Genomic DNA, 115343 nt, shown 5'->3' on the forward strand with positions numbered 1-115343 from the left:
AGCATGCGCCGAAACCCTCGAACTACGACATTTCAACTTTGCCCAGATACGACATTACAACTTTGCTCTTACATCTAAAATGTCGATAATGTTGATTATGTCAAATAAACGTCGCACCCGCCGGGCGGCCAACGAAGTCACCTGCTTTCGCATGATTCCCGCGTCGATCCGGACAAGATCATGCTGATGGGCTTTTCGAGAGGTGGACAGGCAATGCTCTACGCCGCCATGACGCGACTCAATCGCCTTTGGAATACGTCTGGTGTTCGCTTTCGCGCCTATCTGTCTTTCTATCCCGACTGCATGACCCGTTATCGCGACGACACCGACGTCAACGGGCCAATCCGCGAATTCCATGGGGCAGACGACGATTACGACCCTGCGCCGGCCTGTGCCGCATACTTCGAACGGCTGCAACAGGCCGGCAGAGACGCCACCATGACGGTGTTTCCGCACGCCTCGCATGCGTGCGACATGCCGTACGCGATGCCCACTGTCGTCGTAAAGGGCGCGCAAACGGTTCGAGCGTGCCGTATCGTCGAAAACGAAAGCGGCGAACTGATGAACGAGGCCACCGGCGCGCCCTTTTCCTTTCACGACGATTGCGTTCAGACCGACCCTCACGTTGGTGGCAATGCGCAGGCGCGCGATGCGGCAATCGCCGACGTGATGGCGTATCTCACGACAGTCCTGGGTAGCGGCAACGACGCACCGGGCGACTAGCCCATCGTCACTCCAATCAGGTCCGCCGCGGCGTCAGTCGCGACTACCCGGCATGCATGCGGAGTTCATCAGGACTTCTTAAGTTCAGCCAGTTTGACTACGGTCTGTCGGGCAAACGAACTTGGCATTTGGGCAAACACTGAATTCGCAACACGCGGAAGACCGCCGGTCACGGAAGCATGTCAGCGCTGAATGCGCAGTCGGTCAACCAGCAAGCGGAACGCTGCAGAATTGTTCTTTCTGGTTGGGTAATAGAGATGGTAGCCGGAAAAGGGTGAACACCAATCCTCCAGAAGACGGACGAGACGACCATCGCGAATCATCGGTGCAGCATGGTCTTCGACAAGGCAGGCAACACCCTGCCCGTCCACCGCAGCCGCCAGGATCATGTCCGGGTCATCGAAAGTTAAAGGTCCTTCAACGCGCACTTTCATTTCCTGTCGGCCTTTTTTGAATTGCCAAGCATAAAGCGCCCCTGAGCCGGGCAGGCGAAAATTGATGCAGGCGTGCTGGGCTAACTGATGGGGATGGGTAGGTATGCCGCGTTGGGCAACGTAGCCGGGCGTGGCCACGATCGCCAGACGGAGAGCGGGTCCGATTTTTACGGCGACCATGTTTGGCGCCACAAGCTCCCCTAGTCTGATACCGGCGTCGAATCGATCGTCCGCGAGGTCGCGGAAAGCTGCGTCAATGTTCACCTCGACATGTATGTCCGGGTAGTCTCTGACGAACTCCTGCAGCACAGGCCATAACACGCTAACTGCGGCATGCCGCGGAGTAGTGATGCGGAGAGTGCCCCGGGGGCTTTCCCGTAGAGAGCCAACAGTACCAAGTGTCAGGTCAATGGCTTCGAAAGCAGGCTTCAGTCCCTGCAAGAAGGTTTCGCCTGCCGGAGTCAACGCGACGCTCCGTGTCGTGCGCGTCAGAAGACGAACACCGAGCCGCGTTTCAAGCCGCCGCAAAGTGTGGCTTAGGGCGGATTGCGACGTCAGCAGGCGAGCTGCGGCGCGCGTGAAACTCCTTTCCTCTGCAACAGCGACGAAGGCATTCAGGTCGATTAGGTCATCTCGGTTCATCCGTTTCCCGCCCCGGTTTCATGATTTACCAATATAACTGTTTTACTTATTTATATCTGTAATTCAATGGTGTAAACCCGCAAAATGATGGTGTTCAAGACGTAACAGATGACGAGCGATATTCCCCGCACATCGTCTGGTCTCCAACCACCACGGACGTAACAGCCATGACAAATCATTCGCGTCGAACTTTCCTCGCAGGAACCGCAGCAGCCGCAGTCGCGACGCTGGCGCCGGGGAAATACGCAACGGCTCGCGAGGCTTCATCGCCGGCCATGACCGCACCCATACCCGGAGTGTTCCGGCGGACTGTCGGGAAGATCGAGATGCTTTCCGTCTCCGATGGCGCCAACAGCTTTCCCCGTCGAGAAAACTTCGTTTCGAATGTTCCGCCAGCGGACGTCGTCCGCGCACTGCAGGCGGCTCGTTTGCCGACAGACACCATTACGCTAACGTTCACCCCTGTCGTCCTCAAAACTGACAGGCGCGTGGTCGTCATTGATACCGGACTCGGGGAAGCGGCCTTCAGACAGAGCAACGGCGTCGGCGGGCAGTTCCATACCAACCTTGAAGCGGCCGGCTACGATGCGGCCGCCGTCGACCGGGTATTGATCACGCATTTCCATGCCGATCACATTGGTGGACTGGTGACGGCAGATGGCCGCGCGGCATTTCCGAATTCGGAAATCTGGGTACCGGCAGCCGAATACGCGTTTTGGCTGAACAACGCGAACATGGCTCGAGCGGAATCGGAAGCCACAATGGCAAATTTCCAGCGCGCACGCCGCATTTTCGGGATTCTCGGCGACTCCGTCAGAACATTCGAACCGGACACAGAGGTTGCACCGGGCGTCACGTCCATGGCCACACACGGTCACACGCCGGGGCATACGTCGTTCGTCGTCGAATCTGGCGCCGATAAGGTGGTCATTCAAGGCGACGTGACCACACATCCAGCGCTATTCATCCGCCATCCGGACTGGCACGGAGCCACGGACATGGATGCTGAGATGGCACAACAAGCACGAATCAAACTGTATGACCGGGCCGTAGCGGAAGGAATGCTCATTCAAGGATTCCACTTTCCATTTCCGGCTTTGGGCCACTTGGCGCGAGAACAGGACGGCTATCGATTGATTCCTATTGGCTAAGGAGCGCGCGCGACGCAGCGGTCGCCGACGTGATGGCTTACTTGAGGACAGCGATGCGCAACGTCAGCGAGGTTCCAATCGAATAGCGCCGCCATCGTTGCAGACACGACAGCCACGGCGTCAAGCGTCGCTGGTCTCGAGTGCGTGGGGACTGGGTAGACGCCTGACGTTCCGCCCATCTGACCAGCGCCTGTAGTCGGCTGGCGTCATGCCGGTGCGTTGGCTGAAGGCACGCCGAAACGACGTTTCCTCACCGTAGCCGCATTGCAGTGCTACCTGTTTAATGCTTGCTCCAGGCCGCTCGAGCAACACGCAAGCCATTTCGATCCGCACGCGGGTAATGAAACTCCAGAACAGGTCGGCAAGGCCGCTAATGGCGGAGAGCAGGCTGCCTTCGACTGCAACGATTCCTATGCGCACGGCGCGCTTGCATGAATGTTGGCGGGTTTGCCACCTGCAACGGTTCACTGAAGTCAGATAGATTTGACACGTCCCCTCAACGATTCGCTTTCACATGAAATTCCCATTCCTTCACAACTGTCCGGCCTCGCTCTTTCAGAGATGCGCGCGCCGTCGGTCCGCATGGTTCAGCCGGCTGGTTGCTGCCGTAGCCTTCACGGCGACGCTGACGACGGCTCATGCGGCAGCGACTGCGGCGCCGGCTGTGCGCAATATTGTCCTCGTGCATGGCGCCTTTGCGGACGGATCAAGTTGGAGCCCCGTGATCGTCAGGCTACAGCGCATGGGTTACCGCGTCACTGCTGTGCAAAACCCTCTCACCTCGCTCGCAGACGACGTTGCCGCCACCGAAAGCGTCCTGCATCGGCAAACCGGCGACGTACTGCTGGTGGGCCACTCCTGGGCCGGCGCGGTCGTCACGCAGGCCGGCAACGCTGCCAATGTGAAAGGCCTGGTCTATCTTTCCGCGCTGGTACCGGACGACGGCGAGTCCGTCGCCGACCTGCTGCAACGCCTCCACGCGCCGATGACCGGCCTCGCACCGGACGCCCACGGGCTGATCTGGCTCGACGATGCGCGAGCGTTCCAGCACGTCATGGCGGCGGACATTCCGCTCGAACAGGCTCGCGTCCTGGCATCGGTTCAACAGTCTGTCGCGGCGGCCTGCTTCACCGGGAAGATCCAGCACGCGGCCTGGCGCGACAAGCCTGTCTGGTATCTGCGAACCACCAACGACAATGCGCTGAAGCCCGCCGTGCAGCAAGCCATTGCGCAGCACATTGGGGCAACGGTCACGTCGATTCGCTCCAGCCACATGTCGATGCTATCTCACCCGGACGAGGTCGCGAGGCTGATCGATCTGGCCGCCCGGAAGGTATCCCAATGAATTCCAGCGCGTTTCGACGCCCTTCACTCCTCCCCTGACAGGCAGGCTTCATCGAATATCCTTCATCTCGATTCGAGCATGCTCGGCAACAGTTCCATCACGCGAGAGCTGTCCGCGGCCGTGGCAGCTGTTCTCCGGGCGCGTCGATGAATCAGTTCCGTCTTGTAAAGACCGTTGATCGTTTCAGCCAGCGCGTTATCGTAGCTGTCACCACGGCTACCGACGGACGGCTCGATACCCGCCTCGGCCAAACGTTCGCTGTACCGAATGCTGACGTATTGGGCTCCCCTATCGGAGTGGTGTATCAAAGTCCCATCGTCGCCCGGTTGGCGCGCGTACAGCGCCTGTTCAAGCGCATCCAGAACGAAGTCCGTGCTCATCGCGAACTGACGCGCCAACCGACGATGCGACGGGCAAACACGTCGATCACGAACGCCACGTACAGCCAACCCTGCCACGTCGAGACATAGGTGAAGTCGGACACCCAAAGCCGATTCGGCCGCTCAGCCTTGAACTGCCGATTGACCCGGTCCACCGGCGCGGGGCACTCGTATCCGGATTCGTCGTGCGAACTCGCTTGCCGCGAACTGCGCCTCGCAAGCCCTGCATGTCCTCGCGTTCAAACCTTGCACCTCTGCACTTGACCTTGACCTTGAGTGAGGCCAGCTGCCGGTCCAGCTCATTCTTCGTCGTCCCGGCGCGGGCCGCGCGCCGGGACCGGTTGCCGCCTGGCGGCTTCCCCCCTGTCAGAACCGGTACGTCGCCCCGACCTGGAAGAAACGACCAAGGTTCGTGTAGAGCGACTGGTCATAGCCAGTAATGTCGGGCACGGCTTGCCACTCGACGTCGAACGGCGGCTTCTTGTCGAAGAGGTTCGTGACGCCGCCGTAAATCGTCCAATGCTTGAAGCCGCGATAGTTGAACATGAGGTTGAACTGGCTGTACGACGCCACCGATCCCGTACCGCCGTCGCCGAATTCCGCGGCCACGGCGTTCGTATATGGCCCCGTGTATTGCCAGGTCAGCGTGGTGGTCAGTTGCCGGTAGTCCCAGCTCACGCTCGTATTGCCCTTCCAGCGCGGGTTGCTCGCGCCGAACGGTTGCAGCAGCGCAAGGTTGTTGCCGGCGAAGTCCTGCGGTGCGGTTCCGGGGCTGTGCAGCTTGAAGTGCCACACATAAGTCCAGTCGCCTGCGAGCGTGAACGTGCCGTACTTGGTGCGCAGCGCTTTGCGGAAATTGAGATCGAAGCCATCGGTGTCGAGCGCACCGAGGTTCACGAAATGCTGAACGAGGTAACGCACCGACCCGTCGGCGTTGCGCACGACGCGGGAGGGATCGTTGGCGACGAGCACCGCGTTCGGATCATCGGTGCCGATGACTCCGTCGATGCGGACCTTGTAGAACGCCGCACCGATATCGGTCATCGCATCGGGTGAAAGCTGGAAGCCGATGTTGTAGTTCTTCGTGTGCTCGGGCTGCAGATTCGGATTGCCCGCGACTTGCTCCGTCGTGAAGTGCTTGGTCGGCACACCGCTCGGATCGTTCGGATCGACGAGGTTCTGGTGAGAGAGATAGACGGCCTGCGAGTTTTCGACGAGGGTCGGCGCGCGGAAGCCGCGGCTATACGATGCATACGTCGTCAGCATTTGCACCGGCTGGAAACGCAGTGCAAAACTCGGCGAAAACGCCCCACCGAAGTCGCTGTAGTGATCGTAGCGGCCCGCCTGCGTGAACGTCAGGTTGCGCAGGATCGGAATGTCGACCTGGTAGAACGCGGCGGCGACGTTGCGCGAACCCTCCACCGTCTGCACGTTCGCGGGGGCGGATACGCCCTGCGACGCGAGCGTCTGCGGGTTGATCGTCGACGATTCGTGACGGAACTCGGTGCCCAGGCCCAGGCCGACCGGGCCCCCGGGCAGCGTGAAGAGATTCGACGTCGAGGCCTTGGCTGTCACGCTGTCGACCTTCGAGATGGCCTGCTGATCGTCGTCCGTGAAAACGCCGTTCAGGCCGTTTGGCGTGGCGGCCGGGTTCGAGAAGTTGTAGGTGCCGTTCGCGAGCATGTTCTCGAGGCCCGCGACGTTGATCCGGTTGCGATACGTCGTATCGACGGTGCTCTGCGAGTGGCCATAATCGGCCGACCAGTCCCACGCGCCGAATCTGCCCGTGTCGAACGAACCTTTGACGCCCGTGTTCGCCATCCAGAACGTCGATACCGTGTCCGCCCCCACGACGTTGCCCGGGAAGGTCAGGTTGATCGCCGTCGGCACGCCGAACGGGTTATAGGGGTTGCTCACCGGCACGGTGCGCGGCAGCGGCGAAACGGACCCGGTCGAAGGGTTGTAGACGTTCGTCGTGCTCGAGATCGAGGCCGGCCCCTGCAACTGGACGGTTTCATCGCGGCTCACCCAGAAGCCCGCATAGGCCTGCGTGTTGTCGTCGATCTTGAAGGTGGCGCGCACCTTCGCGTTCAGGCGCGTCGTGGACGGAACGAGCGACGTCGACGCGGCCGGGTTGTACGTGCAATTGGTCGCGCTCGTCTTGCTGCCCGGCGGGCACGGCGAAAGCGGCACCCTGGAGCCGTCCGCCAGCGACCAGTACGATTGCTGGTTCGGCCCGAGCGGCGCTGCCAGCCCGCCGGGATATTGCGTGAAGTCTTGCGCCGACGTCATGTCGCGATCGCCGAGCGTCGAGCCGGAATCGCGGTAATAGCTGGCGGCCGCGGTGACGTTGAAGCGATCCGAATTCAGGTCGCCGAAGCCGGCCAGTACGCTGAAGTTGCCCTGCCCGTCACCCGGATGCTGCGCCTTGCCGAGTTGGCCGTCGATCTGCAAGCCCTGAAAGTTCTTCTTCGTAATGATGTTGACGACGCCCGCGATCGCGTCCGAGCCGTAGACGGATACCGCGCCGGTCTTGACGATCTCGACACGCTCCACCATGTTCAACGGGATCGCGTTGACATCGAAGAACGTGTCGGTGAAGTTCACCGACTGCGCATAGTTCGCGACGCGCTGGCCATCGACGAGCACGAGCGTGTATTTCTCGCTGAGCCCGCGCAACGCCATACCGGCGCCGCCGGGGGCCGAGCTGTTCATCGTCGTCTGGCCCCAGCTGCTTGCGGAATTGGCCGAGGTCGAACGCAGGAAATCGGCGACCGTCGTGTATCCGCTTTGCTGGATTTCCTTCGCGGTGATGACCTGCACTTCGGTGTGACCGACCTTGTCTGATGTACGGATCAGCGAGCCCGTCACTTCGAACTTGTCGAGCTTTTTCACGGTCTGCCCGCCCGCGGCGGTGCCCGATGCCGGCGCGGGCGCGGCGGCGGCCGTGCTGCCGGTTTGCTCGGCGGCGACGCTGCTGTCGACAGGCGTTGTCTGCGCGTAAGCGGAGGTACCCAAAGCCGCCGTCAACGCGACTTCAGCCCATACGATGCTGCGTATTGCCGATCCCAAAGCCGTTGGTTTCATAACACCCCTCTGTCGTCGCAAGGCCTTACCTTTTTGTATGCACGGAGATTCGCCGGCCTTTAAATAGCGTTGCCCCGCGTTCCTGATTCGTCATCTGGCGATCACAACCATTCCGTCCGCCCGTTAATTTCTTTCAAATTTATTTCTTCCGCATCGAATTGGAATGAACTTGAAATAAAAGAAGCGGCATTCCTATAGAGTTAGGAAACCTAATTACATTGATCGATCCTTCCGTGCATCGAACGGCCGCATACAAGATGCCCCCTGGGACATTCGCGCCATGGCGCATCTTCAATTAGCGCGTATGCGTTGCCAGTAAAGGCAGGCGCTCGTTGAATGGATGCTTTACGTCTTCACTTTGAAAGCCTTAATGAACGGGATCTTCATTACCGTTCACTACCAAAGTTTTACGTTGGACGCGAACATAGCAGGACAGAATCGATGCGTCAAAAAATATTTGATGCTACATAACTTTGTTTAGGTGCAATAGATGCACTCGGTTGGTGCCGAATAGAAATCGATATGGTTCATCAGCCGCTACTGTTGTCTTGTCTACCTTGTCCGGCTTCTTTTTCACCCTCTCGCGCATGCGCCGCAATGGAGCACGCGGCCGCCACTCGTCGCTCTGAAATTTTTTGTTTAGCGGAGACGGGGTAACCTCAAGAACGGGATTTCCGTTCACAGAAATCCTGAGCATGTAAGCAGTCCGAACATGTGATCGACGAATCCGGCCGTGTCGGTATAGTGTTCCTCGTTTATCAAATCGGACTCCTGATAGAGTGACCCTTCGAACACGTGCTTGGCGTCGCGCACCCGTCATCCCGTTATCGCACCGCCGACACCCCGTCGCGACCATCAATCGATCTCCAGATTTTCAGCCGTTTCCACGCGCTGCGCGTCGCGCTTCGTCACCGGCGCGTGCCGCCCGCGCCGGCCTATGGACACCACCACCCGAAACGCCACCGGCGCGAACACGAGCCCGAACATCGTCGCGGCGAGCACGCCCCCGAACGCGCCCGTGCCGATCGACCGCCGGCTTTCCGCACCCGCGCCCGTCGCCAGCACGAGCGGCACGACGCCCAGCAGGAACGCCATCGACGTCATCATGATCGGCCGGAATCGCGCGGCGGCCGCGTCGATCACCGCCTGCCGCAGCGACACGCCGCTCCCGGCCAGATCGCGCGCGTACTGCACGATCAGGATCGCATTCTTCGCCGCCAGCCCGACCACCGTGATCATCCCGACCTTGAAATACACGTCGTTCGGCATCCCTCGCGCGAGCGCCGCCGCGATCGCGCCGATCATGCCGAGCGGCACGATCGTCAGCACGGACAACGGGACCGTCCAGCTTTCGTACAGCGCGGCAAGCGCCATGAAAACCGCGAGCACGGACAGCCCGACGAGCAGCGGCGTTTGCCGCGCGGCAACCTGCTCCTCGCGCGCCGCATCGACCCAGTCGAAGCCGATCCCGACCGGCAGTGCGCCGGCGAGCCGCTCCATCTCCGCCATCGCCGCGCCCGAACTCGTGCCGGTCGCCGCGCGGCCGCTGATGTCGAGCGACGGATAGCCGTTGTAGCGATTCAGCATCACCGGGCCCACCGTCCAGTGCGGCGCGGCGATGGCCGACAACGGAACCATGTCGCCGGTGCGGTTCGGCACCGTCAGCGCCATCAGTTGCGCATCGGTCGCGCGCGCGGCCGGGTCGGCCTCGATGATCACCCGCCGCATCCGTCCCGATGCCGGAAAATCGTTGATGTAGTTCGAGCCGAACGTGCCGCCCAGAAGGCCTGCGATTCGCTCGAACGGCACGCCGAGCGCATACGCCTTCGCACGATCGACATCGAGTTCGATGCGCGGCGCGTCCGGCAGGTCTTCGAAATGGACGGCGGCGAGCAACGGATCCGCTTTTGCTCGTCCGGACAACTGCTCGCGAGCCGCCTTCAACGCGTCGAGCCCGACGCCGCCGCGATCCTCGAGCCGGAACGTGAATCCGTCGGAATGCCCGATGCCGCGCACCGACGGCGGCAGCGACGCCTCGACGTCGCCGTCGAGGATCGTTCCGAAACGCCCGTTGAGCCGGTCGCGCAACGCCATCGCGTCGACGTCGCGCCGAGCCCAGTCCTTCAGCTCCACGAACGCCATTCCGACGTTCTGCCCGCTGCCCGCGAAACTCCAGCCGATCACGCTCGTCACGTTCGCGATCGCCGGCTCCGCGCGCAGGATCGCCTCGACACGCTCGACGACCGTGAGCGTGCGCGCCTGCGTGGCGCCCGCCGGCAACTGGATCATCACCTGCAGCTGCCCCTGGTCCTCGGTCGGCAGGAAGCCGCCCGGCATCATCCAGTACAGCAGCCCGCATGCGATCACGAGCGCCGCGTAGACCGCCACGACCATGCCGGTGCGGCGCACGGCGAACACGGCGATACGGCGATAACCGGATTCGACGCGCGCGAAGGCCGCACCGAAGCCGTCGGCCAGATGCGTGCCGATGCCACGTCGCCGCGCGTGGCCGATTCCGCCGTCGTGTCGCGCGACCGGCTTCAGCAGGTTCGCGCACAGCGCGGGCGTGAGCGACAGCGCCATGAACGACGACACGAGCATCGATGCGATCATCGCCACCGCGAACTGCCGGTAGATGCCGCCGACGGCCCCCGGAAAAAACGCCATCGGCACGAATACGGCGGTCAGCACCGCGGTCACCCCGACGATCGCACCGCCGATCCGCTTCATTGCGCGGCGCGTGGCGTCGCGCGGCGACACGCCCTCCTCCATCACCCGGTGCACGCTCTCGACGACGACGATCGCATCGTCGACAAGGATGCCGATCGCCAGCACGAGACCGAACATCGTGAACACGTTGATCGACAGTCCGAACGCCCACATCGCGACGAATGCGCCCATCAGCGTGACGGGAATCACGACGGTCGGCACCAGCGTGTAACGCAGATCGCGCAGGAACAGCCACATCACGCAAAACACCAGTACGACCGCCTCGACGAGCGTCAGCACGACCTCCCGGATCGCGATCGTCACGAAATGAGCGCCATCGAACGGAATCTCCATCGCCACGCCCGGCGGCAATACCCTCGACAGCTCGGCAAGCCGCGCACGGATCGCGTCCGACGTTTCGAGCGCGTTGCCGCGCGGGCCGAGCTGGATGCCGACGGTTGCCGCCGGCCGGCCGTTCAGCCGCGAATAGAACGAGTAGTCGTCGCGGCCGATTTCGACACGCGCGACGTCGGCGACGCGCACCACCGAACCGTCCTGCTTCGACTTCAGCACGATCCGGCCGAACTCCTCCGGCGACGTCAGCTGGCCCTTGACGACGATCGTCGCGGTGAGCTGCTGGCCGCGCTCGAACGGCGCATCGCCGATCGCGCCGGCCGTCACCGTCGCGTTCTGCACGCCGATCGCCGCGATCACGTCGTCGGCGCCGAGGTCGTATTCACGCAATTTGTTCGGATCGAGCCAGACCCGCAGCGCCTCGCCGGCGTCCCACAGCTCGGCCGCGCCGACGCCCGGCGCACGCTTCAGTTCGCGCAGCACGTAGCGGTTCAGGTAATCGCCGAGTTGCGCGGAATCGCGCGTGCCGTCGGTCGACGTCAGCGTGACGAGCATCAGGAACGTGTTCGCTGCCTTGAATACGCCGATCCCCTGCTGGACGACCTGCTGCGGCAACCGTGGCTCGACCTGCTTCAGCCGGTTGTTCACGTCAACGAGCGCGATGTCCGGATCGGTTCCGGGCGAAAACGTGACGTCGATCTCGAGATTGCCGTGACCGTCGCTGCTCGTCGCGTAATACAGAAGCCCGTCGGCGCCGTCGAGGCTTTCCTCGATGATGCTGCCGACGTCGCCGTCGACCGTCTCGGTCGACGCGCCCGGATACGCGGCCGTGATCACGACCCGCGGCGGCGCAAGCCGCGGATATTGCGCGATCGGAAGCTGCGGAATGGCGAGCACGCCCGCGACGACGATTGCGAGCGCAACGATCCACGCAAAAACGGGACGCTCGATGAAGAACGATGGCATCGGCATGCGTCAGCGAACCGCCGGCGTTTGCGCGCGGGACCGCGGAACGGCATCACCGTCGTCGCCGCCGCACGGCGTGTGGGCGGCCTGGACGTAGTTCGCCCGGTTCACGTCAATCATCGGTTCTCTCTTGCGTGCCGCGCACCGGAGCCAGCATCGACGACGCGAGCAGCGCGCGTGTATACGGATGAGACGGCGCATGCAGCACGTCGAGCGTATCGCCCTCCTCGACCACCCGCCCCGCCTTCATCACCACGACCCGGTGGGCCATTGCACGCATCACCGCGAGATCGTGCGTGATGAACAGGTAGCTCAGCTTGTACTTCTTTTGCAGATTCGTCAGCAGATTCAGCACCTGCTTCTGGATCGACACGTCGAGCGCGCTCGTCGGCTCGTCCAGCACCAGCAGCTCCGGCTCCACCGCCAGCGCGCGTGCGATCGCAATGCGCTGGCGCTGGCCACCGGAAAATTCGTGCGGATAGCGAAGCATTGCCTCGGCCGGCAGGCCGACCTCCTGCAGCAGCGCGGCGACCCGCGCGCGCCGCGCCGCGCCGGCAACCTGCGGCCGGTGCACGGCGAGCCCCTCGCCGACGATCTGCTCGACCGTCATCCGCGGCGACAGCGAGCCGAACGGATCCTGGAACACGACCTGCATCCTGCCGTACAGCGCGCGCCTGCCGCCCGTCGTCCGCAGCGCGTCCAGCGGCATGCCGTCGATTTCGATCGAGCCCGCGGCCGGCCGCTGCAGGCCGAGCACCGTCGCCGCCAGCGTCGATTTCCCCGAGCCCGATTCGCCGACGATTCCCAGCGTTTCGCCGCGCCTCAGGTTCAACTTCACATCGTGCACCGCTCGGAACGTCGTCTTGCCGAGCACCGCGCGCCAGCCCTTCGCCGCGACGCGGTAATCGACGGCGAGGTCCTGCACGTCGAGAATCGTCTGCGCGCCGGCCGCGACCGGCTCGACGTCCCGCTGCGGGGCACTGTCGAGCAGCCGGCGCGTATAGGCGTGCTGCGGCGCGGAAAACAGCGCGTCGGTCGCGTTCGTCTCCACGAGCACGCCCTGCTCCATCACGGCCACGCGCTGCGCGAAGCGCCGCACGAGATTCAGGTCGTGCGTGATCAGCAGCACGGCCATCCCGCGCGCGGCCGCCTCCTGCTCCTGCAATTCGATCAGCAGATCGACGATCTGCTGGCGCACCGTCACGTCGAGCGCCGTCGTCGGCTCGTCGGCCAGCAACAGCCGCGGCCGGCATGCCAGCGCCATCGCGATCATCGCGCGCTGCCGCTGCCCGCCCGACAACTGATGCGGAAAGCTGTCGATGCGCCGTTCCGGCTCCGGAATCCCGGTGCGCCGCAGCAGCGCGATCCCCCGCTCGCGCGCATCGCCCGGCCGCAGCCCCTCGTGCAGCCGCAGGCTCTCGGCGATCTGCTTGCCGATCGTATACAGCGGATTCAGCGCCGTCATCGGTTCCTGGAACACCATCGCGATGTCGGCGCCGCGAATCCCGCGCATCTGCCGTTCGGTCTTCGCGAGCAGGTCCTCGCCGTCGAACAGCATCCGTCCCGACAGCGTCGCCTGCTGCGCGAGGCGCAGTATCGACAGTGCCGTCACGCTCTTGCCCGACCCCGATTCGCCGACGAGCGCCACGCGCTCGCCGCGGCCGACCGACAGGCTCAGGTCCTGCACGGCCGCCTTCGCGCCGAAGCGCGCCGAAAACCCGTCGATCTGAAGCAACGCGTTCGCCATCATCGCTCCCCGCCGAATGCCGAGCCGCGCGAGCGCGTGTCGAGCGCGTTGCGCAGCGCGTCGCCCATGAAGGTCAGCAGCAGCAGCGTGATGACGAGCGCAGCGAACGCGGAGATCGAGATCCACCACGCGTCGAGGTAGTTCTTGCCTTCCTGCAGCAGTTCGCCGAGGCTCGGCGTCGGCGGCTGCACGCCGAGGCCGAGGAAGTCGAGGCTCGTCAGCGACAGGATCGCCGCGCTCATCCGGAACGGCAGGAACGTGATCACCGGCGTCAGGCTGTTCGGCAGCACGTGCCGCCACATGATCTGCCAGTTCGACAGCCCCATCGTGCGCGCGGCCTTCACGTAGTCGAGCGCGCGGTTGCGCAGGAACTCCGCGCGCACGTAATCAGACAGCACGAGCCAGCCGAACATCGACAGCAAGATGAACAGCAGCCACAGCGACGGCGTGAAGATCGACGCGAAAATGATCAGCAGGTACAGGTCGGGCAGCGCGCTCCAGATCTCGATCAGGCGCTGCCCGATCAGGTCGGTGCGGCCGCCGTAGAAGCCCTGCAGCGCGCCGGTCAGCACGCCGACCAGCACCCCCGACACGGTCAGCGCGAACGCCATCAGCACCGACAGCCGGAACCCGTACAGCAGTCGCGCGAGCACGTCCCGCCCGAACTGGTCGGTGCCTAGCCAGTTGCTCGCCGACGGCGGCGCCGGATACGGCCGCGATGCGAAATAGTCGATCGTGTCGTAGCGGTAACGATTCGGCGGATAGATCGCGAAATTGCCGCCTGTCTCGAGCTTCGCGCGAATGTACGGGTCGAGATAGTTGGTCTTCGCCGGAAAGTCGCCGCCGAACTCGGTCTCCGGATAGTCCTTCACGATCGGAAAGTAATAGTGCCCGTCGTAGCGCACGAGCAGCGGCCGATCGTTCGACAGGCCGTCGGCACACAGGCTGAGCACGAACAGCGTCGCGAAGATCGCGAGGCTTGCATAGCCGAGCGGCTGCGCACGAAAGCGCTGCCACGTGCGCCGCCACGGCGACGGCGACGGCGCGCACGCCGGATCAGTGGTCCAGGCGGCTGAACTGGATACGGGGGTCGACGAGGACATAGCAGATATCCGCGATAAGCTTGGTCAGCAGACCGATCAGGGTGAACAGGAACAGCGAGCCGAGCACGACCGGATAGTCGCGGCGGATCACCGAGTCGTACGACAGTTGCCCCATCCCGTCGAGCGAGAACAGCGTCTCGATCAGCAGGTTGCCGTTCAGGAATGCACCGACGAACGCGGCCGGCAACCCGGTGAGCAGCGGGATCGCCGCATTGCGCAGCACGTGCTTCCACAGCACGTCGCGCTCCGGCGCCCCTTTCGCGCGCGCGGTCAGCACGTATTGCCGGCCGATTTCGTCGAGGAACGTGTTCTTCGTCAGGATCGTGACGATCGCGAAATTGCCGATCACCGACGCGGTGACCGGCATCACCATGTGCCACAGATAGTCGAGCGTCTTGCCGATCAGCGTCAGGTCGTCGAAGTTGTCCGACGTGAGCCCGCGCATTGGGAACACCTGCCAGAACGTGCCGCCGCCGAACAGCATCAGCAGCAGCACGCCGAGCACGAAGCCCGGCACGGCGTAGCCGGCCAACACCAGCACGCTCGTCACGGTGTCGAACCGCGAACCGTTGCGCACCGCCTTCGCGATGCCGAGCGGCACCGACACGAGATACGTGAGGATCACCGTCCAAAGCCCGAGCGTGATCGACACCGGCAGCTTCGAGCGGATTACCGCCCACACGCTGCGGTGCGCGAAGTAGGACTGGCCGAGGTCGAACGTCGCATAGCTTTTCAGCATCAGCACGTAGCGTTCGAGCGGCGGCTTGTCGAAGCCGAACTGCTTGCGGATCTGCTCGATCTGCTGCGGATCGACGCCCTGGCTGCCGTGGTAGCCGCCCCCGCCTCCACCCGCCTCTCCGCCGCGCGTGCTGCCGTGGCGCAACTGCGCGAGCACCTGCTCGACCGGGCCGCCCGGTACGAACTGCGTGACCGCGAACGTGATCGTCACGACGCCGATCAGCGTCGGGATCATCAGCAGCAGGCGCCTGAGTATGTATGCCAGCATGGTTGTTCTCCGTCAGGCCGCCGGAGCGGGTTGGACCGCTGGCCGCTTCACGTACCAGTAGTCGATGATCCAGTCCTCGTACTGATAGGAAGCCGGCACGACCGGCGGATGGCCGAGCGTCGTCTTGTACGCGATCCGCGCGTTCGGCATGTAGTACTGCGGAACCAGCACGTACAGGTTGATCAGCACGCGGTCGAGGGCGTGCGTGGCCGTCTCGAGATCGTCGAGCGTATTGGCCGCGAGCGCCGCGCGGATCAGCGCATCGACGGCTTTCGACTTCACGCCCGGATAGTTCTCCGAGCCGGGCTGCGAGGCAGCCGCGCTGCCGAAACGGCGCGTCAGCTCCGCGCCGGGGATCGTCACGGGCGAGTAGATATACGTCGTCATGTCGTACTCGAAATTGTCGAGCCGCTTCTGGTAGAGCGCGCTGTCGATCTCGTGCAGGTACGCGTGGATGCCGAGCGTCGCGAGCGCTTGCGTGTACGGCAGGATCAGGCGATCCATGCCGGGCTGGTCGTCGATGATCTCGATCGTCATCGGCGTGCCGTTCGCGTCGCGCAGCGCGCCGTCCTGGTAATGCCAGCCGGCCTGCGCGAGCAGGTCGCGCGCTTGCCGGAGGTTCGCGCGCAGCGAGCCAGGCGGCAGCGTCGACGGCTGCTTGACCATCGGGCCGAACACCTCCGGCGGCAGCGTCGACCGGTACGGTTCGAGCAGCGCGAGTTCCTTCGCGCTCGGCATGCCGGACGCGGCGAACGGGCTCGCTTCCCAGAAGCTGTTGGTGCGGCGGTACTGCCCGTAGAACATCATCCGGCTCATCCAGTCGAAGTCGAACGCCAGCGCGAGCGCATGCCGCACGCGCACGTCCTGGAACATCGGCTTGCGCAAGTTCATCAGGAAGCCCTGCATCTGCGCGGGGCCGTCCGGGAATTCGCCCTTCTTCAGCAGTCCGTTGCGAAAATTCTTGCCGACGTACTTGCGCGCCCACTGCGTCGAGCTGTATTCCATCCGCGCGTCGACATCGCCGGCCTTGAACGCCTCGAGCGCCGTGTACTGGTCGAGGTACAGCTTGAACGACACGCGCGCGAAACGGAACATCCCGCGCCGCGACGGCAGATTCGCGGCCCAGTAGTGCGGGTTGCGCACGTACGCGATCTGCTTGTCGTTCCTGCGCTGCTCGATCAGGTACGCGCCGCTCGCGATCGGCGGCTCGTTCGCGATCTGGTCGAACGCCGGCCGCGTACCGTCCGCGCGCTGCCCCCACTTCGGCGAGAACACCGGCAGGTCGCCTGCGATCAGCGCGGCGTCGCGCTCCGCGTGCTTGAACTCGAAGCGGATCGTGTGGCTGTCGACGACCACCGCGCGCTTGATGATCGAGAATTGCGCGTTGTAGAGCGGCGATGCCTGCGGGCTCGTCAGCGTATCGAACGAATACTTGACGTCGGCCGCGGTGATTGCATCGCCGTTCGAGAAGCGCGCGGCCGGATTGATGTGGAACGTCGCGGACAGTCGATCCGGCGCGACCTCGACGTCGTCGGCGATCAGCGCGTATTCGGACGCGAGCTCGTCCCAGCTGCGCTGCATCAGCGTGTCGAACATCAGGTTCTTGATGTCCGGCGCGGGCGAGCCGCGGGTCAGAAACGGGTTCAACGAGTCGTAACTCTGTGCTTCGTCGTAGTTTTCGAAGTTGAGCGTGCCGGTATCCGGCGCCTGCGGGTCCGCATAATCGAAATGCGTGAAGCCCGGCGGGTATTTCGGCTGGTCATATTGCGCGATGGCCGGCACCGCGCGCGCGGCTTGCGGCATGACCGCGGCGTATGCGATCAGCACCACGCATGCGAACAGTGCGTGTGTCCGTCGCCATTTCAACAGTCTCATGTTCAATCAACCCGGTAGCGTGCCGGCCCGATGCCCGCGCGCGATCAATGCCTGCCGATTCATACGTCGTCGATGCCGGTCGAACCCGGCAGTACCGTCATCGCGCCTGGTTAAAAAAAGGCCGCTCCGAATTAGGGGTAGTGGACGTGGAGCGGCCTGTCCAAGCAGTTCGGTCTTGCGCGTGTCGGCGTCAGAATTTGTACGTCGCGCCAACCTGCGCGAAGCGGCCGATATACGAATACACCGACGTGTCGTACCCGCTCTGGCTCAGCGTGCCGTTCGCGAAGATCGGATCGTACGGCGGCGTGCGGTTGAAGATGTTGTCGATGCCACCGTAGATCGTCCAGTTCTTGAAGCCCGTGTACGTCAACATCAGGTTGAACTGGCTGTATGAACCGACCTTCGGCGGCTCCGCGAGCAGGTTCTGCGCGTACGGACCCGTGAACTGCCACGTCAGCGCTGCATCGAACTTGCGATAGTTCCAGTCCAGCGTCGTGTTGCCGCGCCAGCGCGGGAAGCTGCCGCCGAAAGGCTGCGTGATCGTGAAGTTGTTGCCCGCGCCGTTGATCGGCGCGCTGCCCGGGAAGCCGATCTTGTAGCTGTTGACGTACGCCCAGTCGCCCGACAGCGTGAGCATGCCCCAGCCCTTGAGCGGCAGACCCTGGCGGAACGTGCCTTCGAAGCCGTTCGTGTCGAGGTAGCCGAGGTTCTGGTACGGAATCACCTTGTACAGCAGCTGGCCGGTCGTCGGATCGGTCACGACCTGCGACGGCTTGCCCTGGCCGATCACGTTGTCGATGCGGATCTTGTACCAGTCGAAGCCGATATCCGTGTAGCGGGCCGGCGAAACCTGGAAGCCGATGTTGAAGTTGCGCGTGCGTTCCGGCGCGAGGTTCGGGTTGCCGACCGTGATCGACGTGTAGTTCTGGCCGGTGGCCGGGTCGACCTGAATGCCGAGCGTCTGCGACTTGCTGTCCTCGACGAAGGTCGGTGCACGGAAGCCGCGGTTGTACGACGTATACAGCGTGAGCGCCTTGATCGGCTGGTAGCGCAGCGCGAAGCGCGGCGAGAACGCACCACCCACGTCCGTGTAGTGGTCGTAGCGGCCTGCCTGGCTGAACGTCAGGTTCTCCAGGATCGGTACGTTGATCTGGTAATAGACGGCCGCGACGTTGCGCGCGCCGTTCACGGTCTGCAGATCGGGCGAGATCACCGCGCCGCTCAGGTACTCGGAGCCGGGCGTCAGCGTTTCGCTCTGGTGCGTGAACTGCGCGCCGAAGCCGATGCCGACGTCGCCGGTCGGCAGGTGGAACAGGTTCGGCGTCGACAGCGTCGCGTCGATCGTGTCGAGCTTCGAGATGCCGAGGTTGTTCGCTTCCTGGTACAGGCCGTTGAACGCGTTCGGCGTCGCGGCCGGATTCGCGAAATTCAGCGTGCCGTTCTGGTAGATGTTGTTCAGCGCGTTCACGTTCAGCTGGTTCGTGAACACGTTCGATACCGTGCTCTGCGAATGGCTGACCGACGTCGCCCAGTCCCAGTCGCCGTACGGCAGCGTGAACGAACCCTTGATGCCGGCCGCCGCGCGCCAGTAGTTCGCCCAGGTCTTCTGCGCGACCGTGTTCGGGAACGCGTAGGTCAACGGCGTCGCCGCGCCCGTGGTGTTGTACGGGTTGGTCACCGGCACGACCGTGTTGAACGGCGACAGCAGCTGTGTCTGCGGATTCCAGACGAGCGCCGGGTTCTGCGGGTTGCCGATCACGTTGTTCCACAGGCCGTCGTTGGTCGTGGTCGTGTTGTAGCTTTCCAGGAAGTCGGCGAACGCCGTCGTCGTGTCGTTGATCTTGAAGTCGCCATGCAGCTTCGCGTTCAGGCGTTCGGTCATCGGCAGGATCGACGTGCTTTCCGCCGTGTTGAACGCGCAGATCGTGCCCGGCAGGCCGGCCGACAGCGAGTTCGTCGCGGCCGGGCGGACCGCCCCGCCGAACGGGCAGCCGTTCAACGCCTGCGCACTGCCGTCGGGCATGTTCCAGTAGGACGGCCCGAGCAGCGAAAAGCCGCCCGGCTTGCCCGTGAAGTCCTGGTTGCGGGTCGAATCGCGATCGGCAAGCGTGAACCCGTTCGACTTGTAGTAGCTGAGCGCCGCCGTCACGTTGAAACGGTCGGCGTTCAGGTCGCCGAAGCCGCCGAGCACGCCGAACTTCGTCGTGCCGTCGCCGTTGCCGCCGTTGATCGCGCTGCCGATGCTGCCGTCGAGCTGCAGCCCGCGGAAATTGTGTTTCGTGATGATGTTGACGACGCCGCCGATCGCGTCCGACCCATATTGCGACACCGCGCCCGTCTTCACGATTTCGATGCGCTCGATGTCGTTGAGCGGCAGCGTGTTGAGGTCGAAGAACGAATCGACGCTGTTCGAGAAGAACGCGTACGGCGCCACGCGCTGGCCGTCGACCAGCACGAGCGTGTATTTCTCGGACAGGCCGCGCAGCGCGATGCCGGCCGCGCCGGCCGCGAAGTTGCCCGACTGCCCTTCGCCCCAGCTGTTCGCCGAGTTGGCCGTCGCATTGCGCAGGAAGTCGGTCACCGTCACCGCGCCGCTCGCCTGGATCTCCTTCGGCGTGATCGTCTGCACCTGCTGAAAGCCGGTCTTGTCGGATTGCCGGATCAGCGAGCCCGTCACCTCGAAACGCTTGATCTGCGCGACCTTGCCCTGCCCGTTCGCGGCCGGGGCGGCGGGTGCGGTGTCGCCCATCACGGCCGCGCCGGATGCTGCCGCGCCCGTTTCAGCAGGCGTGCTCGTGGTACCGCCCGCCTGCGCGACGATCGCGGCCGGAGGCGCGCCGGTCGCGACCGCATCCGCCACGGCAACGGCGCCAGGCGCCGGCTGGCTCTGTGCGAAGGCCGGCACCGCCAGCGTCGCGGTGAGTGCCAGTTCTGCCCAGACTATTCTTCTGATGGCCAACGCTAGCGCTCTCTGCTTCATCTTGTTTCCTCTCGCTCGTCAGTAAGACCCCACCCGCTGCGCATCCGAATCTTGTGAATTCCGTCGCGCGACCTGGGCACCCGTGTGCCGGAGCCCGTCATTTCCGCCCTGCCAACCACCGCGATCCGAACGGATCGACCGTGCAGCGCGAACACCGCATGGCCTCTCCGTATTATTTGATTTGCAATATTGATTACTTGCATTGAGTGCACAGCTTGCTTACCGTTTCCAATAATTCTGGTCCGACGGGCTAGAACAGCCGCGGCGTACCGACCCAGACGATCACCGCCTCTTCGTCGGCCGTGTTCTGCCACGCATGCGGCGTCGTCGACTCGTAGTGCGCGGTGTCGCCCGCGCCCAGCATGAACGTGCAATCCTCCAGCGTCAGCACGACCCTGCCGCGCATCACGTAGAGAAACTCCTCCCCGGCATGCGTCGTCACTTCCGACGGCAACTGCCCCGCCGGTATCCTGACGAGAATCGCGTCGAGCTTGCGTCCGTCCACGAGATTCGTCAGCCGCGCAAAGGAACTGGCCGAGTTGGCGAACTGGAAATACTGCAATGCGTCGCCGCGGCACACCGAGCGCGCCTCGGTTGGCGTGTCGATGAAGTACTGCATCGTCACGCCGAGCGCCTTCGCGATTCGGACCAGTGACGTGATCGACGGCGTCGCGCGCCCACGCTCGACTTGCGACAGGAACGGCTTCGAGATCCCTGCCGTCGTGGCCGCTTCGTCGAGCGTGAGTTTCAGGCGCTGCCGAAGCGCGCGGATTTTGTTGCCGAGCGAAACCGCGACGAGCACCGATTCATCGGGAGGCAAGACCATGGAAGAACGGACCCTCTCAATCGAAATCGGTTTGATGTCGGCAGCCTTTGCCCGATGCCATGAGGCTGCCGCCGCGGCGCGAGGCGCCACTGCCCTTCGCCGTCGCGTGCAGGCCGCATGCAGCGCGAAACGGGATTCCCGCGTCGCGGCCGCACGATTCATGCTCATTTCATTCGGTTTACTAATTAACAAGGCTGCTCCCTTATCCTCGTCCAGCCGGACTTCCCTGCCTTCAGTTCGCCGCGATTCCGGCGTCGAGCACCTGCTTCCCCCTGCGTTCCCTCAGCGCGACGCGACGACCGTCCAGAGCTTCGCCAGATCCCCTGATCCGTCCGCCCCCGTCACCGTGCGCAACACCTGGACCGCTTGCGCCTTCTGGCCCGCCACGTAGTACGCCTCGCCGAGCCGCAGCCGCGCCACATCGGGATGCTCGAGGCCGCCCTTCGCGATCACCTGCTCCATCATCGCCAGTCCCTGCGCCGCGTGGCCCGCGAATACCAGATTCATGCCGGCGTCGATCGGCGCCACCGGATCGGCAGCATCCGCGCCCGACTGCGCGCGCTTATCGGCCAGCGCCCGCAGCCGTTTCTCGCGGTCCGCCTGCGCGTCCTTGCCCAGCACGCCGGATGCGAATCCCTGGTCGATCACCTGTCTGCCTTCGGCCGGCGTGCCCGCCACCAGCGCGAGCTGCGTCATCTCCATATAGGCGTCGGCCGTCGTCAGCGAGCCCGTCGCCCTGCGCAACCGGTAGATGTCGAGGTCGAGCGACGACAGGTAACCGGGGCTGCCGCGAATCGCCGAGACCATTTCCTCCCAGTACGCGGGGCTCGGGTGATAAGCCACCAGCATGGCGAGCGCGCTGCGATAGGCGCCGGCATCCTTGCTCTTTTGCGCGCAGGTCGCCAGCATCTGCAACTGCCCTTCGTCCGGCGCGTGGCCGGTCTTCACCTGTGCGTCCGCGCTGGCCTTCAACTGGCTCACGACCTGGCTGCAATCGTTCGACAGGTAATACGACTGCGTAAGCAGCGTGCGCATTTCCGGGTCCGTACCGCCCGCCTTCAGGTAGCGCTGCGCGACGCGGATCGCCTGCGGATAGTTCTTCTGCTGGAAGTAGATCCCCGCGAGCGCCGCCGTCGTCCGCTGCTCGTCCTCGCCCGACAGGCGCCCCGAGCTCAGGACGGTTTCATAGGCCTGCGCGGCCACACCGGTATCGCCGGCCGCCATCGCCGCCGCGCCGCGCGTCGCTTCCACCATGTAGGTTTCATACGGCGTGCGGTTGGGCACGGCGGCCGCCTGCGCGATCTTGCCAAGGGCGTCGCGATACTTGTGCGCGCGATACAGTTCCTGCGCCGCCGCCAGCGGCTTCGCCACATCGGGCCGCAACGCGTCGGCCGCCCACGCCGGCCGGCCAAGCGCGCAGGCCGCACCGAGCGCCGTCAGCGCCATCATCCGTTTCCATCGCCGCTGGTTCATCGGTTGACCTGTCCCGTCATTGCATGAACTGCTCGTTTCCGATCAGGCCGATCTTCGTCGCGCCCACCCGCTGCGCGGACGCCAGTACGGCCGCCACGTCCTTGTACGGCGCCAGCTTGTTCGGCCGCAGATGGATCTCCGCCTGTACCGGCTCGTGCGCGACTTCCGTCAGCTTCGCCTCGAGTGCCGCGCGATTCGGCACCGCCGTGCCGTTCCACGTCGTCGTGCCGTCGAAGTCGATGTCGATCTGCACGACTTCCGGCGGTGCGGCGGGCGGCGGCGGATTGCCCACCGGCAGGTCCATCTTCACCGAATGCATCTGGATCGGGATCGTGATGATCAGCATGATCAGCAGCACCAGCATCACGTCGATCAGCGGCGTGGTGTTGATGTCGACCATCACGTCCGGCTCGCTGCCGCTCCCGCCCGAAGGCACGTTCATTCCCATCGTTTGCTCCTGTCGACCAGAGTTGGCGCTTTAGCGTTTGTTCTGGTCCCATGCTTCGCGGTCGATCCGAATCGGCGCGTGCGCCGTTCCCCATCCAACGCTAACCACCCCGCGCCGGCGGCTCCGTAATGAACGACACCTTCGCGATACCCGCGCGCTCGCACATCGTGATGACGCGGCCGATGAACTCGTAGCGCGTGTTCTGGTCGCCCCGCACGTGCACGCTCGGCTGCGGCTGCTGCTGCGACACCCCCTTCAGCTTCGCGAGCAACGTCGACGCATCCACCAGTTGCTCGCCCCAGAAGAAATCGCCGTCGCGGTTCACCGCGATCTCGACGCTCTTGGGCGTGGTCTGCAGCGGCTGCACGACCTCCTTCGGCAACTGCAGCTGGATCGTGTGCGTGACGACCGGAATCGTGATCAGGAAGATGATCAGCAACACCAGCATCACGTCGACGAGCGGCGTCGTGTTGATGTTCGCGATCACCTCGTCGCTTTCGTCCTGCCCGACGTTCATGCCCATCGCGCGCCTCCGTCAGCCGGTCAGTTCACGAGCGACGCGGCGGGCGACGGCACGCGAGCGGAACGCTTGCTGCCGGCCAGCAGCACGGTGTGCAGCTGCGCACCGAAGTTGCGGACCCGCTCCATCACCGACTTGTTGCGCCGGACCAGGAAGTTGTAGCCGAGCACGGCAGGCACCGCGACCGCCAGGCCGATCGCCGTCATGATCAGCGCCTCGCCCACCGGGCCGGCGACCTTGTCGATCGACGCCTGGCCCGCGATCCCGATCGCCGTCAGCGCGTGATAGATCCCCCAGACCGTGCCGAACAGCCCGACGAACGGCGCGGTCGAACCGACCGTCGCGAGGAACGCAAGGCCGTCCTGCATGCGGTTCGACACGTTCGTGATCGAGCGCTCGACGGAAACGTCGATCCACGTGTTGCGGTCCACTGCTTCGAGCAGCGCCTCGTCGTGATGCTCGCCCGCCTCGATCGCCGTTTCGGCGATGAAGCGGAACGGCGACGCCTCGTCGAGCAGCTTCGCGCCCTCGGCCAGCGACGGCGCGCTCCAGAGCTGAGCGTCGGCGAGTTTCGCGCGGCGGTTCGCCCGCAACTGTTCGACGAACTTCGTGATCATGATGTACCAGCTGCCCATCGACATGATCACGAGCAGGATCAGCACGAAGCGCGCGACGAAGTCGCCGTTCTTCCAGAGCGCCCCGAGCCCGTACGGATTTTCGACCGCTTCGGTCGCGGCCGGCGCCGGCGGCGGAGCCGGCTCGGCGGTGGCGGACGTCGGCGCCGCGGCCTGCGTCGACGCGTCGGATGTCGCCGCGGTTCCGCTCGCTTGCGCGTAAGCGAGTTGCGGCGCAACGAGCCCATCGATTGCGGCGACGGACATCAACAGGCTTGCCGCCAGCGCGGCCAGAGAACGCTTCGTCATACCCCACTCCAATTCTTTCGTTGAACTTACGATTTAGGTTCAAGCCGGTTTTCACCGGTCCGGCTCCCGCCGGACCGCCCACTGCATCAATTCAGGTTGAACGAGAACGGCACCTGCACCCGTACTGCCTGGCCTTGCGCCACGCATTTGAACCGCTTCACGGTGTTGTAGGCTGCGCGATCGAGCACCGGATCGGCCGACTGGGCCACGCGTTCGTTCGTGATGTTCCCTTCCGCATCCACGACGAACTCGATCGTCACGTCACCCGTGATGTTGTTTTCCTGCGCTTCCTTCGGGTACTGCATCGACGCGCGCATCGAGTCCGAATTCGGGCAGACGACACCCACTTCGTGACTGACCGGCTTGGCCGGCGCGGGCGGTGCGACGACCGGCGCCTGCACGGCCGGCGCGGACGGCACCGGTGCCGACTGGTGCGTGATGGTCGCCTGCTGAGGGGGTGCCTGCACCGGCACTTCGGGCGGCGGCACGAACGGCGGCGGCGGCGGCGCGAACTTCGGCGGCGGAAGCTTGACGACCGGCATCGGCGGGGGCGGCGGCGGCTTCACCGGCTCGATGATGCGGGTTTCGATCGGATGCTGGATCACCTGCACGACCTTGGTCGCGAGGCCATTGAGCAATGCGTAGATCAGCACCGCATGCAAAAGGAGGACGACTGCGATGCCGCCAAAACGGCGCACCGGATTCTGCTGCTTCTTGCCGAATTCCCGAGGACGGCCCAGCGTGGCCAGTCCGCTGTTCGAAGCAACCAGATGCTCTTCGACTTTCATGCCCACTATCCTTCCCCCAAGCGAATCGCCCAGTTTCGCGATGATGGCCGGAGCCGGAACCGGGTCGGTTCCGTCTCCGCCTCAACCCGAAATTTCATTTTTGATTCAATTGGCAATCCGAATTGAAAGCATCGATTTCGGATCCCGTTTATTCAATTTCAAGGAATCGTTTCAACCGCAACGGGATAGCCACCCTATCCGGCGCCTATCCCGTGCCAGCATGTTCAGGCACTCAACAGCCGCGTCGACACAGGCACATTTTTACGTATGACGATTGGATCTTCGTTACACGCTGATGTCAGCCAGGCCGTTCGTCTTGGGTGCAGAAGATAGCAAGGAAAAAATCCGGGCGTCAAACTTTATTTGATACTCGAATACAAAGTTTGGAGACCTTGCTCGAATAACAGGTTAGTAAACTTCGCCAACCATTTTCCATTCATTTAGTAATTGATTTGTATGGTTATCGCACTGATTTAGTGCCTATCTCGAATAATCACCAATTTAGTGCTAGCACGCCGAATCGGTGCACTTCGAAATGAGCATTGCCGGATGCGCTTCGCTGTCTCGTGCGCGGATGGAAGCCGATTGACCGCTTTCATGCGGGCGGGTCCTGTTCAGGCGATATCCGTACGGTCAATTTTTTTTACTTTAATAGGATTGCACATCAAAATAGGGATACCTTCTCCGACGATCCGATTCTCGCAATGATCTGCACAACGAACGTATCTTCCGACGACGGATAAGGCTGCGACCACGGGAATGCGTTGTCCGCCTCTCTGCATGCACGGGCATCGCCACTTCACCGAGCCCGGGGGAAAATGCCCGCGCATGCTTCAGCGACACACGACCGGATCGCTCAGGACAGCATCATCCCCTGCATCCGGTGCGAGAAATGCGCGCGCTCGGCCGTCTCCATCAGCATCAGGAATTCGTCCTGCATCATGTGAATCAGCGCTTCATGATCGCCGGCCTCGAAATAGACTTCCGGCTGCTGCGCCAGGCGTTCCTCGAGAAACGTCTTCATCCCGTACGCCATGCAGACCGGCGGCAGCGCGCCCATGTCGCAATCCTTGAACAGCTCGCGCAATTCGACCTCCCGGGCGAGCACGAGATGGCGCCCCGTCTTCACCCAGAGATCCGACAGGCGCACGGCATGCGTCGTCGGCAATACGGCTGCGACGTAGCCTTCGGCGTCCTCGAGAAGCACGGTTTTCGCGAGACGATCGCCGGGAATATGCGCGGCGGCGGCCGTCTCCATGCTCGTATGACTATAGGGGTGGTACACGACTTCGTACCGCGATGACTTCTGGCGCAGGCAATCCTGCAGGGTGGCTGAGACCGGCATGGCACACCTCGTCTGGGCGAATCGGGCAAAAAGGGCGAACGGCGTTCGCTCCCGGTTCGTTCAGCATAGGTCGCATTCCGGGCCAATGGAAATGCCCTCGTGCAGCGCCCGCCCACATGGCCCGGCAGCCGGCCCGGCTCGCTTTCAAGGCCTTCGTCCGCCTTCGCCGACATGCGGAATCCGGCCCCGGAATACGCTTGGCGGCCCCTCTTTCTGCAGGCAGATTTCAGGCAGTGCGAAGGAAAACGCGGTCGCGCCCGCTAATTTTCCGACGTTGAGAAACTAGACCGTTAGTTGCGTTTCAGGAAGAATATCGGGATACCGCCCGGGATGCGTCGCTCAAAAAACGAGCCCGTGAATGCCCGTCGTCACAACCGGCAAACCCCGCCCCAACGACTTTCCCGCTGCCCTATACTGAGCCAGCCGCCCACCCTCTTCCGGCGGAAACCGACACCCGGAGCGATCATGCATTACCAGTTGATCTACGAACTCGTCGACGATTACCTGTCGCGGCGCGAGCCGTTCCGTGCGGAGCATCTGGCGCTCGCGCAGGCCGCGACCGAGCGCGGCGAGCTCGTGCTCGCCGGTGCGCTGGCGGACCCGGCCGACCAGGCCGTGCTCGTGTTCGAAGGCGATTCGCCGGAAGCGGCCGAATCGTTCGCGCGTGCCGATCCGTACGTGCAGAAGGGCCTCGTGAAATCGTGGCGCGTGCGGCCGTGGCGCGTCGTGATCGGCAAGCACGCGCCGCGTCCGGCGTGATGCCTGGCTACAACCAACCCGCCCGCTTGAAACGCCACCACAGCGCGAGGTCGGCGATGGCCATCACCGCGATGCAGCCGTAGAACCCGTATTTCAGGTGCAGCTCGGGCATGTTCGCGAAGTTCATCCCGTAGATACCGGCGATCATCGTCGGTATCGCGAACAGCGCGGCGAACGAGCCGAGCCGCTTGGTCACCTCGTTCTCCGCGAGCGAAATCATCCCGAGGTTGACCTGGATTGCCGTGACGACCATCTCGCGACGCCCTTCGATCGTCTTCACGATCCGCTGCAGATGGTCGTACACATCGCGAAAATAAGCCGCCATCCCGCTGCAGACCTGCGGCACACGGCCGCCGGTGAGCTTCGCGAGCGGCTCCATCAGCGGCGCCGTGTGCTGGTACAGCAGCACGAGCCGGCGCTTCAGCGAATAGAGATCCTCGATGATCGCGCGCGACGACGCCGGCGTCGCCTTCGCGAAGATGCGGTCCTCGAGTTCCTCGAGTTCGGCCCCGAGCGTTTCGAGAATCGGGAAATACCGGTCGACGACCTGATCCATCAACGCGTAGAACACGAACGCCGAACCCTCCCGCAGCAGATGCGGCTCCCGCTCGCAACGCTTGCGCACGTCGCGGAAATCGTGCTCGGTATGGTTGCGGATCGACAGCACGTAATTCGGGCCGACGAATACGTTCAATTCGCCGACCTTGAATTCGTCGTCCTCGTCGAGTTCGACCGTGTGCAGCACCGCGAACAGCGAATCGCCGTATTCCTCGATCTTCGGCCGCTGATGGCCTTTGCGGGCATCCTCGAGCGCCAGCTCGTGCAAGCCGAACTCCTCGCCCATCAGGTCGATTTCCTCGGGCGTCGGGTCCTTCAGCGCGACCCACACGAAGCATTCGGGCTTCGACACGTAATCGCTGATGGCGTCGATATCGATATCGGCCAGCTTGCGGCCGTCCTGGTAAGCAGCACAATTGATCAGCATGGTGTCCGTGACGTTGCGGTTTGCGCATCAGTTTACCGGTTTGCTGCACGGACGGCCCGGCTTGCGCGGCACGCCGATATTGGTCATGATCGGGCTGCGTGCGCCGCAGCATGCGCGTCGAGGCGCTTCTACAGGCCCGCCGGGCCTGCGTTGCGCGACGCACAACGGCCGTGCGGCCCAACCGTCAAGGAGACAGACCTATGTGGTATTTCTCGTGGATACTCGGCATCGGCGTGGCGCTCGGCTTCGGCATCATCAACGCGATGTGGCTGGAAGCGGAAGTGTTCTCGCGCGGCGACAAGCGCGGCGATACGTCGGGCCAGCGGTCGGGGAGCCGGTATTCGTGACGCACCTGGTGTTCTTCTGCGGTCACGCCGGCACCGGCAAGACCACGCTCGCGAAGCGGCTCATCGGGCCGCTGATGCGCGCGACCGGCGAGGCGTTCTGCCTGCTCGACAAGGACACGCTGTACGGCCGCTACAGCGCGGCCGCGATGGGCGCGCTCACGGACGATCCGAACGACCGCGACAGTCCGCTCTACCTGAAACATCTTCGCGATCCTGAATACCAGGGCCTGCTCGACACGGCCCGCGACAATCTCTCGCTCGGCATCGGCGCGCTCGTCGTCGGCCCGCTGTCGCGTGAAGTGCGCGACCGGCGCATCCTCGATCGCACATGGCTCGGCATCGCGCCGGACGTCACGCTGACGGTCGTCTGGGTCCACACGTCGGAAGACGTCGCGCACCAGCGGATCGTCGCGCGCGCCAACCCGAACGACGCGTACAAGCTCGCGCACTGGGACGAATACCGGCAGCGTCGCTTCGTGCCGACCGGCCACGAATGCGACGGCATCGTGATGTTCGACAACACCGCGCCGCCCGACGCGGACGTCGACGCGCTGCTGTACCGCATCGTGCCGCCGCCGCAACCGGCAACGATCGTCCCGCCGCTGCCGGCCTGACCGCGCCGTCCGGCGCCCTTTCCCTTCCCGCAAAAAACAACGCCGGAAGCGCTGCTGCGCTCCCGGCGTCGTACGGCCCTCGTGCCAGTGGCTGGCGAATGGTCTTGAAATGACGGTCAGGCGACCGCGTGCACGCGCTCCATCGTGCCGCCTTCGTACAGCTTGCCGAAGCGGTTCGACAGGAACGCCTTCAGCGACACCTTTTCCTGCGGGATGAAACCGCTCTGCGGCAGCTTCTTCTCGCGGAACAGATCCAGCACCGCGCACATCGCGCCGGCCGTCGTGATCTGGATCGCGCTCATGTGCATCCCGCACACGTCCTTCGCGAAGATCTTGCGCGTGAACACGTCCTGCACCAGTTGGCCGTCCTTCACGCCCGTCACCGTGACGAACACGAGCACGACGTCCTGCTTCGTCGACGGCACCGCGCGGCGCATGATCGACTTCAGCGTGTCGCGATCGGTCGACAGGCGCAGGTCTTCCAGCAGGAACTGGACGAGCTCGCGGTGGCCCGGATAGCGCACCGACTTGTAGTCGAGCGTCTCGACCTTGCCCGACAGCGTCTCGCACAGGGTGCCGAGGCCGCCCGACGTGTTGAACGCTTCGTATTCGGTGCCGTCGAGCGAGAAGTGCTCGAGGCCTTCGAGCGGCTGCACCCATTGCTTGCGGCCGTCGCGGATCGCTTCGCACGGCTGGCAGTATTCGTTGATCAACCCGTCGACGCTCCACGTCAGGTTGTACTTCAGCGCGTTGGTCGGATATTCGGGCAGCGCGCCGACGCGCATCTTCACGTCGCGCACTTCGCTGAAGCCGTTCACGAGCTCGTGCGCGGCGATGCCGATGAAGCCCGGCGCAAGGCCGCACTGCGGCATGAACGCGCGGTCGGAGCCGTCGGCCAGTTCGCGGATCGCGTGGGTGGCGCGCACGTCTTCGGTCAGGTCGAAGTAGTGAACGCCGGCAGCCTTCGCGGCGGCGGCCACGTTGACCGCGAGGTAGTAAGGCAGCGCGTTGACGAGCGCATCGACGCCCTTCACTGCTTCGCGAATCGCATTCGCGTCGGCCGAATCGACCCGTTGCGTCGCGATGCCTTCGCGCGACAGCTTCGCGAGCGCATCCGCATCGCGGTCGAACGCGACGACTTCGTAGTCGCCCGTTTCGCGCAGCATGTGAGCAATGGTGTGGCCGATCAGACCTGCGCCGACGATGGCGATTTTCATGCGCTTATCTCCTGATGATGGGTTTCGTGTTGGTGTACGGCGTCGAGCCATGAACACAGTTTAGGGACGCTCAAAATCAGTTCCAAGACGAAGAATGATGCGAAACGACCGATAAATTCGACGTTATGACGATGCATTTGGTCGAAACGACCATTTCATCTAAAAATCGCGTCAAGGCGCTGTCGCAAACCGGCCGTGGGCGGTGGCGCATTGCAACGACGGAGACGAGGACGCACGGCATGGCTCCTGACGCACGAGCCGCACATGTGTCACGTGCTACACGCCGGTCGAAGCGGAATACGGAAAGGAGATTCGGGACAGAGACGCGCGAAGTGCGCGGAAGGATGGCGACGGGCACTCATGCCGATCATGAGGTACAACGAAGCCGATACGAATGCGGGCGGGCACCTGCCCGACGTTGATCCAGACACCCGTGACGCAACGAAACCGGCGCCGCGCATGCGCCGTCCGTCATGTGCGGTGCCGCATGCAACGGCTCAGCCGCCGATCGTCCCGCGGTCGATCTTGCGCGACAGGATGATCGACGTAGTCGTGCGCTCGACGCCTTCGAGCGTGCCGATCTGGTCGAGCAGGTCGTTGAGCCGTTCCGGCGAATCGGCGCGCAGCCACGCGACGTAGTCGTACTCGCCGCTCACCGCGCACAGCAGTTGGACTTCCGGCATCCGGTCGAGCTTGCGCAATACGTCCTTGCCGAATTTCGGCGTGAGGATGATGCCGACGTACGCGTAGATGCTGGCGTCCAGCACGTCCTGCCCGAGCCGCACGCTGTAGCCGGCGATCACGTTGGTACGTTCGAGCCGCGCGATGCGCGCGACGACCGTCGTGCGCGCCACGTCGAGCTGGCGCGCGAGATCCGCGACGCTGGCGCGCGCATCGGCTTGCAGCAGCGCGACGAGTTGCCGGTCGAGATCGTCGAGTTGGTCGAGGCGGGGTGGGCGCATGACGCTGGGCCGGCACCCATGTGCCGGCGGAGTGGAAAGTGACGCGATGATAGCGCCGAACGCCGGCGCGCCCAACCGGCACGGCCCGGATTCGCAGCTTCGATTTCGATTCGTATCGGATGTAAGCAAGTGTCGCATTCACTGCCGCGCTGCATGCAACGTGCTACTAATAGCGGGCGATGCGAGAGGCGCGCTGGCGGCCATGGCCGCCGCGACCCGCTCGCCAGACACCACCCCGGAGAGCCAACCATGAAGAAAATCTCGCTCACCCTCGCTACGCTCGTCGTTGCAGCCAGCGCATTCGCGCAAACCCCGGCGCAGCCGCAAGCGCCCGCCCAGGCACCGGCCGCGACGGCCGCGGCGTCGGCCCCGAGCGCCGAGCAGCGCGCGGCCCGCCACGAAGCGCGCATCGAGCAGCGCATCAAGTACCTGCACGACCAGTTGAAGATCACGTCGGCGCAGGAACCGCAATGGAAGACGTTCGCCGACACGATGCGCGAGAACGGCGCAACGATGGGCCGCCTCTATGGCGAACGGATGGCCAAGCACGACGTGTCCGCGCTCGACGACATGAAGCAGTACGCGGAACTGTCGCAGGCGAACGCCGACGGCGCGAAGAAGCTCGCCGACGCGTTCGCGCCGCTGTACGAGAGCTTCCCGGCCGAGCAGAAGGCGCTGGCCGACACGACGTTCCGTAGCTGGCTGCACCACGGCGGCGAGCACCGTGGCAAGGGCAAGACGAAGGGCAAGGACGGCAAGGCAGCCGCCGCGCCGGCCGCAAGCGCACCCGCGCAGCCCTGACCCTCCCCGCCGGCGCCGTACCGGCCCGCCCGGGTCGAACGGCGCCGCGATCGGCGACCGGCGCGTCACACGGCGCGCCGAATTCGGGATAAGCTCCCGGCTTTTCCCGCTTTCCCGCCCTTCCCCGCCATGCTCGAACTCAAGCAACTCGATCTGCGTACCGATCCGCAGGCCCGTCGCGTCGTCAAGGACGAAACCGTCGCCGTATCCTTCGCGGACGCCGGCGGCGAACTGATGAGCCTCGAAGGCCCGAACCGTTATGTCGCGGGCGACGCATTGATCACCGGCTCGACCGGCGACCGCTGGGTCGTGTCGCGCGCGCGCTTCGACGCCAAATACCTGCCCGCCGATCCGGCACTCGCGCACGGCACGCCGGGCGCCTACCGCAACCGGCCGGCCGTCGTGCTCGCGCGCCGAATGGACGAGGCGTTTACGATCGCCCGCTCGGAAAACGGCGACACGCTGCGCGGCGCCGCCGGCGACTGGGTGATGCAATACGCGCCCGGCGACTACGGCGTCGTGCAGGCGCAGCGCTTCGCGCAGGTCTACCGCGACGCGTAACGCGTGACGCACCGCGCCGGCCGAGGCCGGCGCCACGGCTCACGCAAAGTCTTCGTCGAGTTCGAGTGCCGCGTCGCGCTCGACGGCCTCGCCGGCCGCGTGCCGCTCTTCGAGCGAGCCGAGCATCGCTTCCGTATACGCATGCAGCACCGCATGGCTGCGCGCGCGCTGCATCGGCTTGAGCGCCAGGTAGCGCGCGAGCGCGGCCGGCACGATCCGGATGTCGAGCGTCATTCGCTTCGGCGTCGCGCCGAACCGCATCGCCAGCCAGTGCACGGACAGGAAGCGCCCGCGTTCGTCGCTGCTTTCGGCGAAGCGCGTCTGCTCCGGAAACAGATCGCAGATCACGCGCGCCAGCGCGTCGAATTCCGCGCTCTGGCATTCGATCAGATAGTCGTCCATTGTGCTCTCCCGTCAGGCCGCAGCACGCGACGGCCGGCACGCCTTCACCAGCGCGACCACCAGGATCGCGGCCAGCGCGACATACGCGGCCTCGACCCACGCGGCCGGCAACACGCGTACTTGATACAGCAGCGTCGGCGTCGCCGCGAGCGCATGCAGCACGATCGCGAGCGGCAACACGGCCATCCGGCCGGCCCGCACGCCCCGCCACACCAGCACCGACAGCGCCAGTTGCACCGCGAACGCCGCGCAGCGCTCGAGCAGCAACAGCAGGATCGACTGGACCGACAGCGTCGCGAGCATCATGTGCAGCCGCACCACGGTGTCGACCGGCAGGTCGGACAACTGCGTCTCGAGCTGGCCGCGGCTCGCGAGCCACGCGAGATACGACCACTGGCCCCAGACGAGCACGCCGACGAACCACGCTTCGGCGCCGCCGTGGCCGATTCCGTAACCGATCCCGCGACCGTCGCCGGCCGATGCGCCATAGCGGCGGTTCAGAAAACGCATCCCGAGATAGCGGCCGACTTCCTCGAACACGGCGGTCGCGAGCGCGCTATACGCGACGAACGCGAGCGGCTGCGTGAGCCAGCCGTCCTCGGGCGTGTGGCTCAGCACGAGCCCGTGGAACGCGCGCTCGAGGATCATCGCGAACAGCGTGAAGACGGTGACGCCGACGATCGTGTCGCGGCGGTTGAGCGCAAGCGGCTTGCGCAGGATGCGGTAGAGGACGAGCGGCAGCAGCGCGATGATCAGCGTGGCGGCGATCAGCGCCGCCAGCGTGACGGGAGCGACAGTCATGTATTTCCTTGGTTCGAAGCAGCGCACCTGACACGCCGCGTGCCCCGAATGATACTCAGCTTGCGGTCGACGCGCGCGCAATCAACTCGCCGGGCAGCATCGCGACGCGCACGTCGCCCGCCGCGCCGTCGATCCGCTCGTGCACGAATTCGACGGCCTTGTAGCCGATTTCGTAGGTTGGCTGACGAATCGTCGTGATGCCGATCAGCTCGGCCCATTCCGGATCGTCGATCGACAGCAGCGCCGCCTTTTGCTGCCATGCGGCGCCGAAGCGCGCGCGCAGGTGGCGCGCGATCGCCAGCGCGACCGGCGCGTTCGCGGCGAACAGCGCCGCGCGCACGCCGCGCCGGGCTGCATCGTCGATGCGGGCATCGACGTCGGCGAGCGCCGCCGCGGCCGCGTCGGGTTCGTTCAGGTCGAGCACGACCGTCGGCGGCACCGGCAGCCCGCGTGCGGCCAGCGCCGCGCGGAACGCGGCCTCGCGCACGCGCCGCGAGCTGACCTGCTCGAACGGCTGCACGACGAAATGGATCGCGTCGAAACCGTGCTCGACCAGGTGCGCGAGCGCCGTCTCGATCGCCTCGGTGTTGTCGAGGCCGATCAGGTCGGCCTCGAAGCCCTCGACCGTGCGGTCGACGAGCACGGCCGGAATGCCGGCGCCGCGCAGCGGGCGCAGCACGTCTTCCTCGGCGCCGAGCGCGTTGACGATCAACCCTTCGACGCGGTAGGTCGTGAGCAGCTGCAGGAAGCGGCGCTCCATCTCGACTTCGTTCGCCGCGTGACAGATGAGCGGCATGTAGCCGAGCGCATGGCACGCGGCCTCGACGCCCTGCAGCACTTCGACGGTGTAAGGATTGGTCAGGTCGGCCGCGAGCATGCCGAGCAGCCGGTTGCGGCCGCGCTTGAGCCCGCGCGCCATCTGGTTCGGCCGATAGTTGAGCCGCGCGATGGCCGCCTCGATCCGCTGGCGCAGATCGACGGACAGCACGTGCGTCTCGCCGTTCAGGTAGCGCGAAACGCTGGTCTTGCCCGTGCCGGCCTCGCGCGCGACGTCGCTGATCGTCGCCGGACGCGTCGTGGAAGGTTGCGTATCGGTCACTGTCGTGCCTCGCGACGTACGATCCGCGCCGCTTCGTGAGCAGACGGACCTTTGTTGTTGGAAACGTAAGCCAACCGGCGGCCTCCCCTGTCCTGGCGCGTCGGCGCCTGCGCTGGCCCGGAGCCGCGCGGTCGAACCGCGCCCGCCAGCAGCGTGCTACGGCAGTCGGCCGCACCGGAGCTGGCGCGGATGCCCGTCGCGCGCCGGCCGCGTGGCCGGCCGTCGATACGACGAGCGCGGGCGATCATAACGCAGCCAGCCCTCCGGCACCAAGATCATCGACTCTAACGGCGCCGGCACCCGCGTCGGCCGGTTGCCGGAGGCGGCTCAGGCGTGCGCCAGCGCATCCGGATTGACGAGATTCGTGCGCAGCGTGCCGGCCAGCGCGCCGACGAGGTTTTCCGCGGCGCAGCGCGCCATCGCATGGCGCGTCTCGTGCGTCGCCGAGCCGATATGCGGCAGCGCGACGACGTTCTTCATCTGCAGCAGCGGCGAATCCGCCGGCAGCGGCTCCTTCTCGAACACGTCGAGCCCCGCGCCGCGGATCGTCCCCGCGCGCAGCGCGTCGACCAGCGCGGCTTCGTCGACCACGGGCCCGCGCGACGCGTTGATCAGGATCGCGCCGCGCTTCATCTTCGCGAATTCGGGCGCGCCGATCAGGTGGCGCGTGTCGGGCGACAGCGGCACCTGCAGGCACACGAAATCCGACTGCGCGAGCAGCTCGTCGAGCGTCACGCGCCGGGCGCCGTACTGCGTCTCGGCCTCGGCATGCGCGGACCGGTTCGCGTACAGCACCTGCATCCGGAAGCCGAGCGCCGCGCGGCGCGCGACCGCGCCGCCGATCCGGCCGAGCCCGACGATGCCGAGCGTCTTGCCCTGCACGTCGGTGCCGTACAGGTCCGGGCCGATGCTGCGATGCCAGTGGCCGGCCTTCACCCATTCGGCCAGTTCGACCACGCGCCGCGCGGAGGCCAGGATCAGCGAAAACACCGTATCGGCCGTCGACTCGGTCAGCACGTCCGGCGTATGCGCGAGCACGATGCCGCGCCGCGTGAAATCGGCGACGTCGAAGTTGTCGTAACCGACCGAAATCGTCGACCACGCCTTCAGCCGCGGCGCGCGATCGAGCATCTGCGGCGTGACCTTCAGACTCGCGCCGATCGCGCCGTCCGCGTCGCCGAGCGCGGCGGCGAGCGCGTCGGCGCCGTCGGCCTGCACGACGTCCGCATGCTCGCGCAGGTACGCGAGAACGTCATCGGGCAGCGGCTTGTACGCGACGATACGGGGCTTCATCGTTTCATTTTCCTTGCAGCGGCGCGGCGAGCGGATGCGCATCGCGCGCCTGGGGTTTGACGGACAGCGTGAGGATCACCGCGGCGACGAGCGCGGCGCTCATGAATGCGTACGACGCGACGGGCGACCCGGTCGCGCCGTTCAGGTAGCCGACGAAGTACGAGCCGACGAACGAGCCGAGCGCGCCCATGCTGTTGATCAGCGCCATCGCGCCGCCGGCGACGTTCTTCGGCAGCAGTTCCGGCACGATCGCGAAGAACGGGCCGTACGGCGCATACATCGCGGCGCCCGCGACGACCAGCAGCGCGTACGAAATCCAGAAATGCGACGAACCGAGCGCATACGACGCGGCGAACGCGGCCGCGCCGACCAGCAGGAACGGCCACACGAAGCCGCGACGCGAACCGACCTTGTCGGACGCCCAGGACGCGGCGAGCATCGCGATCGTCGCCGCGAGGTACGGCAGCGCGGACAGCCAGCCGGTCGCGACCATCCCGAGGTCGGAGCCGTTCTTCACGATCGACGGCAGCCACAGCACGAAGCCGTACACGCCGATGCTCCAGCAGAAATACTGCGCGCACAGCTTGATCACGGCCGGCGAACGGAACGCCTCGCCATAGTTGCGCACCGGCTTGATCGCCGCCTGCTCGGCCGCGAGCGCGGCGTCGAGGTCGCGCTTTTCCTGCGCGCTGAGCCACGGCGAATCGGCCGGCTTGTCCTGCACGAGGCACCACCAGCACACGGCCCAGATGACGGCCGGCACACCTTCGGCGATGAACATGTGGCGCCAGCCGAATTCATGCACGAGATAGCCCGACACGATCGACATCCACAGCACGGTGACCGGGTTGCCGAGGATCAGGAACGTGTTCGCGCGCGAGCGCTCGTTCTTCGTGAACCAGTTGCTGATGTAGATCAGCATCGCCGGCATCACGGCCGCCTCGACGATGCCCAGCACGAAGCGGATCGCCATCAGCGACGGGATGTTGCTGACCACGCCGGTCAGCGCCGCGCAGCCGCCCCACAGCACGAGGCTGACGAACACGAGCTTCTTCACGCTGCGGCGTTCCGCGTAGATCGCGCCAGGGATCTGGAAGAAGAAGTAGCCGAGGAAGAACAGCGCGCCGATCAGCGACGACAGGCCCTTGCTGATCCCGAGATCCTGGTTGATGCCGGCCGCCGCCGCGAACCCGTAGTTCGCGCGATCGAGGTAAGCGAGGCTGTAAGTGATGAAGACGATCGGCATGATCGTCCACCACCGACGGGCTGCGAGATTGGCTGCCATGTGAGTGTCTCCGTATATGGACCGGAGTGAGCGCGCTGGCGCCTGCCCGGCCTCGAACAAAACTACCGTGCGTCGCGCACGAAATGGATCCGCGGATTGTGCCGTGTCCGGCCTCTCATTGCGCGGTGACGGTTTCCTCTAAGCGATCGGCGTGATTGCTGACCTTTTCGAGCCGGTCGAGCGCGTCGCGCGTCGGCAATCCTTCCGAATCGCCGATCACCTGGATCGCGAGCGCACCGATCCGGTTGCCGCGCGCGACCGCCTGCTCGACGCTGCGCCCTTCGAGCAGCGCGCTGACCACGCCGACCGCGAAGCCGTCGCCGGCGCCGACCGTATCGACGACCTTTTCAACGCGCTCGCCGGCGACCGTGCCCGCGCGGCCGTCGGCCGTGCGGAAATACGCGCCTTGCTCGCCGAGCTTGATCACGACGCCGCGCGCGCCCCGCGCGAGATAGAAGCCCGCGATGTCGGCCGGCGTGTCGTGGCCGGTGAGTTGCCGCCCTTCCGCGAGGCCCGGGAGCACCCAGTCGGCGAGCGTCGCGAGCGCATTCAGCGTCTTCGCCATCACGTCGGCGGACGGCCACAGCGTCGGGCGCAGGTTCGGGTCGAACGAGATCGTCTTGCCGGCCGCCCGCATCTCGCGCGCGAGCCGGAACGCGAGTTCGCACGACGTCGCCGAGATCGCCGGCGCGACGCCCGTCAGGTGCAGGTGGCGCGCGCCGAGCACGTAGTCGGCCACGTAGTCGTCGCACGACAGGTGGCTTGCCGCCGAGCCCTTGCGGAAATATTCGACGGTCGGGTCGCTGCCGTCGTCGTTGCGCGACTTCAGCTGGAAACCGGTCGGGTAGCGCGGATCGACGGTCACGCACGACGCGTCGATGCCCTCGCGCGCCAGCGTGTCGAGCACGTAGCGGCCGAACGAATCGCGGCCGACCCGGCTCATCCAGCCGACCCGGAAGCCGAGCCGCGACAGGCCGATCGCGACGTTGAGATCGGCGCCGGCGATCCGCTTCGCGAATTGCCCGGCGTGCGCGAGATGGCCCGGCTCCGTCGCGACGAACATCGCCATCGCTTCGCCGTAGGTCACGACATCGAGTGCTGCTTTCATGACTGAACTCCTCAGGATCCTGCTGCGGTCACGTGGTCACGCGGTCGCGAGCCATGCGACCCGCCGGCACGCATCGCCGGCCAGGTCGGCCGCGTCGAACGGGAACTCGATGCCGCGCGGCGCGTGCTGCGGCAGTGCCGCGAGCACACCGGTCACGAGCGGATCGTTCGGCGCCGGCGCGACGGCGAAACGGCGCGCGCCCTCGCCTTCGATGGTCTTGCAATGAATGTATTCCACGTGCGGCGCGAGCACCTGCGCGCAGTCGAGCGGCGCTTCGCCGCGCCATTGCCAGTTGCCGATGTCGAACGTCATGCCGAGCGCATCGGGCAGGCCGGCATCGGCGAGCGCGTCGAACAGCCCGCGGAACTGCACGAACGCGCCGCCGATCTCGGGCTGGCCGTTTTCGACCACCACGCGAGCCCGCGCACCGCGCGACAGCGCGACGATCTCGGCCGCGTGCGCGTCGCCGGCGAAGCCGCCGAGCTGGAATTTCACGAAGCGCGCGCCGAGCGCGTCGGCTTGCGTAAGTGCGTCGCGCAAGGCGTCGACGTCGAGCGCACCCGTTTCGGTATACAGCGAGTCGGGGGTCGAATAGACCGACCACAGTCCGTGGCCGGCGATCTGCGCGCCGAGCGCGGCCAGCGCGCCGGGCGCCGTATCGTCGTCCGACGTGAACAGTTCGCGCCGCACCTCGAAACCGGTCGCGCCGGATGCCGCCACGGTCGCGATGAATGCACTGTGGCCCTCTTGGCGCACCCGGTCCATCCCGAATGCGCTCGCCACGATCACGATGTCTGCCATGTTGCCCTTTTTCACCGGAATGGAACCGGTTCCATTTGCTTGAGACGGATGGTGCGCTTCGCTTCGGACCCACGCCATAGAGGAAATCCCTAAGGCTCGGTTGTTCCGTGAATACGCGCCCGTCAGCGCGCAACGCGTGTTCCCGGCACGGTGTCCGGCGCCTACGCGAGGTCCTGCGCGAGGCTCATGTCGAGGAATTGCGCGGCGACCCGCGACGGCGCGCCGCCATGCGGCACGAGGATCGAGAAATGCCGCGTGAGCGGCCCGGGCGCCAGCGAGCGCGGCACGAGCGCCGCATCTTCGTGACGCAGCGACATCGCGGACACGAACCCGACGCCCATCCCTGCGCGCACCGCCTCCTTCACCGCCTCCACCCCCGCGATCTCGAACGCGACACGCATCGGCGCGCCGCCATGCGCGAACGCGCGTTCGACGAGTTGCCGCACCGCGGAGCCCGCCTCGCGCAGCACGAGCGGATGCGCGGCAAGCGCGTCGAGTGTCACGCCCGCGTCGTAGCCGGGCGCCGCGAGCGGATGGCCGGCCGGCACGATCGCGACGATCTCGTCCTCGTGCCACGCGTGCACGGCCGTGCCCGGCGGCAACGCCTCGCCGGGCGGCCCTTCGATCAGCGCGATGTCGAGCGACGGCAGCGCCGCGACCACGTCGGCCGTATTGCCGCTCATCGTCTGGATCGACACACGCGGCGCACGTGGCTGGAACGCCGCGATCAGGTACGGCAGCAGGTAGCTCGCCGGCGTCGTGCTCGCGCCGATGCGCAGCGTGCCGGCTTCCAGCCCGCGCACCGCGTCGCGAAACGCACGTGCCTGCGCGAACGTGTCGCGCTGCGCCTTCGCGTACTGCGCGAGCTGTTCGCCGACCGGCGTCAGGCGGATGCCGCGGCCGTCGCGCTGGTACAGCGGCTCGCCGAACTCGTCCTGCAGCAGCCGCAACTGGCCCGACACGGCAGGCTGCGACAGGTGCAGCGCCACGGCGGCGCGGCTGATGTTCAGATGCTCGGCGACGGCGGCGAACGTTATCAGTTGATCCGGGGTCATGGAGATGAATTATCGGCTTTTCTGATAGTTTATGTCACAAATCACAATTTTTCATATCGATATAACGAAATTAGGATTACAACATCGCCACACGCTCCATCACGGTGCTCCATGTCCACTGCTCCGACTTCCCCTCTCAACCACGCCGCGCCGTCGATGCGCGGCCAGTTGAACGGCGTGCTGTTCGTCGCGCTGTTCGCCGCCGCCGTCACGAGCCTGTCCGAGCTTCCCGCGATCGCGGGGCTCGGCCTGTCGCCGCTGATCGTCGGTATCGTCGCCGGCGCGCTGTACGGCAACGCGCTGCGCGACGGCATGCCGGCCAGTTGGGCGGCCGGCGTCAATTTCTCCGCCCGCAAGCTGCTGCGTATCGCGGTCGCGTTCTTCGGCCTGCGCGTGAGCCTGCAGGAAATCGCGCAGGTCGGGCTGCCGGGCCTCGCGGTGTCGGTACTGATCGTCGTCAGCACGCTCGCGATCGGCACCTGGGTCGGCATGAAGCTGATGAAGCTCGACCGCGACGCCGCACTGCTGACCGCCGCCGGCAGCGCGATCTGCGGCGCGGCCGCGGTGCTCGCGTTCGAGTCGACGCTGCAGTCGAAGCCGCACCAGAGCGCGATGGCCGTGGGCAGCGTCGTGCTGTTCGGCACGCTGTCGATGTTCCTGTATCCGCTCGCCTATCACGCCGGGCTGCTCAACCTCGATCCGGCCGGCCTCGGCCTGTTCTTCGGCGGCACGATCCACGAAGTCGCGCAGGTGGTCGGCGCGGCGAGCGACATCAGCCCCGAGGTCGTGCACGTCGCGACGATCGTGAAGATGACGCGCGTGATGCTGCTGGTGCCGGTGCTGCTCGCGCTCGGCTGGTGGCTCGCCCGTTCGTCCCGTTCCGCGCGCGCGGCTCGCGACACGGCCGGCGGCACGCAAGGCAAGCGCAAGGTGGCGGTGCCCTGGTTCGCGCTCGGCTTCCTCGGCTTCGTGATCGTCAATTCGCTGAACGTATTGCCTGCCGAGGCCACGCATACGCTGAACGTGCTCGACACCTTCGCGCTGACGATGGCCATGACCGCACTCGGCATCGAGACGCGCGTCGCGCAGATCCGCGCGGCCGGCCCGCGTGCGCTGATGACCGGCCTGATCCTGAACGTGTGGCTGATCGCCGGCGGCTACGGGATCACCTGGGCCGTGCAGCACTGGCTTGGCTGAGCCGCACGTCCGCGGCGGTTCGCGCGCCGCGCCCTATGGGAAGCCCGACGGGGAAGTCCCGCGGGCGCGGCGCAGTGCTATGCTTCGCGTCGTTTTCCATCGCCCCCTTTCAGCCGTGCTCTCGTTCCTGCTGAAGCTGCGCACTCGCGCCCGAACGCTGTTCCGCCTGTCGGACGCCCATACGATGCTGATCTGGTCGGCCATCGTCGGCGTCGGCGGCGCCTTTGCGACGATGGCGTTCCGCGAGGGCATCGACCTGATGCAGCGGCTGATCTCGGGGCACAGCGGCAGCTTCGTGCAGATGGCGAAGAGCCTGCCGTGGTACCTGCGGTTCTGGATGCCGGCCGCGGGCGGCTTCCTCGCCGGCTGCGTGCTGCTGCTCGCGACGCGCGGCGACAAGGAGGCCGCCAAGACCGACTACATGGAGTCGGTCGCGCTCGGCAACGGCGTCGTGCCGGTACGGCAGAGCCTGTGGCGCAGCGTGTCGTCGCTGCTGACGATCGGCAGCGGCGGCTCGATCGGCCGCGAAGGCCCGATGGTGCAGCTCGCGGCGCTCGCCGCGTCGCTCGTCGGCCGCTTCGCGCACTTCGACCCGCCGCGCCTGCGCCTGCTGGTCGCGTGCGGGGCGGCGGCCGGCATCACGTCCGCGTACAACGCGCCGATCGCCGGCGCGTTCTTCGTATCGGAGATCGTGCTCGGCACGATCGCGATGGAGAGCTTCGGGCCGATGGTCGTCGCATCCGTCGTCGCGAACATCGTGATGCGCGAATTCGTCGGCTACCGGCCGCCGTACGAGATGCCGGTGTTTCCGGCCGTGACGGGCGCCGAGGTGCTGCCGTTCGTCGTGCTCGGCGCGCTGTGCGGCGTGCTCGCGCCGCAGTTCCTGCACCTGCTCGACGCGTCGAAGACGCAATTCAAGCGGCTACCCGTGCCGTTGCCCGTGCGGCTCGCGCTCGGCGGCCTCGTCGTCGGCGTGATCTCGGTGTGGATTCCGGACGTGTGGGGCAACGGCTACAGCGTCGTGAACCAGATCCTCCATGCGCCGTGGACCTGGCAGGCGCTCGTCGCGGTCCTCGTGTTCAAGGTGATCGCGACGGCCGCGACGGCCGGCTCGGGCGCGATCGGCGGGGTGTTCACGCCGACGCTGTTCGTCGGCGCCGTGTTCGGCTCGCTGTTCGGATTCGCGATGGACGCACTGTGGCCCGGCCATACGTCCGCGTATTTCGCGTATGCGATCGTCGGGATGGGGGCGTTCATGGCGGGCGCCACGCAGGCGCCGCTGATGGCGATCCTGATGATCTTCGAGATGACGCTGAGCTATCAGGTCGTGCTGCCGCTGCTGGTGTCGTGCGTGTTCGCGTATTTCGTCGCGCGCGCGACGGGCACCACGTCGATGTATGAAATCACGCAGCACCACTACCAGGACGCGCAGGAGCGGCAGCGGCTGCGCACCACGCAGATGCGCGAGCTGATCCAGCCCGCGCAGACGGTCGTGCCGCTCACCGCGAGCGTCGCCGACATGACGCGCGTGTTTCTCGAATATCCGGTGAAGTATCTGTACGTGACCGACGATGCCGGGCGCTTTCGCGGCGCGGTCGCCTTGAAGGACATCACGTCCGATTTGCTCGACAAGCGCGACACGACCGACAAGACGGCCGCGCACTACGCGCACACGCCGTTTCCGCTGCTCACGCCCGACATGCCGCTCGCGACCGCGCTCGAACGCTTCATGGCGTTCCAGGGCGAACGCCTGCCGGTGATCGAGAGCGAAGCCGAGCCGACGCTCGCGGGCGTGGTCTACAAGACGTCGCTGCTCGATGCCTACCGGCGAATGACCGGCGAACGCTGACGCCGCGTCGCCGCACCGCCCGCAACATCCGCACCATCCGCACCATCCGCACCGGTCAGTCCGGCGCACGCCCCAGCACGACCCGCGCGAAGAACCCGCCGAGCACCGACTCGGCCACGTCGGCCGACACGTGCTGCGGATCGGCCGTGTAGTACGACTGCACGCCGTCGCACAGGCACATCAGCCCGAATGCGAGCGTATCGGCCGGCAGCAGCAGCGGCGTACCCGAGCGCTCGGCGAAGCGCTGGATGAATTCGGCCATCTGCACGCGCTTGCCGTGCAGGAACTGGTTGAAGCGCACGCGAAACTTCGCGTCGCGCGCCGCCTGCAGCTTCGCCTCGCCCCACAGCAGCGAGTACTCGTCGTCGCGAAACAGCGTCCGGTAGTACGCGAGCGCCATCGATTCCATCTGTTCGCGCGTGCCGCCCCCTTCGAAAATCGCCACGAAGTCGGCCTGCACCTCCTCGTGGTTGCGCTCCAGCAATTCCAGCAACAGGTCGGACTTGCTGCGGAAATTCGAGTAGAACGCGCCGCGCGTATAGCCGGCCGCCGCCGCGATGTCCTCGACGCTCGCGGCCACATACCCTTTCTTCAGAAAAATGCGATGCGCGGCTTTCAGCAGACGTTCACGCGTCTGGTCCCTGCTCTGCTCGCGAGTTAAGCGCTGTGGTTTCATGCCGCGCAGTCTAGCATCCCTTGCCTTTCAGATTCATCTTTGCATTCAGATACAGGTGTGTATTAGAATTCACCACAGTTTCTGCAGATGTCGTTCGTCTATCCGTAGGCGCCCATGCCGGCGCCGCTTGGGGCAAGCGCCCGCCGCGCTTGCCGGCTTCGTTCCGCTCCACCTCACCTGGGGGTTTCGTGAATCGCTCCGGTTCCCGCGCCGCGCTGCTGATCGGCGCCGCGCTCGTCCTTGCCGCCTGTCATCCGAAAGAATCCGCACCGCCCGCCCCGCGCCCCGTCGTCGCGCTGCCCGCGCGGGCCGACACCGTCGCGGCCGCGCGCACGCTGCCCGGCGACATCCAGCCGCGCTATGCCACTCCGCTATCGTTCCGCATCGCCGGCAAGATCATCGAGCGCCGGGTGCGGCTCGGCGATACGGTGAAGGTCGGCCAGGTCGTCGCGCTGCTCGATCCGTCCGACGTCGAAAAGAACGCCGCGAGTGCGCAGGCGCAATTCGAGGCCGCGACGCACAGCCTCGCGTTCGCGAAGCAGCAGCTCGACCGCGATCGCGCGCAGGCCCGCGAAAACCTGATCGCCACCGCGCAGCTCGAACAAACGCAGAACAGCTACACGTCGGCGCTCGCGCAGCGCGACCAGGCGCAGCAGCAGCTCGCGCTCGCGAAGAACCAACTGCGCTACGCGACGCTCGTCGCCGATCATGCGGGCACCATCACCGCCGAACAGGCCGATACGGGCCAGAACGTGTCGGCCGGCCAGCCGGTCTACCAGCTCGCGTGGTCGGGCGACGTCGACGTGGTCAGCGACGTGCCCGAGGCCGCGCTCGCGTCGCTCGCGCCCGGTCATGCGGCGACCGTCACGCTGCCGTCGGTACCGGGCCGCCGGTTCGCCGCGAAGGTGCGTGAAATCGCGCCGGCCGCCGATCCGCAGAGCCGCACCTACCGCGTGAAGCTCACGCTCGGCACGCCCGATCCGGCGATCCGGCTCGGCATGACCGCGGACGTCGCGTTCGACGGCGCGCCGGCCGCCGGCGACACGCAGCCGATCACGCTGCCCGCGACCGCGCTGTTCCACGACGGGCCGCATCCGGCCGTGTGGGTCGTACGCACCAAGGACGACACGCTCGAGTTGCGCCGCGTCGACGTCGCGCGCTTCAACGAGCGCACCGTCACCGTGTCGCACGGGCTGCAGCCGGGCGAGCGCGTCGTGCTGCAGGGCGTCCATACGGTCAGCGCGGGCGAGAAGGTGCGCGCGATCGCGCCGCTGCATCCGGAGGACTTCGCATCGTGAGCGTCTCCCACGAAGAAGGCCGCTTCAACCTGTCCGCATGGGCGCTGCGCCACCAGGCGCTGGTCGTCTACCTGATCGCGCTCGCGACGCTCGCGGGCATCCTGGCTTACACGCGGCTCGCGCAGTCCGAAGACCCGCCGTTCACGTTCCGCGTGATGGTGATCCGCACCTTCTGGCCCGGCGCGAGCGCGCGGCAGGTGCAGGAACAGGTGACCGACCGGATCGGCCGCAAGCTGCAGGAAACGCCGGCCATCGACTTCCTGCGCAGCTATTCGCGCCCCGGCGAATCGCTGATCTTCTTCACGATGAAGGATTCGGCGCCCGTGAAGGACGTGCCCGAAACCTGGTACCAGATCCGCAAGAAAGTGGGCGACATCGGCTATACGCTGCCGCCCGGCGTGCAGGGCCCGTTCTTCAACGATGAATTCGGCGATGTCTACACCAACATCTGGACGCTCGAGGGCGACGGCTTCACGCCCGCGCAACTGCACGACTACGCGGACCAGTTGCGCACCGTGCTGCTGCGCGTGCCGGGCGTCGGCAAGGTCGACTATTTCGGCGACCCCGACCAGCGGATCTTCATCGAGGTCAACAACGCGCAGCTCACGCGGCTCGGCATCTCGCCGCAGCAGCTCGGCCAGGCGATCAACGCGCAGAACGACATCTCGTCGGCCGGCGTGCTGACGACCGCCGACGATCGCGTGTTCGTGCGGCCGAGCGGCCAGTTCGACAACGTCGACGCGATCGCGAATACGCTGATCCGCATCAACGGCCGCACGTTCCGGCTCGGCGATCTCGCGACCGTGAAACGCGGCTACGACGATCCTCAAGTCACGCAAATGCGAACGAACGGCCATGCCGTGCTCGGCATCGGCGTGACGATGCAGCCGGGCGGCGACGTGATCCGGCTCGGCAAGGCGCTCGACGCCGAATCGAAGGATCTGCAGGCGCAACTGCCGGCCGGCCTGAAGCTGACCGAGGTGTCGAGCATGCCGCACGCGGTGTCGCATTCGGTCGACGACTTCCTCGAAGCCGTCGCCGAGGCGGTCGCGATCGTGCTGGTCGTGAGCCTCGTGTCGCTCGGGCTGCGCACCGGGATGGTCGTCGTGATCTCGATTCCGGTCGTGCTCGCGGTCACCGCGCTGTTCATGTACCTGTTCGACATCGGGCTGCACAAGGTGTCGCTCGGCACGCTCGTGCTTGCGCTCGGGCTGCTCGTCGACGACGCGATCATCGCGGTCGAGATGATGGCCGTGAAGCTCGAACAGGGCTACACCCGCGCGCGCGCCGCCGCGTTCGCGTACACCAGCACCGCGTTCCCGATGCTGACGGGCACGCTCGTCACGGTATCGGGCTTCCTGCCGATCGCGCTCGCGAAATCGAGCACCGGCGAATACACGCGCTCGATCTTCGAGGTGTCGGCGATCGCGCTGATCGCGTCGTGGTTCGCGGCCGTCGTGCTGATCCCGCTGCTGGGCTATCACATGCTGCCCGAGCGCAAGCGGCACGCGCACGAGGCGCACCTGCCCGACGATCACGAGCACGAGATCTACGACACGCGCTTCTACCGGCGGCTGCGCGGCTGGATCGACTGGTGCATCGAGCGGCGCTTCGTCGTGCTGCTGATCACGGGCGCCCTCTTCGTCGTCGCGATGATGGGCTTCTCGCTGGTGCCGCAGCAGTTCTTCCCGAGCTCCGACCGGCCCGAGCTGCTGGTCGACCTGCGGCTGCCCGAAGGCGCGTCGTTCGCGGCGACGCTGCGCGAGACCGAGCGCCTCGAGAAGGTGATCGCCAAGCGGCCCGAGATCGATCATGCGGTGAACTTCGTCGGCAGCGGCGCGCCGCGCTTCTACCTGCCGCTCGACCAGCAGCTGCAACTGCCGAACTTCGCGCAGTTCGTGATCACCGCGAAATCGGTCGAGGACCGCGAGAAGCTCGCGACCTGGCTCGAAACGACGCTGCGCGACACGTTCCCGGCCGTGCGCTGGCGCCTGTCGCGGCTCGAGAACGGCCCGCCGGTCGGCTATCCGGTGCAGTTCCGCGTGAGCGGCGACAGCATCGCGACGGTCCGCTCGATCGCCGAGAAGGTCGCGGCGACGATGCGCGGCGATGCGCGCACGGTCAACGTGCAGTTCGACTGGGACGAGCCGGCCGAGCGCTCGGTGCGCTTCGAGCTCGACCAGAAGAAGGCGCGCGAGCTGAACGTCACGTCGCAGGACGTGTCGAGCTTCCTCGCGATGACGCTGTCCGGCACGACCGTCACGCAGTATCGCGAGCGCGACAAGCTGATCGCCGTCGACCTGCGCGCGCCGCGCGCCGACCGCGTCGATCCGGCCAAGCTCGCGGGCCTCGCGCTGCCGACACCGAACGGCCCCGTGCCGCTCGGCTCGCTCGGCCGTTTCACGCCGACGCTCGAATACGGCGTCGTGTGGGAGCGCGACCGCCAGCCGACCATCACCGTGCAGTCGGACGTGCACGCCGGCGCGCAGGGCATCGACGTCACGCATGCGGTCGACGCGAAGCTGAATGCGCTGCGCGCGCAGTTGCCGGTCGGCTATCAGATCAACATCGGCGGCTCGGTCGAGGAAAGCGCGAAGGCGCAGAAGTCGATCAACGCGCAGATGCCGCTGATGGCGATCGCCGTGTTCACGCTGCTGATGATCCAGCTGCAGAGCTTCTCGCGCGTGCTGATGGTCGTGCTGACCGCCCCGCTCGGGCTGATCGGCGTGGTCGCGACGCTGCTGCTGTTCGGCCAGCCGTTCGGCTTCGTCGCGATGCTCGGCGTGATCGCGATGTTCGGGATCATCATGCGCAACTCGGTGATCCTGGTCGACCAGATCGAGCAGGACATCGCGGCCGGCCACGGCCGCATCGACGCGATCATCGGCGCGACCGTGCGGCGCTTCCGCCCGATCACGCTGACGGCCGCGGCCGCCGTGCTCGCGCTGATCCCGCTCTTGCGCTCGAACTTCTTCGGGCCGATGGCGACCGCGCTGATGGGCGGCATCACGAGCGCGACCGTGCTGACGCTGTTCTACTTGCCTGCGCTGTACGCGACGTGGTTCCGCGTGAAGCGCGACGAACGCGACCCGCAGGACGGCCCGCCGCCAGGCGGCACGCCTGCCGCGCCGTCGGGAGCCTGACCATGGATCGATCGATGACCCTGAAAACGAAAGCCGTGCGTGCGCTCGCGGTGGTGAGCCTTGCCGGCCCGCTCGCGGGCTGCGCATGGTTCGCGCCGAGCGGCGAGCCGCCTGCGATGCCGTCGCCCGCGCACTACGGCGCCGCGCCGCAAGTCGAGCAGACCGTGTCCGCGCACGGCGTCGCGCAGCAGTTCGAGGTCGGCGCGCAGCCGGTGCCGGACTGGTGGAAACAGTACCGCTCCGATGCGCTGAACGCGCTCGTCGACGAAGGGCTGCGCAACAGCCCGACGCTCAGCGCGGCGTCGCATTCGCTGGATGCCGCGCGCGAACAGTTGCGCGGTCAGATCGGCAGCTCGATGCTGCCGTCGATCGACGCGGGCGGCCAGGCCACGCGCCAGCGCGCGCTCGGCGTGCCGATTCCCGCGCTCGGCGCGCCGACGCTGCTGTACGACACGTTCGTCGGGCAACTGCAGGCGAGCTACACGGTCGACCTGTTCGGCGTGTCGCGTTTCGCGAACCGCGCGCTCGCGAAACGCGTCGACGTCAGTGCGTTCCAGCTCGAATCCGCGCGGCGCGCGCTGGCCGCGAACATCGTGACCGCATCGATCACCGTGTCGGTGCTCAATGCGCAGATCGACACGACCGAGCGGCTCGTCGCGCTCGCGAACGACCAGGCGCACGACGCCGAGCGCCGCCATGCGCTCGGTTCGGCCTCGCGCAGCGACGCGTTGAACGCCCGGCAAAGCGCCGACACGTTCGCCGCGAGCCTGCCCGCACTGCGCCAGCAGCGCGACTCGGCGCGCCACGCGCTCGCGGTGCTGGTCGGCCGCACGCCCGACCGGCCGCCGGCCGATCTCGCGCTGACCGATCTGCACCTGCCCGAGCAGGTGCCCGTCGTCGTGCCGACGGACCTGCTGCAAAGCCGCCCCGACATCCAGGCCGCCGACGCGGGGCTGAAGGCCGCCGCCGCCGAAGTGGGCCTCGCGACCGCGCAGATGTTTCCGCAACTGTCGCTGTCGGCGGCGATGGGCAAAGGCGGTTTCAGCTGGCCGGCGATGCTGTCGGGCGCCGGCGCGATCTGGAACGTCGGCGCGTCGCTGAGCCAGCCGATCTTCCATGGCGGCGCGCTGCTCGCCCAGCGCCGCGCGGCGAAGGCGACCTACGAGGCCGCGGTCGACCAGTACAAGCAGGCGGTGCTCGGCGCGTTCCAGAACGTCGCCGATTCGCTCGCGGCGCTCGAGCACGACGCGGAGGCGCTCGATGCGTCGTCGCGCGCCGCGCTGTCCGCCCGTGGCGCATACGACGACGCGGCCGCCCGCGTGCGGCTCGGCGCGCTGCCGCCGTCAGCGGCGCGAGCGAGCGAACTGCAGTACCGCAATGCGCGGCTCGACGAGATTCGCGCGACCGGCGCACGGTTCGCGGATACCGCGCGGCTTTACCAGGCGATGGGCACGCCGCCGGCCGACACCGGTGACAAGTCGGGTAAAACCGGCCACGCGGCCGGCGACGGCACGGCCGGCATGGCCGGCACGCAGGCACGCACCGCCACGCCCGACGCCGCCCCTTCGGCGCAGTAACCCCCCCTTCGATCGGACGCGCGTGCGGCTCCCCGCCACGCCTGTCCGATCGCCGATCTTCCGCTTGACCCTCACGTAGCGTAACGTTCGAGACTCCAGTGTGCGCACCGAACGGAGAAACGAATGCGGCTGAAAGTGGGAGACCTGGCGAAACGCAGCGGGCTGACCGTCCGCACGCTTCATCACTATCACGCAATCGGTCTGCTGACGCCTTCGGCGCGCGCCGACAACGGCTACCGGCTGTACGACCGCGACGACATCGCCCGGCTCCACCAGATCCAGGCCCTGCGTCGCTTCGGACTGTCGCTCGCCGAAATCGGCGACTACCTGAACCAGCCCGGTACCCCGCTCGTCGATCTCGTCGCCAGACAGATCGTGTCGCTCGACCGCCAGCTCGCGCAAACCGCGCAGCTGCGCGAGCGGCTCGCGAGCCTGCATGCGCAGCTCGCGGCGGGCACCGAGCCGGAACTGGCCGATTGGCTCACCACACTGGAGTTGATGACCGTGTACGACAAATATTTTTCCGAGGAAGAACTCGCGCGCCTGCCGATGTACCAGAAGAGCCAGGCCGGCGACGCGGAATGGATCGCGCTCGTCGACGAGGTCCGCGCGCTGCACGACGCGGGCGTGCCCGCCGAGGACGAGCGCGTGCGTGCGCTCGCCGCGCGCTGGATGGCGCTGCTGGTGCGCGACACGAACAACGATCCGAGATTGCTCGCGAAGCTGAACCTGATGCACGAGCACGAACCGTCGATGCAGTCGAAGATCGGCATTTCGACCGCGTTGCGAGACTACGTGCTGCGCGCTTCGGCGGAAACGAAGATGCGGCTCTTCGAGAAGTATCTGGCGCCGGACGAGATCCGCTTCATGCGGGCGCACTACGGCGAACGCTCGATGGAATGGCCGCAACTGATGGCCGACGTGCGCGACGCGATCGATGCGGGCACCCAGCCCGATTCGCCGCAAGGCCGCGCGCTCGCGCAGCGCTGGCTCGAGCTGTTCTGCAGCTACGCGGGCCACGATCCGGCCACGCACGCGAAATTCCGCCACGCGCTGATGAACGAGCCGGCGCTGACGAAGGATTCGTGGACCGACGACACGCTGCTCGGTTTCGTGCGCGAAGCGATGGCGCAACTCGCACCGGCGCGTTGATCGCATGAAGGGCGGGCGGCAGGCGGGGTTCCCGTGTGCCGCCCGTTTCACCATTGGCAACCGGTATCGCGCATACGACGGCCCGGCGCCCGTCTAGTCGTTGCGCATGCTGATCCCGCGCCAGCGCTTCGTCATATAGCCGAGAAACGCAGGCTGCGCCTTCAGGTCCGCATTCGGCACGGGTGCCGCGCCGCCGTCGACGAACTTGCCGTTGACCGTGACGAGCTCCTCGCCGCGCAGCACGTACTTCGTGCCCGCGTCGATCAGGAAGTACTTGACCTGATCGGCGCTCACGTCGCCCCGGCAACCAATCTTGTACGCGAACAGGAACTGCTTGCGGCCGTTGCCGAGCAGGTCGCGCATTTCGATCGACTTCGGTACGACATCGAGAATCACGTCGACCGGGCAATCCTTCACGTAGTCGCGCACCGTCCAGTCGGGGTGGCCGTCGAGCGTCGCGGACACCTTGAGCTCGACGTCGTCGCCGGACGCGGTTCTGGCGAGTGTCACCGCGTGCGCACCGGCCGCATCGGTCCACGTGTAGTCGGCGGCGTGCGCCGGGCTGGCCAGCGCTGCGATTGCGAGCAACAGGCAACGCGAAAGGGCATGTCTTTTCATCGTCGGGAGCGAAAGCACTGAAATCGAACACGCCATTATCGACAAAGCCGCGTGCCGCTGCCAGCCGCGCGCGACCTGCCCGTTCAGCGCTCGCGCGAGCCGAGCCCGAGCGCCTTCATCCGCCGGTACAGCGTCCGCTCGCTCAATCCGAGTTGCTCGGCCAGCGCCTTGCGCGTGCCGTCGAACGCGCACGCGATCCGGACGAGCTCCGCGTCCGACACGCCGCGCGCATCCGCCGCCTGCGCATGCGGCGCCGCCGCTGCCGCGACGAGTTCGGCCGGCAGATGCTCGACGCGGATCGTCCCGTCATCGGCGAACAGGCACGCGCGTTCGAGCACGTTGCGCAACTCGCGGATGTTGCCGGGCCACGCATACGCATCGAGGCATGCCCGCGCGCGCTCGGTCAGCGTGAATGGCCGTGCATTCGCGTCGCCCGCCTTGCCGCGCGCATTCGCGATCCGCCGCAGGATCGATTCGGCCAGCAGCGCGACGTCGCCCTGCCGTTCGCGCAGCGCCGGCAGCGGAATCGGAAACGCGTTGATCCGGTAGTAGAGATCCTGGCGGAACCGGCCGTCGTCGATCATCTCGCGCAACGGCTTGTGCGTGGCCGCGACGAGCCGGAAATCGGCGCGCAGCGCCTCGACGCCGCCGACGCGCCGGAACGTGCCCGATTCGATCAGCCGCAGCAGCTTCACCTGCATCGGCAGCGGCACGTCGCCGATCTCGTCGAGAAACAGCGTGCCGCCCTGCGCGGTTTCGACGAGGCCCGGCTTGCGCTGGTTCGCGCCCGTGAACGCGCCTTTCTCGTAGCCGAACAGTTCGCTCTCGAACAGCGTCTCGGCGATCCCCGAGCAATCGACGACGACGAACGGCCCCATCGCGCGATCGCTCGCCTCGTGCAGCGCGCGGGCGAACAGCTCCTTGCCGGTGCCCGATTCGCCGAGCAGCAGCACCGGCAGCGTCGAGGGTGCCACGCGCTGCAGCGCGCCGAGCGCCGCGTTGAACGCGTCCGAGCCGCCGACGAGCCCTTCCGCGCTCGGCTGCGCGGACGCGCTGCGCACCGTCGTCAGCCGCTCGACGTACGCGATCACGTTGCCGTGTGCATCGAAGATCGGCCGCAGCTCGACGTCGACATGCTCGGGGCCGCGCGGCGTGTGATGGATGTGCAGCACGCGGTTCAGCCCGCGCAACTCGAGCGCCTGCTTCATCGGGCAATGCTCGCCGGCCTGGTCGCACGGCACGTCGTAGTGATGCGACACCTGGAAACAGTGCCGGCCCACGTGCTCGACGCCGGCCACGCCGAATTGGCGCCGGTACGCATCGTTCGCCGCGAGGATCCGATAGTCGGGGTCGACCACGATCATCGGCTGCGGGTCCTGCTCGAGATACGCGACGAGCGCGCGGACGTCCGGCATCGCGTCGCGGCGCGAAACGGGGACGATCGGAATGGTGTCGTGCGGATTCATGCGGCGGCTCGCTCGGCGAAGGGGCGCCCGGACGGACTGCCAGGCTGACTGCCAATTCTGCCACGGCACTGCCAGTTGTGGCAGTCCTCGTCTGCCGCCGGATGTCGCCACCACCTTCTCAGGGCCGCCGACGCCCCGAAAATCCGTGCTGAATCAAGCCCCTGCCACATCGGCGGATGCTGCGCCACCGACTGGCACGCTTCTTGAGACAAAGACCGCCATTGCAGATGCAGAACCCCGTTCGAGGACACCCCGTGAGCAACGCCCCCGCCCTGTCGGTCGAAGGTTTTTTCGACCCGGCCACCCACACCGTCAGCTATCTCCTGCTCGATACGGCGAGCCGCGCATGCGCGCTGATCGACAGCGTGCTCGACTACGACCCGAAATCCGGCCGCACGCGCACCGCGAGCGCCGACCGGCTGATCGCGCGCGTCGCCGAACTCGGCGCGACCGTGCACTGGCTGCTGGAAACGCACGTGCATGCCGACCACCTGTCGGCCGCGCCGTACCTGAAAGCACGGGTCGGCGGCCGGATCGCGATCGGTTCGCACGTGCGCCGCGTGCAGCACGTGTTCGGCACGCTGTTCAACGCAGGCCCCGGTTTCGCGGAAGACGGCCGCCAGTTCGACCGGCTCGTCGACGACGGCGACACGCTCGCGCTCGGCGCGCTGACGATCCGCGCGCTGCACACGCCGGGCCACACGCCCGCGTGCATGACCTACTGCGTGGACGACACGACGCAGCGCGCGGCGTTCGTCGGCGACACGCTGTTCATGCCCGACTACGGCACGGCCCGCTGCGACTTCCCCGGCGGCGACGCGCGCACGCTGTACCGCTCGATCGCGCGGGTGCTCGCGCTGCCGCCCGACACGCGCCTGTACCTGTGCCACGACTACCAGCCGGGCGGCCGCGACGTGCAGTTCGTGACGACCGTCGCCGAGCAGCGCCGCGCGAACGTGCACGTGAAGGACGGCGTGAGCGAGGACGATTTCGTCGCGATGCGCACCGCGCGCGACGCGACGCTCGACATGCCCGTGCTGATGCTGCCGTCCGTGCAGGTCAACATGCGCGCCGGCCACCTGCCCGAGCCCGAGAGCAACGGCGTGCGCTACCTGAAGATTCCGCTCGATGCGATCTGAGCGCCCGCACCCCACCGAGAACCCCGACATGACCACCATCCGCAAGCTGACCGACACGCTGTTGGTCTCGCCGCAGATCGCGGCGGCCGACCTGCCCGCGCTTCACGCGGCGGGCATCCGCGCGATCGTCTGCAATCGGCCCGACGGCGAAGGCGCCGACCAGCCGACCGTCACCGAGATCCGCGCGGCCGCCGCGCCGCTCGGCATCGACGTGCATTACCTGCCGGTCGATACCGGCAAGGTGACCGACGACCAGGCCGCGCGGTTCGGCGCGCTCGTCGCATCGCTCGACGGGCCCGTGCTCGCGTACTGCCGCAGCGGCACGCGTTCGGCCACGCTGTGGGCGCTGTCGCAGGCCGGGCAGCGCCCGCTGGCGGACCTCGTCGCCACCGCCGGCGCGGCCGGCTACGACCTGAGCGCGCTCGCCTCGCGTATCGTGCAGGGCGGCCGCCAGAGCGCGCCGGCCGTGGACCCGCGGCACGACATCGTGATCGTCGGCGCCGGTGCGGCCGGCATCGCGGTCGCGTCGAGCCTACTCGCGCGCGACGCCTCGCTCGACATCGCGGTGATCGATCCCGCCGACGTCCACTACTACCAGCCCGGCTGGACGATGGTCGGCGCGGGCGTGTTCCGGCCCGAGACGACCGCGCGCAGGATGACTGACCTGCTGCCGCGCGGCGTGCAGCGAATTCAGGCCGCCGTCGCGGGCTTCGAGCCCGACGCGCACGTGGTGGTGCTCGACGGCTGCCGGCGCATCGGCTATCGCAGGCTCGTCGTGTGCCCGGGGCTCAAGCTCGACTGGCACGCGATCGACGGCCTCGCCGACACGCTCGGCCGTAACGGCGTCACGTCGAACTACCGCTACGATCTCGCGCCGTACACGTGGGAGCTCGTGCGCGCGTTCCGCGGCGGCCATGCGCTCTTCACGCAGCCGCCGATGCCGATCAAGTGCGCGGGCGCGCCGCAAAAGGCGATGTACCTGTCGTGCGACCACTGGCGGCGCACCGGGCGCCTCGACGCCGCGAACGTCGAATTCCTGAATGCGGGCGGCGCGCTGTTCGGCGTCGCCGATTACGTGCCCGCGCTGATGGAGTACGTGAAAAGCTATGACATCGGGCTGTCGTTCGGCCACAACCTCGTCGCGATCGACGGGCCCGCACGCCGCGCGACGTTCTCGCGCGCGCTGCCGGACGGCGGCAAGGAAACCGTCGAGCGTGCGTTCGACATGATCCACGTCGTGCCGCCGCAGAAAGCGCCGGACTTCGTGCGCGCGAGCCCGCTCGCCGACGCGGCCGGCTGGATCGACGTCGATCCGGCGACGCTGCGCCACAAGCAGTTCGAGGACATCTACGCGCTCGGCGACGTCACCAACACGACCAATGCGAAAACGGCCGCGGCCGCCCGCAAGCAGGCGCCCGTCGTCGCGCACAACCTGCTCGCGTCGCTCGGCCGCGCGCACGGCGACGCCGCCTACGACGGCTACGGCTCATGCCCGCTCACCGTCGAGCGCGGCAAGATCGTGCTCGCCGAATTCCTGTACGGCGGCAAGGTCGCGCCGACCTTCCCCGCGTGGCTGATCGACGGCAAGCGCCCGTCGCGGCTCGCGTGGCTGCTCAAGGAGCGGGTGTTGCCGCCGCTCTACTGGAAGGCGATGCTCAAGGGCCGCGAATGGCTCGCGAAGCCCGCGATCGCACGTTGACCGGAGCGCGATGACGTCATGCTGATTTCTCTCGTACTCGGCGGCTTCGTGGGCGCCGTGCTCGGCCTGACCGGCGCCGGCGGCGGCATTCTCGCGGTGCCCGCGCTCGTCGTCGGGATGAGCTGGCCGATGCAGCAGGCCACGCCGGTCGCGCTCGTCGCGGTGGCCGGCAGCGCCGCGCTCGGCGCGCTCGAAGGTTTTCGCCGCGGGCTCGTGCGCTATCGGGCGGCGCTGCTGATGGCCGTGGCCGGCGTGCCGCTGACCACGCTCGGCGTGCGGCTCGCGCACGTGCTGCCGCAGCGCCTGCTGCTCACGCTGTTCGCGCTGACGATGCTGGTCGTCGCCGGCCGTCTGCTGCGGCAGGCGCTGCGGCAGCAGGCGGCCGACGCACACGCGTCGCCGCTGTGCGTCGGCCGCGTGAATCCCGATACGGGCCGGCTCGTGTGGTCGTGGCCCGTGGGCATCGCGCTGGCATCCACCGGCGCGGTCACGGGCTTGATGACGGGATTGCTCGGCGTCGGCGGCGGCTTCGTGATCGTGCCGATGCTGCGCAAGTTCACGAACGTGTCGATGCATGGAGTGGTCGCGACCTCGCTGATGGTGATCGCGCTGGTCGGCACCGGCGGCGTGCTCGCGACGCTCGTGTCGGGCACGCGCGCGCCGCTCGACGTGACGCTGTGGTTCACCGTCGCGACCGCGCTCGGCATGGCCGCCGGCCGCGGTGCGTCGCGCCGCCTCGCCGCACGGCATGTGCAGGCCGGTTTCGCGGCCGTGCTCGTGTGCGTCGCGCTCGGCTTGCTGGCGAAGGCCGCGTTCGGCGCATGAACGACCGCGACGCGCCGGCGATCGTTACGCGCCGCCAAAACGAAACGCCCGGCCCGACTCGTCGTCGGCACCGGGCGTTTTTCATGATGGCCGCAATCGGCGCGTCAGGCCGCGAACCCTGCCAGCCGCTTGCGTTCCTGACGCAGCATCACGAAGTTCGCGATCACGACGCCGGCCGTCACCGCGATGATGAACAGCGTCGCGAGCGCGTTCATCTCCGGGTTCAGCCCGAGGCGCACGCGCGAGAACACGACGAGCGGCAGCGTCGTCGAGCCGGGGCCCGACAGGAACGCCGACAGCACCAGATCGTCGATCGACAGCGTGAACGACAGCAGCCAGCCCGCGATCAGCGCCTGCGAGATCAGCGGCAGCGTGATCGTGAAGAACACCTTCAGCGGCGTCGCGCCGAGATCGAGCGCGGCTTCTTCCAGCGACGGATTCAGCTCGCGCACGCGCGACTGCACGATGATCGCGACGTACGAGATGCACAGCATCACGTGGCCCAGCCAGATCGTGAACACGCCGCGCTCGGCCGGCCAGCCGATCCACTTCGCGAGCTCGATGAACAGCAGCAGCAGCGAGATCCCCTGGATCACCTCGGGAATCACGAGCGGCGCGTTGATCATCCCGCTGAACAGCGCGAAGCCGCGAAAGCGGCCCATCCGCGCGAGCACGAAGCCGGCCCACGTGCCGATGAACACCGACGCGAACGCGGTCAGCACGCCGATCTTCAGCGACAGCCACGCGGCCGTCAGCAACTCGTCGTCCTCCACGAGCGCCGCATACCAGCGAAACGAGAAGCCCGACCACACGGTGACGAGCTTCGACTCGTTGAACGAATAGACGATCAGGCTGATGATCGGGATGTACAGGAACGCAAAGCCGACGAACAGCGCCGCGAACTGCAGGTAGCGATTCGGCTTCATCGGCGGCCTCCCTGTTCCTTCGCCTGGAAGTGCTGGAACATCGCCATCGGCACGAGCAGCAGCAGCACCATCGCGCAGGTCACGGCAGACGCCATCGGCCAGTCCGCGTTGTTGAAGAACTCGTTCCACATCACGCGGCCGATCATCAGCGTATTCGCGCCGCCGAGCAGCTCCGGAATCACGTACTCGCCGACCGCCGGGATGAACACCAGCAGGCAGCCCGCGATGATGCCGTTCTTCGACAGCGGCAGCGTGATCTGCACGAACGCCTTCCACGGCTTCGCGCCGAGGTCGTACGCGGCCTCGAGCAAGCGCAGGTCCATCTTCACGAGGTGCGCATAGAGCGGCATCACGAGGAACGGCAGGTACGAATACACCATCCCGATGTACACCGCGTAATTCGTGCGGTACAGCTCGATCGGCGTATGCGTGAGCCCGATCCACATCAGGAAGTTGTTCAGCAGCCCGTTGTTCTTCAGGATGCCGATCCACGCATACACGCGGATCAGGAACGACGTCCAGAACGGCAGCATCACGCCCATCATCAGCAGGTTGCGGGTAGCCGGGTTCGAGCGCGCGATGTAGTACGCCATCGGATAGCCGAGCAGCAAACACAGCAGCGTCGTGATCGCGGCGACCCACACCGAGTTCACGTAGGTCGCGAAATACAGGCTGTCCGTGAACAGGAACGCGTAGTGCGACAGGTTCAGCGCGATGTGCACGACGCCGTCCGCGTACGACGCGAGCTCCGTATACGGCGGAATACCGAGCTGCAGCTCCGCGAAGCTGATCTTCACGACCAGCACGAACGGCACGAGGAAGAACAGCACGAGCCACGTGAACGGCCCGGCCACGACCGCCGTGGCGCCCGTCAGGTTGAAGCGCCGCACCGGCCACTCGAGCAGGGACTTGAACGCGTTCATGACGTCAGCACCACGCCGGCGGTCGCGCTCCAGCGCACGTAGATCTCGTCGCCGAGCGCCGGCGTGTCGAGTTCGGAAATCGCGAGGCTCGACACGTTCGCGATCACCGCCTTGCCGCCGTCGAGCTTCACGTGATACAGCGAATAGCCGCCCATGTACGCGACGTTGCTGATCCGGCCGCGCGCCCAGTTGAACGCGCCTTCGGGCGGCTTGCGCGTGAGCGCGATCCGCTCGGGGCGCACCGACACGGTGACCGGCATCCCGAGCGGGCCGGAGATCCCGTGGCTCACGTACAGCCGGCTCGGCAGTTCCGGCGATTCGATGTACACGTGATCGGGCTCGTCCTCGACCGTCACGCCGTCGAACAGGTTCGTCGAACCGATGAATTCGGCCGAGAAGCGGCTGTTCGGGTATTCGTACACTTCGTTCGGCGAGCCGATCTGCACGATCTGGCCTTCACTCATCACCGCGAGGCGGTTCGCCATCGTCATCGCCTCTTCCTGATCGTGCGTGACCATGATGCAGGTGACACCGACCTTGTTCAGGATGTTGACGAGTTCGATCTGCGTGCGCTGGCGGATCTGCTTGTCGAGCGCGGACATCGGCTCGTCGAGCAGCAGCAGCTTCGGGCGCTTGACCAGCGAGCGGGCCAAGGCCACACGCTGCTGCTGGCCGCCGGAGAGTTGATGCGGCTTGCGCTTCGCATACTTGCCCATCTGCACGAGTTCGAGCGCGGATGCGACGCGCGCCTTCAGTTCGGCCTTCGGCGTGCCTTCCTGCTTCAGCCCGAACGCGACGTTCGACTCGACCGACATGTGCGGGAACAGCGCATACGACTGGAACATCATGTTCACGGGCCGCTTGTACGGCGGCATCTGCGCGAGGTCCTCGCCGTCGATCAGGATCTTGCCCGACGTGACCGTCTCGAGGCCCGCGAGCATCCTCAGCAACGTCGACTTGCCGCAGCCCGAGCTGCCGAGCAGCGCGAACAGCTCGCCCTGGCGCACGGTCAGGTTGACGCTGCGCACGGCTTCGGTGTCGCCGAATTTCTTGACGACGTCGACGATCTGGACAAAGTTCTCGGCGCGCGCATCGGCGCCGGAGGAGGAAACGGAGAACGGCGCGCCCGCGACCGGCGCGCCCGACTGGCTATTCATGATGTGCTGCTTCTCTCCTGCGTTAGACGAACAAAGCCCCCGGGGGCACCAGGGGCTTCATGACTGCTGATTCACTTCGGCTCGCGTCAGCGGCCCGACTTCAGCTCGGTCCACAGACGCGTCTGCAGACGCTGGATTTCAGGCGGCAGCGGCTTGAGCAGGAACAGCGTCTTCACGACGTCGGCCGGCGGATAGACGGCCGGGTCGTTCGCGACGTCGGGCCGCACGTACTTGCGTGCCTCGGCGTTGGCGCTCGGGTAGTACACCGCGTTGGTGATCGCCGCGTGCACCTTCGGATCCTCGATGTAGTTGATCCACTGCAGCGCGGCTTCCTTGTTCTTCGCATCCTTCGGGATCGCCATCACGTCGAACCACACCGGCGCGCCGCCCTTCGGAATGTAGTACTCGACCTTGTACGGCTTCTTCGCCTCGATCGCGCGATGCTTCGCGATCACGACGTCGCCCGACCAGCCGTACGCGAAACAGATGTCGCCGCCGACCAGGTCGTTGATGTAGCCCGACGAGTTGAATTGCGTGATGTACGGACGGATCTTCTTCAGCACGTCCATCGCGGCCTTGTAGTCGGCCGGGTTCGTGCTCATCGGATCCTTGCCGATGTAGTGCAGCGCCGCCGCGAACATCTGGTCGGGCGCGTCGAGCACCGACACGCCGCAGGTCTTCAGCTTCGCGAGGTTTTCCGGCTTGAACAGGATGTCCCAGTTGTCGAGCGGCACCTTGCCGAGCGCCTGCTGTGCCTTCGTCAGGTTGTACGCGAGACCGGTCGTGCCGTATGCCCAGGGCACCGAGTACTTGTTGCCCGGGTCCGCGCCGGCGACGAGCGCCATCAGTTGCGGATCGAGATACTTGAGGTTCGGCAGCTTCGACTTGTCGAGCGGCGCGAAGATGCCGGCGGCGATCTGCTTGCCCGCATAGTTGCTGGTCGGCACGACGATGTCGTAGCCCGAGCTGCCCGTCAGCAGTTTCGCCTGCAGCGTGTCGTCGCTGTCGTAGTTGTCGTAGCGGACCTTGACGCCCGTCTGCTTCTCGAAGTTCGGGATCGTGTCCTTCGCAATGTAGTCCGACCAGTTATAGACATTGAGCTGCGTATCCTTCGCCGCCGCCGCCGACGCACCCACGCACAGCGCGAGCGCTGCGAACCGGCCCACTACCTTTGCTTTCATCCCGTTCTCCCTCCGGCCGGACGCGTTGCCCGGCTGCCGTCTGCCTCGTCATGGCGACGCATTCCGGCGCGCCGCCCCTCGAAAACCCCGAAAACTACCATCATTCGCGCCCCGTCACAAAAAAATCATGCCGGTGTCGCGCAAACGGAACAGATTCCCGCCGCCGGCCCGTCGGGCCGCCCGTGCGGCGGGGCGTTCCGGGGGAATTCTATCGGGTAATCGGCGGCTGTCCACCGGAAAAACGGACAGCGGCGAAGCTGCGTGCGCATGCCGGGTGCGCCTGCCCGGCGACCGCGCCCGACGCGCTGCCCGACTGTCCCGCTCCCGCGCCGGGACAACACGCCGGCGCGAGCGTCCGGCCGGGTCGCCGCGATGCATTAAAATGGCGGCTGACGATTCAATTGCGCGAACCCTCCGATGGCCTCCAATCTTCACGACCTCCCCGACAGCCCCTGCATCGGCGTGTGCTCGACGCTCTTCGACGAAGTCTGCAAGGGCTGCGGCCGCACGGCCGCCGAAGTCTCGAACTGGGTATTCCTGAGCGACGACGAAAAGCGCGCGGTGTGGGAGCGCATCACGCGCGAAGGCACCGCGATGCGCTTCCAGTACGACAAGCTGTAAATCCGTCGCCCATAAAAAAAGCGGCATGCAGACCGCCATGCCGCCAACCCCAACTCTGTTCTTGTTCCGTCGCGTCTAGAACTTCATCCCGACGCCCACGCCGACGATCAGCGGATCGATGTGCAGCGTGCCGATGCCCTTGTCGCCCAGCGTCGCATCGGTGCTCATCCAGATCTTCTTCACGTCGACGTTCATGAACACCTTCTTGGTCAACTGCACGTCCACGCCGAACTGCAGCGCGGGGCCGAAGCTGCTCTTGTTGATCGACACGCCCTCCCCGCCGACGTTAAGCCCGTTGTTGTAGAAGTACGTGTAGTTCAACCCGGCGCCGACGTACGGGCGCACCTTGCCCGCATGGTTGAAGTGATACTGCAGCAAGAGCGTCGGCGGCAGCACGCCCACGCCGCCGAGATTGCCGAGGCTCGACGTCAGCTGATGCCGCGACGTGCCGAGGATCAGCTCGACGCCGAGGTAGTCGCGGATCATGTACGTGAAGTCGAGCTCGGGCACGATCGCGTTGTTCACGCCCGTGTTGATCGCGCCGAGCGTGTCGCTCGCGCGCTCGTTCGGCTGGATGCTGATCGCGCGCAGCCGGACCAGTACGTCACCCTGGTTGATGCCGTCGCCCGGCGACGCCGCGTGCGACAGCGACGGCATCGCGATGGCGGCCGCGACGGCGGCGGCGGTGACACAAGTTCGAATCGTTTTATGCATGGTACGGACCCCCAAAGAATGGTTTCCATTCTCCCTGTAGGGTCTTTTCGTCATCTTGATATTGGTCAAGCCAGCGTAAACGTGGGACGGTTTGCCGCAGGCTCGGTCGCACTGCCCGTCAGCAGCAGGTCGAGCAGATCGCGCACGCTGCGGATCGCACGGCCGAACGGCAATGCTTCGCGGCCGCGGAAGAACAGCCCGTTTGCGACGTCGCCGCGCAGCGCGGCCGCGAGCCGCGTGTCGATGCAGAAATGGCCGAACTTCTCGATGCCGTCGCGCAGCCCGCATACGCTCAGGCATTCGAGCGCGGTCGGGCAGCGCTGCTTGAACGCGCCGAGCTTGTTGCGAATGCGTGTCTCGTTGCGCAGGTAACGATCGAGCCACGGCGTCTTCACCGCACGCGCGGGCAGGCCCGTCACGCTGACGAATTCGACGATGTCGTCGGGCGTCGCATCGGCGAGCACGCGCTTGAAGTGCGGATGCGCGTCGCCTTCTTCCGTCACCGCGAACGGCGTCCCCACCTGCACGCCATTCGCGCCGGCCGCGAACGCCGCGCGCACCGTGTCGTGACTGTTGATCCCGCCGGCCACGATCAGCGGGATCGTGTCGCGGGCGATGCCGAGCGACGCCATCACTTGCGCGGTTTCGTCCAGCACGCGCGCGAAATCGAAGCGGGCGTCGTGCATGTCGTCGATCTGCGTGACGCCGAGGTGGCCGCCCGCGTGCGCCGGATGCTCGATCACGATCGCATCGGGCAGGCGCCCCTTCTTCATCCACTTCTTCAGCACCAGCGCGATCCCGCGGCTGTCCGACAGGATCGGGATCAGCGCGATGTCGTGCCCTTGCGTGAGGTCGGGCAGGTCGAGCGGCAGGCCCGCGCCCATCACGATCGCATCCGCGCCCTCGTCGCACGCGACCCGCACGTAGTCCGCCTGCGCGCTGACCGCCTTCATCACGTTGACCGCGATCATCCCGCGCCCTTCGCTGTACGTTTTCGCGAGACGGATCTCGCGCGCGAGCGCGTCGAGATTCGCCGCCTCGAGCGTCGCGCGATCGGGTTGCGCGCGGCACCGCGCAAGCAGATCCGCATGATGGTGGCGCAGGTCGATGCTCGCGATCGTGCCGACCGCGCCTTCGCGCGCGACGCTGCCCGCCAGCCGGTGCGCGGAGATGCCGACGCCCATGCCGCCCTGCACGACGGGCAGCAAGGTGCGGCCGCGGATCGTCAGCGGCGGAAAGGAAGTGCGTACGGTCATCTGAAACCTCGTCGGAACATCGGAACCGCGATGATCGACGATCCACCGCCGCGCACCTTGACGGCCGTCAATAAAAAACGGCACGCAAGCGTGCCGTATTTTCCGGTTCGGGCCGCGCGCGGCGTTCAGGCCGGCCTGGCCGGCTTCAACTGCATCGACTTGTACTCGAGATACTCGTCGAGCCCGTACACGCCGTTCTCGCGGCCGTACCCCGACTGCTTGAAGCCGCCGAACGGCGCGGCGCCGTTCCACGTGCCGCCGTTGATGTCGACCTGCCCGGTGCGGATGCGGCGCGCGACGCGCAGCGCGCGTTCGTCGCTGCCGGCCCACACCGCGCCGCCGAGCCCGTACGGCGAATCGTTCGCGATCCGCACGGCTTCGTCTTCATCGCGATAGGTGATGATCGACAGCACCGGCCCGAAGATTTCTTCCTGCGCGATCGTCGCTTTCGGATCGACCCGGCCGAACACGGTCGGCTTCACGAAGAAGCCCTTCGCGAGCCCTTCCGGCAAGCCGGTGCCGCCCGTCACGAGTTCCGCGCCTTCGTCGATGCCGCGCTGGATGTAGGCCTGCACGCGCTGCTGCTGCGCGGCCGACGCCAGCGCACCGAGACGCGTCGCATCCTGCCGCGGGTCGCCCGCGACGTACGCTTCGGCGGCGGCCTTCGCGAGTTCGCGCGCTTCTTCGTAGCGCGCTTCCGGCACCAGCATCCGCGTATGCGCGGAGCAGGTCTGGCCCGCGTTCAGGTAGCACGCGTTGACCGTGCCCTTTACCGCCGTCGCGAAATCGGCATCGTCGAGGATCACCGACGCCGACTTGCCGCCCAGCTCCAGCGCGACGCGCTTCACGCCCGCGGCCGCCAGTTCGGCCACGCGCTTGCCCGCGCGCGTCGAGCCGGTGAACGACACCATGTCGACGTCCGGATCGGTGGCCAGCACCTCGCCAACGACCGGGCCATACCCGCACACGAGATTGAACACGCCGGCCGGCAGCCCGGCCTCGTGGATCGCTTCGGCGAGCATGAACGCGTTGAGCGGCGCGACTTCCGACGGCTTGAGCACCACCGTGCAGCCGGCCGCGAGCGCCGGCGCAACCTTCAGCGTGATCTGGTTGAGCGGATAGTTCCACGGCGTGATCGCCGCGACGACGCCGACCGGTTCGCGCACCACCAGCGAATTGCCGACCTGCGCCTCGAATTCGAATGATTCGGCCAGCTTCGCGTACGCCTTCCAGTTATAGATGGGGCCGCCGACCTGAATCGCGCGCGACAGCTTGATCGGCATGCCGACTTCGCCGGTGATCGACTGCGCGAGTTCCTCGCTGCGCGCCTGCAGGCGCTCGACGATCTTGCGCAGGTAGCCCGCGCGCGTCGCGGCCGGCGTGGCCGCCCACGCATCGAACGCCGCGCGCGCCGCGCGGATCGCGTCCTGCGCGTCGGACGCAACGCCCTCGGGAATCCGGCCGATCACGGCTTCGGTGCCCGAATCGATCACGTCGATGGTGCCGGTGCCGGACGGTTTGCGCCATGCGCCGTCGATGTAGAACTGGTCGTAGATTTTCATCGTGTTCCGCCTCCAGGGAAGCCGCCATTCTAGCGAGCGTTTCGGTGACTGGTGTGACGAATGACAGCGATTCGAAAGGACCGGCACGTCATCACGCCGGTGCTCCGCCGTCCGCCGCGCATGGCCGGGAAGGCATTCGTCGGGCCGCCGCCACGTCAGCATCCGCCCGGGTGCGCGGCCGGGCCCGCATCGTGCTATGTTTTTATTATCGGCACCGGCCCGCTGCGGCCGGCGCCGCCCGGAATCGACGCACTTCGTGAGCGCTGCCATGTCCGACGCATCCCATACCCTCGGCTCGCAAGACCGCCTGGAGCTGCTTTGCTGGCTCACCTGCGGCAACCTCGGCGCGTTTTACCTCAACGAATCATGGCCGGACGCCGCGTTCCAGGTGCAGGCCGCGCACCGCTGGCTCGACCGCCATCACCGCCAGGCCGACTGGCTGTCGGTCGCCAAGCTCGCGGCGCTCGCGCAGGACATCGCGAAGCGGCATGCGGGGTTCGTCGACGCGTCGTGGGCGCGCGACGCGGTCGAGGAAATCGTCGATACCGACGATCTCGACTATCGGGCCAAACTCGTGCAATGGGTGTACGAAGACTGCTGCAAGGCGCTCGCGGACAAGCGGCTGGCGGATTGAGCCGCGCAGTCACCGCCTTGCGCCTTGCGCGGGTCGCGGCATCGACTCGCACGACGTGCTTTTCGCCGTGACGAACGTCACGGCCGGAATGGCTGACGGGATGCGGCACCTGCGCACCGCCCCCGGCGCCGGCACGCGCGATGCGTGCCGGTGTGTTTACAGCAGCGATTTCGCCTGCGTCAGCACCTTGTCGCAGATCTGCTTGGTCACCTGCTGCTTCAGGCCGCCGCCGCTCAGGTCGAGCTTGCTGCCATTGCCGGCGTCGAGAATCCCGCTGGCACCGCTCGTATAGCCGCTGTCGGACGACGCGGACGCGTTGCCGCCGAGCTTGCCGAGCAGCGCGTCCTTCACCGACGATGCGCCGTTGCCCGTCGCGCCGCCGAGATAGTTGTTCTGGATGCAGAACTGCAGCAGGCCCGCGACGTTGCCGGTGCTGCCCGGCGTCAGCGACGCACCGCCGCCACCCGTCAGTGCGCCTCCAAGGCTGCCGAGGTTGCCGAGCGCCCCGCCCGCGCTACCGCCCGAATCGCCACCACCACCGACCTGTTTCAGGACGTCGCCCAGTTGCGCATGGGCGACCGAAAACGGCGCGAGCAATCCGATCAGCGCACCGGCAACGGTCGCGCGGTAAAGACGTGCATTCATGTAAAGCCTCCCGGTTGTGACTGCATGAATACCGCGAATCGCATCCAAGGATACGCAATCGACCGGGGCAGGACAGCCTTCGAAGCCACATGAAACGTCAGGCATCGTGATATATCGCGGCGATTTGACGATGCTTGACGGACGATTCCGCGCGGCATCGCCGGATCGGCAGTTGCGCAGCCGCCGTGCCGTGCCGTGTCGCCAGCCCGCGCGAAGCGTCATAGAATCGTCGTCGCCGGCCGTTCGGCTGGCTGCGGCTCGACATTCACCTCGAACACGAAGGACATTCGCATGGCGCTTGCCCATCGATTTCTGCTGATCGCCGTCGCATCTACTGCGCTGATGGGCCGTGCCGGCGCTGCCCAGGCTGCAGAGGCTGCGCCCGCCACCACGGCGGCCGCGTCCTGTACCTCGCCTTCGTTCGATCGCTATCCGGCACCGGCCGCTGCCCGCACGCCACGCAAACCGGCTGCCGCGCCGCGGCTCACGAGCAAGGAGGCGCGCCTGTACCGCACCGTCATTCGCGACGAATTCGCGCAACCGGCCAATTTTGCCGGTCACTATCGCATCGCGATCTGGGGTTGCGGAACGGATTGCCGAAATTTCGCGATCGTCGACAAGAACACGGGCGCGACGTACACGATGCCCGGCGTGAAAGCCATCTCGGGCGTGATGGGCAACGACGACGAGCGCGTCGACTTCCGAGCCGGCAGCAGGCTGCTGATCGTCGCCGGCTGCTTCGACGACGATTGCGACGCCGGCACCGCGAAAGCGGCCCGGTTCTTCTACGAATGGACCGGCACCGGGCTGCGTCCGGTGGGCAGGTGCCCACTGGCCATCGAGCCGGTTCAATGAGCGGCCCCGGCGACCGATGATCTCCATTCACCTCAGTTTCGACGACGGCCCCGGCCCCTCGACGCCCGCGCTGCTCGACGTGCTGCGCGACGCCTCGTGCTCGGCGACCTTCTTCGTGCTCGGCCAGCACCTGGCGGACGCACCCGGCGTCGCGACGCGAATCGTGCGCGAAGGCCATCGGCTCGGCAATCACACCTATTCGCACGCGAAACCCGGCGTGCTCGCTGACGCCGCACTGATCGACGAGATCGACACGACCGACGCGCTGATTCGCGGCGTCTACCGCCGCGCCGGCCTTCCCGCACCGAACGCGATTCCGCTGCGTCTTCCGTACGGGTTGATGCCGCGGGACGATCGCGCCGCCGTGCTCGCGCGCCTGCCACGCGAACACACGGGCTGGACCGCGATACTGGACGACTGGCAACGGCCGGCGCCGTCGCCGCAGGCGCTGTTCGACGCGATGTGCGCGCATGTCGACGCCTGCACGGCACAGCATCGCGACGTACTGTTCTGCCTGCATGACGGATCGCGGCACGGCGACGCGCGGCCCAACACGGTCGAGGCCGTGCGGCTGTTCCTGAACCGGCCGCGCTGACGCGACGGCCGGCTAACTCGCGGGCCCCGCCCCGTCCAGCAACTGGCGCCAGCCGCCGAGGAATCCGATGCCGGGGCCCGGCATCCACAGCCCGCGCTGCGCCGCTTCGAGATGGATCAGCGTCTGGTCCGCGCAGAACAGCGTCATCAGCGCGTCGTCGTTGTCGCGCAACCAATCCGGCGCCGCATCCGGCCGCGTCGCCGCATAGGTCTCCAGACCGGCGTTCCATCGCCCGCGATCGAACACGAAGCCGTCATCCCGGCCCGCATCGCGCGACAGCGCGAACGACGCAAAGGCCGCTTCGAGCCATTGCGCTCCCTGCCCCACATCGTCGAAATCCAGCACGCCGTTCACCGCGTTGCCGACATACAGCAGGTTGCCCGCGTGATAGTCGCCGTGCAGCCAATGCACTGCCCCCGTGAGCCACGAGGCTGCCGCGTCGAGATGTATGCCGATTCGCCGGATCACCGTGTCGTAGGCGTCGCGCAGATCGCCAGGCAGCGACGGCATCGCACGCGCCGCGACACGCGCATGACGGGCCGACAGCCACGCGAGCGGCGCCGCTTCGCTTGCCGGTATCGCGGCCAGCGCCGTATGCAGATGCGCAAGCGTGCGCATCGCATCGGTCGCCCCCGCGTGCGCGTCGTCCGGGAGGCCGGGACGGCCGTCGATCTGCTCGAACAGATGCAGCCACCTTCCGTCCGGCATCTGCACGCCGGTTTGTGCATCGACGGTCGGCCGCAGCCGTGGCAGCGCGGGCAGCAGCCGCGCCGTGCGCGCCTCGCCGAGACGGCCGAGGATCGACGCCTCGCGCTGCATTTGCCCGACCGGCTTGCCGGACCACGATACGCGCAGGACCGTGCACCCCGCGTCGCACTCGACGAGATACGTTTTGTTAGTATGGCCCGACGCCAGCGCCTGCAGGCGCGCCGGCCCGATGTTCCAGTACCGGTGAAGCCACGGTTCCAGCGTTTTCACCTCACTCCTACTCGTTGCATTGATCATGTCAGAGCGTCCTTCGGCCCGCATGCGGGACATCAACATCGAATGGCTGACGCGCGCCGCCGAATTCGGCCATCTGTTCCAGACCCGCTGGCTCGGCGAGCGCTTCTTCCATCTGCCCGGCGACATGCTCGCGCTGCAGGAACTGATCTGGCGCGAGCGCCCCGACTGCATCGTCCAGACCGGCGTCGCGGCGGGCGGCGGCGTCGTGTTCACCGCGTCGATGCTCGATCTGGCCGGCACCCCGGGCCGCGTCGTCGCGATCGAACCGCGCCTGCGCGACGAGGTCCGCCAGCGCCTGCAATCGCATCGGCTCGCCCATCGCATCGTGCTGATCGAAGGCGAATCGTGCGCGGCCGACACGCTCGCATCGGTGCACGCGCAGATCGACGACGACGCGCGCGTGATGGCCATCCTCGATCTCACGCATACGCACGCGCACGTGCTGCGCGAACTCGAATGCTATGCGCCGCTCGTGACGCCCGGCAGCTACGCGATCGTGATGGACACCATCATGGAGTACCTGCCCGAGTCGATGTTCGACGGCAAGCCGTACGGCCGCGGCAACAATCCGGCCACGGCCGCGCGTGAATTTCTCGCCCGCGACGACCGGTTCGAAATCGACCACGACATCGAGGACCGCGTGCTCATGACGCTGTCGCCAGGCGGCTTCCTGAAGCGAGTGCGCTGATCAGGCGGGCGGCTTGCGCGGAGCCGTCGCGCGCGGCATAGCTGTCGCGAATTCGCGCCGCCTGCTCGCGCAACGGTCCGGCGCGCAACAGGCGTTCGAGCGCATCCGTAATGTCCGTAACGCCGGCCCGCTGCAGATCGAGCACGCAGCCCGCGCCGGCCCGCTCGACGAAATGCGCCGAATGGAACTGGTCGTTGCAGAACGGCGACAGCAGCATCGGCACGCCGCACGCGAGCGACTCCATCACCGAATTCGCGCCGCCGTGGCTGACGAACGCGTGCGTGCGCCGCAGCAGCGCCAGTTGCGGCGCGTAACGCACCGCGAGCACGCGTTCGTCGCCGGCCGGCAGCAGATCCGAATCGACCAGTTCGCCCACCGACAGCACCAGTTGCGCCGAGGTCGCGCGCGTCGCGTCGATCACCTTCGCGAACACCTCCGGGTGGTAGTAAAGCTGGCTGCCGAGCGACATGTAGACGAGCGGGCGATCCGCGTCGACGCGTTCCCACGGGAACGCCGTCTCGTCGCCGCGCGGGCCCGACGGCATCGCCGGGCCGACCAGTTCGACGCCGGGCGGCGGCGCGCCCACCAGCGCATCGGTCGTGAACGCAATCGTCAGGTGCGGCGACAGCACGTCGCAACCTCGAAAGCGCGCATTGAGGCCGTAGCGCGCGAACAGCCGCGTGCGTTCCGGTTCGAGCCAGCGCACCGTGCGCAGCAGTTCCGAATCGAGATCGTCCGGCAGCACCGGATTCAGCGAATTGGACATCGAGACCCACGGCAGCCCTTCCAGCTCGGCCGCGATCGCCGCGGCATAGAGCAGCGGGTCGATCACGACCACGTCGGGCCGCCAGTCGCGCAGCACCGCGCGAATGCCGTCCACCTGCGCGGGGGCAAGGTCGATCAGCAACGTGCGGATCCAGTGCCGCAGCCAGTCGGCGTCGCGAATGTTCGCGGCGAAACTCGCGCCGCGCGACAGGTCGTGGCGCTCGGGCGTCTCGCGCGGCCCGACGAACGCGAAGTCGCCGGCGCCGTCCAGCTGGGCGCTGATGTCGGCCGGCGCATAGAACGCGACGTCGCAGCCGGCTGCGCGCAGATGCTGGGCCGGCCCGATGCACGGATTGACGTGGCCCTTCTCGGGCACCACGCAGAACAGGATACGTTTCATGAGCGGCTCAGGTTGGGCGATGCGCGGCATCGGGATGAAGACGATCGAGATGGTCGAGGATCAGTGTCAGCGTCGTCCACAGCACGCGTTCGGTATCCGCCTGCAGCGTCGGCGCAGCAAGGCCCAGCGCGTCGGCCAGTGCATGCGTGCGGTCGCGATCGAGCAGCGTCGCGAGATCCATCGCCGGCGCGAGCCGGCCGCGCTTGGGGCCGTGCACGAGACGCTCCGGCAGGTTCAGGCGCGCCCCGAGCTCGCGCAGGCACTGCTTGTTCGGGTCGGGCGCGATGCTGGTCAGATGCGCGACGACGGCGGCATCCACGAACGGCGGATGCAGCTCGACCGACGCCTCGTCGAACAGCGCGTGGCACAGCGGCAGATAGTTGGCCGATACGTCGCGGCGCAATACCTGATCCGCGCCGTCGCCGGTAATCGCCAGCTCGATGCCGTCAGCCGCCATCGCGTCGGCCAGCAGCAGCTTCGCGACCGGATGCAGGTTGAACATCGGCTCCTCGACCGCGTGGGTCGTTCTCGGCAGCGCCGCGATGAAATCGGCCTCGTTGGCGCGCACGATCTTCACGTTCGCCTGCATCTGCCCGGCGAGTTCGAGCGCCGCGTCGAGTTCGCAGTAATCGGGCATGTCGGTCGCGAGGATATAGGCCGTCACGTGCCGCAATGCGCCGAGCTCGCGCAACAACGCAAGCAGCAGCGCCGAATCGAGCCCGCCGCTCAGCGCCAGCGCGACGCGCTTGCCGCTGTCGAGCGCACGTTGCAGCGACGCGCGCAGCACGGCGTCGAGATCGGCTTGCCGCGGCCGCTCGGGCGCCGGTTGCGCCGTCAGCCCTTGCGGCGACCGGACCAGTGCGTGGCCGGGCGGCACCGCGAGCACGTCGCGCAGCACGGTGCGGCCGACCAGGCGCTCGCCGCTCAGGTAGCCCGCGATGGCGGCCGTGTCCGGCGCGCCGGCCGGTTGCCCCGACGTCCGCAATACGGCGCGGATACCGGACGCCGACACGCCGCTGCGCGGATGGTAGTGCAGACGATCGAAACCGAACGGGTCGCGCGTACCGACGATCATGGATAACGAGCCTTCAAGGTGTCCACTTCAATGCGTTTAAGGATGCGATGCGGCGCGACCGGCGCGCTGCCGCCCTGGCAATGCAGGCAGGCTTCGAGCGGCGTCTCGCGCTGCAGATAGGCGAGCATCGCGTCGAGCATGCCCGCGTCGTCGCGCAGCGGCAGGCCGTCGGCCTGAAAATCCTTGTCGCCCTTGTACAGCGTATGGAAATGCGCGGGACGCGTGCACGTGTAGAACATGCCGTCGCGAATCATATGGCAGCGCTCGCGAATCCAGCAATCGTGATACAGGCGCTGGGCTTCGCCGCGGTCCGTGCCGGGCTGGGCGCGGTTCATCGTCGTGAACACGTCCTGCACCTTCCAGTTCAGACGCACGTCGAAGCGCGCCGCCTGGCGCTCGACATGCGCGACCAGGTCGGCGGAAAGCGCCGGCTTCGGATAGCGCGAGATCGTCAGCGCATCCACCGCTTGCCAGAACGCGTCGGGCATCTCGCCGAGCTTCAGGCCGTTCGTCGTGACCGAGATCACGGGCGCGATCCCGGTGCCGCGCACGCGCTCGACGAGTTCGACGAGCGCCGGATGCAGCAACGGTTCGCCGCCGACCAGCTTGAACATGCGCGGACGCAATACCTTCGCGGCCTTGCGCAGATCGGCCTCGATCGATTCGGGGCTCGCATGCCACTCGGGCAACAGCGGCGACAGCGAGCAGCATTCCGCACAGGTCAGATTGCAGTGATCGACGATATGCGCTTCCAGCGAGCGCGTCTGCACGCGCCCGTCCTCGACGCGGTAATCGCGATCCAGCGGCGGCGGAAACACGTGCTGCCGCTCGCCGGCGCGCGGGGGATTCGGGATCTCGTTCGGAGTCGCACTCACATCAGCTTCCTGTTTCCATGCAGCGGGAAAAGAAATCTACTAGACGGTCACGCGCGTTCACCATCGCCGACGCCATCGTCACCGCACCGTTCAGGTGCGATGCGAAGCGAGACGGATCGTCGAGCCAGCCTTGTACGATCCACAGCTTGAGCACGTGCTGCAAGCAGGCGGCATCCACCGCCCACGCAATGTGCGCCGGATTCACGGGCCGCACCCGCTGGTACGCATGCACGAACGCTTGCGCGAGGTGCGGCGCCTCCAGCGGCAAATGATTCAGGCAGCGCACCAGCTCGTATTCGCGCGGCGCGCCGATCGATGCTTCCCAGTCGAGGATCAGCGGCGGCAGCGTGCCCGTGAACAGATAGTTGAACTGGTTGTAGTCGTTGTGGATCGCGTGCTGCGGATCGTTGGGCGGAAACGCATCGATGCTGCCCGGATAGTAACGGTCGAGCATGCGCAGCGCGAGATCGACGTAGCGGCGCAGATTCGCGGCGCCGGTGGCGTTCGCATCCGCTCGGTCAAGTGCATCCAGCAGGCTGCGGCGTACTGCATCCGCGTCGATCGCGGTCAGCCGCGCACGGATCGTATCGAGCGACGGCAGATGCAGTCGTTCAAGGCTCAGGTGCAACGCGGCCAGACTCGCGCCGAGCGCATCCCATTCGGTTGGCGAGAACGTATCGTAGGTTTTGAATCGCCCGGCTTCCCAGCGCGTCAGCATCGCGTGAGAATTTTGTCCTGACCACAGCGATGCGCCGGATCGCGTGCGCTTCAGCGTCTGCACATGGAAGCGCGTATCGCCGTGCGTTTCCAGATGCGCGAGGATGGCGGTTTCCTTGACTGCGCGCGCATGGTGTTCGAGTGCATAGAGTTTGACCGCCACACCCGCGCCGCTGTCGGCCGGCAGATGCCACACCCGTTCGCTCACTTGCGTCGGCGGCCCGCCGCAACCGAGGTCGTACGCACCGCGAATCTCGTCGAAGGTAACGGCGAGCGAATTCATTCAGATGTGCTCGGCCGGCCCGTGCCGATACGGATGACCGGTCAGGAACGTGTTGTGTCCGACGTAGCGCAGCTTGTACATCGCCGGTCGGAACAACACCGACGGATCGTTGTTCGCGATGCCGAGCAGCGGGTACAGGTCGCGTCGCACGAAGAACGCGTTGTTGCCCATGTCGTCGCAGCAGACGAGTTCATAACCTTTCTGGCGGCCGAGACGCGCAAGCGATTCGAGGCTCGCGCCGTAATAAGTCGAGCCGTCCCATTCGTGGTCCGGATTGAAGCACATGACCCAGCGCTCGGGCGGCGTGTAGTACGGGTTGTATTCGATTACGACGATGCGCGGCTGAAACGCTTGCAGGCCGCGCCACACCCAGTAATCGTTGCCGTCGATATCGATCGACAGCAGGTCGAAGTCGATCGGTACGTTCACTTCGGTAAGCAGTGGGTCGATCGTATCGGGCTGGACGCGATCGTGGTGCAGGCGGACGCGCTCCGCGCCCGCGTAGTGCGCGGCAAGCTTGCCGAACCGGTATGCGCTGCCTTCCACCAGTACGCCGGCCCAATCCTGTTCGCGCAGCAGCCGTGCCGTATTGCTGTTGCGCAGGCCGTCGCTCGCGCCGATATCGACGCAGAAGCGGTTGGTCGGCGCAATCCGCTCCATCAGGCGCGACAGGATGCTCTCCTCGGTGCCCTGCGCGTACAGGCTGGGCGCAAGGCCGGACAGGTCGAGCGGGAGAGGATAGTCCTGCATCGAAGGCGGCTCCGGGGCGAAATGGGGAATGATGGGGGCGTTGGGTGGGTAATTTACCTGAAGTCGATTGAGCAGAGGAAACCGGGATGTCCGGCATCGGTGGGGTTTGCCGTGGTGGAAATGAAAAAGCCCGCATCGACATTGCTGTCGATGCGGGCTTTAGCGCTCATGGCGGTTCGCTCCGCGCGGTGATGCCTAAGCTGGACCCACGACCGGAGAAAACCTCAGGACACTTACTCCTGCCCCTGACTCGTCAGGAACTCCTCGTAATTCCCGCCGAAGTCGAACACCGTCCCATCCGTCTTCACTTCGATGATCCGGTTCGCCAGCCCGCTCACGAATTCGCGGTCGTGCGACACGAAAATCAGCGTGCCTTCGAACTGCTCGAGCGCGATCTGCAGCGACTCGATCGATTCCATGTCCATGTGGTTGGTCGGCTCGTCCATCAGCAGCACGTTGTGGCGGCCGAGCATCAGCTTGCCCCAGATCATGCGGCCCTTCTCGCCGCCCGACAGCACCTTCACCGATTTCTTGATGTCGTCCGAGGAGAACAGCAGGCGGCCCAGCGTGCCGCGCACCATCGTTTCGTCGTCGCCGTCCTTGCGGTACTGGTCGATCCAGTCCATCAGCGTGACGTCGTTCGGGAATTCCTCGTACGTGTCCTGCGGCATGTAGCCGACGTTCGCGTTCTCGGACCACTTCACCGTGCCGTGATCGAGCGGCAGCGCGCCGAGCAGCGAACGCAGCAGCGTCGTCTTCCCCGCGCCGTTCTCGCCGATGATCGCGATGCGCTCGCCCGGCTGCACCGACAGGTTGAAATTCTGGAAGATCGTGCGCTCGTACTTCTTGGTGATCTCTTCGGCGACCACCGCCACGTTGTGCAGCTTCTTCTCGAACTCGAAGCGGATGAACGGGTTCTGGCGCGACGACGGCTTGAATTCCTCGATCTTGATCTTGTCGATCTGCTTCGCGCGGCTGGTGGCCTGGCGCGCCTTCGACTTGTTCGCCGAGAAGCGGCGCACGAAGTCCTGCAGCTCGGCCACGCGTTCCTTCGCACGCGTATTCGCCGCGGCCTGGCGCTCGCGCGCCTGCGCCGATGCGAGCATGTAGTCGTCGTAGTTGCCCGGCCAGACCTTCAGCGTGCCGAAGTCCATGTCGGCCATGTGCGTGCAAACCGAGTTCAGGAAGTGACGATCGTGCGAGATGATGATCATCGTCGAGTTGTACTCGTTGAGCGTCTGCTCGAGCCAACGGATCGAGTTGATGTCGAGGTTGTTGGTCGGTTCGTCGAGCAGCAGCACGTCCGGCTTCGAGAACAGCGCCTGCGCGAGCAGCACGCGCAGCTTCCAGCCCGGCGCGACGTCGGCCATCGTGCCGTTGTGGAACTTCTCCTCGATGCCGATGCCGAGCAACAGCGCGCCCGCGCGCGCCTCGGCGTCGTAGCCGCCGTATTCGGCGAACTTGCCTTCGAGCTCGGCCGCGTGCATGTAGTCGTCGTCGGTGGCTTCCGGGTTCGCGTAGATCGCGTCACGCTCGGTCATCGCGGCCCACATCTCGGTGTGGCCCATCATCACGACGTCGAGCACGCGCACGTCTTCGTACGCGAACTGGTCCTGGCGCAGCTTGCCCAGGCGGACGTTCGGCTCGAGCGCGACGTTGCCGGCGCTCGGCTCGAGGTCGCCGCCGAGGATCTTCATGAAGGTCGACTTGCCACAGCCGTTCGCGCCGATCAGACCGTAGCGGTTGCCCTCGCCGAATTTGACCGAGATATTCTCGAACAAGGGCTTCGGCCCGAATTGCATCGTGATGTTGGCAGTAGAAAGCACGGCAGGTCCCGTAAGAGAGAAATCGACGGAAAACCGTGTATTTTAGCAGGTGTCGGAGAAACTGCCGACCGCACCGCCCCGGCGGCGTATTCGCAGCCCTCAGGCCCGCCGCCCGCCGGCCCGTCAACACGACGGCACGCGCTCCACTGCCGTCCTACCGGAATCCCGCATGCTCGCCAGCCAGCTTCGTGAACAACTCGTCGGCGCATGGCGCCTCGTGTCCTACGAAATCCGCCCGCGCGACGGCGGGACCGTCACCTATCCGCTCGGCCGCGACGCGCGGGGCTGGATCCTCTATACGCCCGACGGCTACATGTCCGCGCAGCTGATGGCGGCCGGCCGCCCACCCTACGCGGACGGCGACCTGCAGGGCGGCAGCGTCGAGGAGCGTGCGGCCGCGGCCCGCGGCTACATCGCGTATTCAGGCCCCTTTAACGTCGACGACGACGGCACGTTGACTCATGAAATGGACGTCAGCCTGTATCCGAACTGGATCGGCAATGTCCAGCAGCGTGTCGTCAGCCTGGACGGCGACCGGCTGCAACTCGGCACCGCCGGGCCAGTGCGGATCGGCGGCCGGGAGGTCGAGCCGGTGCTCGTCTGGGCTCGCGCTCGCCCCTGAGCACCTCGGCGGCGCTGCACGGCCGACACTCAGCCGATCGCGGCAACGACGCCGAGCCGCACCGCGGCACAAGCCGCTCGGCGGCTGCGCGCATCACTTGCCGGCCTTCTTGGCCGCTTTCTGCGCCGCCTGCGCCTTCATCTGCCCGAACAGTTCCGAGCAGGGCACATCGCGGTTGTTGCTCGGCGCGATCAGCGGAAGCAGCGCCGCGAACGGGTTGATCAGCCCGAGCCCGACCATCGCGCCGGCGCGCAGCGCGAGCGCGCCGGCATCGACGCCGACCTTCGGGTTCTTGAACGTGCCCTTCGCATACAACGGCGAGCGCAGCGAGAAGATCCGGAAGCCCTTCGTGTGCGGATGGATCTTCAGGTCGAGCGATTCGTCGCGCAAGTTGATCGGGCCGTCGACGTTGATGAGCGCATCGTCGGTATCGAGCGCGAAGACCTTCGGGTCGAGCATGCCGTCGGTCGCGACGAAATCGATCGCCGCGCAATTGATGTTGACGTCGCGGTTGCCGAACAGCTTCTCGTAGACGACGTTCGCGACGTTCAACCCCGCGGCCTCCATCAGCAGGCGGCTGATGCGGCCGTTGGTGATGAGCGCCTTCACTTCGCCCGTCGACGTCGCCGCGAGCGCGGCCGGCGAATTGCCCGTTGCCGACAGCGATGCGTCGCCGTTGATTTCGCCGAACGCCGTCTGCATCACCTTCTGCGTCGGGAACAGCTGCTTGAGCTTCAGATGCCGCGCGGCCAGCGTGAAACGGCCCTTGAGCGGCGTGCGGCTGCCGTCGAGATGCGCATTCGTCGCGAGCGTGCCGCCCGCGACGCCGAACTGCAGCGGCTCCAGCGTCAGCACGCCGTCCTGCATCAGAATGTGCGTGTACAGGTTCGTGATCGGCAGGTCCGCGCTCTTGATCAGCTTGCGGCCGGTGAACTTCACGTCCGCATCGATCGCGCTCCACCGTTCGGTGCGGAACGCCGCGACCGGCAGCACGCGGTCGGGCGGCTGGCGCGTCGTGTCGCCGCGCTTCTTCTTGCTCGCGGCCGAGTCGGCGCCGATCACCGGCGCGAGATCGGAGAACTGCAGCAGGTTCGACACGAGTTCGCCCGACAGCTTCGGCCGCGGCTCGCGCTGCGCCCAGGTGAGCGTGCCGCCGAGATCGCTGCCGCCGACGCGACCGTTGAAGTTCTCGTAGCGGAACGTGCTCGCGTTCGGCTTGAAGTTGCCGATCAAGCGGCCTTCGGTCGCGTAAGGCGGCGTATCGGGCAGCGTGATGCCGGTGAGCTGGTAAAGATGCGACATCGACGTGCCCTGCAGCCACAGCCGCAGGTCGAGCGCCGCGAGATGCCTCGGATCGGTCAGCGTGCCGACGATCGCGAGCCGCGTATCGCCGGCCTTCACGTCGGCCTGCAGCGGGAACGGCTGCGACGTATCCTGGATCGCGAGCACGCCGCCGACCTTGCCGGTGCCGCTGATCGGCACGTTCTTGTAGCGGCCGTCGACCTTCAGCCCGAACGCATAGGTGGGGCCGGACGGCTTCGCGGGCGCCGCGGCCCCGCTCGCGCCGGACGCGGCAGCGGCCGCCGACGCGGAAGGCGCGGACGAAGCGAATGAACCGGACGAAGCTGAAGCAGGCGAAGCAACGCCGCTCGCAGCCGACGCTCCCGAGGCCGCGGCCGCACTCGCGCCCGACGCCCCCGAGGCGGCTTGCGCATCGGCCTTCGCGCCCAGTTGCGCGGCGCCATGCTTGCCGACGCGCTGCGCAGACGCCGCACGCGAGGTCTGCTCCTGCTCCTTCAGCACGTCGCCGAGCGGAATCGGCTGGCCGAGCGTATCGATCGCGACGGTCAGGTCGGCCTTCGTGATCGCATCGCGATACGTGACGGTGCCCTTCGCGAAACCGAAGCTGTCGAGCCGCACCTTCCAGCGCGAAGGCTGCGACGATTGCTTGAACTGAAAGGTCCACGTATTGCTGCCGTCCGCGCGCCGCTCGAGATCGACGGCAGGATTCACGACGTCGATCGACGGGATGACGATTTCATGCGCCAGCAGCGGCAGGAGCGCGAGATCGAAGTGCGCGGCATCGAGCGTGACGAATTTGGGCGCCTGCGCCCAGTCGGGATTGCCGATCTCGAGTTGCGTGGCGGAGAAGCTCGGCCAGGGCACCCATGCGCGCCAGCCGGTCTCGCCATCGGGACGACGCCAGCCGACCTTGAGATCCCCGTTGATCGCGAACGGGCGGCCGAGCGCGGTACTCACCTGTTCGTTGACCCACGGTTTCGCGCGGTTCCAGTCGAACGTGAAGATAAAGATGCCGGCCGCCGCGATGAGCACCGCGACGATACCGACGATCCATGCAGCCGATTTGCCGATGGCTCGGGTTAGCGTCATGGCGGTTCCGTTGTTGTTCTGAAGCGTTGCCGCACCATGCCGGGCCGCTTGCGTGGACGAACGGCGCACGACAACTGCGGCTTTTCAATCGGTATTATGGCGCACGACATGGCGGCCTTTCGGCGCCATTAACGCTTTTTTTCATTTTTGACATGACCTCCTCCACCGGCCTCATCGACGCGCAGCACATCACGCGGCGCGACGCCAGCAGCGGCAAGACGCTGCTCGCCCCGACCGATTTCAGTCTCGCCGCGGGATCGCGAATTGCTATCACCGGACCATCCGGGTCGGGCAAGAGCGTGCTGCTGCGCGCGCTCGCGCTGCTCGATCCGCTCGACGGCGGCAGCCTCCTGTGGCGCGGCCGCCGGATCAGGCGCAGCGCGATTCCGCGCTACCGGCGCAGCATCGCCTATGTCCGCCAGCGCCCCGCGCAGATGGACGGCACCGTCGAAGCGCAGTTGCGCTACCCGTATTCGCTCGCGATCTATCGCGACGTCGCGTTCGACCGCGCCCGCGCCGAAGCGCTCGCCGCGCAGGCCGGCCGCGGCGCCGATTTTCTCGACAAGCGTGCGAGCGACCTGTCCGGCGGCGAAGCGCAGATCACCGCGCTGCTGCGCGTGCTGCAACTCGATCCCGACGTGCTGCTGCTCGACGAGCCGACCTCCGCGCTCGATCCCGAATCGGCGCGCGCGATCGAAGCGCTCGTCGGTGCGTGGTTCGACGCGGCGCCCGATGCGCGCGCCTATATGTGGATCTCGCACGATCCGGCCCAGGCCGCACGGATCGCCACGATGCAGCTCGTGATGCAGGCCGGCGTGCTGCACGCGGCCCACTCGACGGAGGCTGCGCAATGAGCCCGGCCCTGCAGGACCTGAGCCTCGTCGACGTCGGCATCGCCGCCGCGCTCGTCGCCGTCAACGGTGCGATCTCCGCGGCGCTGTCGCTCGGCCTCGGCCGCAAGCTCGCGCTCGCGGCGGTGCGCACCGTCGTGCAGTTGCTTGCGATCGGCTACGTGCTCGGCTGGGTGTTCGGCCATCCGCACTGGTACGTCGTGCTGCCGCTCACCGCGCTGATGACGCTGATCGCCGGCTTCGCGGGCGCGGGGCGCGGCAAGCGCACGTATCGCGGCCAGCGCATCGACAGCATCGCGTCGATCTGGTTCAGCAGCTGGTTCGTCGCGGCGGTCGGCCTGTTCGTCGTGATCCGCATCCATCCGTGGTTCACGCCGCAATACGCGATCCCGATCCTCGGGATGATTCTCGGCAATACGCTGACCGGCGTGTCGCTCGGCGTCGAGCGAATGATGGAAGAACTCACGGCGCGCCGCGATCGCGTCGAGACCGCGCTCGCGCTCGGCGCGACGCGCTGGGAGGCCGCGCAGGACGCGGCGCGCCAGGCCGTGCGCGCCGGCATGCTGCCGACGCTGAACCAGATGGCGGTGGTCGGCGTCGTGAGCCTGCCGGGGATGATGACGGGCCAGGTGCTGGCCGGCCAGTCGCCGCTACAGGCCGTCCGTTACCAGATCGTGATCATGTTCCTGATCGCCGCGGCGTCCGCGCTCGGCACCGTGGGCGCGGTGCTGATGACCTATCGCCGGCTGTTCTCGGCCGATCACCGCTTCCTCGCTTGGCGGCTCGAAGAGCGCACGCGGTGACGCGCGGCGGCGCGCGCTGCGCGGTCAGCACGCGCCTGCGACGCTTCATCGGAACGCGATGATCGGGAGGACGGAATGCGCGCGCGTATGACGTGACATCCGCATGACGTCGCGCAACGCCGTTGCACGGCGGTGGCACCGTACCGCGAAGTAGACAGCGGCACGCCTTGCAACGGCGGCACGGCACGCGCTGCTCGCGCGCCGCCCGGCTCGTTGCGCCGATCGAACCGGTTGCGCGCGCACCGAACGAAACGCCGGCCCGCGCGCGCCGCTCAATGCTTGATCGACACCGTCACCTTGGTGCCGTCGCTCATCGTCACGGCCTTCGAGCCGCCGTTGGTCGGAAGCGACACCCACTTCACCTGGCTCACCGACACGACGTCCGGACACTGCAGCGACTTCCCGCCGACCGTCACACTGCGCGTGCCCTTCGGCGCGGCTGCCTGGAAGCTCAACTGCACGTTGGCGACCCCCTTTGCATCGACCGATGGTGCGAGCCGCACCTGGGTCTGCCGCACCATCGCGCCGTTCGCGTCGCGCGGCAGGCTGTCGACGTTCGGGCAACCGTCCGGCATCGCGACCGCGCCGCTCGGCGGCACCGATTTCCAGTTGAAATCGTCCGTCTCGCCCGAGCGGATCTTGCGGGTCTCCTGCGTATTGCCGAAGGTCTTCGAGTCGACCTTGACGGTGTATTCGAGCTGTCCCGTCCCGCCGCCCTTCAGGCTGCCCTTGACCGGCGGCGCCGCGAATACGCTCGCGCTGACGCACGCCGCCGCGAACACGACCGACCACGATGCGGCGACCGACAAGCTGCGTTGGCTCATGCTGACCTCCTTGTCATGCGGCGGCACGCGCGTGCCGCTCGGTTTTCGATGCATGATGCGCTGCCAGTCTACCGCCAAGCGCGGTGCAATGCGCCGCAAACGCATCGGGTGTTACCCCGCTTGCGTTCACGGCGCCGTCACCTTATTGACGCGCGTTGTCGGCTCAAAACCCGCTCAACACGAGCTTGCCAATCGCGCGTCCGCCCTCGAGCATCCGGTGCGCGCGCAGCACGTTCTCGGCATTGATCGTGCCGAGTTGTTCGCCCAGCGTCGTGCGCAGCGTGCCGCCGTCGACGAGCCGCGCGACCTCGCTCAGGATCTTGTGCTGCTCGATCATGTCCGGCGTCTCGAACATCGCACGCGTGAACATGAACTCCCAGTGAAACGCCGCGCTCTTCGCCTTCAGCAATTCGACCGGCACCGGCTTCGCGTTCTCGACGATCGTGCAAATTCCGCCCTGCGGCCGGATGACTTCCGCTGCGGCCGGGAAATGATGGTCGGTATCGTTGAAGATCAGCACGTAGTCGACGCTCGGATGGCCGGCCTCGCGCAACTGCGCGGGCAGGTCGCCGAAATGGTCGACCACCGCATCCGCGCCCAGCGTGCGCACCCATTCGGCCGACGCCGGCCGCGACGCGGTCGCGATCACGTGCAGCTTGCCGAGCGTCTTCGCGAGCTGGATCGCGATCGAGCCCACGCCGCCCGCGCCGCCGATGATCAACACCGACTTGCCGGCGTCGGCACCCTGCGGCGACACGCGCAACCGGTCGAACAGCGCTTCCCACGCGGTCAGCGCGGTCAGCGGCAGCGCGGCGGCCGCCGCGAAGTCGAGCGTGCGCGGCTTCAACGCGACGATCCGCTCGTCGACCGCGTGGAATTCGCTGTTCGCGCCGGGCCGCGTGATGCTGCCCGCGTAGAACACTTCGTCGCCGGGCCGGAACAGCGTGACGTCGGCGCCGACCGCGACGACCGTGCCGGCCGCATCCCAGCCGAGCACGCGCGGCGTCTCCTCGACCTGCGGCTTCGGCGCACGCACCTTGGTGTCGACCGGGTTCACGGAAATCGCCTCGACCTTCACGAGCAGATCACGCGGGCCCGGCACGGGCTGCGGCAGTTCGACGTCGAGCAATGCTTGCGGGTCGTCGATCGGCAGATAACGGGTCAATCCAACGGCTTTCATTTCGATACTCCTTTCAGGGGAATCCGGCAGGCTGCGGCGCAACCTCCATGCGTGCCATCGTAGGCAACCCGATCCTTCGAGAAAACCGCTATATTTCCTGAAACATTTTCAGGAATTTCAGAATAATGACGTCCGATCCCGGGTCCGATCCGATTCCCGCGCCCGACAAGCCGCTCGATCTGCTCGACGTCGCACTGTTCGTGCGCGCGGCGCTGCTCGCGAACGTCACCGCGGCCGGGCGCGAATTCGGCGTGTCGGCCGCGGTCGCGAGCGCGCGCATCGCGCAGCTCGAACGCCAGCTCGGCGCACGGCTGCTGCACCGCACCACGCGCCGCATCAGCCTCACGCAGGACGGCGAAATCTTCATGGTGCGCGCCGACGCGCTGCTGGCGGCCGCCGACGCCGCACGCGCATCGGTCGGTCGCGGCCGCAGCGAACCGTACGGGCGGCTGAAGGTATCGATGTCGTCGTCGTTCGGCCGCCAGCACGTCGCGCCGGTGATTCCGGCGTTCCTGCGCCGCTACCCGTCCGTGTCGCTCGATCTGCGGCTGTCCGACGAGATCGTCGATCTGGTCGACGACGGCTACGACGTCGCGATCCGGCTGGGCGCGCTGAAGGATTCGACGCTCGTCGCCCGCAAGCTCGCCACTAACCGCCGCGTGCTGTGCTGCTCGCCCGCCTATCTCGCCGAACGCGGCACGCCGCGCCATCCGGCCGACTTGACGCAGCACGAATGCGTGATCCTCGGCGACCAGCGCGACTGGTCGTTCACGACGCCGCAGGGCCCGCTCACGGTGCGGGTCGGCGGCCGGCTCGTCGCGAGCAACGGCGAGGCGATCCGCGAAGCGCTCGTCGACGGCTTCGGGATCGCGATCAAGTCGACCTGGGACGTCGGCCCGCTGCTCGCGAGCGGCGCGCTCGTCAGCGTGCTCGACGACTACCCGTTCGCGGACGACGTCGCGATCTGGGCCGTCTATCCGAGCCGCGCGCACGTGCCGCTGAAAACGCTCGCGTTCATTACGTTTCTGGCCGAGCATTTCGGCGATCCGCCGTACTGGGATCGTGCAAGCGGCTGACCACCATCGCCCCGCGCCCGGTTTCGCGCCGGCGCCGGCCGCCCCGCGCGGCCAACGGGCTACAATGGCGCGTTCGCGACGCAACGGCCCGCAGCCGCACGGGGCCGCGTTCGCAGGCGGCCGTCCGCGGGCCGCGCACGTCATTCATTCGTCTCCCAACCACTCGTCATGACCCACAATCTCGTCATCCAGAGTCTCGCGCCGCTGTCGGACGCCCATCACAAACCGCTGCTCGCGCTGTCGCGCGGCACCCGCGTCGTGCAGACCGACGATCACGCGCTGCGGATCGAAAACGCCAGCCCGGCGCAGCGCCTCGACATCGACGCGTACTGCGGCACGCATGCGCTCGATTTCGGCTTCGTCGAGGCCGGCCTCGCGCTCGGCGATTTCGGGCTCGCGGTGATGGACATGGATTCGACGCTGATCACGATCGAGTGCATCGACGAGATCGCCGATTTCTGCGGATTGAAAACGCAGGTCGCGGAGATCACCGAAGCGTCGATGCGCGGCGAGATCCGCGATTTCAACGAAAGCCTGACGCGCCGCGTCGCGCTGCTGGCCGGGCTCGACGCGCACGCGCTCGAGCGCGTGTACGAAGAACGGCTGCAACTGTCGCCGGGCGCCGAGACGATGCTGGCGGGCGTAAAGGCTGCCGGCATGAAGACGCTGCTCGTGTCGGGCGGCTTCACGTTCTTCACCGAGCGGCTGAAAGCCCGCCTCGGCCTCGACTACGCGCATGCGAACACGCTCGAGATCGTCGACGGCAAGCTCACCGGCAAGGTGCTCGGCGAGATCGTCAACGCCGACGTGAAGGCGCGCCTGCTGCGCGAGACGTGCGCGTCGCTCGGCCTCGAGCCGCGCCGCGCGATCGCGATGGGCGACGGCTCGAACGACCTGAAGATGATGGCCGAAGCCGGGCTGTCGGTCGCGTTTCACGCGAAGCCCGTCGTGCGCGATGCGGCCACCGTCGCGTTCGACCACGTCGGCCTCGACGGGCTGCTGCGACTGTTCTGATCCCGCGGCACCTTCAATGAAAAACGCCGGCGCGATATCGCATCGCGCCGGCGTTTCGTTTTCGTGCCGGACGTTGCCGGCCTGCGATCAGCCCAGTGCGGCCTGCATCGCGCGCTCGATATCCGCGCGCAGGTCGGCTTCGTCCTCCAGGCCCACGTAGAAACGCACCAGCGTGCCGCGATGCGGCCAGTCCGGACGCATCGACGCGACGTCGTAAGGCATCGCGAGGCTGCACGCGCCGCCCCAGCTCCAGCCGATCGCGAACAGCTCGAGCGACTCGACGAAACGGTCGACCTGCTCCGCGCTGTAGCGTTCGTCGAACACCACCGAGAACAGCCCGCCCGCGCCCTTGAAATCGCGCATGAACGACGCGTGCCCCGGGCAGTCGGCGATCTGCGGATGCAGCACCGCGGCAATCTCCGGCCGCGCCTTCAGCCATTGCGCGAGCGCGAGCGCGCTCTTGCTGTGCGCATCGAAGCGCACCTGCATGCTCGGCAGGCTGCGCAGCACGAGCGAGCAATCGTCGACCGACACGCCGATCCCGCAGCGCATCCGCGCGAGCTTCAGCTTCGCGTGCAGTTCCGCGTTCGCGGTGATCGTCGCGCCCATCAGCACGTCGCTGCCGCCCGACTGATACTTGGTCAGCGCCTGCACGGAAATGTCGACGCCGTGCTCGAACGGCTTGAACGCGAGCCCCGCCGAAAAGGTGTTGTCGATCGCGGTGACGATGCCGCGCGCCTTCGCGGCCGCCGTGATCGCCTGCACGTCGGGCACTTCCATCGTCACCGAGCCCGGCGCCTCGAGCCAGATCAGCCGCGTGTTCGGCTGGATCAGCTCGGCGATGCCGGCGCCGATCAACGGATCGTAGAAACGCACGGTAATGCCGAAATCGTTCGCGAGCCAGTTGCCGAAATCGGCGTTCGGGCCGTACACGTTATGCGGAACCAGCACGTCGTCGCCCGCTTTCACGATCCCGAAGTAGACGTTCATGATCGCCGCGAGACCCGACGGCTGCAGCAGCGCGTGCGTGCCGCCCTCGATCTCGGCGAGCCGCTGCGCGAGCGCGAGCGACGTCGGCGTCGCGTGCAGCCCGTAGCGCCACTGGTTGTCGTCGTGCCAGACCAGCGCGCGCATCGTCGCGAGATCGGGGAACACGACCGTCGACGCGCGCGCGACCGGCGGCACGAACGAACGGAAGCCTTCCGGAATGACGTCGTCGGGTTGAACGATGCGGGTTTGCAGCGCGCGCTTGGAAGTGGATGCAGTCATGACTTGGGGGCCGGGCACGCGGCCGTTCGGTTGCGGAATATGTCGTTAGAGTAGCCAAAATCGGCGCGGTTGGCCCGGTACAATGCGCGCCGCCCACACCGAGCCAGCACGCGCTCAGTCGTCGGTACGCAGGTTGACGACGCCGCCCACCGTCTCGATTTCGCGCACGCGGCCATCGCGCACTTGCAGCGCCGCGCGCTTGCCCGGCGCCAGATGCAGCACGACCGGCTGCGGGTCCGATTCGTCCGAGTTCATCCGGTCGGCCTTCAGGTCGCCCGTCGCGTCGAAGCGGCCGATCCATACGCCGGTGATATTCGTGCCGTCGTTCGACTCCTCGATTTCCAGCGTATCGCCGTCGCGGTCGCCCGCGAGCAGCACCACCTCGCCCGTATCGGCGAACTGGTATTCGCCGTGCACGCCTTCCTCGTCCATCTTCGGGCCGAGATGCACGACGATCGGCCGGTCGCCGAGCGTGCCTTCGTAGCGCGGCAGGCGGGCGAACCCGGGATTCGGCTTCAGCGGCCGCGCCGGCGCCGGTTCATCCTGCTGCACGCCCGGCACGACCGCCTGCGCGGCGCCCAATCCCGGCATCGCGATGCCCGCCACCAGCGCACCGGCGACGACGAGCGCCCGTTGCCATTCCGAATATCGACCCACCTTGTGTTGCTCCTTGCTTCAGATTCGCCCGGCAATCGCGGACCGTGCCGGGTCGAGACCCGGTTCCTGCTGACAGCACAAGCCTGCGCGGCGAATGCGTCGGCATGCGTGACCGGGTCAGCCTTGCATCAGGCGTTCCACCGCATCGCGGTGCGGAATCGGCGCGACCGCGCCGTAACCGGTCGTCGACAGCGCCGCCGCCGCGTTTGCATAACGCGCGGCCGCGAACGGATCGTCGCCCGCGACGATCCGCGCGACGAACGCGCCGCCGAAGCAGTCGCCCGCACCGGTCGCGTCGACGGCCTCGACCGCGAAGCCCGGCACGACGCGCCGCTCGTTCGGCGTCGCGACATACGCGCCTTCCTTGCCGAGTTTCAGCGCGACGATCCGCGGCCCGTGTTCGAGCATCGCGTCGACGATCGCATCGCGATCGTTCGCGCCCGTGAGCGCCGTGACGTCGTCCCAGCTCGGCAAGCAGATGTCGGTCTGGCGCAGCGCCTCGCGCATCACCGCGCGGGCACGCGCCAGCGGCCACAGCTTCAGGCGCAGGTTCGTGTCGAAGCTGACCTTCGCGCCGTGGCGACGCGCATGGTCGATCGCCGCGAATGCCGCGTCGCACGCGGCCGTGCTGATCGCAAGACTGATGCCCGACAGGTGCACGGCTTTGGCGGCCGCGAGCGCGTCGAGCGGTAAATCGCCCGTCGCGTAGCGGCTCGCGGCCGACCCCGCGCGCAGATAGTCGAACTGGTGGCCGTCGGCGCCATGCGTGACGAAATACACGCCGGTCGGCGCCGAGCGGTCGATCCGCACGTACGTCGTGTCGACGCGTTCCGACGCCCACATGTCGGCGAGCAGACGGCCGAACGGATCGTCGCCGATCGCCGACACGAAGCCCGTCGACGCGCCCTGGCGCGCGGCCGCGATGCAGAAGTTCGACGTGTCGCCGCCGAACCCCTGCAGGAATTCAGGATGCCCCGGCCGCGACTGGTTGAACTCGATCATCGCCTCGCCGAGCGCGAGGATCTCCGGGAAGGCAGCGGCCATCGCTTACACCTCGCCCCACAGATCGTGGCCGTCGGCGCCCGTGATCTTCACGGACACGAAATCGCCGACCTTGTAGCGCTTCGATGCCTTCGCCGCCGGCTCGACGTAGACGACGCCGTCGATCTCCGGCGCATCGGCGGCCGTACGGCCGATGCCGCCTTCCGCGCCGACTTCATCGATCAGCACCTTGAGCGTCTTGCCGACCTTGCGCTGCATGCGGTTCGCCGACACTTCCTCGGCCACTTCCATGAAGCGCGCGCGACGTTCCTCGCGCACCTCGTCCGGCAGCGCGCCGTCCAGATCGTTCGCGGTCGCGCCTTCGACCGGCGAATACGCGAAACAGCCGACGCGATCGAGCTCCGCTTCGCGGATGAAGTCGAGCAGCGTTTCGAACTGTTCTTCCGTCTCGCCGGGGAAGCCCGCGATGAACGTGCTGCGGATCGTCAGGTCCGGGCAGATCTCGCGCCACTTCTGCACGCGCTCGAGCACCTTCTCGGCGTTCGCGGGACGCTTCATGCGCTTCAGCACTTCCGGATGCGCGTGCTGGAACGGCACGTCGAGATACGGCAGCACGTGGCCCTTGAACGCACCTTCGGCCATCAGCGGAATCACTTCGTCGACGCTCGGATACGGATACACGTAGTGCAGGCGCACCCACGCACCGTACTGCGCGGCGAGTTCGCCGAGCGCGGCGACCAAGTCGGTCATGCGCGTCTTGATCGGCTTGCCGTTCCAGAAGCCCGTGCGGTACTTCACGTCGACGCCGTATGCGCTCGTGTCCTGCGAGATCACGAGCAGTTCCTTCACGCCCGACTTGAACAGGTTCTCGGCTTCCAGCATCACTTCGGCGACCGGACGCGACACCAGATCGCCGCGCATCGACGGGATGATGCAGAACGTGCAGCGGTGGTTGCAGCCTTCGGAGATCTTCAGGTATGCGTAGTGACGCGGCGTGAGCTTGATGCCGGCCGCGGGCACGAGATCGACGAACGGATCGTGCGGCTTGGGCAGATGCGAATGCACGGCCTGCATCACTTCGCCCACCGCGTGCGGGCCGGTGACGGCGAGCACCTTCGGGTGGACTTCCTCGATCAGGTTCGAGCCGCTCGCGCTCGACTTCGCGCCGAGGCAGCCGGTGACGATGACCTTGCCGTTCTCGGTCAGCGCTTCGCCGATCGCGTCGAGGCTTTCCTGCACGGCTTCGTCGATGAAGCCGCAGGTGTTCACGACGACGAGGTCGGCGCCGTCGTAGCTGCCGGAGATTTCATAACCTTCGGCGCGCAGTTGCGTGATGATTTGTTCGGAATCGACGAGCGCTTTCGGGCACCCGAGGGATACGAACCCTACTTTGGGGGATTGGGACATCTGGAATGTGGGGGCGTGGCAGCAAAAGCGTGAGTTTACAGCGATTTAGGGTCCTGCGACCCAAAACGAGCGGTTGGCAGTGACGATGATCGGCAACTTGAGCACGCTGTTCGCCAGGTGGCCGGCAACGAGATGGAGGTTGATGCGTCCCTATCACTCGGGGACGAAGGGTTGTCGGCCTACCCTCAGACGGATCTCGCTATACAGCTTCCTGGTGATGACCCGTGCGCATGAGGCGTCGGACATGGAGCGCAAGCGAGTGAAGGCGGCAAGCGTAAGCCTGCCGCTCAATAAAAACCAATTGCTTACTCCTTGCGGATCACCGATTCATTTTTCAATTGAATTGGCACGATCGTACTGTAATACGGCCAAATATAAGGACCACCCGCACCTTGATTCAAGTCCTGATGGATTGCGGTATAACCTTCGATCGCCGGCGGAGAAGAGCTATCGATCACGAGCAGCATGATTGCGGTGATAGGCTTTTTGCCCGCCTCCCCGTTCTTCCATGTCATGTAGATGTATTTCCCGCCCGCCCCCGCCTTCAGATCTTGCGGACTCCAGCTCCAACCCGACGGCGGATTGGATTGAGCCTGGTCATACGCAACGAAATTCAGCGACGTGACCGGATTGCCATTACCGCATTGATAACCAATATAGATATACTGGCCGCCCACGCCGGTGTTTGTGTCAACAGTAAGAAAATCCCAAGGCGGCTGGTATTGCGGCCCCGGAGTACTTCCCGCTTGAGTCGTAAGCGCATTAATCGGATTTGTCATTTTTAACCCCTCTCTAGGTCCAAGAGACAAATCCAGTATATTTAAAACATACAAATAAGCAATCTCAAATTTGTCGCCCCCATTCCAACGAAGCTTATTGCACCTTCGTCAATTATGCTTGAATTTGATTATTATTTTAATCGACACAATTTATAAGCGCACACTACATTACGATGACTTTATTCCTCGCGCTCCCGCAGTGATTTACGAATTTGCCATCAAACATATACATCGTTGCAGTGGTTGCGCATCCTGGTCGTCAAGCGATCGCTCCTTGGCCCAAAGCATACGTACACGCGCGCAAGTGAATTGCTATGCGCAGCATGAAACCAGCAACGCCAGGGAACCGCGCCACCTTCTTCATGAAGCAAATGACAAAAGAGGGAAATATCTGGCGACAGGGTGACAAAAATCCCTATTCGGGAAATGACACGAAGCGCGTCCACCCACACCATCGCCCGAACGATGGCCGCATGCCGGGCGACGATGGCTAAGTCAGATGCGCGTCGGTACCGAACGCCGGACGGATGCACATAAGCATCGCGCGGTCAGTCAAACGTATTGCACAAGAATCCGCAAGGATTCGCGAAGCCGCTATGCGAAAATCGCCCCATCCGTTCTCTTCAATCGACCCAACGGGGCTCACATGACTATCCACCTCACGATCGAATTCACCGAACACGCCGCCGAAGCGATCGGCGAACAGACCAGCACCAGCTTTTCCTACGATCAGGGCGCGCACGTCCCGCAACCGGGCGACTTCGTCGAACTCGAAAACTCCCGGCAGACGTTTCTCGTGATCGGCCGCGTGTTCTCGCTCAAGGCCAACTACAGCGCCGTCAAGCTCGTGCTCGACCTGCCGCCGTCGGACGACGATCAGGATTTCGGCCCGGCGCACTGAGTCGCGGCTCAACGCGTCGCGCGATGGCCACAAGCCGCGTGCGCAATCCCTGCGGACGCAATGAAAAGACCCGTCCGCCATGGCGGGTCTTGCTCGAACACCGAAAGCTCCGCGTCAATACGCATCCGGAAACACCGGCGCGGTCAGACACCGATCGAACCACGCCGCATCGCCGCCATCGCCGAGCGGCCACAATTCGGCATCGAGTGGCGGCAGGTCCGTCACCGGCGCGGGTGTACGGCTCTCGCCGCCGGACGCCGCGGCGCGTACCCATCCCGCCTGTACGCTGCCGCTGTCGCATGCATGCGCGCCTTGCGCTTCGCAGAACGCCACCGGATGCACCTTTCCGCCGTCGGCCGCGCTCACCAGGCGGTACTGATAGACCGCGCCGGTCGCCCAGTCCTCGCTCTGGCTGCACACCCGCGCATGATGCTGCACGTGAATCGCGCCGAAACACGCATAAGAAACATGCGCGCCACTCGCATCGTCGGGGATGAAATCGCAGTTTGCATCGAAACCGGCCAGCGGGCCGCCGCCGTATTTCGCGAGCCACTGCCGCTCGGCCAGTGCTCGCGCGATCAGTCCGTCGCCCGATCGGTCGGCCAGCACGGCGGTGCGCCGATCGAAGGCCTTGCGCACTTCGTCGACGGCCAGCCGATGACCTTCGTAATCGGTATCGAGGCGCTTGTTGCGCGCGTCGAGCCAGCGGCGCTGGCTACGCACCAACATGTCGCGAATGGCGGTGTCCGGCGCGGCCTTCAGCGCGCCCGCATAGGCTGCACTCAACCGCGTATCGGCTGCGCGCAGCGCGGGGCTTGCACAAATGCGCTTCTCGATCGGCTGGACGGCTTTCGCGCAATTCATCGCAAAGCACGGCAAGGCCAGGCCGACACCCATCATGAACATCGCAGCAAGACCGGCCAGCCTGCCAATCGATGCCGTTCGAATCCCTCGCATGCTCTCTCTCAGTCGGTTTGTTTTTCTCGGCCGCTGCGCATCGACGCGGCATGGCACCTCTCGCCCTACGTGGGAACCGCTATCGCGTGCGCCAAAAGCGGCTTCCGTGCAGCGCTGCTCATGGTACGACACGCGAGCGCCCGCACGGACACGAACGCGCCCCGTCAGGCGCGGCGCGTCCCGGCTTTCATTCGTATGGACTGGATCTCGATCGACTGGAAAACGACGATGCCCGAGCATACCGGGCACGGGCATTCTGTGCCGACGATCCTGGACGACCGTCGGCGATTTCTTCCGGCAGGCAGCAAGCGCGCATCGTCGTGCCCGAATGCACGACGGCGACCGACCGCCCCGCTTCGCGGCGCCGACGCCCGACGGCTCGCGCCGCCACGGCCGGCCTGCCGCGAAACCGTTACTTCTTTTCGGGCTCCGGCGTGCCCGGTTGCTTGAACGGGAACGTGCTGAACATCGACTTCGCCTGGTTCTGCATCTGCTCCTGCATCTGCACGAACATGTTCTTCGACTGCTCGATGTAGCTCGTCATCATCCCTTGCATCATCGGCGCCTGCATGTTCATGAACTGCGACCAGACTTCCGGATTCATCGCGTTACCTTCGTAGAGGTTCTTCGATTGATCCGCGAGCTTGTTCTGGATGTCGATGAACGCCTGGATGTTCTTTTCCAGGTACGTGCCCATCATGCCCTGCATCGCATGACCGTAGAAACGGATGATCTGCGACAGCATCGACGACGAGAACATCGGCACGCCACCGCTTTCCTCCTCGAGGATGATCTGCAGGAGAATGCTGCGCGTCAGGTCTTCATTGGATTTCGCATCGACGACCTTGAAATCCTCCTGCTCCAGCACGAGCTGCTTCACGTCGGTCAGCGTAATGTACGTGCTTGTCTCTGTATCGTAGAGCCGGCGGTTCGGGTACTTCTTGATGAGCCGTTCGGCCGTCTTCTTTGTAGTAGTCATGTAACGCCTTTGAGTGCAGCGTAGCGCAAGTGACGAATCCCCGCCGCCCGAATCCGGGAGGCGGGGGCCTTCGGAAAACGCCCGGCTGCGCGGCCACCCGGCCGGCGCAGCCCGGACGCTCAGCCCATGTGCAGGCCGCCGTTCAGCGAGAAGTCGGCGCCCGTCGCGAAGCCGGAATCGTTCGACGCGAGCCACGCGACGATCGAGCCGATTTCCTCGGGGCCGCCGAGACGCCGCACCGGGATCGTCGCGACGATCTTCTCGAGCACGTCGGGGCGGATCGCCTTCACCATGTCGGTACCGATGTAGCCCGGCGACACGGTGTTGACCGTCACGCCCTTCGTCGCGACTTCCTGCGCGAGCGACATCGTGAAGCCGTGAATGCCGGCCTTCGCGGTCGAGTAGTTCGTCTGGCCGAATTGCCCCTTCTGGCCGTTCACCGACGAAATGTTGATGATGCGGCCCCAGCCACGTTCGACCATGCCATCGATCACCTGCTTCGTCACGTTGAACAGGCTCGTCAGGTTGGTGTCGATCACGGCGGTCCAGTCTTCATGCGTCATCTTGCGGAACACGACGTCGCGCGTGATGCCCGCGTTGTTGACCAGCACGTCGATCTCGCCGACTTCGGCCTTGACCTTGTCGAACGCTTCCTTGGTCGAGTCCCAGTCGCCGACGTTGCCTTCCGACGCGATGAAGTCGTACCCGAGCGCCTTCTGGTCCTCGAGCCATTTCACCCGGCGCGGCGAGTTGGGGCCACAACCTGCGACCACCTTGAAGCCGTCTTTCGACAGGCGCTGGCAGATGCTGGTGCCGATGCCGCCCATCCCGCCCGTTACGTACGCAATTCGCTGAGACATAAATCTCACTCCATTTTTTGGTTTCGAGAGCTGCCGGAGCCCCCTCTGACTTCACGTGACGCCAGCCGAAGCCGCAATCGGCCGGCGCACGGATTCGGTTCGCCGATGGCGAACGGCCGGTTACGGACGGCCGGTTACGGACGCTCGACCGCGAGCGCGACGCCCATCCCACCGCCGATGCACAGCGACGCCAGCCCGCGCTTCGCGTCGCGCTTGGCCATCTCGTGCAGCAGCGTCACCAGAATCCGGCAGCCCGACGCGCCGATCGGATGGCCGATCGCGATCGCCCCGCCGTTCACGTTCACCTTCGACGTGTCCCAGCCCATCTGCTTGTGCACCGCCAGCGCCTGCGCCGCGAACGCCTCGTTGATTTCCATCAGGTCCAGGTCGCCCGGCGTCCAGCCCGCGCGCTCCAGCGCACGGCGCGACGCCGGCACCGGGCCCATGCCCATCACGCTCGGGTCCACGCCCGCGTTCGCGTACGCCTTGATTCGCGCCAGCGGCGTCAGGCCCAGCGCCGCCGCCTTCTGCGCCGACATCACCAGCACCGCCGCCGCGCCGTCGTTCAGCCCCGACGCGTTCGCCGCCGTCACCGAGCCGTCCTTCGAGAACGCCGGCTTCAGGCCCGCCAGCGATTCGGCCGTCACGCCGTGACGCACGAACTCGTCGGTCGCGAACTGCAGCGGCTCGCCCTTGCGCTGCGGGATCGACACCGGCACGATCTCGTCGTCGAAACGGCCGGCCTTCTGCGCGGCTTCCGCCTTGTTCTGCGACAGCGCCGCGAACGCGTCCTGCTCTTCGCGCGTGATCCCGTATTCCTTCGCGACGTTCTCCGCCGTGATGCCCATGTGGTACTGGTTGTACACGTCCCACAGGCCGTCGACGATCATCGTGTCGACCAGCTTCGCGTCGCCCATCCGGAACCCGTCGCGCGAGCCCGGCAGCACGTGCGGCGACGCGCTCATGTTCTCCTGGCCACCCGCGACCACGATCTCCGCGTCGCCCGCGATGATCGCGTTCGCCGCCAGCATCACGGCCTTCAGGCCCGAGCCGCACACCTTGTTGATCGTCATCCCCGGCACGGCCGTCGGCAGCCCCGCCTTGATCAGCGACTGCCGCGCCGGGTTCTGCCCGGAGCCGGCCGTCAGCACCTGGCCCATGATCACTTCGCTGACCTGATCGGGCTTCACGCCCGCACGCTCCAGCACCGCGCGAATCACCGTCGCGCCCAGTTCGGGCGCCGCAATCTTCGCGAGCGAGCCGCCGAATTTGCCGACCGCGGTCCGCGCGGCCGATACGATCACTACATCCGTCATGTTCAATCCCTGCATCGAAATCAGTTTGTCGTTCTGACGCCGGCACGAGGCGGCCACGAGTGACGATGGCGCGCGCCGCGCCAACCGGCGCGATCGCGGTCGCACGCCGCCGTCCTGACGAGCGGCGCCTGTTCGCACCGGCGGCACGGCACGCCGCCGCACGGGCAACCGTGCACGGACGTCTTGCGGCGCACCGGACGCTTGCCGGCCCCCGCATGGCACACGCGGCGCCGGCGCCGTCCGGCGCCGATCAATCGTGTCGCGCCGACGCGCGACACGCATTCACGCGCGCCGTCATGCACGCATTTGCGCGATTACGCAGCCGATTCGCGCGCAGCCGCTGCGTCCTTGCGGGCGGCGGCCGCCGTCTGCTTGGCGCCGCGCGTGGCCGTTTCGCTGACCGCATCGAAGCCGCTCTGCGCCGCTTCGATCGCCTGCCCCGTCGCCGCGCGCACGGAGTCGGCCGCGGCGCTCGCCGCGGACAGCGCCGAACTCAGCGCGGCGACCACCGGCGCCGAGCCGGCCGGCGCGTGCTTCGACAGTTCACCGAGCACGTCCTTCAGGCGCTTGTCGTTCTGTTCATACTGCGCCTGCGCGACCTTCGCCCATTCGGACTGCGTCGACACCGCGATGTCGAACAAATGGCGGCCATACGACACGGCCTTGCCGGCCGCTTCCTGCGGCGCGGCGACCTGCTGCGCGAAACCCGCGGCCGGATTGCTGCCGTTGAACGCGTTCTTCAGCTTGTCCTCGTATTCCTCGAGCGCCGTCCGGGCCGCTTGCAGGTTGAGTTCGACGACGGCCTCGAAGCCGTGGATCGCCGGACGGGCGATCGCGAACCAGGCAGCGATACCGGATTGATAATCGGCGGCGAGTTTTTCGGGGGCAAATACGGACATCGGGCACGCTCCTGTTAACAATGCGAGAGACGACGTAAAGAAAAATGGAAGCTTGATCGACAGACGCTTCCTTATTGACAACCCGTCACCCGTTTGAGCACGGGCAGTTGAAGGAAGCCATTCTAGAGCGATTAATTGTCAATTAAATGGCATTAATGATAGGTATAAACCCTTATTACCCTTTACGGCGACCGCCGAAGCCCGCTGCACGCCGATATCGCGGATAGCCAACCCCGGCGGCTCCGACCCGCAATGCCTTTTTACCTTTTTGCAGTATAGCGCATCGTGACATCGCGCAATATTTACCAATTCATTATTCTGTTTATTAGAAAACCGACCTTCATTGAAAATGGAGCCGCAAGTCCATGTAATCGTTTTTCTGAATTTATTATGAAATCGTTTTCCGGATTATAAATGATGAATTCAATAATCGGAGGAATGACGAGCCGCGATAAAAAAGGCCGCTCGAAGCGGCCTTGGTCGATCCGGTCAGGCGCGGGCTCAGCCCGTCAGTTCGCGATGCAGCGCGCGAAACTCCTGCGCAAGCTTGTGCGTCGGCTCGAGATGGATCACCGGCGTCGACTGCTGATGTGATTCGCGGATCTTCACCGACGCGGACAACCGCGACGCGAGAACCGGCAGCCCTTCGTCGACGAGCTCGTCGACCAGCCGCTGCGGCAGGCTCGCGCGCGGCTGGAACTGGTTGATGACGATGCCTTCCACCTCGAGCGCCGCGTTGTGGTCCTGCTGGATTTCCTTCACGTTCTCGAGCAGCGTGTACAGCGCGCGGCGCGAAAAATCGTCGCAGTCGAACGGGATCAGGCAGCGCTCGACCGCGATCAGGGCCGAGCGCGTATAGAAATTCAGCGCCGGCGGCGTGTCGATGTACACGGCGTCGTACATGTCGAGCTCGTTCAGCGCGTCGCGCAGCTTGTAGATCTTGTAGCGCGACTCGAGCTTGCCGTGCAGCGTATCGAGATCTGGATGCGCGGGCATCACGTCGAGCCCGTCGAACGGGGTCGCGTGGATGAACGACGCAACGTCGACCGGACGGAAGTTGAAGGTCAGCGCGGTTTCGAAGAAACCGGCGACGCCCGGTTGCGCGTCGGCCGCCGCGTCGCCGAGCAGGTAGCGCGTCGAGTTCGCCTGCGCATCGAGATCGATGACGAGCGTGCGCAATCCTTCGCTCGCGCTGATCGCCGCCAGGTTGCAGACGATCGTCGACTTGCCCACGCCGCCCTTCTGGTTGAATACGACCCGCCGCATGGTGTCCCCTCGATCGAAACGTCGAAACGGCCAGCTTAGCCGATCAATAATGGCGACCGCGTGACGCACGTCGAATCGGGCGCGGCTGGTATGTGACTTGGGCGCGGCACGCGTCAGATGCGCGGCGCAGCGCCCGATACGTATCGATTGCCGGGCACGCTCCACCGCCACGGCAGATCCTGGCCGACGCGAATGCCGATGCGCGGCCCGCCCGCCAGATCGGCGGGTGGCGCCATCCCGTCATCGACGATCGCGAACCCTTCGCGCGCGCCGACCAGGTCGACGCCATCCTGCGCGCCGCCGATCCCCATCGCCTGCGTCAATCGAGCCGGGCCGCGGCACAGGTCGCGATCGCGCGTGCGCGGCGGCCGCGCCGCGCGCATCTGCTCGAGCCCGTGCAGCGGCTCCAGCGCACGGATCAGCACGCCCGTTCCCGCGCCTTCCGGGCCGCACACGCAGTTGCAGCACCAGTGCATGCCATACGTGAAATACACGTAGAAGCGCCCGGGCGGCCCGAACATCGTCGCGTTGCGCGGCGTCTTGCCGCGATAGGTGTGCGCCGCCGGATCGAGCGCGCCCGCATACGCTTCCACTTCGACGATGCGCCCGGCCCGGCCGTCCGCTGCCGCGAGGATCTTGTTCAGGAGTTGCGGCGCCACCTCGGTGGCCATGCGGTTGAAGAACGCGCGCGGCACGATGGTGCCCGGCCATGGCGCCGCCGTCTTACTGCGTCGCATCGCGCCGGTCCTTCATCGCCGCGAGGTGAAGCTCACGATATGCATCGACCAGATCGTCGAGCCCGAACGCGAGGTTTCTGCCGCTGGGGTTGGGAAGCACCCACACCCGCGCCTGCTGGATAGGGGACGGCTGCAATCCCCACGCGACTTCCCGTTGCCCCGACAGCGCCGCATACGCCGCCTTGCCGAGAAACGCGACGAAGCGCGGCGCCTGATGCGCGACCTTCTGCTCGAACCCGGCGGCCGCAGCCACGAATTCTGCGCGCGACAGCTGATCGGCGCTGGCGGTCGGCCGCGGCACCACGGCCGTCAGCCCGCAGCCGTAACGCAGAATCTCGCGATCGTCCCGCGGCGAAATTTCCGTCGGCGTGAAGCCCGCGAGATGGATCACGCGCCAGAAGCGGTTGTTCCTCCCCGCGAAGTGATGACCGGTCGCGGCCGCGATCAGGCCGGGATTGATCCCGCAGAACAGGACATCGAGATGGGGCGCGATGAGGTCGGGAAGTGCGTCAGCCACGGTTCATCCTGGGTGCGGCGTGCAGGAACCGCGTAAACGAAACGAGGCCCGAAAACCCGGGCCAAGCAACTGGCTTGACTCGGACATTCGGGCCCATCGTGATGCAGGATGCCGACTGGCGATCAGAACGGAATATCGTCGTCCATCTCGTCGAAGCCGCCGCCTGCCGGTGCGCTCGGACGGCTCTGGCCGCCGCCACCCGCACCGCCACGCGCCGCGCCGCTGGCACGGCCGCCACCACCGCCGCCGCGCTCCGCCTGCTCGCCGCGACCGCCGCCACCACCACCGTAGCCGCCGCCATAACCGCCTTCGTCACCACCGCCACCACCGCCGCCCGAACCGCCGCGGCCGCCGAGCATCTGCATCTGTTCAGCGACGATTTCGGTCGAGTAACGATCCTGGCCGTCCTGGCCCTGCCACTTGCGCGTGCGGATGCGGCCTTCGATATAGACCGACGACCCCTTCTTCAGGTATTCGCTGACGATCTCCGCCAGACGGCCGAAGAACGCGACGCGATGCCACTCGGTCATTTCCTTGAAATCGCCGCTTGCCTTGTCCTTGTAGCGATCGGTCGTCGCGAGACGGATGTTCGCAACCGCGTCGCCGCTCGGCAGGTAACGGACTTCAGGATCGGCGCCGAGGTTGCCGACGAGGATGACCTTGTTGACGGATGCCATGTGTTTCTCCAGTAAATTCGATGCGGGGCCGCCCGCGAAAGCGTCGGAGCGGCCCGCCGGGCGAGCCGGCGAACGCCGCCGGCGCCTGCCCGGCAATCAGGTTCAGGCCTTGCGCGGCGGCGCCTTCATATTGGCCGCGATTATAAGCCAGGCGGCAACGAGCCCCGAACACGTATAAAAGACCGTGTTCGCGCCGCCGTGCTTCAGCAGCCAGCCGCCCACGATGCCGCCGAGCGCGAGCCCGATCGACTGCGTGGTGTTGTAGACACCCGTGGCCGCGCCCTTGCGCGAACCCGGCGCGAGCTTCGACACGAGCGACGGCTGCGACGCTTCCAGGATGTTGAATCCGAGGAAGTACACGAAGAGGATCGCCGCCACAATCAGAATGGTATGCGGTGCGCTGCCGAGCAACAATTGGCCGATCAGGATAGCCAGAATGCCGCCGAGCAGCACCGGCTTCATCTTGCCCCGTTTTTCCGCGACGATGATCGCCGGCACCATCATCACGAACGCGAGCCCCATCACAGGCAGGTAGACCTTCCAGTGCGCGGCGACCGGCAGCCCGCCGTCGACCAAAAGGCGCGGCACGACCAGGAACAGCGCTGTCTGCGTCGCATGCAGCACCAGCACGCCGAAGTTCAGGCGCAGCAGCTCGACGTTGTGCAGCACCTCGGCGAACGGCGCGCGCACGTGCACGGGCTTCGCCGCGTCGGGCACGATCCACAGCACGACGCCGATCGCGAGAATCGACAGCACGCCGACGATCGTGAACAGCCCGCTCATCCCGACCCAGTGGAACACGATCGGCGCACCGACGATCGCGACCGCGAACGACACCCCGATCGAGCCGCCGACCATCGCCATCGCCTTCGTGCGGTTCTGCTCGGAGGTCAGGTCGGCGATGAACGCGAGCACCGCCGACGACACGGCGCCCATCCCCTGGATCACGCGGCCGACGATGATCCACGTGATGTCGTGCGCGAACGCGGCGACGAAGCTGCCGAGCGCGAAGATCACGAGGCCCGTGGCGATCACCGGCTTGCGGCCGAACTTGTCGGACGCCCAGCCGTAGAAGATATAGAACAGCGACTGCGTGACGCCGTAGGCCCCGAGCGCGATCCCGACGAGCAGCACGTTGTCGCCGCCCGGAATGGTTTTCGCATAGACCGAGAACACCGGCATGATCATGAACAGGCCGAGCATGCGCAACGCGAAGATCGCCGCGAGCGACGTGGTCGCGCGCAGTTCGGGCGCGGTCATGCGGGAAGACGTGGCGGACGGATTGGACATCGGGAATGAATTTCGAATGATCGGAATGTCCGCCCGGCAGCGGGCGGCGGAAGATCAGGACCGGCGGCCTGGCGGCCTTTCGGACGACACGTCGGAGCCGGATGCAGACGGCCTGCGGGCCGCCCGGAACCGTGCGGCGCGACCGCTTTCCCCGGCGCAGGTGTCGCCTTGCTGCCACCTGCCGTAAAGGCTGGGGGCCGTAAACGACGGTCTCGAAAAGCCGTTATAGTAGCAGGTTTGGTTCCCTCCATTTTCGCCAGGTTCATGGAACAGATCCGTATCCGTGGGGCCCGCACCCACAACCTGAAAAACGTCAATCTCGACCTGCCGCGCCACAAGCTGGTCGTGATTACCGGGTTGTCCGGGTCGGGCAAGTCGTCGCTCGCGTTCGACACCCTTTATGCCGAAGGCCAGCGCCGCTACGTGGAAAGCCTGTCCGCGTACGCCCGCCAGTTCCTGCAGCTGATGGAGAAGCCCGACGTCGACCTGATCGAGGGGCTGTCGCCGGCGATCTCGATCGAGCAGAAGGCCACGTCCCACAACCCGCGTTCGACCGTCGGCACGGTCACGGAAATCCACGACTACCTGCGACTTTTGTACGCACGGGTCGGCACGCCGTACTGTCCCGATCACGACATCCCGCTCGAGGCGCAGAGCGTGTCGCAGATGGTCGACGCGGCGCTCGCGCTGCCCGAGGAAACCAAGCTGATGATCCTCGCGCCCGTCGTCGCGGATCGCAAGGGCGAGCATGCCGAGCTGTTCGAGGACATGCAGGCGCAGGGCTTCGTGCGCTTTCGCGTGCGCTCGGGCGGCGGCGCCGCGAACGAAGGCGCCGCGAAGATCTACGAGGTCGAGTCGCTGCCGAAGCTGAAGAAGAACGACAAGCACACGATCGACGTCGTCGTCGATCGCCTGAAGGTGCGCCCGGACATGAAGCAGCGGCTCGCCGAATCGTTCGAAACCGCGCTGCGCCTTGCCGACGGCCGCGCGATCGCGCTCGAGATGGATACCGATCGCGAGCACCTGTTCAGCTCGAAGTTCGCGTGCCCGATCTGCTCGTACTCGCTGCAGGAGCTCGAGCCGCGCCTGTTCTCGTTCAACAACCCGATGGGCGCGTGCCCGGAATGCGACGGCCTCGGCCAGATCACGTTCTTCGACCCGAAGCGGGTCGTCGCGCACCCGTCGCTGTCGCTTGCCGCCGGCGCGGTGAAGGGCTGGGACCGCCGCAACCAGTTCTACTTCCAGATGCTGCAGAGCCTCGCGGCGTTCTACGAATTCGACATCGACGCCGCATTCGAGGATCTGCCCGAAAAAATCCGCAAGGTGCTGCTGTTCGGCTCGGGCAAGCAGACGATCCCGTTCTCGTACATCAACGAGCGCGGCCGCACGACGATCCGCGAGCACGTGTTCGAAGGGATCATCCCGAACCTCGAGCGCCGCTACCGCGAGACCGATTCGGTCGCGGTGCGCGAAGAGCTGTCGAAGTACCAGAACAACCAGCCGTGCCCGTCGTGCGACGGCACGCGCCTGCGCCGCGAGGCGCGCCACGTGCGGATCGGCACCGGCGACCACGCACGCGGCATCTATGAGATCAGCGGCTGGCCGCTGCGCGACGCGCTCGGCTATTTCGACGGGCTGACGCTCGAAGGCGCGAAGCGCGAGATCGCCGACAAGGTGATCAAGGAAATCGTCGCGCGGCTGACGTTCCTGAACAACGTCGGCCTCGACTACCTGTCGCTCGAGCGCAGCGCCGAGACCCTGTCGGGCGGCGAGGCGCAGCGCATCCGGCTTGCGTCGCAGATCGGCTCGGGGCTCACGGGCGTGATGTACGTGCTCGACGAGCCGTCGATCGGCCTGCACCAGCGCGACAACGACCGTCTGATCGCGACGCTCAAGCACCTGCGCGACCTCGGCAACTCGGTGATCGTCGTCGAGCACGACGAGGACATGATCCGCACGGCCGACTACGTGGTCGACATGGGCCCTGGCGCGGGCGAGCACGGCGGCGTCGTGGTCGCCGAAGGCACGCCGAAGCAGGTGCAGTCGAATTCGCAGTCGCTGACGGGCCAGTACCTGCTCGGCAAGCGCGTGATCGAGTACCCGGACGAGCGGCTCGCGCCCGATCCGGAGCGGATGCTGCGCATCATCGACGCGCACGGCAACAACCTGAAGCACGTCGATCTCGAACTGCCGGTCGGCCTCCTGACCTGCATCACCGGCGTGTCGGGCTCCGGCAAGTCGACGCTGATCAACGACACGCTGTATCACGCGGTCGCGCGCCACCTGTACGGCTCGGCGGCCGAACCGGCGCCGCACGAGGCGATCGAGGGCCTCGAGCACTTCGACAAGGTGATCAACGTCGACCAGTCGCCGATCGGCCGCACGCCGCGCTCGAACCCGGCCACGTACACGGGCCTGTTCACACCGATCCGCGAGCTGTTCTCGGGCGTGCCGACGTCGAAGGAGCGCGGCTACGATCCGGGCCGCTTCTCGTTCAACGTGAAGGGCGGCCGCTGCGAATCGTGCCAGGGCGACGGCGTGCTGAAGGTCGAGATGCACTTCTTGCCGGACGTCTACGTGCCGTGCGACGTGTGCCACGGCAAGCGCTACAACCGCGAGACGCTCGAAGTGCAGTACAAGGGCAAGAACATCAGCGAAGTGCTCGACATGACGGTCGAGCACGCGTACGAGTTCTTCAGCGCGGTGCCGGTTATTGCGCGCAAGCTGAAGACGCTGCTCGACGTCGGGCTCGGCTATATCCGCCTCGGTCAGTCGGCCACGACGCTGTCGGGGGGCGAGGCGCAGCGCGTGAAGCTGTCGCTGGAGCTGTCGAAGCGCGACACCGGCCGCACGCTGTACATCCTCGACGAGCCGACCACCGGCCTGCACTTCCACGACATCGCGCTGCTGCTGGAAGTGATCCACCGGCTGCGCGACCAGGGCAACACGGTCGTGATCATCGAGCACAACCTCGACGTGATCAAGACGGCCGACTGGGTGATCGACCTCGGCCCCGAAGGCGGCGCCGGCGGCGGCCAGATCATCGCGCAGGGCACGCCCGAGCAGGTCGCGAAGACGAAGGCGAGCTTCACCGGCAAGTACCTCGCACCGCTGCTCAAGCGTCCGACCCGCAAAGCCGCGGCCGGCTGACGCCCGTTCCATCCTGCCCGCGCGCGGCCGCCCGGCCGCGCGCTCCTCGGAGCCGCCGCGCCCCCTCGTTTTCCCTTCTGCGTTTACACCACGCGCCCAACGGCCCGTTTGCGGACCATAATGGCAGCTATACTTTACGGTCGTAAGGTTCGCCATCCGCACCAATCCGGTGCGGCGCCGGGCGACCCGCGCGCTACCGCGCGCGGCGCGGCACGACACACGGACGACAGGAATCCACGATGGAGAAGCAACAAGAGTCGCGCGACACGCAGAACCGCGAGCCGCACCTGCGCAGCGTGCGGCTGACGAGCGACTTGAGCCTGCCGAAGCTGTCGGCACTCGAGATCGGCAGCTATCTCTTCGCGCTCGTCATGATGTGGCTCGTCCTCGAGCTCAAGCTGCTCGGCGGGATGCTGGCCGGCCTGCTGGTCTACCAGTTGATCCACACGATCGCGCCCGTGATCGAACGCCATACCACCAGCATGCGCGCGCGCTGGGTCGCCGTCGTGCTGCTGTCGATCGCGATCGTCGGCGCGCTCACCGGCCTGACGCTCGCCATCATCGAACATTTCGAGCACACGGTGCCGAACCTGCAGAGCCTGCTCGGCCAGTTGATGCAGATCGTCGAGCAGACCCGCGCCCGCACGCCGGCCTGGATCGCCAACCTGCTGCCCGTCGACGTCGAACAGATGAAGACGAAGGCGGCCGTGCTGATGCACTCGCACATGGACCAGCTCCAGCAAAGTGGCAAGAGCGTCGCGCGCGGCTTCGGCCACGTACTGTTCGGGATGATCATCGGCGCGATGATCGCGATCGGCGTCGAGCAGGGCAAGGTGCGCCGGCCGCTGTCGACCGCGCTCGTCACGCGCGTGTCGCGCTTCGCCGACGCGTTCCGCCGCATCGTGTTCGCGCAGATCAAGATCTCGGCGATCAACGCGGCCTTCACCGGCATCTACCTGCTCGTCGCGCTGCCGATCTTCCATCAGCGGCTGCCGCTGTCGAAAACGCTCGTGCTCGTCACGTTCATCGTCGGCCTGCTGCCCGTGATCGGCAACCTGATCTCGAACACGCTGATCGTCGCGGTGTCGCTGTCGGTCAGCATGGGCACGGCGATCGCATCGCTCGCGTTCCTCGTGGTCATCCACAAGCTCGAATACTTCCTGAACGCGAAGATCATCGGCGGCCAGATCGAGTCGCGCGCGTGGGAGCTGCTGCTCGCGATGCTGATCATGGAAGCCGCGTTCGGGCTGCCGGGCGTGATCGCCGCGCCGATCTTCTATGCGTATCTGAAACGCGAGCTGTACCTGCTGCGGCTGATCTGAAGCCACCCGCTCGCCACCGGCAAACAAAAACGCCGCGCCCCGTGAAGGGCGCGGCGTTTTCGCTGGTGGAGCCGGCGTTTCGGGGTCGACGGATCAGCGGAACACGACCGTCTTCGTCCCGTTCAGCACGATCCGGTGCTCGACGTGCCACTTCACCGCCCGCGCGAGCGTCACGCACTCGACGTCGCGGCCGATCGCGGTCAGCTGATCGGGCGTCATGCTGTGGTCGACGCGTTCGACTTCCTGCTCGATGATCGGGCCTTCGTCGAGATCGGTCGTCACGTAGTGCGCGGTCGCGCCGATCAGCTTCACGCCGCGGTCGAATGCCTGGTAGTACGGCTTCGCGCCCTTGAAGCTCGGCAGGAACGAATGGTGGATGTTGATCGCGCGCCCGGCGAGCTGCTCGCACATGTTCGGCGACAGGATCTGCATGTAGCGCGCGAGCACGACGAGGTCGGCCTGGTGCTCGTCGATCACTTCCAGCACGCGCGCTTCCTGCGCGGCCTTCGCGGCATCGGACGAGCCGCCGATCAGCGGGAAGTGATGGAACGGAATGTTGTAGCTCGCGGCGAGCTGGTAGAACTCCTTGTGGTTCGACACGATCGCCGGAATCTCGATCGGCAGCTGGCCGGTGCGATAGCGGAACAGCAGGTCGTTCAGGCAGTGGCCGATCTTCGACACCATGATCACGACGCGCGGCTTCACGGCCGCATCGTGCAGCTCCCAGCGCATCGAGAACTGCTCGGCGAGCGGCGCGAATTCCTTGCGAAGTGTGTCGAGCGCCGACGCGGCATCCACGCCGCCGCCGTCCTGTTCGAAGTGCACGCGCATGAAGAACTCGCTGGTGCGGCTGTCGCCGAACTGCGCGGAATCGAGGATGTTGTTGCTGCGCTCGAACAGGAAGCCCGAGACCGCATGGACGATGCCGTGCCGGTCGGGGCACGACAGTTTCAAGATAAAGCTGTGATCGGTCGGCATGACCGCTACTCCCATTGTTTCCGTATTCGTCAAATTGCCCGTTCGCGCCGCGCGGCGCACGTCACGCGGCCGGCGCGAACAGCGCGTCGATGCCGGCCGCGTCGGCCGCCGCGATCCAGCGGTGGCGCAGCAGCGTGTCGAGGGTCGCGAGGCTCGCATCCATCGTCGCGCGGCCTTCGCGCAGCCAGCCGATCACCTCGGGCACGCCGGCCAGCAGGTGCTCGGCCACTTCGCCATCCTGGTTGCGCGGCGCGAAATCGTGCGGCAGCGGCAGGTCGTACACGAAGATCAGTTCGGACTGCGTGCCTTCCGGCAGCGAGTTCAGCACCTGCACCGCCCGGCCCGCGATCGCGCGCGCCGCCAGGTCGGCCGGAATGCCGGCTTCTTCCCAGCATTCCTTCGCGAGCGTCTCGTGAACGCCCAGCCCCCAGCCGATACCGCCCGCGACGACGTTGTCGAGCATGCCGGGGTCGGTGGCCTTGGTCGCGCTGCGGCGGCCGAGCCACATCTTCGGCGCGGCCGCGGCGGGCGGCTCGCCCGGCGTAACCGCATATTCTACGATGCCGTTCACGTGCACCGCATAGGTCTGCGTGCCGAAGAAGCGCGACGCGGCGCGCTCGATGTACGCGAGCGGCGGATCGTCGAAGCGGTTGCGGATCGCATAGATCTCGTCGCGCCAGCCGGGAATCGCGCCCTCGGCCGCGAGCGCGCCGATCGCGCTGGCCAGCGCCATGCTGCGCGCATCGACCGAATCGTAGCGCGCCGACAGCACGACGCGCTCGCCGGTCAGCTCGAACACGTCGGGCCAGCGCACGAGCTTCGCGACGTCCTGGCGGCGCACCCAGCCGACCGCCTGGCCGGCGATCTCGAAACGCAGGTGCGCGGCCGGATCGAAGCGGCGCGCGGCCGCGATGCACGGAAACGTCATCGTCATCAATCCTTCAGCGCGACGCGGATGCCGATCGCGATGAACGTCGCGCCCGCGATCCGGTCGAGCCACACGCCGGCCTTCGGGCGCCGCTTCAGCCACGTGCCGATCATGCCCGCGCCGACGCCGAACAGCGAGAAGACCGCGGCCGTCTGCAGCATGAACAGCGCACCGAGCTCGAACATCTGCAGCGTCACGCTCTGCGCGCCGTGCGGATCGACGAACTGCGGCAGGAACACGACGAAGAACAGCGTGACCTTCGGGTTCATCAGGTTGCCGATCACGCTCTGCCGGAAGATCGTGCCGAGCGGTTGCGGCGGGCGTGCATGCGCGTTTGCGAGGCCCTGGCTGCGCAGCGCCTTGATGCCGATCCACACGAGGTACGCGGCCCCCGCGAGCTTCAGGATCTGGAACGCGACCGGCGACGAACGCAGCACGGCCGCGACGCCGAGCGCCGCGAGCGTCGTGTGGAACAGGATTCCCGCCGTGAAGCCGAGCGCGGCGACGAAGCCGGCCGCGCGGCCCTGCGAGATGCCGCGTGCGAGCACCTGCAGGTTGTCGGGACCCGGCGCGAACGTGATCGCGATCGACGTGGCGAGAAACAGCATGAAGTTGGGCATCGTGACCTCGCTGCGGAAGGTGAACCAAGCGGTGAACCAAGCGTGAACCGAGACCAGCCGGGGCGGCAAACCCCGACGGACCGGTGTTCAGTGGCCGGCGAATTCGGTAACGGTATAGACCCGCAACCCGGCGTCGCGCAACAGCGTCGAGCCGCCGAGGTCCGGCAGGTCGATGATCGCCGCGCCTTCGACGACCACCGCGCCGAGCCGCTGCAGCAGGTTGCGTCCCGCCATCATCGTGCCGCCGGTCGCGATCAGGTCGTCCATGACGATCACGCGGTCGCCGGGCTTGCACGCATCTTCGTGGATCTCGACCGTCGCGCTGCCGTATTCGAGGTCGTACGACTCCGAACGCGTCTTGTAAGGCAGCTTGCCGACCTTGCGGATCGGCACGAAGCCGACGCTCAGCTCGTACGCGACGATCGGCGCGATGATGAAGCCGCGCGCATCGAGCCCCGCGACGTAGTCGAGCTTCGCGTCGACATAGCGTTCGACGAACAGGTCGACGAGGATGCGCAGCGCCTTAGGGCTCTGCAGCAGCGTCGTAATGTCGCGAAACTGCACGCCGGGCTGCGGCCAGTCGGGCACCGTGCGGATCTGGCTGTGGATGAAGGCGACCGGATCGAGCGGTGCGCCCGGCGACGAATGCGGCATGAAACTCTCCGAAAAAAACGGTGCGCGAAGATCGGGCACCGTTTCTGATCAATACGGGTCAGGTTGTGAATCGCGGCTCACGCAGCCGCGGCCGGCGGATCGCGCCGATGGCGCGACAACCGCTCCTCCGCGAGCGCGAGCGCCTCGGGCAGCCCGCGCAGCACCACGATGTCGCTCGCGCGCAGCTTGGTCTGCGGATCGGGTTCGACGCCGCGGATGCCGTGCCGGCGGATCGCCGTGACTTCCAGCCCGAGCGCGTACAGCCCGAGTTCTTCCAGCGAACGCCCGACCGCGTCCGCGCGCGCATCGACCGGCACCGATTGTAGCCGCACCTGCTCGTGATCGTCGTCGTCCGCGTCGTCCGCGCCGCGGAAATAGCCGCGCAGCAGGCTGTAACGCTCGTCGCGCATCTCCTCGACGCGCCGCACGACCTTGCGCATCGGCACGCCGACCAGCACCAGCGTGTGCGACGCGAGCATCAGGCTGCCCTCGACGATTTCCGGAATCACCTCGGTCGCGCCGGCCGCGAGCAGCTTCTCGAGATCGGCATCGTCGACGGTGCGCACGATCGCCGGCAGCGTCGGCTCCAGCTCGTGCACGTGATGCAGCACGCGCAGCGCGGACGGCGTGTTCGCGTAGGTGATCGCGACGGCCGCCGCCCGGTGGATACCGGCCGCGAGCAGCGACTCGCGGCGCGCCGCGTCGCCGAACACGACCGATTCACCGGCGGTCGCCGCCGCGCTCACGCGATCGGGGTCGAGGTCGAGCGCGACGTACGAAATGCCTTCCTGTTCGAGCATGCGCGCCAGGTTCTGGCCCGCACGGCCGTAGCCGCAGATGATCACGTGGCCGCGCTGCTTGAGGCTTTGCGTCGCGATCCGCGTCATCTGCAGCGACTGCTGCATCCATTCCGTCGACGACAGCCGCATCACGATGCGGTCCGCGTTCTGGATCAGGAACGGCGCGGCGAGCATCGACAGCAGCATCGACGCGAGGATCGCCTGCAGCAGCGTCGAATCGACGAGGTGCCGGTCGAGGATCAGGTTCAGCAGCACGAAGCCGAATTCGCCGGCCTGCGCAAGGCCGATGCCCGTGCGCATCGCGACGCCCGGCGTCGCGCCGAACAGTCGCGCGAGCCCGGCGATCATCGTCGCCTTGAACAGGATCTGCCCGACGAAGAAGCCGAGCACGATCAACGGATGCTCCCAGATCACGCGCGGGTCGAGCAGCATCCCCGTCGTCACGAAGAACAGGCCGAGCAGCACGTCACGGAACGGCTTGATGTCCTCCTCCACCTGATGGCGGAACGGCGTCTCGGAAATGAGCATCCCGGCGATGAACGCGCCGAGCGCGAGCGACAGCCCGAAGCGGTCGGTGATGAACGCGGCGCCGAGCGTGACGAGCAGCAGGTTCAGCACGAACAGCTCCTGCGAGCGGCGCCGCGCGACGACGTTGAGCCAGCGTGTCATGAAGCGCTGGCCGATGACGAGCAGCAGCGCAAGCGCGATCACGATCTTGACCGCCGCGAAGCCGAGCGTGAGCGCAAGATCCTTCGACGATTCGGCGCCGAACGCGGCGATCACGATCAAGAGCGGCACCACCGCGAGATCCTGGAACAGCAGCACGCCGAAGATGTTGCGGCCGTGCTCGGTCTCGATCTCGAGCCGCTCGGCGAGCATCTTCGACACGATCGCCGTCGACGACATCGCGAGCGCGCCGCCGAGCGCGATGCTGCCCTGCCACGTGATGTGCACCCAGTGCTCGAACAGTGCGCCGAGCACGAGCGCGAGCACGAGGGTCGCGACGACCTGCAGCAGGCCGAGCCCGAACACGAGCCGCTGCATCGACCTCAGCTTCGCCAAGGAGAATTCGAGGCCGATCGAAAACATCAGGAACACCACGCCGAATTCCGCGAGATGCTCGGCCCGTTCGAGATCCGCCGCGACGCCGAATGCGTGCGGGCCGACCAGGATGCCGACGGTCAGGTAGCCGAGCATCGGCGGCAGGTTCAGCGAGCGGAATACGACGACGCCCACCACTGAGGCCAGCAGCAGCAGCAGGGTCATTTCGAGCGGGGAAATCACAGGCGAAGCATCCTCGTTCGTCGGGGCCACGGCAATGCGGGCGCGGGTGGTGGCGGTGGACAGGCGACCTCGGACGAGTCCGAAGGCCCGGCGCGGCGAACAAACGCCTTTGCTATACTCCGCGCATGATAGCGAAAATCAATGATGATCGGGCGCTCGCGCTCGCCCGCGACGTGCTCGACATCGAGGCGGACGCCGTGCGCGCGCTGCGCGACCAGCTCGACGGCGGCTTCGTCCAGGCCGTGGCGCTACTGCTCGGCTGCCGCGGCCGCGTCGTGGTCTCCGGGATCGGCAAATCGGGGCATATCGCCCGCAAGATCGCAGCCACGCTGGCCAGCACCGGTACGCCGGCCTTCTTCGTCCACCCTGCCGAGGCCAGCCACGGCGACCTCGGGATGGTCACCTCCGACGACGTCTTCATCGGCATCTCCTATTCCGGCGAATCGGAAGAACTCGTCGCGATCCTCCCGCTCGTGAAGCGGATCGGCGCGAAGCTGATCGCGATCACGGGCCGCGCGGGATCGAGCCTCGGCACGCTCGCCGACGTGAACCTGAACGCCGCGGTGTCGAAGGAAGCGTGCCCGCTGAACCTCGCGCCCACCGCGAGCACGACCGCCGCGCTCGCGCTCGGCGACGCGCTCGCCGTCGCCGTGCTCGACGCGCGCGGCTTCGGCTCGGAAGATTTCGCGCGCTCGCATCCGGGCGGCGCGCTCGGCCGGCGCCTGCTCACCTACGTGCGCGATGTGATGCGCTCGGGCGACGACGTCCCGTCCGTCGGACTGAACGCGACGCTGTCGGACGCACTGTTCCAGATCACCGCGAAGCGCCTCGGCATGACGGCCGTGGTCGACGCCGACGGCAAGGTCGCCGGCATCTTCACCGACGGCGACCTGCGCCGCGTGCTCGCGCGCGACGGCGACTTCCGCACGCTGCCGATCACCGAAGTCATGACGCGCGACCCGCGCACGATTGCGCCGGATCACCTGGCGGTCGAGGCCGTGGAACTGATGGAGCGCCACCGGATCAACCAGATGCTGGTCGTCGATGCCGACGGCGCGCTGATCGGCGCGCTGAACATGCACGACCTGTTTTCGAAGAAGGTGATCTGATGAGCGCAGCGCTGACTGCCGCCGAACGCGCGAGCCGCGTGAAGCTGATGATTTTCGACGTCGACGGCGTGCTGACCGACGGCGGCCTGCTGTTTACCGCGGCCGGCGACGCGATGAAGTCGTTCAATTCGCTCGACGGCCACGGCGTGAAGCTGCTCGGCGAAGCCGGCATCGCGACCGCGATCATCACGGGCCGCCGCTCCGACATCGTCGCGGCGCGCGCGAAGGAAATGAAGATCGCGCACCTGTTCCAGGGCGTCGAGAACAAGCTCGCCGTGTTCGCCGAGCTGATCGCGTCGCTCGGCCTGACGGCCGACGCCTGCGGCTACATGGGCGACGACTGGCCCGACCTGCCGGTGATGCTGCGCTGCGGCTTCGCGACGGCCCCCGCGAACGCGCACCCCGAGGTGATCGCCCGCGCCCATTGGGTCGCCGAGGCCCGCGGCGGCCACGGCGCCGTGCGCGAGGTCTGCGATGCGATCCTGCGCGCGCAGCGCCGCTACGACGCGCTGCTCGCCGCCGCCTGCGGAGCCTGACCGATGAGCACGCATTTCCGCTGGACCCAGATGCTGCCGCTCGCCGCGGTCGCCGCGCTCGCGGGCGTCACGTGGTGGCTGCTGCAGGCCACGCTGCCGCCGCCTGGCGAGGGCATCGCGCAGCCGAAGCGCCATACGCCCGACTATTTCGCGGACAACTTCTCGGTCACCGAGCTCGACCAGACCGGCACGACCCAGTACCGGCTGACGGCCGCGAAGCTGGTCCATTACGAAGACACCGAAGGCAGCGACCTGACCGATCCGGCCATGCGCGCGTTCCAGCCCGGCAAGCCGGTCGTGACGACCACCGCGAAGCGCGGCACCGTCAACGGCGACGTGTCGATCGTCGATTTGTACGACGATGCGCGCATCCTGCGCGCGGCCGGCGGCGGCGATCCGCAGATGCAGGCCGATTCCCAGCATTTCCGGATCTTCGTCAATGACGATGTGATCCAGACCGAAAAGCCGGTTAAACTTCAGCGCGGCCTGTCGCTCGTCAACGCGACCGACGGCATGAAGTACAACAACGTCACCCGGGTCATCGAGCTTTACGGCAACGTGCGCGGCACGATCGCCGCGGCGGACACGTCCGGCGGCTCGAAAGGTCAACCCAAGTGACGCATCCCTCACGTGACTGCATGAACGAACCGTTCCCTCGACAGATTTCCGGCGGCGCTGCGCGCGCCGTCCGCGCCGCGCTCGCCGCGACGCTCGTGGCGCTCCCGCTCGTCGGGCTGGCGCCGCTCGCCCATGCCGAGAAGGCCGACCAGAACAAGCCGATCAACGTCGAGGCCGACAACCTGACCTATGACGATCTGAAGCAGGTGACGGTCGCGACCGGCAACGTCGTGATCACGAAGGGCACGATCATCATCAAGGGCGACCGCGTCGAAGTGCGCCAGGACCCGGAAGGCTATCAGTACGCGACGTCGTTCGGCAGCGGCAAGAAGCACGCGACGTTCCGCCAGAAGCGCGAAGGCCTCGACGAATACATCGACGGCGACGCCGAGCGCATCGACTACGACGGCAAGCAGGATCTCACCACGCTGACCACCGCCGCGACCGTGCGCCGCCTGCAGGGCACGTCGACGGTCGCCGATACCGTGCACGGCAGCGTGATCACGTACGACGGTCAGCGCGACTTCTACACCGCGAAGGGCGGCAAGGACGTCGCCGCGCCGGGCAACCCGAACGGCCGCGTGCGCGCGATGCTGTCGCCGAAGAACGGCGGCCCCGCACCGCTGAACGGGGCGCCGGCCAAGCTGTCGCCGTCGACCACGATCCAGGGGGCGCCGGGCCAATGAACGCGCTCCCGAACCGCCAGCCGGCCGGCACCACGAGCTCGCTCGTCGTCCGCAACCTGAAGAAGCGCTACGGCTCGCGCACGGTCGTCAAGGACGTGTCGCTCGACGTGAAGAGCGGCGAAGTCGTCGGCCTGCTCGGCCCGAACGGCGCCGGCAAGACCACGTCGTTCTACATGATCGTCGGCCTCGTGCCGACGGACGCGGGCGAAATCTCGCTGAACGGCAGCTCGATCAGCCTGCTGCCGATCCACAAGCGCGCATCGCTCGGCCTGTCGTACCTGCCGCAGGAAGCGTCCGTGTTCCGCAAGCTGACCGTCGAGGAAAACATCCGCGCGGTGCTCGAGCTGCAGCACGGCGAAGACGGCAAGCGGCTGTCGAAGGACGCGATCTCGTCGCGCACCGAAGCGCTGCTCGACGAGCTGCAGATCGGTCACCTGCGCGAGAACCCCGCGCTGTCGCTGTCGGGCGGCGAACGGCGCCGCGTCGAAATCGCGCGCGCGCTCGCGACCAACCCGAGCTTCATCCTGCTCGACGAGCCGTTCGCCGGCGTCGATCCGATCGCGGTGCTCGAGATCCAGAAGATCGTCAAGTTCCTGAAACAGCGCAACATCGGCGTGCTGATCACGGACCACAACGTCCGCGAAACGCTCGGCATCTGCGACCACGCGTACATCATCAGCGACGGTTCGGTGCTGGCCGCCGGCGCGCCGAGCGAAATCATCGAAAACGAAAGCGTGCGCCGCGTGTACCTCGGCGAACACTTCCGCATGTAACGTCCTCCTCGTGGCTGGCTGCACCCCGCCCGGCATCGCCGCGCGGGGCTGCGCCCCGCTTTGCATCCACGCCCGCGGCCGTGCCCGCGGCCGGGCGGCGCGCCGCGCGTAATCGCGGATGGCTCAATGCGCCTGGGTCGTGGCAAACTGCCGGTATGACTCCCTCCTTGCCATGAAAGCCAGCCTTCAACTCCGCCTGTCGCAACATCTGGCGCTGACGCCGCAGCTGCAGCAGTCGATCCGGCTCCTGCAGTTGTCAACGCTCGAATTGCAGCAGGAAGTCGCGATGGCCGTCGCGCAGAACCCGCTGCTCGAGAACGACGACGAATGGATCGCCAGCCCGCTGCGCGTCGCGGCGGACGGATCGCTGATCGCGCAGACGCCGCCCGCGCAGAACACCGAGCCGGCCGCGATGAACGGCAGCAGCACGTCCAGCGAGCGCGCCGAGCGCGACGAGCCGGCCGGCGCCGACGAATACGACGGCTACGGGTCCGGTGACGGCAACGACGGCCCGCAGTGGAATCTCGACGAATACGGCCGCTCGAGCGGCGCGTCCGACGACGACGACCTGCCGCCGCTGCAGGTGCAGGAAGCCGCGACGTCG

At 66.5% G+C, this 115343-nt stretch carries 104 protein-coding genes and 1 pseudogene (1 of these 105 running past the window's edge); 36 read left to right on the forward strand and 69 right to left on the reverse strand.

The genetic code is table 11. The features are described 5' to 3' along the window. Nucleotides 1-141: 141 nt before the first annotated feature. Nucleotides 142-723: a dienelactone hydrolase family protein gene (locus HWX07_RS20460; RefSeq protein WP_279612777.1), complete on the forward strand. Its 582-nt coding sequence runs from the start codon at nucleotides 142-144 to the stop codon at nucleotides 721-723. A 182-nt stretch (nucleotides 724-905) separates the two neighbouring features. Here HWX07_RS20460 and HWX07_RS20465 read toward each other — a convergent pair whose 3' ends face one another. Further along, entirely contained in the window at nucleotides 906-1799 is an 894-nt protein-coding gene (locus tag HWX07_RS20465) for a LysR family transcriptional regulator (RefSeq protein ID WP_175877473.1), read from the reverse strand. Between the two features lie 167 nt (nucleotides 1800-1966). Here HWX07_RS20465 and HWX07_RS20470 point away from each other — a divergent pair, with 167 nt between their 5' ends. Next, complete coding sequence (locus tag HWX07_RS20470) at nucleotides 1967-2950, forward strand: MBL fold metallo-hydrolase (protein ID WP_175877474.1); 984 nt, start codon at nucleotides 1967-1969, stop codon at nucleotides 2948-2950. 120 nt (nucleotides 2951-3070) lie between these two features. On the opposite strand, the gene HWX07_RS20475 is transcribed toward HWX07_RS20470, so the two are convergent. Then, nucleotides 3071-3418, reverse strand: a complete 348-nt coding sequence (locus tag HWX07_RS20475) for a helix-turn-helix transcriptional regulator (protein ID WP_347879190.1) — start codon at nucleotides 3416-3418, stop codon at nucleotides 3071-3073. 46 nt (nucleotides 3419-3464) lie between these two features. Here HWX07_RS20475 and HWX07_RS20480 point away from each other — a divergent pair, with 46 nt between their 5' ends. Continuing rightward, nucleotides 3465-4295 carry an alpha/beta hydrolase gene (locus HWX07_RS20480; protein ID WP_175877475.1) on the forward strand — a complete coding sequence of 277 codons (831 nt, stop codon included), beginning with the start codon at nucleotides 3465-3467 and terminating at the stop codon, nucleotides 4293-4295. 62 nt (nucleotides 4296-4357) lie between these two features. Here HWX07_RS20480 and HWX07_RS20485 read toward each other — a convergent pair. The 15 genes and pseudogenes from HWX07_RS20485 to HWX07_RS20560 all read right to left on the reverse strand — a co-directional run. Then, nucleotides 4358-4898 (reverse strand): annotated as a pseudogene (locus HWX07_RS20485) (IS3 family transposase); the annotation flags it as partial. Nucleotides 4899-5041: 143 nt separating this feature from the next. Further along, nucleotides 5042-7762 (reverse strand): TonB-dependent receptor, encoded by a 2721-nt coding sequence (locus HWX07_RS20490; RefSeq protein ID WP_175877476.1) that lies wholly within the window; start codon nucleotides 7760-7762, stop codon nucleotides 5042-5044. Nucleotides 7763-8617: 855 nt separating this feature from the next. Next, nucleotides 8618-11791, reverse strand: coding sequence for a multidrug efflux RND transporter permease subunit (locus HWX07_RS20500; RefSeq protein ID WP_175877795.1), 3174 nt, complete (start codon nucleotides 11789-11791; stop codon nucleotides 8618-8620). 112 nt (nucleotides 11792-11903) lie between these two features. Then, nucleotides 11904-13538 carry a dipeptide ABC transporter ATP-binding protein gene (locus tag HWX07_RS20505; protein ID WP_175877478.1) on the reverse strand — a complete coding sequence of 545 codons (1635 nt, stop codon included), beginning with the start codon at nucleotides 13536-13538 and terminating at the stop codon, nucleotides 11904-11906. Continuing rightward, complete coding sequence (locus tag HWX07_RS20510) at nucleotides 13538-14641, reverse strand: ABC transporter permease (RefSeq protein ID WP_011694290.1); 1104 nt, start codon at nucleotides 14639-14641, stop codon at nucleotides 13538-13540. The genes HWX07_RS20505 and HWX07_RS20510 overlap by 1 nt, the downstream gene beginning before the upstream one ends. After that, nucleotides 14595-15647, reverse strand: a complete 1053-nt coding sequence (locus tag HWX07_RS20515) for an ABC transporter permease subunit (protein WP_175877479.1) — start codon at nucleotides 15645-15647, stop codon at nucleotides 14595-14597. The genes HWX07_RS20510 and HWX07_RS20515 overlap by 47 nt, the downstream gene beginning before the upstream one ends. 12 nt (nucleotides 15648-15659) lie before the next feature. Further along, nucleotides 15660-17522, reverse strand: a complete 1863-nt coding sequence (locus tag HWX07_RS20520; RefSeq protein ID WP_175877480.1) for an extracellular solute-binding protein — start codon at nucleotides 17520-17522, stop codon at nucleotides 15660-15662. 190 nt (nucleotides 17523-17712) lie between these two features. Then, nucleotides 17713-20502 (reverse strand): TonB-dependent receptor, encoded by a 2790-nt coding sequence (locus HWX07_RS20525; RefSeq protein ID WP_175877481.1) that lies wholly within the window; start codon nucleotides 20500-20502, stop codon nucleotides 17713-17715. Between the two features lie 250 nt (nucleotides 20503-20752). After that, nucleotides 20753-21328: a cupin domain-containing protein gene (locus HWX07_RS20530; protein WP_175877482.1), complete on the reverse strand. Its 576-nt coding sequence runs from the start codon at nucleotides 21326-21328 to the stop codon at nucleotides 20753-20755. Nucleotides 21329-21610: 282 nt separating this feature from the next. Beyond that, the gene (locus HWX07_RS20535; protein ID WP_175877483.1) at nucleotides 21611-22801 is read right to left on the reverse strand and encodes a tetratricopeptide repeat protein; all 1191 of its coding nucleotides are present in this window, start codon (nucleotides 22799-22801) and stop codon (nucleotides 21611-21613) included. A 16-nt stretch (nucleotides 22802-22817) separates the two neighbouring features. Continuing rightward, nucleotides 22818-23249, reverse strand: coding sequence for a biopolymer transporter ExbD (locus tag HWX07_RS20540; RefSeq protein WP_175877484.1), 432 nt, complete (start codon nucleotides 23247-23249; stop codon nucleotides 22818-22820). A gap of 100 nt (nucleotides 23250-23349) precedes the next feature. Next, a complete protein-coding gene (locus HWX07_RS20545; protein ID WP_011549764.1) occupies nucleotides 23350-23772 on the reverse strand; it encodes a biopolymer transporter ExbD in 423 nt (140 codons plus the stop codon). A 20-nt stretch (nucleotides 23773-23792) separates the two neighbouring features. Continuing rightward, nucleotides 23793-24692, reverse strand: a complete 900-nt coding sequence (locus HWX07_RS20550) for a MotA/TolQ/ExbB proton channel family protein (protein WP_175877485.1) — start codon at nucleotides 24690-24692, stop codon at nucleotides 23793-23795. 86 nt (nucleotides 24693-24778) lie between these two features. Beyond that, nucleotides 24779-25480 (reverse strand): energy transducer TonB, encoded by a 702-nt coding sequence (locus HWX07_RS20555; protein WP_006481523.1) that lies wholly within the window; start codon nucleotides 25478-25480, stop codon nucleotides 24779-24781. Nucleotides 25481-26336: 856 nt separating this feature from the next. Next, on the reverse strand, nucleotides 26337-26825 hold the full coding sequence (locus tag HWX07_RS20560) for a YbaK/EbsC family protein (protein ID WP_059723782.1): 489 nt from the start codon (nucleotides 26823-26825) through the stop codon (nucleotides 26337-26339). Nucleotides 26826-27290: 465 nt separating this feature from the next. Here HWX07_RS20560 and HWX07_RS20565 point away from each other — a divergent pair, with 465 nt between their 5' ends. Continuing rightward, the gene (locus HWX07_RS20565; RefSeq protein WP_175877486.1) at nucleotides 27291-27584 is read left to right on the forward strand and encodes a YciI-like protein; all 294 of its coding nucleotides are present in this window, start codon (nucleotides 27291-27293) and stop codon (nucleotides 27582-27584) included. 7 nt (nucleotides 27585-27591) lie between these two features. Here the strand turns inward: HWX07_RS20565 and corA are convergent, their stop codons facing one another. Next, nucleotides 27592-28569 (reverse strand): magnesium/cobalt transporter CorA, encoded by a 978-nt coding sequence (gene corA / locus HWX07_RS20570; RefSeq protein ID WP_006475972.1) that lies wholly within the window; start codon nucleotides 28567-28569, stop codon nucleotides 27592-27594. A 200-nt stretch (nucleotides 28570-28769) separates the two neighbouring features. Between corA and cydX the strand changes: the two genes are divergently transcribed. After that, nucleotides 28770-28916 (forward strand): cytochrome bd-I oxidase subunit CydX, encoded by a 147-nt coding sequence (gene cydX, locus HWX07_RS20575; protein WP_175877487.1) that lies wholly within the window; start codon nucleotides 28770-28772, stop codon nucleotides 28914-28916. Then, on the forward strand, nucleotides 28913-29530 hold the full coding sequence (locus HWX07_RS20580; protein ID WP_175877488.1) for an ATP-binding protein: 618 nt from the start codon (nucleotides 28913-28915) through the stop codon (nucleotides 29528-29530). The genes cydX and HWX07_RS20580 overlap by 4 nt, the downstream gene beginning before the upstream one ends. Nucleotides 29531-29646: 116 nt before the next feature. Here the strand turns inward: HWX07_RS20580 and HWX07_RS20585 are convergent, their stop codons facing one another. Together HWX07_RS20585 and HWX07_RS20590 are read right to left on the reverse strand one after the other, a co-directional pair. Then, a complete protein-coding gene (locus HWX07_RS20585; protein ID WP_175877489.1) occupies nucleotides 29647-30747 on the reverse strand; it encodes a saccharopine dehydrogenase C-terminal domain-containing protein in 1101 nt (366 codons plus the stop codon). Nucleotides 30748-31244: 497 nt separating this feature from the next. After that, nucleotides 31245-31709, reverse strand: coding sequence for an Lrp/AsnC family transcriptional regulator (locus HWX07_RS20590; RefSeq protein ID WP_006481526.1), 465 nt, complete (start codon nucleotides 31707-31709; stop codon nucleotides 31245-31247). Between the two features lie 249 nt (nucleotides 31710-31958). Here HWX07_RS20590 and HWX07_RS20595 point away from each other — a divergent pair, with 249 nt between their 5' ends. Both HWX07_RS20595 and HWX07_RS20600 read left to right on the forward strand, forming a co-directional pair. Next, nucleotides 31959-32510, forward strand: a complete 552-nt coding sequence (locus tag HWX07_RS20595) for a Spy/CpxP family protein refolding chaperone (protein WP_175877490.1) — start codon at nucleotides 31959-31961, stop codon at nucleotides 32508-32510. A 129-nt stretch (nucleotides 32511-32639) separates the two neighbouring features. Then, on the forward strand, nucleotides 32640-33071 hold the full coding sequence (locus HWX07_RS20600) for a PGDYG domain-containing protein (RefSeq protein ID WP_175877491.1): 432 nt from the start codon (nucleotides 32640-32642) through the stop codon (nucleotides 33069-33071). A 39-nt stretch (nucleotides 33072-33110) separates the two neighbouring features. Here HWX07_RS20600 and HWX07_RS20605 read toward each other — a convergent pair whose 3' ends face one another. From HWX07_RS20605 to HWX07_RS20640, 8 genes are all read right to left on the reverse strand, one after another. Further along, the gene (locus tag HWX07_RS20605; RefSeq protein ID WP_175877492.1) at nucleotides 33111-33473 is read right to left on the reverse strand and encodes a DUF3022 domain-containing protein; all 363 of its coding nucleotides are present in this window, start codon (nucleotides 33471-33473) and stop codon (nucleotides 33111-33113) included. Nucleotides 33474-33485: 12 nt separating this feature from the next. Further along, nucleotides 33486-34274, reverse strand: a complete 789-nt coding sequence (locus tag HWX07_RS20610; RefSeq protein WP_175877493.1) for a YhfC family glutamic-type intramembrane protease — start codon at nucleotides 34272-34274, stop codon at nucleotides 33486-33488. A gap of 55 nt (nucleotides 34275-34329) precedes the next feature. Beyond that, nucleotides 34330-35373, reverse strand: a complete 1044-nt coding sequence (locus HWX07_RS20615; protein ID WP_175877494.1) for a LacI family DNA-binding transcriptional regulator — start codon at nucleotides 35371-35373, stop codon at nucleotides 34330-34332. Nucleotides 35374-35700: 327 nt separating this feature from the next. After that, a complete protein-coding gene (locus HWX07_RS20620) occupies nucleotides 35701-36666 on the reverse strand; it encodes a D-glycerate dehydrogenase (protein WP_011549756.1) in 966 nt (321 codons plus the stop codon). A gap of 4 nt (nucleotides 36667-36670) precedes the next feature. Next, nucleotides 36671-37951: an MFS transporter gene (locus HWX07_RS20625; RefSeq protein ID WP_175877495.1), complete on the reverse strand. Its 1281-nt coding sequence runs from the start codon at nucleotides 37949-37951 to the stop codon at nucleotides 36671-36673. Between the two features lie 115 nt (nucleotides 37952-38066). Continuing rightward, a complete protein-coding gene (locus HWX07_RS20630) occupies nucleotides 38067-39059 on the reverse strand; it encodes a sugar kinase (RefSeq protein ID WP_175877496.1) in 993 nt (330 codons plus the stop codon). 36 nt (nucleotides 39060-39095) lie between these two features. After that, on the reverse strand, nucleotides 39096-39860 hold the full coding sequence (locus HWX07_RS20635) for a TIM barrel protein (protein ID WP_175877497.1): 765 nt from the start codon (nucleotides 39858-39860) through the stop codon (nucleotides 39096-39098). A gap of 161 nt (nucleotides 39861-40021) precedes the next feature. Further along, a complete protein-coding gene (locus tag HWX07_RS20640) occupies nucleotides 40022-40915 on the reverse strand; it encodes a LysR family transcriptional regulator (protein WP_175877498.1) in 894 nt (297 codons plus the stop codon). 111 nt (nucleotides 40916-41026) lie between these two features. Between HWX07_RS20640 and HWX07_RS20645 the strand changes: the two genes are divergently transcribed. Continuing rightward, nucleotides 41027-42112 (forward strand): YeiH family protein, encoded by a 1086-nt coding sequence (locus tag HWX07_RS20645; protein ID WP_175877499.1) that lies wholly within the window; start codon nucleotides 41027-41029, stop codon nucleotides 42110-42112. Between the two features lie 115 nt (nucleotides 42113-42227). Further along, on the forward strand, nucleotides 42228-43961 hold the full coding sequence (locus HWX07_RS20650; protein ID WP_208457114.1) for a ClcB-like voltage-gated chloride channel protein: 1734 nt from the start codon (nucleotides 42228-42230) through the stop codon (nucleotides 43959-43961). 55 nt (nucleotides 43962-44016) lie between these two features. On the opposite strand, the gene HWX07_RS20655 is transcribed toward HWX07_RS20650, so the two are convergent. Beyond that, nucleotides 44017-44637 (reverse strand): TetR/AcrR family transcriptional regulator, encoded by a 621-nt coding sequence (locus HWX07_RS20655; RefSeq protein ID WP_175808627.1) that lies wholly within the window; start codon nucleotides 44635-44637, stop codon nucleotides 44017-44019. Between the two features lie 188 nt (nucleotides 44638-44825). Between HWX07_RS20655 and HWX07_RS20660 the strand changes: the two genes are divergently transcribed. The 4 genes from HWX07_RS20660 (at nucleotide 44826) to HWX07_RS20675 (ending at nucleotide 51807) form a co-directional block, all read left to right on the forward strand. Next, a complete protein-coding gene (locus tag HWX07_RS20660) occupies nucleotides 44826-45935 on the forward strand; it encodes an efflux RND transporter periplasmic adaptor subunit (protein ID WP_175877501.1) in 1110 nt (369 codons plus the stop codon). Beyond that, nucleotides 45932-49078, forward strand: coding sequence for an efflux RND transporter permease subunit (locus tag HWX07_RS20665; protein WP_175877502.1), 3147 nt, complete (start codon nucleotides 45932-45934; stop codon nucleotides 49076-49078). Before HWX07_RS20660 ends, HWX07_RS20665 begins: the two co-directional genes overlap by 4 nt. A 2-nt stretch (nucleotides 49079-49080) precedes the next feature. Further along, a complete protein-coding gene (locus HWX07_RS20670; protein ID WP_175877503.1) occupies nucleotides 49081-50655 on the forward strand; it encodes an efflux transporter outer membrane subunit in 1575 nt (524 codons plus the stop codon). 123 nt (nucleotides 50656-50778) lie between these two features. After that, a complete protein-coding gene (locus HWX07_RS20675; RefSeq protein WP_175877504.1) occupies nucleotides 50779-51807 on the forward strand; it encodes a MerR family transcriptional regulator in 1029 nt (342 codons plus the stop codon). Nucleotides 51808-51900: 93 nt separating this feature from the next. On the opposite strand, the gene HWX07_RS20680 is transcribed toward HWX07_RS20675, so the two are convergent. Both HWX07_RS20680 and HWX07_RS20685 read right to left on the reverse strand, forming a co-directional pair. Continuing rightward, nucleotides 51901-52425 carry a DUF4124 domain-containing protein gene (locus tag HWX07_RS20680; protein WP_175877505.1) on the reverse strand — a complete coding sequence of 175 codons (525 nt, stop codon included), beginning with the start codon at nucleotides 52423-52425 and terminating at the stop codon, nucleotides 51901-51903. An 83-nt stretch (nucleotides 52426-52508) separates the two neighbouring features. Further along, nucleotides 52509-53891, reverse strand: a complete 1383-nt coding sequence (locus tag HWX07_RS20685; RefSeq protein ID WP_175877506.1) for a sigma 54-interacting transcriptional regulator — start codon at nucleotides 53889-53891, stop codon at nucleotides 52509-52511. Nucleotides 53892-54145: 254 nt separating this feature from the next. Between HWX07_RS20685 and HWX07_RS20690 the strand changes: the two genes are divergently transcribed. The 3 genes from HWX07_RS20690 to HWX07_RS20700 are packed head-to-tail and all read left to right on the forward strand — an operon-like array spanning nucleotide 54146 to nucleotide 57554. Further along, nucleotides 54146-55030, forward strand: coding sequence for an MBL fold metallo-hydrolase (locus HWX07_RS20690; protein WP_175877507.1), 885 nt, complete (start codon nucleotides 54146-54148; stop codon nucleotides 55028-55030). A gap of 28 nt (nucleotides 55031-55058) precedes the next feature. Beyond that, nucleotides 55059-56729, forward strand: a complete 1671-nt coding sequence (locus HWX07_RS20695) for a bifunctional protein tyrosine phosphatase family protein/NAD(P)/FAD-dependent oxidoreductase (protein WP_175877508.1) — start codon at nucleotides 55059-55061, stop codon at nucleotides 56727-56729. A gap of 18 nt (nucleotides 56730-56747) precedes the next feature. Further along, the gene (locus HWX07_RS20700) at nucleotides 56748-57554 is read left to right on the forward strand and encodes a sulfite exporter TauE/SafE family protein (RefSeq protein ID WP_175877509.1); all 807 of its coding nucleotides are present in this window, start codon (nucleotides 56748-56750) and stop codon (nucleotides 57552-57554) included. A 104-nt stretch (nucleotides 57555-57658) separates the two neighbouring features. Here HWX07_RS20700 and HWX07_RS20705 read toward each other — a convergent pair whose 3' ends face one another. The 4 genes from HWX07_RS20705 to HWX07_RS20720 all read right to left on the reverse strand — a co-directional run bounded on the left by HWX07_RS20705 (nucleotide 57659) and on the right by HWX07_RS20720 (nucleotide 61741). Then, nucleotides 57659-58480 carry an ABC transporter permease subunit gene (locus HWX07_RS20705; protein ID WP_006475948.1) on the reverse strand — a complete coding sequence of 274 codons (822 nt, stop codon included), beginning with the start codon at nucleotides 58478-58480 and terminating at the stop codon, nucleotides 57659-57661. Next, complete coding sequence (locus tag HWX07_RS20710; RefSeq protein WP_006488137.1) at nucleotides 58477-59403, reverse strand: ABC transporter permease subunit; 927 nt, start codon at nucleotides 59401-59403, stop codon at nucleotides 58477-58479. The genes HWX07_RS20705 and HWX07_RS20710 overlap by 4 nt, the downstream gene beginning before the upstream one ends. After that, nucleotides 59400-60560: a polyamine ABC transporter ATP-binding protein gene (gene potA / locus HWX07_RS20715; RefSeq protein ID WP_175877510.1), complete on the reverse strand. Its 1161-nt coding sequence runs from the start codon at nucleotides 60558-60560 to the stop codon at nucleotides 59400-59402. Before potA ends, HWX07_RS20710 begins: the two co-directional genes overlap by 4 nt. An 86-nt stretch (nucleotides 60561-60646) precedes the next feature. Then, nucleotides 60647-61741 (reverse strand): polyamine ABC transporter substrate-binding protein, encoded by a 1095-nt coding sequence (locus HWX07_RS20720; RefSeq protein WP_175808616.1) that lies wholly within the window; start codon nucleotides 61739-61741, stop codon nucleotides 60647-60649. A gap of 417 nt (nucleotides 61742-62158) precedes the next feature. On the opposite strand from HWX07_RS20720, the gene HWX07_RS20725 reads away from it, so the two are divergent. Next, on the forward strand, nucleotides 62159-62362 hold the full coding sequence (locus HWX07_RS20725) for a DUF1289 domain-containing protein (protein ID WP_006493160.1): 204 nt from the start codon (nucleotides 62159-62161) through the stop codon (nucleotides 62360-62362). A 75-nt stretch (nucleotides 62363-62437) separates the two neighbouring features. Here HWX07_RS20725 and HWX07_RS20730 read toward each other — a convergent pair whose 3' ends face one another. From HWX07_RS20730 to HWX07_RS20740, 3 genes are all read right to left on the reverse strand, one after another. Continuing rightward, complete coding sequence (locus tag HWX07_RS20730; protein ID WP_012328582.1) at nucleotides 62438-63076, reverse strand: OmpW family outer membrane protein; 639 nt, start codon at nucleotides 63074-63076, stop codon at nucleotides 62438-62440. Nucleotides 63077-63141: 65 nt separating this feature from the next. Then, nucleotides 63142-64332 carry a nitronate monooxygenase family protein gene (locus HWX07_RS20735; protein ID WP_027806546.1) on the reverse strand — a complete coding sequence of 397 codons (1191 nt, stop codon included), beginning with the start codon at nucleotides 64330-64332 and terminating at the stop codon, nucleotides 63142-63144. A 125-nt stretch (nucleotides 64333-64457) separates the two neighbouring features. Next, nucleotides 64458-65894, reverse strand: coding sequence for an aldehyde dehydrogenase family protein (locus tag HWX07_RS20740; protein ID WP_175877511.1), 1437 nt, complete (start codon nucleotides 65892-65894; stop codon nucleotides 64458-64460). 268 nt (nucleotides 65895-66162) lie between these two features. Between HWX07_RS20740 and HWX07_RS20745 the strand changes: the two genes are divergently transcribed. Further along, nucleotides 66163-66528, forward strand: a complete 366-nt coding sequence (locus tag HWX07_RS20745) for a hypothetical protein (protein ID WP_011549733.1) — start codon at nucleotides 66163-66165, stop codon at nucleotides 66526-66528. A gap of 156 nt (nucleotides 66529-66684) precedes the next feature. Here HWX07_RS20745 and HWX07_RS20750 read toward each other — a convergent pair whose 3' ends face one another. Continuing rightward, on the reverse strand, nucleotides 66685-67173 hold the full coding sequence (locus HWX07_RS20750; protein ID WP_175808613.1) for a DUF2501 domain-containing protein: 489 nt from the start codon (nucleotides 67171-67173) through the stop codon (nucleotides 66685-66687). Between the two features lie 291 nt (nucleotides 67174-67464). Between HWX07_RS20750 and HWX07_RS20755 the strand changes: the two genes are divergently transcribed. Continuing rightward, nucleotides 67465-68028, forward strand: a complete 564-nt coding sequence (locus HWX07_RS20755) for a hypothetical protein (RefSeq protein ID WP_175877512.1) — start codon at nucleotides 67465-67467, stop codon at nucleotides 68026-68028. 16 nt (nucleotides 68029-68044) lie between these two features. Beyond that, nucleotides 68045-68623, forward strand: a complete 579-nt coding sequence (locus tag HWX07_RS20760; RefSeq protein ID WP_175877513.1) for a polysaccharide deacetylase family protein — start codon at nucleotides 68045-68047, stop codon at nucleotides 68621-68623. Nucleotides 68624-68635: 12 nt separating this feature from the next. Here the strand turns inward: HWX07_RS20760 and HWX07_RS20765 are convergent, their stop codons facing one another. Continuing rightward, nucleotides 68636-69601 carry a phosphotransferase gene (locus HWX07_RS20765; protein ID WP_175877514.1) on the reverse strand — a complete coding sequence of 322 codons (966 nt, stop codon included), beginning with the start codon at nucleotides 69599-69601 and terminating at the stop codon, nucleotides 68636-68638. A 25-nt stretch (nucleotides 69602-69626) separates the two neighbouring features. Between HWX07_RS20765 and HWX07_RS20770 the strand changes: the two genes are divergently transcribed. Continuing rightward, entirely contained in the window at nucleotides 69627-70316 is a 690-nt protein-coding gene (locus HWX07_RS20770; protein ID WP_175877515.1) for a CmcI family methyltransferase, read from the forward strand. On the opposite strand, the gene HWX07_RS20775 is transcribed toward HWX07_RS20770, so the two are convergent. From HWX07_RS20775 to HWX07_RS20800, 6 genes are all read right to left on the reverse strand, one after another. Continuing rightward, entirely contained in the window at nucleotides 70273-71481 is a 1209-nt protein-coding gene (locus tag HWX07_RS20775; protein ID WP_175877516.1) for a glycosyltransferase, read from the reverse strand. The two genes, HWX07_RS20770 and HWX07_RS20775, sit on opposite strands and share 44 nt — an antisense overlap. Before the next feature lie 7 nt (nucleotides 71482-71488). Further along, entirely contained in the window at nucleotides 71489-72556 is a 1068-nt protein-coding gene (locus HWX07_RS20780) for an asparagine synthase-related protein (protein WP_175877517.1), read from the reverse strand. Continuing rightward, entirely contained in the window at nucleotides 72553-73431 is an 879-nt protein-coding gene (locus HWX07_RS20785) for a 4Fe-4S cluster-binding domain-containing protein (RefSeq protein ID WP_175877518.1), read from the reverse strand. Before HWX07_RS20785 ends, HWX07_RS20780 begins: the two co-directional genes overlap by 4 nt. Nucleotide 73432: 1 nt before the next feature. Next, nucleotides 73433-74431 (reverse strand): phosphotransferase, encoded by a 999-nt coding sequence (locus HWX07_RS20790; RefSeq protein ID WP_175877519.1) that lies wholly within the window; start codon nucleotides 74429-74431, stop codon nucleotides 73433-73435. Further along, nucleotides 74432-75181 carry a hypothetical protein gene (locus HWX07_RS20795; RefSeq protein ID WP_175877520.1) on the reverse strand — a complete coding sequence of 250 codons (750 nt, stop codon included), beginning with the start codon at nucleotides 75179-75181 and terminating at the stop codon, nucleotides 74432-74434. A gap of 233 nt (nucleotides 75182-75414) precedes the next feature. Then, entirely contained in the window at nucleotides 75415-77007 is a 1593-nt protein-coding gene (locus HWX07_RS20800; protein WP_012328602.1) for an ABC-F family ATPase, read from the reverse strand. 169 nt (nucleotides 77008-77176) lie between these two features. Between HWX07_RS20800 and HWX07_RS20805 the strand changes: the two genes are divergently transcribed. After that, on the forward strand, nucleotides 77177-77629 hold the full coding sequence (locus HWX07_RS20805; RefSeq protein WP_012328603.1) for a lipocalin-like domain-containing protein: 453 nt from the start codon (nucleotides 77177-77179) through the stop codon (nucleotides 77627-77629). Nucleotides 77630-77722: 93 nt separating this feature from the next. Here the strand turns inward: HWX07_RS20805 and HWX07_RS20810 are convergent, their stop codons facing one another. Beyond that, entirely contained in the window at nucleotides 77723-80020 is a 2298-nt protein-coding gene (locus tag HWX07_RS20810; protein WP_175877521.1) for an AsmA family protein, read from the reverse strand. A 152-nt stretch (nucleotides 80021-80172) separates the two neighbouring features. Here HWX07_RS20810 and HWX07_RS20815 point away from each other — a divergent pair, with 152 nt between their 5' ends. Next, nucleotides 80173-80874 carry an ATP-binding cassette domain-containing protein gene (locus HWX07_RS20815; protein WP_175877522.1) on the forward strand — a complete coding sequence of 234 codons (702 nt, stop codon included), beginning with the start codon at nucleotides 80173-80175 and terminating at the stop codon, nucleotides 80872-80874. Continuing rightward, on the forward strand, nucleotides 80871-81674 hold the full coding sequence (fetB, locus tag HWX07_RS20820; protein ID WP_175877523.1) for an iron export ABC transporter permease subunit FetB: 804 nt from the start codon (nucleotides 80871-80873) through the stop codon (nucleotides 81672-81674). Before HWX07_RS20815 ends, fetB begins: the two co-directional genes overlap by 4 nt. A 272-nt stretch (nucleotides 81675-81946) precedes the next feature. Here the strand turns inward: fetB and HWX07_RS20825 are convergent, their stop codons facing one another. Both HWX07_RS20825 and HWX07_RS20830 read right to left on the reverse strand, forming a co-directional pair. Next, complete coding sequence (locus HWX07_RS20825; protein WP_175808297.1) at nucleotides 81947-82498, reverse strand: DUF6013 family protein; 552 nt, start codon at nucleotides 82496-82498, stop codon at nucleotides 81947-81949. 163 nt (nucleotides 82499-82661) lie between these two features. Further along, nucleotides 82662-83678: a zinc-binding alcohol dehydrogenase family protein gene (locus tag HWX07_RS20830; protein ID WP_175877524.1), complete on the reverse strand. Its 1017-nt coding sequence runs from the start codon at nucleotides 83676-83678 to the stop codon at nucleotides 82662-82664. Nucleotides 83679-83803: 125 nt separating this feature from the next. On the opposite strand from HWX07_RS20830, the gene HWX07_RS20835 reads away from it, so the two are divergent. Together HWX07_RS20835 and serB are read left to right on the forward strand one after the other, a co-directional pair. Continuing rightward, on the forward strand, nucleotides 83804-84754 hold the full coding sequence (locus HWX07_RS20835; RefSeq protein WP_175877525.1) for a LysR family transcriptional regulator: 951 nt from the start codon (nucleotides 83804-83806) through the stop codon (nucleotides 84752-84754). A gap of 168 nt (nucleotides 84755-84922) precedes the next feature. Continuing rightward, nucleotides 84923-85768, forward strand: coding sequence for a phosphoserine phosphatase SerB (gene serB, locus HWX07_RS20840; protein WP_012328609.1), 846 nt, complete (start codon nucleotides 84923-84925; stop codon nucleotides 85766-85768). A gap of 87 nt (nucleotides 85769-85855) precedes the next feature. Here serB and HWX07_RS20845 read toward each other — a convergent pair whose 3' ends face one another. The 5 genes from HWX07_RS20845 to HWX07_RS20865 all read right to left on the reverse strand — a co-directional run bounded on the left by HWX07_RS20845 (nucleotide 85856) and on the right by HWX07_RS20865 (nucleotide 90882). After that, the gene (locus tag HWX07_RS20845; RefSeq protein ID WP_012328610.1) at nucleotides 85856-87037 is read right to left on the reverse strand and encodes a cystathionine beta-lyase; all 1182 of its coding nucleotides are present in this window, start codon (nucleotides 87035-87037) and stop codon (nucleotides 85856-85858) included. 114 nt (nucleotides 87038-87151) lie between these two features. Then, nucleotides 87152-87694 carry a hypothetical protein gene (locus HWX07_RS20850; RefSeq protein WP_175877526.1) on the reverse strand — a complete coding sequence of 181 codons (543 nt, stop codon included), beginning with the start codon at nucleotides 87692-87694 and terminating at the stop codon, nucleotides 87152-87154. Between the two features lie 117 nt (nucleotides 87695-87811). Next, entirely contained in the window at nucleotides 87812-88738 is a 927-nt protein-coding gene (locus tag HWX07_RS20855) for a sugar kinase (RefSeq protein WP_012328612.1), read from the reverse strand. Nucleotides 88739-88741: 3 nt separating this feature from the next. Continuing rightward, on the reverse strand, nucleotides 88742-90103 hold the full coding sequence (gene rimO / locus HWX07_RS20860; protein WP_175877527.1) for a 30S ribosomal protein S12 methylthiotransferase RimO: 1362 nt from the start codon (nucleotides 90101-90103) through the stop codon (nucleotides 88742-88744). Nucleotides 90104-90408: 305 nt separating this feature from the next. After that, nucleotides 90409-90882 carry a hypothetical protein gene (locus HWX07_RS20865; protein WP_125380630.1) on the reverse strand — a complete coding sequence of 158 codons (474 nt, stop codon included), beginning with the start codon at nucleotides 90880-90882 and terminating at the stop codon, nucleotides 90409-90411. Nucleotides 90883-91528: 646 nt separating this feature from the next. Between HWX07_RS20865 and HWX07_RS20870 the strand changes: the two genes are divergently transcribed. Beyond that, the gene (locus tag HWX07_RS20870) at nucleotides 91529-91783 is read left to right on the forward strand and encodes a hypothetical protein (RefSeq protein WP_175877528.1); all 255 of its coding nucleotides are present in this window, start codon (nucleotides 91529-91531) and stop codon (nucleotides 91781-91783) included. A gap of 114 nt (nucleotides 91784-91897) precedes the next feature. Here HWX07_RS20870 and HWX07_RS20875 read toward each other — a convergent pair whose 3' ends face one another. From HWX07_RS20875 to HWX07_RS20920, 10 genes are all read right to left on the reverse strand, one after another. Further along, the gene (locus HWX07_RS20875) at nucleotides 91898-92872 is read right to left on the reverse strand and encodes a lysozyme inhibitor LprI family protein (protein ID WP_244130016.1); all 975 of its coding nucleotides are present in this window, start codon (nucleotides 92870-92872) and stop codon (nucleotides 91898-91900) included. 280 nt (nucleotides 92873-93152) lie between these two features. Further along, nucleotides 93153-93719 (reverse strand): polyhydroxyalkanoate synthesis repressor PhaR, encoded by a 567-nt coding sequence (gene phaR / locus HWX07_RS20880; protein WP_006478701.1) that lies wholly within the window; start codon nucleotides 93717-93719, stop codon nucleotides 93153-93155. A 119-nt stretch (nucleotides 93720-93838) separates the two neighbouring features. Further along, complete coding sequence (locus HWX07_RS20885; RefSeq protein WP_006491801.1) at nucleotides 93839-94579, reverse strand: 3-ketoacyl-ACP reductase; 741 nt, start codon at nucleotides 94577-94579, stop codon at nucleotides 93839-93841. Nucleotides 94580-94713: 134 nt separating this feature from the next. Beyond that, nucleotides 94714-95895: an acetyl-CoA C-acetyltransferase gene (locus HWX07_RS20890; RefSeq protein WP_175877529.1), complete on the reverse strand. Its 1182-nt coding sequence runs from the start codon at nucleotides 95893-95895 to the stop codon at nucleotides 94714-94716. Nucleotides 95896-96209: 314 nt separating this feature from the next. Then, nucleotides 96210-96794, reverse strand: a complete 585-nt coding sequence (phaP, locus tag HWX07_RS20895; RefSeq protein ID WP_175877530.1) for a TIGR01841 family phasin — start codon at nucleotides 96792-96794, stop codon at nucleotides 96210-96212. Between the two features lie 501 nt (nucleotides 96795-97295). Then, complete coding sequence (locus HWX07_RS20900) at nucleotides 97296-98060, reverse strand: ParA family protein (protein ID WP_074802186.1); 765 nt, start codon at nucleotides 98058-98060, stop codon at nucleotides 97296-97298. Nucleotides 98061-98173: 113 nt separating this feature from the next. After that, nucleotides 98174-98797 carry a DNA-3-methyladenine glycosylase gene (locus tag HWX07_RS20905; protein WP_175877531.1) on the reverse strand — a complete coding sequence of 208 codons (624 nt, stop codon included), beginning with the start codon at nucleotides 98795-98797 and terminating at the stop codon, nucleotides 98174-98176. After that, nucleotides 98784-99314, reverse strand: a complete 531-nt coding sequence (mug, locus tag HWX07_RS20910) for a G/U mismatch-specific DNA glycosylase (RefSeq protein ID WP_175877532.1) — start codon at nucleotides 99312-99314, stop codon at nucleotides 98784-98786. The genes HWX07_RS20905 and mug overlap by 14 nt, the downstream gene beginning before the upstream one ends. Nucleotides 99315-99436: 122 nt before the next feature. Continuing rightward, nucleotides 99437-99991, reverse strand: coding sequence for a single-stranded DNA-binding protein (locus HWX07_RS20915; protein WP_006477800.1), 555 nt, complete (start codon nucleotides 99989-99991; stop codon nucleotides 99437-99439). 102 nt (nucleotides 99992-100093) lie between these two features. Beyond that, the gene (locus HWX07_RS20920; RefSeq protein ID WP_011546228.1) at nucleotides 100094-101281 is read right to left on the reverse strand and encodes an MFS transporter; all 1188 of its coding nucleotides are present in this window, start codon (nucleotides 101279-101281) and stop codon (nucleotides 100094-100096) included. Nucleotides 101282-101545: 264 nt separating this feature from the next. Between HWX07_RS20920 and uvrA the strand changes: the two genes are divergently transcribed. Then, the gene (uvrA, locus tag HWX07_RS20925; protein WP_175877533.1) at nucleotides 101546-104431 is read left to right on the forward strand and encodes an excinuclease ABC subunit UvrA; all 2886 of its coding nucleotides are present in this window, start codon (nucleotides 101546-101548) and stop codon (nucleotides 104429-104431) included. 239 nt (nucleotides 104432-104670) lie between these two features. Beyond that, the gene (locus HWX07_RS20930; RefSeq protein ID WP_006477797.1) at nucleotides 104671-105753 is read left to right on the forward strand and encodes a membrane protein; all 1083 of its coding nucleotides are present in this window, start codon (nucleotides 104671-104673) and stop codon (nucleotides 105751-105753) included. Nucleotides 105754-105846: 93 nt separating this feature from the next. Here the strand turns inward: HWX07_RS20930 and purU are convergent, their stop codons facing one another. The 5 genes from purU to HWX07_RS20955 all read right to left on the reverse strand — a co-directional run bounded on the left by purU (nucleotide 105847) and on the right by HWX07_RS20955 (nucleotide 111017). Then, nucleotides 105847-106731, reverse strand: a complete 885-nt coding sequence (gene purU / locus HWX07_RS20935) for a formyltetrahydrofolate deformylase (protein WP_006483149.1) — start codon at nucleotides 106729-106731, stop codon at nucleotides 105847-105849. A 61-nt stretch (nucleotides 106732-106792) separates the two neighbouring features. After that, entirely contained in the window at nucleotides 106793-107659 is an 867-nt protein-coding gene (locus HWX07_RS20940) for an NUDIX hydrolase family protein (RefSeq protein WP_175877534.1), read from the reverse strand. A gap of 5 nt (nucleotides 107660-107664) precedes the next feature. Then, a complete protein-coding gene (locus HWX07_RS20945; protein ID WP_006483140.1) occupies nucleotides 107665-108279 on the reverse strand; it encodes a LysE family translocator in 615 nt (204 codons plus the stop codon). A gap of 87 nt (nucleotides 108280-108366) precedes the next feature. After that, nucleotides 108367-108933 (reverse strand): adenine phosphoribosyltransferase, encoded by a 567-nt coding sequence (locus HWX07_RS20950; protein WP_175877535.1) that lies wholly within the window; start codon nucleotides 108931-108933, stop codon nucleotides 108367-108369. Between the two features lie 77 nt (nucleotides 108934-109010). Next, a complete protein-coding gene (locus HWX07_RS20955) occupies nucleotides 109011-111017 on the reverse strand; it encodes a monovalent cation:proton antiporter family protein (protein WP_012329236.1) in 2007 nt (668 codons plus the stop codon). A 125-nt stretch (nucleotides 111018-111142) separates the two neighbouring features. Here HWX07_RS20955 and kdsD point away from each other — a divergent pair, with 125 nt between their 5' ends. The 6 genes from kdsD to HWX07_RS20985 all read left to right on the forward strand — a co-directional run. After that, nucleotides 111143-112126 carry an arabinose 5-phosphate isomerase KdsD gene (gene kdsD / locus HWX07_RS20960; protein WP_006483136.1) on the forward strand — a complete coding sequence of 328 codons (984 nt, stop codon included), beginning with the start codon at nucleotides 111143-111145 and terminating at the stop codon, nucleotides 112124-112126. Next, nucleotides 112126-112662, forward strand: a complete 537-nt coding sequence (locus tag HWX07_RS20965) for an HAD family hydrolase (RefSeq protein WP_175877536.1) — start codon at nucleotides 112126-112128, stop codon at nucleotides 112660-112662. Before kdsD ends, HWX07_RS20965 begins: the two co-directional genes overlap by 1 nt. A gap of 3 nt (nucleotides 112663-112665) precedes the next feature. Next, the gene (gene lptC, locus HWX07_RS20970) at nucleotides 112666-113280 is read left to right on the forward strand and encodes an LPS export ABC transporter periplasmic protein LptC (RefSeq protein WP_006477790.1); all 615 of its coding nucleotides are present in this window, start codon (nucleotides 112666-112668) and stop codon (nucleotides 113278-113280) included. Between the two features lie 20 nt (nucleotides 113281-113300). Further along, nucleotides 113301-113966, forward strand: a complete 666-nt coding sequence (lptA, locus tag HWX07_RS20975) for a lipopolysaccharide transport periplasmic protein LptA (RefSeq protein WP_006483139.1) — start codon at nucleotides 113301-113303, stop codon at nucleotides 113964-113966. Then, complete coding sequence (gene lptB / locus HWX07_RS20980; RefSeq protein ID WP_006477788.1) at nucleotides 113963-114739, forward strand: LPS export ABC transporter ATP-binding protein; 777 nt, start codon at nucleotides 113963-113965, stop codon at nucleotides 114737-114739. The genes lptA and lptB overlap by 4 nt, the downstream gene beginning before the upstream one ends. A 172-nt stretch (nucleotides 114740-114911) precedes the next feature. After that, on the forward strand, nucleotides 114912-115343 hold the 5' end (the start) of the coding sequence (locus tag HWX07_RS20985) for an RNA polymerase factor sigma-54 (protein ID WP_012329240.1). The gene runs 1074 nt beyond the window's last position; the window shows 432 of its 1506 coding nt (coding positions 1-432); its start codon is at nucleotides 114912-114914; its stop codon lies off the right edge, out of view.

It is taken from the genome of Burkholderia sp. BCC0097 (assembly GCF_902832985.1).
Taxonomy (GTDB): Bacteria; Pseudomonadota; Gammaproteobacteria; order Burkholderiales; family Burkholderiaceae; genus Burkholderia; species Burkholderia orbicola.

Coding starts and splice junctions, on each gene's coding strand:
- HWX07_RS20465 (WP_175877473.1), bottom strand. CDS start 1,799: ATGAACCGAGATGACCTAATCGACCTGAATGCCTTCGTCGCTGTTGCA.
- HWX07_RS20470 (WP_175877474.1), top strand. CDS start 1,967: ATGACAAATCATTCGCGTCGAACTTTCCTCGCAGGAACCGCAGCAGCC.
- HWX07_RS20480 (WP_175877475.1), top strand. CDS start 3,465: ATGAAATTCCCATTCCTTCACAACTGTCCGGCCTCGCTCTTTCAGAGA.
- HWX07_RS20490 (WP_175877476.1), bottom strand. CDS start 7,762: ATGAAACCAACGGCTTTGGGATCGGCAATACGCAGCATCGTATGGGCT.
- HWX07_RS20500 (WP_175877795.1), bottom strand. CDS start 11,791: ATGCCATCGTTCTTCATCGAGCGTCCCGTTTTTGCGTGGATCGTTGCG.
- HWX07_RS20505 (WP_175877478.1), bottom strand. CDS start 13,538: ATGGCGAACGCGTTGCTTCAGATCGACGGGTTTTCGGCGCGCTTCGGC.
- HWX07_RS20510 (WP_011694290.1), bottom strand. CDS start 14,641: ATGTCCTCGTCGACCCCCGTATCCAGTTCAGCCGCCTGGACCACTGAT.
- HWX07_RS20515 (WP_175877479.1), bottom strand. CDS start 15,647: ATGCTGGCATACATACTCAGGCGCCTGCTGCTGATGATCCCGACGCTG.
- HWX07_RS20520 (WP_175877480.1), bottom strand. CDS start 17,522: ATGAGACTGTTGAAATGGCGACGGACACACGCACTGTTCGCATGCGTG.
- HWX07_RS20525 (WP_175877481.1), bottom strand. CDS start 20,502: ATGAAGCAGAGAGCGCTAGCGTTGGCCATCAGAAGAATAGTCTGGGCA.
- HWX07_RS20530 (WP_175877482.1), bottom strand. CDS start 21,328: ATGGTCTTGCCTCCCGATGAATCGGTGCTCGTCGCGGTTTCGCTCGGC.
- HWX07_RS20535 (WP_175877483.1), bottom strand. CDS start 22,801: ATGAACCAGCGGCGATGGAAACGGATGATGGCGCTGACGGCGCTCGGT.
- HWX07_RS20540 (WP_175877484.1), bottom strand. CDS start 23,249: ATGGGAATGAACGTGCCTTCGGGCGGGAGCGGCAGCGAGCCGGACGTG.
- HWX07_RS20545 (WP_011549764.1), bottom strand. CDS start 23,772: ATGGGCATGAACGTCGGGCAGGACGAAAGCGACGAGGTGATCGCGAAC.
- HWX07_RS20550 (WP_175877485.1), bottom strand. CDS start 24,692: ATGACGAAGCGTTCTCTGGCCGCGCTGGCGGCAAGCCTGTTGATGTCC.
- HWX07_RS20555 (WP_006481523.1), bottom strand. CDS start 25,480: ATGAAAGTCGAAGAGCATCTGGTTGCTTCGAACAGCGGACTGGCCACG.
- HWX07_RS20560 (WP_059723782.1), bottom strand. CDS start 26,825: ATGCCGGTCTCAGCCACCCTGCAGGATTGCCTGCGCCAGAAGTCATCG.
- HWX07_RS20565 (WP_175877486.1), top strand. CDS start 27,291: ATGCATTACCAGTTGATCTACGAACTCGTCGACGATTACCTGTCGCGG.
- corA (WP_006475972.1), bottom strand. CDS start 28,569: ATGCTGATCAATTGTGCTGCTTACCAGGACGGCCGCAAGCTGGCCGAT.
- cydX (WP_175877487.1), top strand. CDS start 28,770: ATGTGGTATTTCTCGTGGATACTCGGCATCGGCGTGGCGCTCGGCTTC.
- HWX07_RS20585 (WP_175877489.1), bottom strand. CDS start 30,747: ATGAAAATCGCCATCGTCGGCGCAGGTCTGATCGGCCACACCATTGCT.
- HWX07_RS20590 (WP_006481526.1), bottom strand. CDS start 31,709: ATGCGCCCACCCCGCCTCGACCAACTCGACGATCTCGACCGGCAACTC.
- HWX07_RS20595 (WP_175877490.1), top strand. CDS start 31,959: ATGAAGAAAATCTCGCTCACCCTCGCTACGCTCGTCGTTGCAGCCAGC.
- HWX07_RS20600 (WP_175877491.1), top strand. CDS start 32,640: ATGCTCGAACTCAAGCAACTCGATCTGCGTACCGATCCGCAGGCCCGT.
- HWX07_RS20605 (WP_175877492.1), bottom strand. CDS start 33,473: ATGGACGACTATCTGATCGAATGCCAGAGCGCGGAATTCGACGCGCTG.
- HWX07_RS20610 (WP_175877493.1), bottom strand. CDS start 34,274: ATGACTGTCGCTCCCGTCACGCTGGCGGCGCTGATCGCCGCCACGCTG.
- HWX07_RS20620 (WP_011549756.1), bottom strand. CDS start 36,666: ATGAAGCCCCGTATCGTCGCGTACAAGCCGCTGCCCGATGACGTTCTC.
- HWX07_RS20625 (WP_175877495.1), bottom strand. CDS start 37,951: ATGGCAGCCAATCTCGCAGCCCGTCGGTGGTGGACGATCATGCCGATC.
- HWX07_RS20630 (WP_175877496.1), bottom strand. CDS start 39,059: ATGAAAGCAGCACTCGATGTCGTGACCTACGGCGAAGCGATGGCGATG.
- HWX07_RS20635 (WP_175877497.1), bottom strand. CDS start 39,860: ATGGCAGACATCGTGATCGTGGCGAGCGCATTCGGGATGGACCGGGTG.
- HWX07_RS20640 (WP_175877498.1), bottom strand. CDS start 40,915: ATGACCCCGGATCAACTGATAACGTTCGCCGCCGTCGCCGAGCATCTG.
- HWX07_RS20645 (WP_175877499.1), top strand. CDS start 41,027: ATGTCCACTGCTCCGACTTCCCCTCTCAACCACGCCGCGCCGTCGATG.
- HWX07_RS20655 (WP_175808627.1), bottom strand. CDS start 44,637: ATGAAACCACAGCGCTTAACTCGCGAGCAGAGCAGGGACCAGACGCGT.
- HWX07_RS20670 (WP_175877503.1), top strand. CDS start 49,081: ATGGATCGATCGATGACCCTGAAAACGAAAGCCGTGCGTGCGCTCGCG.
- HWX07_RS20675 (WP_175877504.1), top strand. CDS start 50,779: ATGCGGCTGAAAGTGGGAGACCTGGCGAAACGCAGCGGGCTGACCGTC.
- HWX07_RS20680 (WP_175877505.1), bottom strand. CDS start 52,425: ATGAAAAGACATGCCCTTTCGCGTTGCCTGTTGCTCGCAATCGCAGCG.
- HWX07_RS20685 (WP_175877506.1), bottom strand. CDS start 53,891: ATGAATCCGCACGACACCATTCCGATCGTCCCCGTTTCGCGCCGCGAC.
- HWX07_RS20695 (WP_175877508.1), top strand. CDS start 55,059: ATGACCACCATCCGCAAGCTGACCGACACGCTGTTGGTCTCGCCGCAG.
- HWX07_RS20700 (WP_175877509.1), top strand. CDS start 56,748: ATGCTGATTTCTCTCGTACTCGGCGGCTTCGTGGGCGCCGTGCTCGGC.
- HWX07_RS20705 (WP_006475948.1), bottom strand. CDS start 58,480: ATGAAGCCGAATCGCTACCTGCAGTTCGCGGCGCTGTTCGTCGGCTTT.
- HWX07_RS20710 (WP_006488137.1), bottom strand. CDS start 59,403: ATGAACGCGTTCAAGTCCCTGCTCGAGTGGCCGGTGCGGCGCTTCAAC.
- potA (WP_175877510.1), bottom strand. CDS start 60,560: ATGAATAGCCAGTCGGGCGCGCCGGTCGCGGGCGCGCCGTTCTCCGTT.
- HWX07_RS20720 (WP_175808616.1), bottom strand. CDS start 61,741: ATGAAAGCAAAGGTAGTGGGCCGGTTCGCAGCGCTCGCGCTGTGCGTG.
- HWX07_RS20725 (WP_006493160.1), top strand. CDS start 62,159: ATGGCCTCCAATCTTCACGACCTCCCCGACAGCCCCTGCATCGGCGTG.
- HWX07_RS20730 (WP_012328582.1), bottom strand. CDS start 63,076: ATGCATAAAACGATTCGAACTTGTGTCACCGCCGCCGCCGTCGCGGCC.
- HWX07_RS20735 (WP_027806546.1), bottom strand. CDS start 64,332: ATGACCGTACGCACTTCCTTTCCGCCGCTGACGATCCGCGGCCGCACC.
- HWX07_RS20740 (WP_175877511.1), bottom strand. CDS start 65,894: ATGAAAATCTACGACCAGTTCTACATCGACGGCGCATGGCGCAAACCG.
- HWX07_RS20745 (WP_011549733.1), top strand. CDS start 66,163: ATGTCCGACGCATCCCATACCCTCGGCTCGCAAGACCGCCTGGAGCTG.
- HWX07_RS20750 (WP_175808613.1), bottom strand. CDS start 67,173: ATGAATGCACGTCTTTACCGCGCGACCGTTGCCGGTGCGCTGATCGGA.
- HWX07_RS20755 (WP_175877512.1), top strand. CDS start 67,465: ATGGCGCTTGCCCATCGATTTCTGCTGATCGCCGTCGCATCTACTGCG.
- HWX07_RS20760 (WP_175877513.1), top strand. CDS start 68,045: ATGATCTCCATTCACCTCAGTTTCGACGACGGCCCCGGCCCCTCGACG.
- HWX07_RS20770 (WP_175877515.1), top strand. CDS start 69,627: ATGTCAGAGCGTCCTTCGGCCCGCATGCGGGACATCAACATCGAATGG.
- HWX07_RS20775 (WP_175877516.1), bottom strand. CDS start 71,481: ATGAAACGTATCCTGTTCTGCGTGGTGCCCGAGAAGGGCCACGTCAAT.
- HWX07_RS20780 (WP_175877517.1), bottom strand. CDS start 72,556: ATGATCGTCGGTACGCGCGACCCGTTCGGTTTCGATCGTCTGCACTAC.
- HWX07_RS20790 (WP_175877519.1), bottom strand. CDS start 74,431: ATGAATTCGCTCGCCGTTACCTTCGACGAGATTCGCGGTGCGTACGAC.
- HWX07_RS20795 (WP_175877520.1), bottom strand. CDS start 75,181: ATGCAGGACTATCCTCTCCCGCTCGACCTGTCCGGCCTTGCGCCCAGC.
- HWX07_RS20805 (WP_012328603.1), top strand. CDS start 77,177: ATGCTCGCCAGCCAGCTTCGTGAACAACTCGTCGGCGCATGGCGCCTC.
- HWX07_RS20810 (WP_175877521.1), bottom strand. CDS start 80,020: ATGACGCTAACCCGAGCCATCGGCAAATCGGCTGCATGGATCGTCGGT.
- HWX07_RS20815 (WP_175877522.1), top strand. CDS start 80,173: ATGACCTCCTCCACCGGCCTCATCGACGCGCAGCACATCACGCGGCGC.
- fetB (WP_175877523.1), top strand. CDS start 80,871: ATGAGCCCGGCCCTGCAGGACCTGAGCCTCGTCGACGTCGGCATCGCC.
- HWX07_RS20825 (WP_175808297.1), bottom strand. CDS start 82,498: ATGAGCCAACGCAGCTTGTCGGTCGCCGCATCGTGGTCGGTCGTGTTC.
- HWX07_RS20830 (WP_175877524.1), bottom strand. CDS start 83,678: ATGAAAGCCGTTGGATTGACCCGTTATCTGCCGATCGACGACCCGCAA.
- HWX07_RS20835 (WP_175877525.1), top strand. CDS start 83,804: ATGACGTCCGATCCCGGGTCCGATCCGATTCCCGCGCCCGACAAGCCG.
- serB (WP_012328609.1), top strand. CDS start 84,923: ATGACCCACAATCTCGTCATCCAGAGTCTCGCGCCGCTGTCGGACGCC.
- HWX07_RS20845 (WP_012328610.1), bottom strand. CDS start 87,037: ATGACTGCATCCACTTCCAAGCGCGCGCTGCAAACCCGCATCGTTCAA.
- HWX07_RS20855 (WP_012328612.1), bottom strand. CDS start 88,738: ATGGCCGCTGCCTTCCCGGAGATCCTCGCGCTCGGCGAGGCGATGATC.
- rimO (WP_175877527.1), bottom strand. CDS start 90,103: ATGTCCCAATCCCCCAAAGTAGGGTTCGTATCCCTCGGGTGCCCGAAA.
- HWX07_RS20865 (WP_125380630.1), bottom strand. CDS start 90,882: ATGACAAATCCGATTAATGCGCTTACGACTCAAGCGGGAAGTACTCCG.
- HWX07_RS20870 (WP_175877528.1), top strand. CDS start 91,529: ATGACTATCCACCTCACGATCGAATTCACCGAACACGCCGCCGAAGCG.
- phaR (WP_006478701.1), bottom strand. CDS start 93,719: ATGACTACTACAAAGAAGACGGCCGAACGGCTCATCAAGAAGTACCCG.
- HWX07_RS20885 (WP_006491801.1), bottom strand. CDS start 94,579: ATGTCTCAGCGAATTGCGTACGTAACGGGCGGGATGGGCGGCATCGGC.
- HWX07_RS20890 (WP_175877529.1), bottom strand. CDS start 95,895: ATGACGGATGTAGTGATCGTATCGGCCGCGCGGACCGCGGTCGGCAAA.
- phaP (WP_175877530.1), bottom strand. CDS start 96,794: ATGTCCGTATTTGCCCCCGAAAAACTCGCCGCCGATTATCAATCCGGT.
- HWX07_RS20900 (WP_074802186.1), bottom strand. CDS start 98,060: ATGCGGCGGGTCGTATTCAACCAGAAGGGCGGCGTGGGCAAGTCGACG.
- HWX07_RS20905 (WP_175877531.1), bottom strand. CDS start 98,797: ATGCGACGCAGTAAGACGGCGGCGCCATGGCCGGGCACCATCGTGCCG.
- HWX07_RS20915 (WP_006477800.1), bottom strand. CDS start 99,991: ATGGCATCCGTCAACAAGGTCATCCTCGTCGGCAACCTCGGCGCCGAT.
- HWX07_RS20920 (WP_011546228.1), bottom strand. CDS start 101,281: ATGTCCAATCCGTCCGCCACGTCTTCCCGCATGACCGCGCCCGAACTG.
- uvrA (WP_175877533.1), top strand. CDS start 101,546: ATGGAACAGATCCGTATCCGTGGGGCCCGCACCCACAACCTGAAAAAC.
- HWX07_RS20930 (WP_006477797.1), top strand. CDS start 104,671: ATGGAGAAGCAACAAGAGTCGCGCGACACGCAGAACCGCGAGCCGCAC.
- purU (WP_006483149.1), bottom strand. CDS start 106,731: ATGCCGACCGATCACAGCTTTATCTTGAAACTGTCGTGCCCCGACCGG.
- HWX07_RS20940 (WP_175877534.1), bottom strand. CDS start 107,659: ATGACGTTTCCGTGCATCGCGGCCGCGCGCCGCTTCGATCCGGCCGCG.
- HWX07_RS20945 (WP_006483140.1), bottom strand. CDS start 108,279: ATGCCCAACTTCATGCTGTTTCTCGCCACGTCGATCGCGATCACGTTC.
- HWX07_RS20950 (WP_175877535.1), bottom strand. CDS start 108,933: ATGCCGCATTCGTCGCCGGGCGCACCGCTCGATCCGGTCGCCTTCATC.
- kdsD (WP_006483136.1), top strand. CDS start 111,143: ATGATAGCGAAAATCAATGATGATCGGGCGCTCGCGCTCGCCCGCGAC.
- HWX07_RS20965 (WP_175877536.1), top strand. CDS start 112,126: ATGAGCGCAGCGCTGACTGCCGCCGAACGCGCGAGCCGCGTGAAGCTG.
- lptC (WP_006477790.1), top strand. CDS start 112,666: ATGAGCACGCATTTCCGCTGGACCCAGATGCTGCCGCTCGCCGCGGTC.
- lptA (WP_006483139.1), top strand. CDS start 113,301: ATGAACGAACCGTTCCCTCGACAGATTTCCGGCGGCGCTGCGCGCGCC.
- lptB (WP_006477788.1), top strand. CDS start 113,963: ATGAACGCGCTCCCGAACCGCCAGCCGGCCGGCACCACGAGCTCGCTC.